The following is a 96,122-nucleotide window of genomic DNA, read 5'->3' as shown; positions in this document are numbered from 1 at the left end:
GGGGGAGCACCGGCACAACGCACACGCCGCAACCCCCTCTCCCCCGGCCCCTCTCCCGCGAGGGGAGAGGGGAGTGATGCGGGCGCTCAGTTGGCGAACGCCGCAATGCCCGTCTGCGCGCGGCCGAGGATCAGTGCATGCACATCGTGCGTGCCTTCATACGTGTTCACCACTTCCAGGTTCACCAGGTGGCGCGCCACGCCGAACTCGTCGCTGATGCCATTGCCGCCCATCATGTCGCGCGCCAGGCGGGCGATGTCCAGGGCCTTGCCGCAGCTGTTGCGCTTGATGATGGAGGTGCCTTCCACACTGGCCGTGCCCGCGTCCTTCATGCGGCCGAACTGCAGGCAGGCCTGCAGGCCGATGGCGATCTCGGTCTGCATGTCGGCCAGCTTCTTCTGGATGAGCTGGTTGGCAGCCAGGGGGCGGCCGAACTGCTTGCGGTCCAGCGTGTACTGGCGGGCGGTGTGCCAGCAGAACTCGGCCGCACCCAGCGCGCCCCAGGCGATGCCGTAGCGCGCGCTGTTCAGGCAGGTGAAGGGGCCCTTCAGGCCCTGCACTTCGGGGAAGGCGTTTTCTTCAGGCACGAACACGTCGTCCATCACGATCTCGCCGGTGATCGATGCGCGCAGGCCCACCTTGCCGTGGATGGCGGGGGCTGTCAGGCCCTTCATGCCCTTGTCCAGCACAAAGCCGCGGATGGGGCCCACGGCGCCGCCTTCGGAGACTTCCTTGGCCCACACCACGAACACATCGGCCACGGGGCTGTTGGTGATCCACATCTTGCTGCCCTTGAGCTTGTAGCCGCCATCGACCTTGTAGGCGCGCGTGGCCATGCTGCCGGGGTCGGAGCCATGGTCGGGCTCGGTCAGGCCGAAGCAGCCAATCCACTCGCCGCTGGCGAGCTTGGGCAGGTACTTCTGTTTTTGCGCTTCGGTGCCGAACTCATGGATGGGCACCATCACCAGCGACGACTGCACGCTGGCCATGGAGCGGTAGCCCGAATCCACGCGTTCCACCTCGCGGGCGATCAGGCCATAGGCCACGTACGACAGGCCGGGGCCACCGTACTGCTCGGGGATGGTGGGGCCCAAGAGGCCCACTTCGCCCATCTCGCGGAAGATGCTCACGTCCATCTTTTCGTGGCGGAAGGCGTCCAGCACGCGGGGCGCCAGCTTGTCCTGGCAGTAGGCGGCGGCGGCGGCCTGGATGGCGCGCTCGTCGTCGGTCAGTTGCTGGCTCAGGAGGAAAGGGTCATCCCATTGAAAAGCGGCGTGGGCCATGTGTGTGTCTCCAGGTCGAAAGAAAGGGTGGGGAAAGAAAGTGATCTGGAGCGCATCGTAGGCCTCGACCCCGCAGGCGGCAAGCGAGTTCTTTTCATTCAGACATGCGTTTTGGGAATGTATGGAATACTTGCTGCCAGATACGCCACAGCGTGACTGGCCCACTTCAAGTTCCTCTTCATCATGCGCCGCAACATCCCATCGACCCAGGCCCTGGCATGCTTTGAAGTCGCCGCCCGCCACGAAAGCTACACCCGCGCCGCGCAGGAACTTTCGCTCACGCAAAGCGCTGTCTCGCGCCAGATCCAGGCGCTGGAGGAATTCCTGGGCGTGCAGCTCTTTCGCCGCACGCGCCACGGCGTGGTGCTGACGCCCGCCGGCGCGCATTACGGCCGCCAGGTGGCACGCTGGCTGCAGGGGCTGGAGCGTGACACGCTCGATGTGATGGCGCACCAGGGCGAGGGCGGCACGATCACCCTGGCGGCAGTGCCCACCTTTGCCACCCGCTGGCTCATCCCGCGCCTGCCGCAGCTGGCGCAGCAGCACCCCGACATCGTGGTGCACATCGACACGCAGACACGCCCTTTCTTGTTTGCCGACACCACCTTCGATGCCGCGCTGTACGCGGGCACGCCCGAGCAGGTGGCCAACTGGCCCGGCGTGCAGGCCCTGCTGCTGATGCACGAAGACGTGGTGCCCGTGTGCAGCCCCCGCCTGCTCGAATCCGCCGCGCCCCGGGGCCGGGGCCGCGCCCACCAGCCCGTGGCCGCTGAGGCGTTGGCCGACCTGCCCCTGCTCCAGCAAAGCACGCGCCCCTACGGCTGGCGGCAGTGGTTCGACGCGATGGAGGTCCAGGCACCCCACGCGCTCGATGGCCCGCGCTACGAGCTGTTCTCCATGCTGGCCGTGGCGGCCACGCACGGCATGGGTGTGGCGCTGATGCCGCCTTTGTTGATCGAGGCCGAACTGGCCAGCGGCGAGCTGGTGGTCGCCTGCAACCGCCCGCTGCGGGGCGAGCGCGCCTACTACCTCATCAGCCCCGCGCAAGCGCAGCCGCCCGTGCTGGCGGCGTTTGCGCAGTGGCTGCAGGGCATGGCCGCGGCGGCAGGGGGTGCGCTGCCGGTAGCCGGGGCAGACGGCAAGGGATGACGCGCTTGCATCCGCCCAGGGGCTGAACTAATCTGGTGGCGCTGGAGTCTGTCTGCACATACCGACCCGGGAGTGACCCCATGACCACCTACCATGCCCCGCATTTCGACCCCACCGTGGACGAGATCGAGACCCTGAAACAACTCGAAATGGGCCAAGTCATCACGCTGCCCCATGCCATCAAGGACCATGTGTCCGGTCGCCTGCTGGAGTGGGGCTTCATCACCAAGGGTTCCGGCGGCGAGCTGGCCATCACGGCCAGCGGCCGGCAACTGATCCGCCGACAGGACAACTAGCCTCTACGGCGCCACAGAGCGCCACAGAGCGCCACTGACGGCAAGGCGCCCGCGCAGGCCACTTTTAGCGCCGGGGCTGCGGTCAATCCTCGCGCAGCCGCCGGGGTATTGCGCCCCGCAAATTTCCCCGCGCCGCGTTGGCCCTATCCTGCCTCTCTTGCCGTCCTTCATTCACGAGGAGCTTCTGTGCGCGCACCGTCCCCCATTCGCAAAGCACTGTGTGTTGCCACCCTGGCGGCATGTGGCCTGCTGATGCAAGGCTGCAGTGCCGTCAAGCTGGCCTACAACCAGGTGCCGCAACTGGCCTACTGGCAGCTGAACAGCTACCTCGATCTCTCAGAAACCCAAACCGAGCGCGTGCGCGACGAATTGGGCGACCTGCACCAATGGCACCGCGACACCATGCTGCCCCGGCATGCCGAGCTGCTGCAGAAAGTGCAGCAACAACTACCGTCCGCCATATCGCCCGACCAGGCCTGCCGCACCTATGACGATGTACGTTCCCAGATCGACAAGGTGGTCACCCAGGCCGAACCCAAGCTGGTGTGGCTGGCCGCCCAGCTCACCGATGCCCAGGTCCGCAACCTGCAAAAGAAACAGGCCAGCAGCAATGCCGACTGGAAAAAGGAATGGGTCGACGTGACCCCCGAAAAGCTGCGTGAACAGCGCTTCAAACAGCTCCTGTCACGCGCAGAAACCTTTTACGGAACCCTGGACGAGCCGCAAAAAGCTGCACTGCGCGCTTTTGTCGCCCAGTCATCGTTTGACCCGCAACGCACCTATACCGAACGCCTGCGCCGCCAGAAAGACCTGGTTCAGGTGCTGCAGAAAATCGCCGAAGACCGCACCAACACCGACCAGGCCCGCAGCCTGCTGCGTGGCTACCTCGCCCGCTTCAATGCATCGCCCGACGCGGCCTACCAGCGCTATGCACAGACGCTGGTGGAAGAAGGTTGCGAAGGCTATTCGCGCGTGCACAACGCGATGACGGCAGGGCAGCGGTTGAAGGCAGTGCATTCGGTGAAGGGGTATGAGCAGGACTTTCTGGTGCTGGCGGCGCAGTGAGCGCTGGAGGATAGAAAGACAAACAAGAGGCTGCACTGCCGCTGAAGCGGCGTGGCCTTGTTCTGGGGGCTCCTGTGACGCCTGAAAATTCTCGCGCTCCGCATCTCGGTCGCCAGCTCGAATTGCTGTCATGCTCAGCCCTCATTCCCTCAGGTACTTACTTGTATGCATTTCAGCGGTTGTTGCACGTTGGTCATCGCGATAACCGTGACAGGTTCCGCCATCGCACAGCCCGCGAATCCGGTGGAGAACCACACTGCGTGCACTGCAGAAAAGGCCGACGTCGAAAAACGCATGGAAGTCGCCCGGTCCAAGGGACAGATGCTGCTACGCCGGCAACTGGCGGACCAACTGGCGGCGCTGCAAGCGAGCTGTCAGCCGCTCGCGGTCGACCCGGGCCGCGCGGCGAATATTGAAAGGCTGGAGAAGGAAGTCCGGGCGCTCCGGGCAGAGCTTGAAGCTGCCGAGGAGCAGTTGCGCAAGTTGAGAAGCGAGGCAAACCGCTGAACGGCGAGTGGACTGCAGGAGCCGTGCCACGGCCTACAGGCTCGGCGCCACGCTGGGGGCTGAGAGATTTCTACGCCAGATTGCGGGCGTAAAAATGAACCCGGGGCAGGGGCTTGTTGGATTCTGTGTGCCGGTGGCCATCGGCCTCGCAGATCCCCAAAAAATGCGCTGAAAATGGCGCTTTAGAAAATGGAAATCCCCTGTGAATCAACCTGTTGCCCATGCCGAGCTGATCGCCACTTTCAAAAGGGCGCAGGCAGACGCCGCCCACAAGCAGGGCCTCATCAAGGCTGTGGGCGCCAAGGGCCCAAAAGCCATTCAGGCGGCTGTCGATACGGCGGCCAAAGCAGCGAAGCGCAGGGATTCGTATGCGGAAAAGCTCGCTGCCCTGGGGGTGGTTCTCAAGGATTGAGCGGGGCACGGCGATGGCATCTGCCACGACAAGGCGATCGGTATCGTAGAGGTACCGGCTGTGGGCACCGGGAACATATCAATGTGCCCCCTTTTTTTTGAAAATGTGCCCCCAGATATGCCCCCAAAAATTCCGGACGGGGGTGGATGGGTCTTGGCGGGCACGGACAGCTAAGGTGCTGATTTCAAAGGCGCAAAAAAAAGTCCGCAAGAGCCTGCGCTCTTACGGACTTGTTCGTGGTGCCCGGGGCCGGAATCGAACCGGCACGCCTTGCGGCGGGGGATTTTGAGTCCCCTGCGTCTACCAATTTCACCACCCGGGCTGGAATTCGTGAAGCCCCAAATTATGGCACAGTAGGGCGCATGAAATATCCGACGATTGAAGACGCGGTTGGTAACACACCGCTGGTGGCGCTGCAGCGCATTGGGGCCCAGGACAACACGGCGCGGGGCAATGTGGTGTTGGGCAAGCTGGAGGGCAACAATCCGGCAGGTTCGGTCAAGGACAGGCCCGCGCTGTCGATGATCCGGCGCGCGGAGGAGCGGGGCGACATCCGGCCCGGCGACACGCTCATCGAAGCCACGTCGGGCAACACCGGCATTGCGCTGGCGATGGCGGCGGCCATCAAGGGCTACCGCATGGTGCTGGTGATGCCTGAAGACCTTTCCATCGAGCGCGCGCAAACCATGAAGGCCTTTGGCGCAGAGCTGGTGCTCACGCCCAAGAGCGGTGGCATGGAGCATGCACGCGACCTGGCCGAGGCCATGCAAAAGCGCGGCGAAGGCAAGGTGCTGGACCAGTTCGCCAACCCCGACAACCCGCGCATCCACTACGAGACCACCGGCCCCGAGATCTGGGAGCAGACCGGCGGGCGCATCACCCATTTTGTGAGCGCGATGGGCACCACGGGCACGATCACGGGGGTGTCGCGGTTCCTCAAGGAGAAGAACCCGGCCATCCAGATCATCGGCGCGCAGCCCGAAGAGGGTTCGCGCATTCCGGGCATCCGCAAGTGGCCGCAAGAGTACCTGCCCAAGATCTATGACCCGAGCACGGTGGATGAGCTGGTGTACGTGAACCAGGACAGCGCCGAAGACATGTGCCGCCGTCTCGCGCGCGAAGAGGGCATCTTTGCAGGCATCTCGGCCGCAGGCGCGTGCTGGGTGGCGCAGCAGATTGCCGCGCGCGACAGCAATGCCACCATCGTGTTTGTGGTGTGCGACCGGGGCGACCGTTACTTGTCTACCGGCGTGTTTCCGGCGTGACGGGTTGCCACCGGCTGCCGGGTTCGAGAATTTGAATCAAATTGGCTGCTAGCGCTTGAAGGGTATGCGCTAGAAGCTATAAAAATAATAGTATTACCATGCACTACGAAGTCCGCCACTGCACCCACTGCGGTACCGCGCTGCAGCCGATCACCCTGGCCGAAGATGGGGGCGACAAGGAGCGGCTGCGCTGCCCCGCCTGCGGCTGGACGCACTGGAACAACCCCACGCCCGTGCTGGCCGCCATCGTGGAGATCGACGGCAAGGTGCTGTTGGCGCGCAACGCGGCCTGGCCGGGCAAGATGTTTGCGCTGATCACCGGCTTCATGGAGGCGGGCGAGTCGCCCCAGGAGGGCATTGCGCGTGAGGTGAAGGAAGAAACCAACCTCGATGTGCAGTCCACATCGCTCGTGGGGGCCTACGAGTTCCTGCGCATGAACCAGATCATCATTGCCTACCATGTGGTGGCCACGGGGCGGGTCCAGCTGTCGCCCGAGCTGGTGGACTACCGGCTGTACGATCTGGCGGACCTCAAATGCTGGCCTGCGGGCACGGGCTACGCGCTGGCGGACTGGTTGCGCACGCGGGGGCATGAGCCCGTGTTTTTTACCGCCGAAGAAAATGCAGAACGGCGGCGTGGCCTGGACGACCAACCACCGCAGCAGCCAAAGGATTGACGACCATGGACATTCACAAAGAAATCGACACCCGGGGCCTGAACTGCCCCTTGCCCATCCTCAAGGCCAAGAAGGCGCTGTCCGACATGGCCAGCGGCCAGTTGCTGAAGGTGGTGGCCACCGATGGCGGGTCGCTGCGGGATTTTCAGGCGTTTGCCAAGCAGACGGGCAACGAGCTGGTGGAGCAGCAGACGGTGGGCGAGGAATACATCCACATCCTGCGCCGTCGTTAGATGTAAAAATAGCTGCCAGCGCTTTCTGGATAAGCGCTGGAAGCTATTAATTTGGAAGCGTTTGAGGCGCTTCCAATGTGATTTCGGACTGTGGCTTACAGCGCCAAGGTCTTCAGATATTCCCGGAACTGCGCGCCCACCTGCGGGTGTTGCAAAGCCAGCTCCACCGTCGCTTCCAGAAACCCTTCCTTGCTGCCGCAGTCGTAGCGCTTGCCTTCGTATTGAAAGGCGTACACGGCTTCGTGCTGCATCAGGCGGGCGATGCCGTCGGTGAGCTGGATTTCGCCGCCCACGCCGCGCGGCTGGTTGCGGATCTCGTCGAACACGCCGGGTGTGAGGATGTAGCGGCCGGCCACGCCCATGCGGGATGGGGCGACATCGGCCTTGGGCTTCTCGACGATGCGCTCGATGCGGATCAGCGGGCCGCCAGCGGGCTCGCCGGCCACGATGCCGTATTTGTGGACCTGGTCTTCCGGCACTTCCTGCACGGCGATGACCGAGCGGCCTTGCTGGCGGAAGGCGGTGGCCATCTGGGCCAGCACGGGCTGGCCGCCCTGGGGGCCCACCATCAGGTCGTCGGCCAGCAGCACGGCAAAGGGCTCCTTGCCCACCAGCGGCTCGGCGCACAACACGGCGTGGCCCAGGCCCAGCGAGCGGGGCTGGCGCACGAACGCGCAGTCCATGTCGTCGGGCTGGATGGAGCGCACCAGCGCCAGCAGTTCCTTCTTGCCGGCGGCTTCGAGTTCGGCCTCCAGCTCATACGCCGTGTCGAAATGGTCTTCGATGGCGCGCTTGCTGCGGCCGGTCACGAAGATCATGTGGCGGATACCTGCGGCGTAAGCCTCTTCCACGGCGTACTGGATCAGCGGCTTGTCGACCACGGGCAGCATTTCCTTTGGAGACGCCTTGGTGGCGGGCAGAAAACGGGTGCCCAGGCCAGCGACGGGGAAAACGGCTTTGCGGACGGTGGTGGCAACAGTCATGGGGCTCCTTGAAGGCGGGGGGTCGGGGTGTTGTGGTCGTCTTGGATATGCAAGTGTCAGGCCAGAGGCTGCCCGGCCGTTCAGCCCAGGCGTGCCAGCTGGTCGCGCAGGCGGGCCAGCGTGGCGCCAAAGTCGGCGATGCGCTTCTTTTCCTGGTCGATCACGGCAGGGGGGGCCTTGGCCACGAACGCTTCGTTGGAGAGCTTGTTGTTGGCCTTGGTGATCTCGCCGTCGATGCGGGCGATTTCCTTGGACAGGCGGGCCTTCTCGGCCACTTCGTCGATTTCCATGTACAGGCACATGCGGGCTTCTCCCACCACGGCCACGGGCGCGGCCTGGGCGGCGGCGGCCCAGGCTGTTTCGTCGTCAAACACCTTGACTTCGCTGAGCTTGGCCAAGGCCTGCAGCACGGGTGCCACGCCGCGCATGAAGTCGGTGTCGCCCACGGTGTACAGCGGCAGACGGGTGGAGGGCGAGACATTCATCTCGCCGCGCAGCGCGCGGCAGGCGTCCACAAGACCCTTCACACGGCCCATGTGGGCGATGGAAGCCTCGTCGATCTTGGCGGCTTGGGCTTCGGGGTAGCGGGCAATGCTGACCGACTCGCCAGGGATGCCTGCCACCGGCGCCACCGTCTGCCACAGCGCTTCGGTGATGAACGGAATGATCGGGTGGGCCAGGCGCAGGATGGCTTCCAGTGTGCGGATCAGCGTGCGGCGCGTGGCGCGCTGCTCGGCCTCGGTGCCGTTCTGGATCTGCACCTTGGCGATTTCCAGGTACCAGTCGCAGTACTCGTTCCAGACAAAGTCGTAGATCGTGTTGGCCACGTTGTCCAGGCGGTACTCGGCAAAGCCCTTGGCCACTTCGGCCTCGGTCTTTTGCAGCAGCGACGAGATCCAGCGGTCGGCCTGGCTGAAGTGCATGTAGCCGTGGGCAGGGCCGCCGGGCTGGCACTCTTCCTTGGTGTGCTCCTTCAAGCCGCAGTCCTGGCCTTCGCAGTTCATCAGCACAAAGCGGCTGGCGTTCCAGAGCTTGTTGCAGAAGTTGCGGTAGCCCTCGCAGCGCTTGCTGTCGAAGTTGATGCTGCGGCCCAGGCTGGCCAGCGCCGCAAAGGTAAAGCGCAGCGCATCGGCGCCGTAGGCCGGGATTCCCTCGGGGAATTCCTTCTGCGTGTTCTTGCGTACGGTGGGTGCGGTCTCGGGCTTGCGCAGGCCGGTGGTGCGCTTGTCCAGCAGCGGCTCCAGCGAGATGCCGTCGATCAGATCCACCGGGTCGAGCACGTTGCCTTCGGACTTGCTCATCTTCTTGCCCTGCGCGTCGCGCACCAGGCCGTGGATGTACACGTGCTTGAACGGCACGCGGCCGGTGAAGTGCGTGGTCATCATGATCATCCGGGCCACCCAGAAGAAGATGATGTCGTAGCCCGTCACCAGCACGGTGCTGGGCAGGTACAGGTTGAAGTCGTCGGTGGGCGCGTCGCCTTGTTCAGGCCAGCCCATGGTGCTGAAGGGCACGAGGGCCGACGAGTACCAGGTGTCGAGCACGTCTTCATCGCGGCGCAGCGTCTTGCCGGGCGCCTTGGCCTGGGCCTCGGCTTCCGTGCGGGCCACGATCACGTTGCCGTCTTCGTCGTACCACGCCGGGATCTGGTGGCCCCACCACAGCTGGCGGCTGATGCACCAGTCCTGGATGTTGTTCATCCACTGGTTGTAGGTGTTCACCCAGTTCTCGGGCACAAACGTCACCTCGCCCGTGGCCACCGCGTCGATGGCCTTTTGCGCAATGCTCTTGCCCGTGGGGTCCTGGTCGCTCACCTTGCTCATGGCCACGAACCACTGGTCGGTCAGCATGGGCTCGATCACCTGGCCGGTGCGGGTGCAGATCGGCACCATGAGCTTGTGCTTCTTCACCTCGACCAGCGCGCCGATGGCTTCCAGGTCGGCCACCACGGCCTTGCGGGCCACGAAGCGGTCCATGCCCTGGTACTTGGCGGGAGCGTTCTCGTTGATGGTGGCCTGCAGCGTCAGCACCACGATCATCGGCAGCTTGTGGCGCTGGCCCACGGCGTAGTCGTTCTGGTCGTGCGCGGGGGTGACCTTCACCACGCCCGTGCCGAATTCCTTGTCCACGTACTCGTCGGCGATCACCGGAATTTGGCGGTCGCACAGCGGCAGGTTCACCATCTTGCCGATGAGGTGGGTGTAGCGTGCGTCTTCAGGGTGCACCATCAGGGCCACGTCGCCCAGCATGGTCTCGGGGCGGGTGGTGGCCACCGTGAGGCTGCCCGAGCCATCGGCCAGGGGGTAGGCAATGTGCCACAGCGAGCCGTCTTTTTCTTCGCTCTCGACTTCCAGGTCGGACACGGCGGACTGCAGCTTCGGGTCCCAGTTCACCAGGCGCTTGCCGCGGTAGATCAGGCCCTGCTCGTACAGCTTCACGAAAGTGTCGGTCACCACCGTGGAGAGCTTGTCGTCCATGGTGAAGTATTCACGGCTCCAGTCCACGCTGTCGCCCATGCGGCGCATCTGCGTGGTGATGGTGTTGCCGGACTTTTCTTTCCACTCCCACACCTTGCTCACAAAGTTCTTGCGTGCCTCGGGCGGGGTCGGGCCCATGTCGTAGCGGCTGATGCCTTGTTCCTGCAACTGGCGCTCGACCACGATCTGCGTGGCGATGCCTGCGTGGTCGGTGCCCGGCACCCACACCGTGTTGAAGCCGCGCATGCGGTGGTAGCGCGTCAGGCTGTCCATGATCGTCTGGTTGAACGCATGGCCCATGTGCAGCGTGCCTGTCACGTTGGGCGGCGGCAGCTGGATGGAGAACGCCGGTTCGCCCGCCTGGGCGGCGCCGGTGCCCCGGAAACCCGCGACGCCATAGCCACGGCGTTCCCATTCGGGGCCCCAGTGGGCTTCCAGGGCGGCGGGTTCAAAAGACTTGGACAGGCTGTCGAGGCCGGGTTGTGCTTGGGGCGTGCTCATGGGGTTTGGCAGAAGGTGGAGGCAGGCACGGGGCGCGCCTCAACGGTCAAGAGGGTGGACCAGGCATTTTACGGGAGTGCCGACCGGCGTTAGACGTTCTTCCCCTCGCGCTCGCATCCCACCCACATCCCGCCTGTCGGGCATTTCTCGCCAATTGTTACCTTGTCGCTGGACCGGCCCGCTGTGGCGTCTTGATAATCCCGCCCGGTGGAGCGAGAGAGAGCCCCTGGAGAGGAGGGGCGTGGCTCCATGCGTTTATCCGGGTCAAAAAACATAAGACTTCCGCAAATCGGGATGCAACAGCCACCTCGCGTTGGGGTGAACCGCTTGCCTGAGCCTTGTTTTGCGCAAGTCATGAAACATACAACCAATCGGTCCCATTCATGAATCTTCAATCCGCACTTCGCGTGGGCCTGGCCAAGGTCTTTGTCTATGCGCTGCTGGCGCTTTTCCTCATCCCGGCGGTGACCTATGGGTTCACCCTCTACGCCCAGCACGACCAGGACGCGAGTTTTGTGGCCGGGATCAGCCAGCGCATCGACGCCGAAAAGGGCATGCCTCCCGCCGAGAAGCAGGCGCGCAAGGACTACTACCGCAGCAACCCACCCTCCACCATTTGCGACAACACCTTGCCCGAGGCGCAGGACTACCGCGAAGCCCTGTGCGAGCGCTACTCCGACGTGTGGCAGTTCCACATGGCACGCCTGGTGTCGTTCTGGACCCTGGTGGCCGGCGGCGTGCTGCTGCTGGCCGTGCTGGGCCTGGGTGCACTGGCCTTTACCGACCGCACGCTGCAGTACACCAGCTTTGTGACCGGCTGGCGCTTGACCACCTATGCCAGCGCCGCCGCGCTGCTGGTGCAAGGGGCGATGGCAGTGTGGCTGTCGTTCTGGGTGACGGCATTCTTCTTTCACAAGTATTCGCCCAAGCTGGTGCTTCTCGTGGGTTTTGTGGTGTTGGCGGGCGTGCTGGTGGCGGTGAGGGGCATCTTCAAACGGGTGGAGTCCAGCAACCAGGCCGTGGGCGAGCTGGTGTCCGAAGACGATGCACCCCTGCTGTGGAAGCGCATCCGCCACATGGCCCAGCGCCTCAAGACCGAGCCGCCCCAGCACATCGTGGCCGGCATCGACGCCAATTTTTTCGTGACAGAGGCGCCGCTCACAGTGGGCAACCAGACGCTCACAGGCCGCACGCTGTTTGTCAGCTTGCCCCTGCTGCGCATCCTGGACCAGGCCGAAGCCGATGCTGTGTTTGGCCATGAGCTGGCCCACCTGCGTGGCGGCGATACCCAGAGCAGCGCCCGGCTGGGCCCCAAGCTCGTGCAGTACGACCACTACCGGCACGCCATGCGCACGGGCGGGCTCACGGTCATGGTCTCGCCGCTGCTGGACCTGTATCGGATGATCTTTGAGATCGCGCTGGCGCGCGACAGCCGCGAGCGTGAGTTCAAGGCCGACCGGCTGGCCGCCAAGCTCATTTCGCCTGCGGCCATTGCGCAGTCGCTGGTGAAGATCGCCGCCTACGCGCAGTACCGCTACAAGATCGAGACCGAGCTGTTTGGCCGCAATGAGCGGCACGACGACACCACGCTGGGCATCGCCCGCTTTGTGGCACAGGGGCTGGCACCCTATGCGGCCTCCGATGATTTTCTGGACGCCATGAAAACGGCCAATGTGCCGCACCCCTTTGACACGCACCCTGCGATGCCAGAGCGCCTGCGCAACGTGGGCATGGCGTTGAAAGAGCAGGACTACGGCGCCATCGCCGTGCGTGCGCCTGCCGCCACCTGGGTGCAGGAGATCCTGACGGCCGATGCGATCGAGCAGCGCCTGTGGAGCGACTACGAGCAGCAGTTCGCGCAAGACCACGAGCGCAGCCTTGCCTACCGCTACGAGCCCGCCACCGATGAAGAGCGCGCACTGGTGCTGCGCTACTTTCCACCCGTGGTGTTTGCGCTCAAGGGGGACAACACCGTAGAGGTCAGCATCGAGGGCATCCGCACGAGCGCCGATGAGACCACCGTGTTCTGGGATGCGGTGAAGGCGCTCGAATACAAAGAGAGCAGCTTTGGCAACGCGTTGATCGTGACCCACCCCGAGAAAAATGCCCTGGGCCTGGGAGCCAAGACCAGCAAGATCAAACTGGCTGGCCTGAAGAAGGAAAAAGACTCCTTCAACGCCACGGTGGGCCACTACTGGCAGCGCCACCAGATCATGCGGGCACAACAGCAACAGGAAGCATGATCCGCACGGCAGAGTTGCCTGGCCATCTCCCCTGCGTCTGGGGGTGAGGCTGCTTCTGTATTGATAGCTAAAAAATCAATACAGAAAAGCGCTGGTGGCTATTTTTGTTCAATTCTTTGGCGGATTGGCGCCCGACAATTTCACGCCAGCCTCTTTGCCGGGAACCGCGTGGCCCCCGACGCAGGTTCTTACGGCTGCGCAAACTCCGGCCGATCATTCTGCTGCGGCTTGAGCGGCTCTACCGCCTTGCCTTCGGCGCGCTCCTTGCGCCACTGCTGCTTGCGCGCCGTCCACTCGTTCAGGCGGGCGTGGGCCACGGTGCTGTCCTTGGCCATCTGTGCTTCGTCCGCCAGCTGGGCCGACAGTTCGAGCCGGATGCCGTTCGGGTCGAAGAAATAGATGCTGTGGAAGATGTGGTGGTCCGTCACACCCAGCACCTCGATGCCGTGGGCCTCCAGGCGCTTCTTGGTGTTCTCCAGCTCTTGCACGGTGTCCACCCGGAAAGCAATGTGGTTGACCCACAGCGGCGTGTTGGGCGAAGGCTCGGCCTTCACGTCGTCGCCCAGGTCGAAGAAGGCGATGAACGAGCCGTCCCGCAGGCGAAAGAAGAAGTGCGTGTAAGGGCAGTATTCACCCGTGCTGGGCACGTAGTCGCTCTGGATGATGTGGTACAGCGGCAGGCCCAGGATGTCCTCGTAGAACTGGCGCGTTTCCTCGGCGTCACGCGCCTTGTAGGCGTAGTGGTGCAACTGCTGGATGGCGGCCGGCGGGGGAAGCGTGGCCAGGTCAGGGTTCTTCAGGACAGCGTTCATGCAGAGTCTCCTCGAATTGGTTTTGCAATTCTACTATTCGTAATTGATTTACGTTAAGTTAATTTTTAGCTGACCTGTGGCATGCGCTGCATCCGCAGGGGACGCAACGGACTGCCAAAGAAAAAGCCACCTGCAGCATCGCTGCTGCGGGTGGCTTCTTGTTCTTGCACTGAGGGGCAGGGGGCGTCGCGCATCCCCTGCTGCCTTTGCGCTGTGCGGCTTTACTGCTTCACGGCTTCGATCTGCACCACCAGGCGTACGTTCTTGGGGAAGCCCCATTCCACGCCGTAGTTCATGCCCCACTGGGTGCGGTCGATGGTCGTTTCAAAGTCGCCGCCGCACACTTCGCGCTTGAGCATGGGGCTGTCGTAGCAGTTGAACTGCGTGGCCTTCAGCGTCACGGGGGCGGTCTTGCCCAGCAGCGTGAGCTGGCCGGTCACTTCGCTGACCTTGTCGCCGTTGAAGCTGAACTTGTCGGACACGAACTTGATGGTGGGGTGCTTGGCGGCATCGAACAGGTCGGCGCTTTGCAGGTGCTTGTCAAAGGGAGGCGTGCCCGAGTTCACCGAAGTGGTGTCGATGGTGATGTCCACCTTGCCATTCTTGGCTGCGCGGTCAAATTCCACCGTGCCTTGCTTCTTGTCGAAGCGGGCGCGGTTGGTGGTGGCACCGAAGTGGCCAATCTCGAACGTCACAAAGGTGTGTGTGGGGTCGATGGCGTAGTTGGCGGCCTGGGCGGCACCGGCGGTCATTGCGGTGGCAGCGGCCACGGCGAGCAGGGAGAACAGGGGCTTGCGCATGGGTGAATACTCCTGAATAGAGACGACAGAGGAAAAAACGCGGAACGAAACCGAAAACAAAAACGAATGAAACGCTGGTGGGCGGGGACTCGGGTGCTAGAGCTTGGCCACCCCAGTCAGCGCGAGCTTGAACTTGACCGTCACGTCGTCGGCCACCATCGAGGTATCGGCCCACTCGTTCTCGCCGATCTTGAACGCCAGGCGCTTGATGGGCAGCGTGCCGGTGGCCGTGGTGGTGGCGCCGCTCTGGACGAGGGCCACGGGCACGGTCACGTTCTGCGCGTTGCCCTTGATGGTGAGCTTGCCAGCCACTTCAAACTTGCCGCCGCCCAGCGCCTTGATGCTGGACGATTCGAACTGCGCCTGCGGAAACTTGGGCACGTTGAACCAGGTGGGCTTGGGCAGCTCGGCATCGGTCTCGCGCGATCCCAGCGTGGCGCTGCCGGTATCGACCGTGAGCGCGATCTTGCTGGTTGCCAGCTTGGCCGGGTCAAACGCCACCTGGGCGCTGAACGTCTTGAAGTGGCCGTCCAGCGGCACACCCATCTGGCGCGCGGTGAACTGCACTTCGCTTTGGGCGGGCACCAGCTGCTGTTGGGCCATGGCGGCCTGGGCGCCCATGGCAAGGGCGGCGCCCAGCACGAGGCGGGACAGGGTGGAAGAAGACAGGTTCATTCGAAAACTCCGTTCAAAAGACAGAAAAGAGAAGGTGGGGCGGTCGGCTTGTGTAGGACAGGGCGCGCATCCGCCAGTGCATCCGTGAGGCCAGCTTTGCCGGGCCACCGGGTGCGTCCCCCTCCCGCAGGAGAAGGGGAGGACGCGAAGCGGTTCAGGGGGTGCCTCATCTACCAGGCAGCATCCGCGAGAGCAGGCCGTCGCGGTCCACGATCTGGTGCTTGAGCGCGCCCGCGATGTGCAGCACCACCAGGCCCGCCATCGCAAACGCGGTGATCTGGTGCCAGGGTTTGATGGCCTCGGCCAGTTCCTTGCTCACGGGTACGAAGTCGGGCAGCTGCCACAGGCCCAGGAACACGATGGGGAAACCGGCGGCCGAGCTGTAGGCCCAGCCAATCAGTGGCACGGCAAAAAACAGCGCATAGAGCAGCCCGTGCGTGGCGTGGTGCGCCAGCTTTTGCCAGCCCGGCATGGCCTTTTCGATGGCTGGCGGCAGGGCCGGGGGGCGGTGCGTGGCGCGCCACAGCAGGCGCAGCACCGACAGCACGAGGAGGGTGACACCTGCCCATTTGTGCCAGTTGTAGAGCTTGAGCCGCTGCGGCGAAAACGGCAGGCCCGTCATGTAGATGCCCACGCCAAACAGCCCGATCAGCGCCAGGCCCAGCACCCAGTGCAAAAGCATGGCGGTGCGCGTGTAGCGGCGGGGCGGTGCGTCGGCGGCGGTGCGGGTGGCGGTGGCAGTCATCGGGAAAGAATGGGAGGGTCTGGCAAACAGGGTGCTGGGCGAACCTGCCAGCCCGTTCGGGGCTGACATCCGTCAAGCGATGGGGCAGTGTAGGAAGCCGTCGCCGCATTCGGCTTCAGGCAGATTGATGCTTCAATTCAAAAAAAATGAATTGATAGGGCCTGAGCGCTCAAAGTTCCCCAATGCTGTGCAAGTTGCGCCTGCTCGCATCAGCGGGGGAGTGGCGGCGGTGAAGGCACCAGGAATGCCCTGGTTGGGTGCGGCCCCAACCGTTGCGGTCTGGGCAGGCTGCGGGGGATGTTCTTTGGGCGGCGAAGAACGGCACCCGGAAAGCGCAGCCCCTGCAAAAGGCCGTTTACCGGCTGAGCGCGGCCTTCTTCCAGGCCTCGGCAGCGGCATTTTCGTCGCCGCGTTTCTCTGCCAGTTCTGCAAGGTGGCGCCAGGCGCTGGCCCGCAGGCTGCTGTCGCCCAGCTGCTGCGCCGCCTGCGTGAGGAGCTGGTGGGCCTTGCCCCACAGCTGGCGCTTGAGGCAGGCCATGCCCGCCAGGTACTGCAGGCGGGCGTCGCGCGGGTTGGCCTGCTGGGCTGATTCGATGCGGGCCAGCCAGGGGGCGTCGAGCGCATCCAGCCCCGCCTCCAGCGCGCGGACCAGCTTCAGCGCATGGTGTTCGGCCAGGGCGTCGGGCAGGTCCACCATGCGGTCCCACACGGGCAGCAGCCAGGCGCGCACCTGCGTGGCATCGCCGCCCAGGGCGGCCAGCCGCTGCGCGGCGTGGATGGCCAGCTCGGGCATGCTGCGCTCTGAGGGCTCCAGCGACATCCAGGTCTGCTGCAGCTGTGCGGTGTCGTGCGCGCTGTTGATGAGTTCGATGGCCAGGCCCCGCACGATGCTCTGGGCCGCTGCGGGCGAGAACGCACGGTGCTTGCCCAGCAAGCGCGCGGTGTCCAGCGCGTCCTGCGTCTGGCGTGCCAGGCGCGTGGCTTTGAGCCTGATACGCAGCGACAGCGTGCGCCGTGCGGCGCCCTGCGGCAGGGCCGCAAGGCGGTCGAGCGCGGCGCTGGCATCGCGGTCGTCCAGCGACCAGCGGGCGGCCCGCATCTGGGCGCCCTCGCGCATTTCCTGCTCGTTCACGCTGCCGCGCAGCGGCGCCTCCTGCAAGGCGTCCTGCAGATGGCTTTCGCGCGTGGCGCTGTCTTGGAGCGCGTGCGATGCCTCGGCGGCAATCATGTGGGCCAGGGCGCGCAGCTGGCGGCCGTGGGGCACGGCCTCCCCGGCGCTGGCCAGTGCGTGTTCTTGTGACAACGCGGCCACCGCCGCCTTGCGCGAGCGGATGAAACGGCCACCCAGCATGTGGGTCAGGGCATCCAGCAAGGCCGCGTGCATGGTGCGCTCCTTTTGCTGCACGCGCCAGCGGCGGGCCTGGTGTGGCAGTTCCAGCAGCGCCGCCAGGGCGCGCAGAGCCGCGTAGACGGTGACGAAGCCGCCCACCAGCAGCAGCACCACCATGTTCAGCGACAGGTCGATGCGGTAGGGCGGCCAGTACAGGGTGACGGTGCCCTGGTTGTTGCCCGCGAACAGCGCGGCCGCCACGGCCACGCCAAACAATGCCAAAAGCCAGAGTGCTGCGCGCATGTCGTCAGCGTCCAGCAGCAGCGGTAGCCAGCGCAGAGAGCGTTTCGTCCAGGCGCGGCTGCTCGGCCGCCTTCATGCTGGCCTGGGCGGTCTGCAGCGTGCTGGCCGCGTTCTGCGTGCGGCGCGAGGCCGGGTCGAAGTATTTGTTCAGTGCCACCGTGGCGGCCGCCAGGTCGGCGCGGGCCGATTCAAACTGGCGCGCCAGCACGCCCAGGCGCGCGTTGAGCAGCTTGAGCTTGAGGTTTTCGCGCAGGAAGAAGGTCTGCTCGGGTGCCAGCAGGATCGCCTCGGGCTGGTCGATGCGGCTCACCCGCACCAGGCCTCGGGCCTCGTCGCGCACCACCTCCCAGCTGCGCTGCAGGGCAGCCTGCCACCAGGCCAGGTTGCCCTGGCTGGGTGGCGGGGTGCCTTCTGGGGCGGGTGTTGCGGCCAGGCGGCGGGTGGCGGCGGCCTGGGCCACGGCGTTCAGCACGGGCAGCTCGTCCACCTGGCGCACCAGGTCGTCCAGGCGGCCCAGCAGGCCGGCGGTGTCGGTTACGGTGGCGCGGGTCAGGCGGTCCAGGTCGCGGCCGATGGCGCGCTGCACGGGTGCCAGACGGGGCTGGGCGGCGCGTTCTATGCGCTGGTTGGCGCTTTTGAGGGCGGCCACCAGGGGCTCCAGGCTGCCTGTGAGCTGGGCCTGCTGCTGGGCCAGGCGAATGGCGGATTCGATGTCCACCACCAGGTTTTCATCGCGCGAGCGCGACAGGCTTTGCATGAGCTCTTCGAGCTGGCTGCGCTGCAGTGCCACTTCGCTCACCCGCGCTTCGGCCACCGACAGGCGGGCGGCCGTCTCGCGCACCAGTTCTTCGGCCTGGCGCGCCATGGTGCGGGCCTCGATGGCCTGCGCGCCCGAATCCGCAGACTGCCGGGCCAGTTGTTCCTGGATGGAGCTGAGCTTTTGCCAAAGCAGGCCGCTGCTCACCAGCGCTACCGCGGCCACCGCGCCCAGCAGCAGCGTCACCGCACCGCCCCGGCCGGGGGCTGCGGGTGCCGCCATGGGCGCTGCGGGTGGTGCGGGGGGCAGTTCGTTGGGGGGCGCGGAGCTCATGCGGCCGATTCTATCGAGGCCACCACGTCTTCCAGCGCCGGACGGCATTCCCGCACCGTGCCAAATCCGGCTGCGCGGGCCGCTTCGGCGATGCGCGGGTGGGTGGCCAGCGCGTGCGCGGCGCCCCAGTGCTGGCCTGGCAGGGCTTCGGCCAGGTGGGCCACGGCTTCAGAGCTGCTCAGCAGCCAGATGGAGCCGTCGTGCGCCGCCTGTTGCGCCAACGCCACCTCGTGCGCCGAAAAATGCGGTGCGCCGCGTTGGTAGACCACCACAAACTCCACCGTGCCGCCCGCCGCCTCGATCTGGCGTGCCAGCCAGTCGCGGCCGTTGCCTTGGCTTTCATGCACACCCTGGGGCGTGTCGGATCTCCCGCGCACGATCAGCACGCAGTCGCCGGGCCGGATCTGTGCAAAGACCTGCTGCCACAGCGCTTCCGAGTCGAACTGGGGGGCATCCGGCGCCGGGCCATCGATGCAGCCAGGCGGCACACCGGCCTGCTCCAGCGCTCGTGCCGTGCCGGGGCCAGGTGCCCATGCTCTTGTTTTTATAGCTGCCAGCGCTTGTCCATCAAGCGCTGGGGCCTTATTCGCCTCAAAAAAATGGACCACCGCATTGCCGCTGACAAACATCAGCGCCCGGTACTGCGAAAGCCGGGCATGCGCCAATGTGAGTGCTTGCTCTGCCGCCGCATCACGGCAGGGGCCGATGGCGATGAGCGGCAGGGCCACGGCATGCACACCGCGCGCGCTCAGCAGCTTGACCCAGTGTGCAGCCTCGCGGGCGGGCCGCGTGACGATCACCCGGGGCATGGCTTGGCCAATCAATTCAGGGGTTCGGCGCCCCGCGCGCCACCGGCACGCAGGCGCTGCGCAATCGCGTCGCCCAGCGCCTCGGCCTGTGCCAGCGTGGTGACGGCGGCGCTGGCCGCTGCGCGCACCAGCGGGGCCTGTGTGTCCACGTCGCCCCAGGCGGCGTCGAGCTGCAGCACGCCGTCGGTGAACGTGCCATGCGCCGCCAGCGGCATCGAGCAGCTGCCGCCCATAGCGCGGCTCACGGCGCGTTCGGCGGCCACGGTCAGCCAGGTAGGTTGGTGCGCAAGTGGCTCCAACGCGTCGATCAGGTCTTGTCGGTCGCTGCGCACCTCAATGCCCAAGGCGCCCTGGCCCGCCGCTGGCAGCATGGCCGTGGGCGCAAACGCAGAGCGGATGCGGGATTCGAGCCCCAGGCGTTTCAGGCCCGCCGCCGCCAGCACGATGGCGTCGTACTGGCCTTCGTCCAGCTTGCGCAGGCGGGTGTCGAGGTTGCCGCGCAGCGGCTCGATCTTCAGGTCGGGCCGCAAGGCCTGCAGGAGCACCTGGCGGCGCAGGCTGGAGGTGCCCACCACCGCGCCCTGGGGCAGGGCGTCGAGGTTTTCGTAGCGGGGCGAGACAAACGCATCGCGCGGGTCTTCGCGCTCCATCACGCAGGCCAGGGCAAAACCCTCGGGCAGCTCCATGGGCACATCCTTGAGCGAATGCACCGCAATGTGCGCGCGGCCTTCTTCCAGCGCCACTTCCAGCTCTTTCACAAACAGGCCCTTGCCGCCCACCTTGCTGAGCGACCGGTCCAGGATCTGGTCGCCTTTGGTCGTCATGCCCAGCAGCTCCACCTGGTGGCCGCGTGCGCGCAAAAGGGCCTGTACATGCTCGGCCTGCCACAGCGCCAGGCGGCTCTCTCGGGTGGCAATGACGATGGAAAGGGGGGAATGGGCGAGGCTCAAGTTCGTAACCTGTTTGTAATCATTCAGGGGCGGGCGATGCTAGCATGCGCCCGCACTGGGGCCGGTGCGCCCCGGGGGACGCGGGGGCAGGCGGCGCCAGGTCACCTACCCACCTCCGGAGACCCACGCACCATGAAACGATCCGACAAGGACCAGCCCCTGATTGACGACATCCGCCTGCTCGGCCGCATTCTGGGCGATGTGATCCGGGACCAGGAGGGCGTGGCCGCGTATGAGCTGGTGGAGCAGGTGCGCAAGCTCTCCGTGGCCTTCCGGCGCGATGCCGACCAGGAGGCCGACCGCGCATTGAAGAAGCTGCTCAAGTCGCTGTCGGGCGACCAGACGGTGAGCGTGATCCGCGCGTTTACCTACTTCAGCCACCTGGCCAACCTGGCCGAAGACCGCCACCACATCCGCCGCCGCGCCGTGCACGAACGCGCGGGCGACACGCAAGAGGGCAGCATCGAGGTCGCCCTGTCGCGCTTGCGTTGGGCTGGCATTGCGCCCAAGACGATTTCACAGACCCTGGCGGGCAGCTACGTGGCCCCCGTGCTCACCGCCCACCCCACCGAAGTGCAGCGCAAGAGCATTCTGGACGCCGAGCGCGACATCGCCCAGCTGCTGGCCACGCGCGACGACATCCAGGTGCGCGCCCAGCTCTACAACAGCGCCAAGGACGCACTCACCCCCCGCGAGCTGGCCGCCAACGAAGCCCTGCTGCGCGCCCGGGTGGCCCAGCTGTGGCAAACGCGCCTGCTGCGCTACAGCAAGCTGACCGTGGCCGACGAGATCGAGAACGCGCTGTCGTATTACGAAGCCACCTTCCTGCGCGAGATCCCCAAGATCTACGCCGACCTGGAAAACGAGCTGGGCCAGTACCCCGTGCACAGCTTTCTGCGCATGGGCCAGTGGATTGGTGGCGACCGCGACGGCAACCCCAACGTGACGGCGCAAACCCTGCGCTACGCCCTGGGCCGCCAGGCCGAGGTGGCCCTGCGCCACTACCTGACCGAGGTGCACTACCTGGGCGGCGAGCTGTCGCTGTCGGCCCGCCTGGTGCAGGTGTCCGCCGAGATGGAGGCGCTGGCCCAGCGCTCGCCCGACACCAACGAACACCGCGTGGACGAGCCCTACCGCCGCGCCCTCACCGGCATTTATGCGCGCCTCGCAGCGTCGCTGAAGGACTTGACCGGCGGCGAGGCCGCACGCCACGCCGTGGCCCCGCAAAACGCCTACGGCAGCGCAGATGAATTCCTGGCCGACCTGCGTGTGATCGAAGCGTCATTGAAGTCGCACCACGGCGAAGCCCTGGCCGCAGAGCGCCTGCACCCGCTGATCCGCGCCGTGCAGGTGTTCGGCTTTCACCTCGCCACGGTGGACCTGCGCCAAAGCTCCGACAAACATGAAGAAGTGGTGGCCGAGCTGCTGGCCACGGCCCGCATCGAACCTCACTACGCAGGCTTGCAGGAAGCCGCCAAGCGCGCATTGCTCATCAAGCTGCTCAACGACGCCCGCCCGCTGCGCGTGGTGGGTGCGCAGTATTCCGCACACGCCCAGGGCGAGCTGGCCATCTTCGAAACCGCCCGCGTGATGCGCGAGCGTTTCGGCCACGAGGCCATCCGCCACTACATCATCAGCCACACCGAAACGGTGAGCGACCTGCTCGAAGTGCTGCTGCTGCAAAAGGAGGTGGGCCTGATGAGCGGCACCCTGGATGCCGAGTCCAAGAACCACCTCATCGTGGTGCCCCTGTTCGAAACCATCGAAGACCTGCGCAATGCCGCGCCCATCATGCGCGAGTTCTATGCACTGCCCGGCGTCGCCGCCCTGGTGCAGCGCAGCGGCGGCGAGCAGGACATCATGCTGGGCTACAGCGACAGCAACAAGGACGGCGGCATCTTCACCAGTAACTGGGAGCTGTACCGTGCCGAGATCGCGCTGGTGGAGCTGTTTGACGAACTGGCCACCAGCCACGGCATCCAGCTGCGCATGTTCCACGGCCGGGGCGGCACCGTGGGCCGGGGCGGCGGCCCCAGCTACCAGGCCATCCTGGCGCAACCCCCCGGCACCGTGCGCGGCCAGATCCGCCTGACGGAGCAGGGCGAAGTCATCGCGTCGAAATACGCCAACCCCGAGATCGGCCGCCGCAACCTGGAGACGCTGGTGGCTGCCACGCTCGAAGCCACGCTGCTGCAGCCCACCAAGCCCGCCACCAAGGCCTTTCTGGATGCCGCCGCGCAGCTCTCGCTGGCCAGCATGGGCAGCTACCGCGCGCTGGTGTACGAGACCCCGGGCTTCACCGAGTATTTCTTCAACTCCACGCCCATCCGCGAGATCGCCGAGCTCAACATTGGCTCCCGCCCCGCCAGCCGCAAGGCCAGCCAGAAGATCGAAGACCTGCGCGCCATCCCCTGGGGCTTCAGCTGGGGCCAGTGCCGTCTCACGCTGCCCGGCTGGTACGGCTTTGGCTCGGCCGTCGATGCCTTTGTGAACCTGGAAGGCAAAGACCCCAAGACCCAGCTGGCCCTGCTGCAAAAGATGTACCGCCAATGGCCGTTCTTCCGCACGCTGCTGTCCAACATGGACATGGTGCTGGCCAAAAGCGACCTGGCCCTGGCCTCACGCTACAGCGAACTCGTGACCGACGCACGCCTGCGCAAAAAGGTGTTCACCAGCATCGAGGCCGAATGGCACCGCACGGCCGATGCCCTCACGCGCATCACCGGCGAAAAACAGCGCCTCACTCACAACGCGGCCCTGGCCCGCTCCATCAAACACCGCTTTCCGTACATCGACCCACTGCACCACTTGCAAGTGGAACTGGTGCGCCGTTGGCGCGCAGGGCAGGGGGATGAACGGGTGCAGACGGGGATTCACATTTCCATTAATGGGATTGCTGCGGGGTTGAGGAATACCGGCTAGCAGGATGTGGCTGAAATTGAGAGGCCTACCGGGGATTGTTTAGGATTTTCTCCGGTTGTGGGGTTTGCTCGCATGTTCAATATTTCCTGAGCGGGTTGATTATTAATAATAAGAGAGGGAGCGCCCATGAGTGCATTTTTTAGGGCGGTTTTTATATTGATTGCGATGTGGGCTGGCGGCCAGGCGCAGGCTCAGGGTAATTATTTTGATGTGTGCATTGAAGGGAACCCGGCGGGTTACATGATCTGCCGCCTGAAGCCTGATGGCTTTACGGAATGGGTATATGGATCGGGGTATGGCATTGCGCCGCCTGATTTGGGAAGTGGGTATTCTTCTGAGGCTAAAGCTGTTCATGAAACGATGAACTACCTCGTTTATTCGAATCCCAACTTCAAAAATATGTGTGCAGTTTCGCATTCGCTGGCCGGCACGACAACTGTTCATACCAAGGATGGTTTCATTTTATCAAATGCATCCATCTGGCAATCGAGATCTCTGAATATCACGTATGGTTGGATTCGAGCTGGAAAATGTGAGGATATTTCAACCGGGGCGGTAGAAATATATGCCAGTCGCTCTATTAAATGCAATCACGATTGGAGCGGCACAAGCGGATATTGGGCTTTTGATCTGCAGAGCAACATGTGTGTCAGCCCGGCGGAAAAAACCCCGCCGCCTTGTGAAACATGTCCCAAAACTGCCCTCAAAGGCAACCCCATTCTTGTTCCCACTCGGGAAAAGGTGGAGTCATCGGTGGACTTGGCCAGTGCAGGCCCCATGCCGCTGGAGTTCCGGCGGATCTATCGAAGCCATCGAGCACGGGACAAAGATATTTGGTTCAGCGGCTACTTCAAAGGGCCGGTTCAGAGCTCCATGGGGGTCGGCTGGCTTCATAACCACAATATTCACCTTACGGTTGCCGCAGCGGATACCAGTGGTGAGATCCACTCCAAAGGTGGCTCTGAAAGTGGCGTGGATGTGGGCACAGGGCCTTTGGTGGTCCGAATCCAGATGGGTGATGGGACGTTTAATTACTTCTATCGGCCAAACAGCAATTCGGCCTTTGTGGGACGGAACAAGCTTCAAACACTGCTCCTCAATGGTTCCCAATGGATATTCAATGATGGTGAAGCCGAGATACGGTACACCTTTGGCCAAAAGGGCCTGCTGCAAGAACAGCTCTATCGCAACGGTTGGCGCCTGACCTATGGCTACAACACGCAGGATCTTCTTGCTGTGGTACAGAATAATTTTGGCCAGAGTCTGCGGTTTACGTATGGAGGCGCTCTGAATGGCGCGCTGATCTCTGTTACCAGCAGCGATCAGCGCAGCGTGTCGCTGATGTACTCGGATACTGGGTTTCTAACGTCTGTGCGTCAGGCCGATGGCACCACCATTCAGTACGCATATACCAACGCTACTGCCAAGGTGGGTTCCTTGCTGGCCGGGCGCATTGACGAGCACGGCGTGCGATACACCACTTTCAAATACGACGCGGAGGGCTGGGCGCTCAGTACAGAAAAAGCGGGAGGGGTGGACAAGTACACGGTGCCTGCAAAAGACGGGTATGTAGATCCTCTTGGCACCAGCCGCAGTCACACCTTCCGCATTTATGGAAACGAGTTGATTTTTATCGGGTCGTCCCCAGCGCCAGCGTCCCCCGGCGAGCCTCCCATTTATTCCCGCACGGTGCGTGAAGATGGCCTCATTGAGCATGAATACCAACAGTTCTATACCAACCAGTCCTCCTACCAGTGGGATGCGCCCCGCCGCCTCCCAATCGCCGTCACCGAGGCCGTAGGCACCCCCGAATCCCGCACTACCCAAATCACGTGGCACCCCCAATGGCGCCTGCCGTTGACCATCACCGAACCGGGCCGGGTCACCACCTACACCTACGACAACCTGGGCAACTCTCTGACCCAGACCATCACCGACACCGGTGGTGGCTCGGGCGGTTCCCGCACCACCACCTGGACCTACCACGCGAGCGGCCTGGTCGCCACCGAGACCGCTCCCAACGGCGCTACCACCAGCTACCAGTACGACAGCGCAGGCAACCTCACCCGCGCCACCAACGCCCTGGGCCATGTAGACACCTACACCCACGACGGCGCAGGCCGCGTGCTCAGCCACACCGCGCCCACGGGGCTGGTCAGCACGTACACCTACGACGCCCGTGGCCGCATGCTCACTGCCAACCGGGGTGGCTTGCTGACCACGCTCACCTACCGCCCCAGCGGCCAGGTTGCCACCGCCAGCCTGCCGCACGGCCATGTGGTCACCTACACCTACGACGCCGCCCAGCGCCTCACGGGCTGGAGCGACAACCGGGGCAACTCGGGCGCCTACACCCTGGACGCCATGGGCAACCGCACCCGCGAAGACCTGCGCAACGCCCAGGGCCAGCTCGTGTGGCGCCTGGCGCGCACCATCAACAGCATCAACCGGGTGGAGAGCGTCACCCTGGGCAGCCAGACCACCACCTACGGCTACGACAGCAACGGCGACTGGGTGGCCACCACCAACGGCCTGAATCAGGGCACCACCCAAAGCCTGGACGCCCTGCGCCGCACCAAGGCCCTCACCAACGCAGAAAACGCCACCGCATCCCTGAGCTACAACGCCCTCGATGGCGTCACCCAGGCCACCGACTTCAAAGGCGTGGCCACCACCTACACCCGCGACGCCCTGGGCAACGCCACCACCGAGACCAGCCCCGACAGCGGTGCTGAAACGGCCCAGTACGACGCCCTGGGCCTGCCCAGCACCATCACCGACGCCCTGGGCCAGGCCACCACCATCGAACGCGACCTGCTCGGGCGGCCCACCCTCATCACCCATGCGGGCGGGCGCATCACCAGCCTGCGCTACGACCTCACGGCCACGGGTAAAGGGTTCCTGGGCGAGATCGTGGACGCCAGCGGCACCACCACCTACCAGCGCGACACCCACGGCCGCATCACCACCAAAACCCAGGCCCTGATCAACGGCGACACCCGCAGCGTCAGCTACGCCTACAACGCCCAGGGCCTGCTGGCCAGCACCAGCTACCCCGGCGGGCAGGTGCTGCAAAACGTCTACAACACCACCGGCCAGATCACCGGCCTGACCTGGGCGGGCCAACCGCTGGTCACCGGCATCACCTGGAACCCCCTGGGCCAGCCCACCGGCTGGAGCTGGAGCCTGCCCGGTGGCATGGCCGCCATCCCCGCCACCCGCAGCTACAACACCGCAGGCCAGCTCACCGCCACCGACTTCAGCAGCTACCAGTACGACACGGCAGGGCGCATCCAGACCCTCACGCAAAAACTCTGGCGCCCGACCAGCACCAACCCCCAGGCCAGCACCATCAGCCAGGTCACCAGCACCTGGACGGTGCAATACAGCCCGGCAGGCCGCATCACCGGCTTCACCAAGAACACGGCGACCAACGCCCCCGTGGACACCGCCACCTTCCAGTACGACGCCAACGGCAACCGCACGGCCAGCACCCGCGACGTGGCCGCCACCAGCACCAGCCGCACCTACGGCGGCGACGCCAGCCACAACCGCCTGCTGGGCTTTACGCAAACCACCACGGAAGGCAGCAACACCGCCAACACCAGCGTCACCTACCAATACAACAGCGCAGGCGACCTGCTGGGCGACGGCCTGACCACCTACCGCTACGACAGCGAAGGCCGCCTGGAGAGCGCCAGCACCGGAGAAGGTGAAGACGCCCCCACCACGAAATACGCCCACAACGCCCTGGGCCAGCGCGTGTTCAAGACCGAGCCGCTGTACAGCAGCGCAGCCAAGCAAGGCAGCAACAAGAACCTGAACAACCTGCTGGCCGACGACGAAGAAAGCGACCACCCCGGTGCAGAACAACCCGGCCTCATCCAGCAGCTCCTGAACTTCTGGAGCAAGCTCTGGAGCCCCAGCACCAGCGATGCCGAGAAACTGGGCTACAGCTACGTGTATGCAGAAGACGGCAGCCTGCTGGGCGAATACGGCTCGGGCGGCACCAACAGCTCAGGCACCGCGCAATACCTCTACCTGCCCACCGCCAGCGGCCCTATGCCGATAGCGGCAGTGATCAAGGGAACCGCCTACGCCGTCCACAGCGACCACCTGAACACCCCCCGCAAACTCACCCAGCCCGACGGCCAGGTGGCATGGCAATGGGCGTACAGTGCGTTTGGAGACGAACAGCCCACCATCGGGGCCAAGCGATTCACCAGCGAGACCACCACACCGACCACGGGCGCCACCAGCATCCCGGAAGTCACGTTCAACCTGCGGTATCCGGGGCAGTACTTCGACAAAGAGACGAAGCTGCACTACAACTACTTCCGCACGTACGCGCCGAGCACGGGGCGGTATACCCAAGCCGATCCTATTGGGTTGGATGGGGGGTGGAATCGGTTTGCCTATGTAGATGCAAATCCGTTGATTTACGCAGACCCACTGGGACTAGCCAATTCGGGGGCAATCAAATGGATGACCCCTCCCGTCTCCCGCTGTTTTAGCTTTGACAAATTTGCAGATTACATCCGGGAAAACAGGCTTGACTTGTACGTTGTTCTGGCGACGCTTAGTGCTGACTTCGCAGTCGGCACGATGCCAAAAACCCCGGGTGAGCTTCGTGGGCTTGGGGTTCCGAAATCTCAACTTAACCCTTACACAAGTCAGCTAAGCAGATGGTCTGGCCGTGTCGGCAGCAGAGCTCTTCGTGAGTGGGGAAGAACAGGCGCAGGTATGGCCGCTGGAGCTGCTGCTACGGGCGCAGTGGTCTTCGAAGGCTTCTACGATTGGACCATCATTGCACAGGCGCTGGAACAGGCTCACTCCCCAGAAAACTGCAGTTGCCAGCGATAGAGGTATCAATGCCCCCCGTGTCTGAAGAAGTTATTTGTTTGCACGCTCGAGCGAGAATTGCGGAAATTTTTGGCTTGGCAATTGAAGAGATTAGGCCAGACATGAATTTCGCGAGCGATTTCCAATCCGCACGAGTTTCTGATTTTTTGCGCAGTGAGTTTGATCAATTAAACGATGACATCCGAGATGTTGCCAATCGAAAAATCACGACTGAAATAAATAGCGGCGCGCTTGTTATTAATACAATCGCAGATTATTGCAATCACATGGTGCGCTGCTATTATGTTAATCCAAAAGAGGTCGTAAATTTGCTTGGTCTTCGATGATGCATGGTAGATGCCAATGGGATTGAAGGGGTCGGTGGGGTCAAGGGGTCGGTGGGGTCAGGTCTTGCCTTTTGCCATCAACCCATAGAAACTCTCTCGCACCATCAGATTGATCAGTGAGTTTCCAAAGGCTTGAACATGGCAAGACCCCTGCGAATCGAGTTTCCAGGTGCGGTGTATCACGTGACTTCGCGGGGAGACCGGCGTGAACCCATCTTTGTGGGTGACGTTGACCGTGAAGACCTGTTGAGCGTTTTGGACCAAGCGCTGCATCGCTTTGATGCATGTGCAGTGGCTTGGTGCTTTATGGACAACCACTACCACTTTGTGCTGCACACCCGGCAACCGAACTTGTCGCTTTTGATGCGCCATATCAATGGTGTCTATACCCAGCGCTTTAATCGGCGCCACGGCAAGGTGGGGCATCTTTTTCAAGGGCGGTTCAAAGCCATCCTGGTGGACCGGGATGCCTACCTTCTGGAGGTGTGCCGCTATGTGGAGCTGAACAGGGTGCGCGCCCACCTGGTAGAGCATCCTGCCCAGTGGCCGTGGTGCAGTTACCACGCGCTGGCGGGTCTGAGCCCTGCGCCTGATTGGCTGGATGCCCAGGCCGTGTGGGGCTATCTGCTGGGGCGCGATGCACAGGATGCACAGGCAAGGGCTCAGGCGGCCCAGGCTTATGTCGCGTTGGTGCAAGCGGGGCAGGGGGTTCAACTTTGGGCCCAGGGCTTGCGCCAGCAAATGTATCTGGGCAATGAAGACTTCGTGCTGCGCATGCAGGCGCTGGCCAGTGACCGCGCCGTGAGCGCCAAAGAAATCCCCAAACAACAGCGTGCCAGCCCCAAGAGCCTGCAAGACTGGCTTGCCGAGTGCCCCACGCGGGATCGGGCCTTGGTGCAGGCGCACTACGCGTCACAAATCAGCCTGTCAGAGATCGCGCGCCAATTGGGCTTGTCCGTGTCGCGTGTCAGCCGTATCGTGTCGGCACATCGGGCTGCGATATTGGCTGGTTCTGAGTAGTGCTTATCTGAAGGGGTTGGGGCAAAAGGCAAGACCTGACCCCTTTGACCGTACAAAAAGGACGGTGTGGAATTTCATGCTAACCCTATGCCAAAAGGCGGCACCAACTACGGTGAGCACACGACCCAAGTAGATGGGAAAACGGCATATCATGTACACATAAATGATGATCCGAATAAACGTTGGGATGTCACGAACAATAAGGCGCTTGATCCAGAGGGTAATTTCACTAAGAAGGAACTCAAGGTCTGCAAAAGTTTGAATCCTAACGAAACGAAGTACCTCTCCAAGGCTGCCAGAGAAGTTTTTCATCACCGTCCTGAACGACTTCCAAGAATTAGAGCTCGGTATTTGACCCTGGGTGGCACACTATTTGGCGCTCTCATGTCGAATAGCTATGAAGAGACGTGTAATGCAGATTTCCTGAATAACCTCGGCGATGTGTGCGAATGACTAACGAAGACCCAGCAAGCCAAGCGGAATTACTTCGTGCTGCAGTCGACAGCTACGAGACTGACAGAATGTCTATTGCTTTGACGCAATTTTTAGAGTTGGCCAAAAGCGATTGTGAGGAGGCATTTCTCTACCTGTCACTAATTTTTCGGGACGGCGATGGGGTTGAAAAAGATGAGCTCGCGGCAGTTCGGTACAAGCGACGATATGTCCAGATAATTGAATCCAGGGCGACCGCTGGAATTGCAGAATATAGACTTAAATTGGCCTATTTATTGCAATTTGGTGACGGGGCGCCCGTTGATAATTCTCGTGCTTTTTCCCTGTTCTTGCAGTTGGCCGAGGAAGGATGCGCAGAGGCTCAATTTCATTTGTCGCGGATATTCGCCCACGGAGACTGCGGGCAAAAACGAGATTCTGATTTAGAACTGTACTGGTTAAACGAGGCCGTTAAGGCAGAATGGCCGCTGGCCATTTACTATGCGGCGTTATTTCTGGAGAATACTTCCGATGCGGCGGAATCGCGACGGCATGTAAAAGAAATGATGAGAAAATCATCTCAACTCGGGTGTTGGCAAGCGGAAGAATATCTCAACTCCAACCCATAGGAATGCAAACAAGACGACTGACGGAACTGCCCAGTGCGACAGCGAGACGAATGTGCACTACAACTACCACCGCAGCTATGACAGCAGGACGGGGCGGTATACGCAGGGGGATCCCATTGGGTTGGATGGGGGGTGGAATCCGTTTACCTATGTGGGGGGCAATCCGCTGAGCATGATTGATCCGCAGGGCCTTGATGGCATCAGTGCGATGGCGGACCGTGTTGCAGGGATACCCTATGGCCGAGACGGTGATAAATACGACCCAAACTTCACTATTACCAAGCGAGGTATTTGTGATGGTTCGACGGATCCCATGTGTGCGGCTGGTTTGGCTGCTGCTGGTTTGCCTGGTCCATACTTCAGCGAAACAAAGACCTACAGCACTGCGTGCATCTTGGGTGTAGGTGTTGTGGTGAAGGGCGGTGGCGCCGTCGCTGGCAATACGGTTGCTAATCAAGTACCTAAAGTTGCGCTGCAATTGGGCGCAGGGGCGCGAGCCATGAGTTGGATTGTGCGCGGTGTTTCCGTTTTCACCAACCCAGTTACTGCCGTTAGTTCACTTGGTTATGCAATCGGTCCATTGCTTGAGCATTGCGAGATCAAACCTCCGGTTTGCGAGGCCAAATGAAAACTCCTCGACAAATAGCTGGACTGCTTTTTCTATTGGTTGGCGCAGTACTCCTGATAATGCAAAGAGTGTTCACAGCAGTAGCCCCGATGTGGGTTGATGTCACATTGCTGATCTTAAGTGGACTGTGCGTGTTGGCCGCATTAGTCTTGGCGCAAGGAGTCAACTCTAGCTCGAAAGAGTCTGAGGAAGTGGGGACAAAGAAGGGGCCAAACTCAGACTGAATCCGTGACACCTATTGCATTCTCAAGGAGCTGAACAGGGTGCGCGCCCACCTGGTAGAGCACCCTGTCCCGTGGCCGTGGCACAGTTACTTATTAGGGTCAGGTCTTGCCTTTTGCCTCAACCGCGCAACACTCCCCACCGGGGTTTGGTTGGCAGCTATTGAAAACTCCTAAATTGATAGCTGGTAGCGCCTGTCTATCAAGCGCTAGCGGCCAATTTGGCTCCAAACCCGGCAAGGCCAGCAGGCTCCACACCCTGCTGGCCTTGGTCCTCGTCTTTGCCGGGGCCAGATTACAAGTCACACGCCAGCGTCCCCAGCGTTGCCCGGCCTTGCATTGGTTGCCTTGGTGAAATGGACCAGCAACCGCAGCATCACGGTAGAACACAGCCGCCCACTGGGCGACAGCCTGACCGCCCACCCGGCCCCTCAATCCCCCAGCAACTCCCCCACCGCCTTCAAATCCTCCACCCGGTCGCAGACGGCCTTCACGGCCATCATCACCGGGATGCCCAGCAGCAGGCCCCACAGGCCCCACAGCCAGCCCCAGGCGAGCACGCTGACGAACACGGCCACGGGGCTCATGCTGCTGGTGCGGCTGGTGAGCCAGGGGGTGAGCAGGTTGCCCACCAGCGTGTGGATGACCATGGATGCGCCGCCGATGGCCAGGGCCATGTCCAGGGTGCCGAACTGCAGGAAGGCCACCAGGGCCGATGCGCCCGTGACCAGGGCCGAGCCGATGTAGGGTGCGAGGTTGAGCACCCCGGCCACCACGCCCCACACGGCGGCGTTCTCCAGGCCCAGGGCCCAGTAGGCAAGGCCGGTGGCCACACCCACCAGCACGCTGGTGAACACCTGCACCATCAGGTAGCGCTGGATCTGGTTGGTGATGTCTTCCAGCACGTGGATGGTGACCTTGCGCCGCTCCAGGCTGGTGCCCGCGATGCGCAGCAGCTTGCTGCGAAACAGGTTGCCTGAGGCCAGCGCAAAGAAGGTGAGAAACACCACCACCGTGAGCTGCCCCAGCGCAGACATGAGCCCCATGGTGCCGCTCCACAGGTAGTCGCGGATGTTGAAGGGGGGGCGCTCTACCACCACGCGCTGCACGCCGCGCCGGGGTGGGCTGGCGGCGGCGCTGTTTTCGTTGGCGGCCTGTTCGATCTGCGTGGCGGCCTTTTGCATGGTGTCGAGCGGGCTGCTGGCGCCGCTGCGCGCCTTGATGCTGTCGCGCACCTTCTTGGCGGCCACGGGCAGCGAGTCCACCAGTTGCGCGGCGCCGTCGCTCAGCGACCAGGCGGCGCTGGCCAAGCCAAACACGATGGCGATCAGCAACACACCCGCCCCCAGCCAGCGGGGCACATAACAGCGCCGCAAGACTTCCACCACGGGCCGCAGGGCGGTGGTGAGCAGCAGGCTGAGCATGATGGGGATGAACACGGCGCTGGCCCAGTGGAGCAGGGCCACGCTGGCAAACAGCGCCAGCAGCGCGAGCGAGAGGTTGCGCACGTCCACGGGCATGTGGAGCATGAGCGGGCCGGGGAGGAATGCGCTGGCGGGGGTGGATGCGGTGGCGGCCGCATCGGGGTGGGGGGTGGGCGCGGCGGTAGCCTGCGCGGGCGCCTGGGCAGTGGTGGCCCCGGTGGCGGTTGCCGTGGTTTCGGGTGTGGCTGGTGGGGGAGGGGCGGGCTGGGCCGTGGGGGCCAGCGATGGTGGCGCCGGTGGGTGCGGCGTGCCTGCGCCGGGGCTGCTGGTTGCCGGCGTGGCCTCCGGTGCGGGCTCGGCCGCGAGCGGGGCGGGGGATGAGTTGGGCGGCAACGGGGGGGCGGCGGGCGCGGTCATGCGCGGATTGTGCGGCAGGTGTTGCCGGGGTTGTGTAGGTGCCCACCCCTGCTGTGCAGGGGGCGCCGCCAAAGTGCGATGCAAATCCGGCGCTTATTGGCCGATGGCCGCTGCCTCCCCCCACTAGGATGGCGCAATGCCATTGGACCGCATGCACCTTTTCGCCGTCACCTTCAATACCACCACTACCAGGGGCTCGTGCGCATGAAACACCACCGATCCCTCGCCCGGGTGCCGTTCTGGGCGGCTGCCACCGCCGCCGTGGCGGCCGTGCTGCTGCTGGGGGGCTGCTCGTCCCTGGACGTGCCGCGTGCCGACAACTACCCCGTCAGCGACCAGAAAAAGGCGCGCGCCGTGCACCACTGGGATGTGCTGGCCGACGACGTGGCCAGCCGCGTGGCCGGCAAGATCAGCGCCTGGCCTGCGGGTGAGTACCCCATCTATGTGGCGCCGTCCGCGGGCGATACGAGCTTCAACAACGGGTTTCGCAAGCTGCTGATCACGCGGCTGCTGGACAAGGGCGTGACGTTGTCCACCCAGCCTACGGCGGTCACCATGACGTTCGAGACGCAGCTGGTGCAGCACGAGGCGCGGGTCAACAGCATGGGCCCCTTGCCCTGGACGCGCCTGGCGCTGGGCGTGGGCGTGGCGCGCGACTGGTACCTGTACCACCAGAGCGCGGGCTCGATGCTGGCCGGTGTCACGGCCCTGGGCCTGGTGACCGACCTCACGCAGTACGCCATCAGCGGGCCGGCCGCAGGCGGCCCCACGCGCACCGAGGTGCTGATCACCACGTCGCTGGAGGGCGGGGACCGCTATCTGGCGCGCACCGCCGATGTGTACTACATCGAGCAGGAGGATTCGGTGCTCTACAAGACCAAGGCGCCCGAGATGCCCCCACCGCCCCCGCCCGCACCCCCGCCGCCCACGCCCGTGAAAACCTGGCGGGTGGTTGCACCATGACGGCCCGGCCATCCTTCTGCGACAGGGTGCCGACCCGGGCGCCGACCTGGGCGCCCGCTGTGGCGTTCTCGTTGGTGGCATTCGTGGCAATGGGCCTGCTGCAGGGCTGCGTGACCAACCCGATGCACAGCTACTACTACGGTGACCGGGCGGGCGGAATATCGCGCAGCAACCTCATCGAGCTGAACGACCGCGCCACCGATGCGTTGCTGCAATACGCACCGCTGGACGCCAACCAGCCCGTGCTGGTGGCCACGCTGGTCAGTGTGGACCGGCTCACTGAGTCATCGCGGCTGGGCCGTATCTTCTCCGAGCAGATCGCGGGCCGCATGGTGCACCGGGGCCTGAAGGTGACCGAGGTGAAACTGCGCGAGAACCTGTTGCTGCAGCGCGACCAGGGCGAGCTGCTGCTCTCGCGCGAGGTGCGCGAGGTGAGCCAGGCGCAGGACGCGCAGGCCGTGGTGGTGGGCACGTATGCGGTGTCCACGTCGGTGGTGTACATCAGCCTCAAGCTGGTGAACCCGGTGGGCAACACCGTGGTGGCTGCGCACAACTATGCGGTGCCGATGGATGAAAACGTGCGGGCGCTGCTGGCCGGGCGTTGAGCGGTGAGCATGGAGGACTGCATGCCACATGCAGGAAAGCCCCTTTGAGGGGCTGTTTCTTTTTTGCTATAAAAAATATAGCTGTTAGCGCTTGTGAATAAAGCGCTAGAGGCGATTTTCCATCAATTTCTCAATGCAGCATCAGTGCACCGGCTGTCTTGCTCTTGCCAGCGCGGGCGGGTGGGTTGCACAGGCCGCAGGTGAAGTGGCGGTTCTCGTACAGCTCGGTCACAAACTGGCCACTGCACTGGCTGCACTTGGTGCGCGTCAACATGCCGGCATCCACAAACTTCACCAGGCGCCAGGCGCGGGTGAACGACAGCAGGGGTTCGATCTCGGCCGTGGCGACCTGTTCGTTGTACAGGCGGTAGGCCTTGGTCAGCAGCTCCACCGAATCCAGGTCCACGCCCTTGGACAGGTATTCGTAGATGTTCAAGAACAGCGAGCTGTGGATGTTCTCTTGCCAGGTCAGGAACCAGTCGGTGGAGAAGGGCAACTGGCCCTTCGACGGTGACTTGCCCGCGATCTCCTTGTACAGCCGGATCAGGCGCTCATACGACAGCGTGGTTTCCGATTCGAGCACCTGCATGCGGGCACCCATCTGGATCAGCATGGCCGCGCGTTCGATCTGTTTGGATTCGTTCAGCACGCTCTTGGCGGGGGCTTTGGCAGCGGGGGCGTTGGTGGACATGGCGGGCTTTCGGTGGAGACTGGGAGAAGAAGGCCGTGGGCAAATGCTTCAGAGCACTTCCGACACGCGGCTGGCCATCAGGATGTTGGCGTGCAGCGTGTTGGTGGCTTCGTTGCCCACCTTCTTGGCAGAGTGGTTGGTGAGCAAGCTCCACACCAGGTTGTCGTCCACGCGGAAGCTGCAAAGAAGCGTGTTGCGGGAGGCCAGTTTCATCACTTGCGCTGCCGACAGAGATGCCAGAATATCGGCAGACTCTTCGTTCATGCCCAAGCGGAACACGGCTTCGGCCTTGTCCTGGCGAATCAGGGTCTGGGCCAACATCAGGTAGGTGAGGTTGGCTTCGCGGATTTCAGCGAGGAGTTGTTCGTTGGTCATGGCAGCTTCCTTTTTTCCAGTACCGGGTCTTGCGTTTTCTGCTGATTGCAGGTTTTGCGTGATCCGTTGAAATGGATTGTGAAACCGCCCCAATCAGAAATTAAGTCGGGGTTTGGCTGTGCCGCGTGTCTGGTTTCGCGGTGGGTCATGTAGGAATTTGCCCTACAAGCCGATCAGGCACCGTCCGGCATTTCACAGGGTGTGGCTTGCTGCGGCCTCGGGCCCGTGTGTGCGGGATCTGCTCATGGTTTTGATAGCGCCTGCAAAACCATCTTTTTTGCGCTTTTGCAACCCTTGCCGCCTGATACGGACCGGCACCCCCCCGTTCAGAGCCGCAAAAGAACCCAGCGAGGCGGTTTTGGCCAGGCGTTGTGTCGCAAGGCAGTGCGCGTGGTGCGGCAAGACGCAGCCACGGCGCCTGAAGTTTTTTGGGGTCGCTCTCAGCCCTTTTCGACGGGCCGCGTGGGGTCGCTGCACCACTCGCTCCAGCTGCCCGCAAAGAGTGCGGTCGTGCCCAGGCCTGCAACCTCCATCGCGAGCAGATTGGGCACGGCACTCACGCCGCTGCCGCACTGGTGCACCACGGTGGCGGGGTTGCGGCCGGCCAGCAGGGCGTCGAACTCTGCGCGCAGCACGGCGGCAGGCTTGAAGCGGCCGTCGGTGCCGATGTTCTCGGCAAAGGGGCGGTTGAGCGCGCCTGGAATGTGGCCCGCCACGGGGTCCAGCGGCTCCACTTCGCCCCGGTAGCGGGCGCCAGCGCGGGCGTCGATCACGGTCTGGCCGGGCTGCTGCAGGCGCGCGAGCACGTCGCTGGCCGTGGCCAGCTGGCGCAGGGGTTCGCCCAGCTGGAAGTTGGACTGGAAGTGCGCGGGCTCGTCGCCGCTGTTCACGGCACCCCCGTTGGCCTGCCAGGCCTGCAGCCCACCGTCGAGCGCTGCCACCGCGTCATGGCCCACCCACTTGAGCATCCACCACAGGCGGCCACAGTAGTTGGCGCCCTGGCGGTCGTACACCACGGCCTGCATGCCGTTGGCAAAACCCACGCTGGACAGCCACATGGCAAAACGTTCGCGGCTGGGCAGCGGGTGGCGGCCGCCGGATGCGGGCTGGTCGGCCTCTTGTGCCGTGAGCGTGCCGGTGGCGCCGGGTGCACCGTGCTTGGCGCTGAGGTCGTTGTTCAGGTCGGCGTACACGGCGCCGGGAATATGGGCTTGCGCATATTGCTGCGCGCCTGCCGTGGGTTGCATCAGGTCGAAGCTGCAGTCAAACACCATCAGCGGCGCACCGCTGGCGATGAGGGCTTGCAGGTCGGGGGCGGAGATGAGCGTGGTGTAGGGGGTCATCGGCAGAAAATGGGCAAAGTGACGGAGTGCGTCGAAAGGGGTTCCATTGTGGCCATCTTGGTACGCGGTGTGCTCGTCACTTCGTATCCATCAGTGTTCTTCGGCAGGTGCCCCGGGCGCAGCCCGCGCACGCAGGATGGTGGCCACAATGCCGCTGCCCACGATGAGTGCCATGCCGATCCAGCCGATGGGCGGAATCTTGTCGCCAAACAGCAGCACGCTGTAGACAGCGGCAAACACGATCCCCGAATACTGCAGATTGGCCACCACCAGGGTGCCGCGCTGGGTCTTGGCGCTGGCGTAGGCCTTGGTCATGCACAGTTGGCCGCCCGCTGCCAGAACCCCGATGGGCAGCAGCCACAACGCCTGCCAGCCCGGCCAGTCCGAGGTGCCGGTGAACAGCATGCCCACGCCGCCCGCCACCGCAGAGCCTACGGCGAAGTAGAAGACGGTGCGCGATTCGGGTTCGCCCAGGCGCGACAGCGCCACCACCTGCATATAGGCAAACGCAGCCGTCAGGCCGGACATCAGCCCGATCAGTCCGGCAAAGGCCTGGTTCTGGTCCAGGCTGGGGCGCAGCATCAGCACCACGCCCACAAAACCGACCAGCACGGTCAGCACCAGCGGGCCTTGCAGGGCAGGGCGCGGGGTGGCTGGCGAGGGGCGCCAGGCCAGCAGCGTGCCCCCGATCAGGAAGGCGGCGATCCACACGCTGCTCATGTAGTTGAGCGTCATGGCCGTGGCCAGTGGCAGGTGGGCAATGGCAAAGAACCAGGCACCGAGCGATGTCACACCCACCAGGCTGCGCCAGGCGTGCATGCCAGGGTATTGCGTGGCAAGCCGCACCTTTTGCGAGCGCGCCAGCAGCCACAGGATGAACATGCCGATAAGGCCCCGGTAGCACACCAGCTCGGCCGAGTTGAAGAAGTCCGATGCGATCTTGACGCACACGCCCATGCTGGCAAACAGGAACGCGGCCAACACCATCCAGAGGGCTTGCATCGGGTTGTGATCTCTTGAAGCGCGCCGTGGGGCGCAGAAATGAAAATAGCTGCCAGCGCTTATTTTTTTAAGCACTGGCAGCTATTGTAATGAGAGCAGACCACGGCGGGCCTGCAGATTGGCGGGGTTTTGCCGCCGTATTCAGCGTTTTGGCGTGGCCGGGTCGATGGTGTCCGAGCCCATCGCCTCACGGTACCACTCGTGGAAGTGCTGCATGCCGTCTTCCATGGGGCTTTGGTAGGGGCCGACCTCGTTGTCGCCGCGCGCCAGCAGCGCCTTGCGGCCTGCGTCCATGCGCTCGCCGATTTCGTCGTCCTCGATGCAGGTCTCCATGTAGGCGGCCTTCTGTGCCTCGACGAATTCGCGCTCGAACGCCGCGATCTCTTCGGGGTAATAGAACTCCACCATGTTCAGCGTCTTGGTGGGGCTGATGGGGTGCAGCGTGGACACCGTGAGCACATGCGGGTACCACTCCACCATGATGTGCGGGTACAGCGTGAGCCAGATGGCGCCATATTTGGGCGGCTTGCCTTCGCGGTAGGCCAGCAGGGCTTCGTGCCAGCGTTCGTACACGGGGCTGCCGGCCTTGCCCAGGCGGTTGGCCACGCCCACGGTCTGCACCGAGTAGTTCTTGCCGAACTCCCAGCGCAGGTCGTCGCAGGTCACAAAGCTGCCCAGGCCGGGGTGGAAGGGACCGACGTGGTAGTCCTCCAGGTAGACCTCGATGAAGGTCTTCCAGTTGTAGTTGCACTCGTGCAGCTCCACGTGGTCGAGCACGTAACCGCCAAAGTCGAGGTCGGCGCGCGGGCCCATTTGGGCCAGGTCGGCGGCCACGTCGTAGCCATTGTCTTCAAACAGCAGGCCGTTCCACTCGCGCAGCTTGTAGTTGTTGAGGTTCAGGCACGGGTCGTGCGCGAAGTGGGGTGCGCCCAGCAGTTCGCCCTGGGGGTTGTACGTCCAGCGGTGCAAGGGGCACACGATGTTGCCGCCCGCGCTGCCCTTTTGCTGGGTGTTCAGCGACCCTTTGCCCTTGAGCATGACGGCCTGGCGGTGGCGGCAGACGTTGGAGACCAGCTCGACGCCACCCTGGGCGTTGCGCACCAGGGCACGGCCCTCGCCCTCCTGGGGCAGGGCGTAGTAGTCGCCCGTATTGGGCACTGCCAATTGGTGCCCCACGTAGCGGGGCCCGCGCTGGAAGATGGAATCCAGCTCGCGCTGGAACAGCGCATCGTCAAAGTAGCTTGAAACTGGTAGTTGGCTTGCGGCCTGCTGCAGTTGAAGACTTAAATCAGACATGGGTGACCTGACCTAAAGACTCCCCACAGGGGGAAAGTGCGGGAGGTGCGCCTGGGAATGCGCATCTGGAAAAAAGGAAACCGGCTAGGGGGGCTAGCCGGCTCGACTGGAATGGGATTATAGGCGGTGGGGTTATTCCCGCACCCCTGCTACGTGAATAGAAAACATCGCTTTCTGAAAATAGAGCGGCGTCACGGATCGGACCGCATCTGACACGGATGGTGTACCGGTGCGCCTAAAATCACCGGTTTTTCACCCGCGCTCTGCCGCCCCCTCCATGCCCAAGGCCCCTGCAACCCCCGCTCCTCCCGCCGAACCTGCCAGCTACGAGGCAGCCCTGGAAGAGCTGGAGCAACTCGTGGCCCGCATCGAGTCGGGCCAGTTGCCGCTGGACCAGATGCTGGCTGGCTACCAGCGCGGCGCCACGCTGCTGGCGTTTTGCCGCAAGCGGCTGGATGCCGTGCAGGACCAGATCAAGGTGCTGGACGAAGGGCAACTGCAACCATGGAACCAGGAATGAGCGCGGTGCCAATGACTTCTGCGAGCCAGCCCCTGGATATAAATCTCTGGAGCCAGAACCACCTGGCCCGCGTGGAGCAGGCCCTGTCGCAATGGGTGGGCGATGGCGCACCCGCCGGGCTGGGCGACGCCATGCGCTACGCGGTGCTCGATGGCGGCAAGCGGCTGCGGCCCCTGCTGGTGCTGGCAGCCTACGAGGCGGTCTGCAGTGGCGCATCGGCCTCTGCGGTGTATGAAGATGCCGCGCTGCGCGCGGCCTGTGCGGTGGAGTTGATCCACGCCTACTCGCTGGTGCACGACGACATGCCCTGCATGGACAACGATGTGCTGCGCCGTGGCAAGCCCACCGTGCACGTGCAGTTTGGCGAAGCCCAGGCGCTGCTGGCGGGCGACGCCCTGCAGGCCTTTGCGTTTGAACTGCTCACGCCCGACAACACCCTCATCCCCGCGGCCACCCAGGCCACGCTGTGCAGGCTGCTGGCGCGGGCCGCGGGCTCGGCCGGCATGGCGGGCGGGCAGGCGATCGATCTGGCCAGCGTGGGGGTTGCGCTGACCGAAGCGCAGTTGCGCCAGATGCACCGCCTCAAGACCGGCGCGTTGCTGCAGGGCAGTGTGCTCATGGGGGCGGTATGTGGCCACGCCGTGGGCGCGGCCTACCAGGCGCTGTCCGACTACGGCGCGGCCATGGGCCTTGCGTTCCAGGTGGTCGATGACATTCTGGATGTGGTGGCCGATTCCGCCACGCTGGGCAAGACCGCTGGCAAGGATGCTGCAGCCGACAAGCCCACCTACGTGTCTTTGCTGGGGCTCGCGCGGGCGCAGGCCTACGCCCAGGAACTGCTGGCCGAGGCGCATGCGGCCCTGGCCCACAGCGGCCTGCCCGACACCCGTGCGCTGGGCGCGCTGGCGGACATGGTGGTGCGCCGCTCGCATTGAGCCAGGCCCGATGATCCGTGCTGCACCCTGTTCATGCCCCATGCAGTGAAATCAATGCAAAATTGGCCGCTAGCGCTTGACTGTAAAGCGATGGCAGCTATAAAAAGAATAGCTAATGTCAACTACGTCCTTTCCCCTGCTGCAGACCATCAATGACCCGGCAGATCTGCGCAAGCTTTCGCGCGCAGACCTCAAGGCCCTGGCCACCGAACTGCGCGGGTTCGTGATCGAAAGTGTCGCGCAGACGGGCGGGCATTTGAGCTCCAACCTGGGCACCGTGGAGCTGACGGTGGCGTTGCACCACGTCTTCAACACCCCCGAAGACCGCCTGGTGTGGGACGTGGGCCACCAGACCTATCCGCACAAGATCCTGACGGGCCGCCGCGACCGCATGCACACGCTGCGCCAGCTGGGCGGGATCTCGGGCTTTCCGCAGCGGGCCGAGAGCGCGTACGACACATTCGGCACCGCGCATTCGAGCACCAGCATCTCCGCCGCCCTGGGCATGGCGCTGGCCGCCAAACGCAAGGGCGAAAATCGCCATGCCGTGGCCATCATCGGTGACGGCGCCATGAGCGCCGGCATGGCGTTCGAGGCGCTCAACAATGGTGGCGTGGCCGATGCCAACCTGCTCGTGGTGCTGAACGACAACGACATGAGCATCAGCCCGCCCGTGGGGGCGCTCAACCGCTACCTCGCCCAGCTCATGAGCGGGCAGTTTTACGCTGCCGCCAAAAACGTGGGCAAGACCGTGCTGCGCCCCGTGCCGCCGCTGCTGGAGTTCGCCAAGCGTTTCGAACAGCATGCCAAGGGCATGGTGGTGCCCGCCACGCTGTTTGAGAAATTCGGCTTCAACTACATCGGCCCCATCGATGGGCACGACCTTGATTCGCTGATCCCCACGCTGGAGAACATCAAGAGCCTCAAGGGCCCGCAGTTCCTGCACGTGGTCACCAAGAAGGGCCAGGGCTACAAGCTGGCCGAGGCCGACCCCGTGGCCTACCACGGCCCGGGCAAATTCGACCCCAGCGTGGGCCTGACCAAGCCCGCCACGCCGCCCAAGCCCACGTTCACCCAGGTGTTCGGCCAGTGGCTGTGCGACATGGCTGCGCACGACACGCGCCTGGTGGGCATCACGCCCGCCATGCGCGAAGGCTCGGGCATGGTCGAGTTTGAAAAACGCTTCCCCGACCGCTACTACGACGTGGGCATCGCCGAGCAGCACGCCGTCACGTTCGCTGCCGGCATGGCCTGCGAGGGTGTCAAGCCCGTGGTGGCGATCTACTCCACCTTTTTGCAGCGTGGCTACGACCAGCTGATCCACGACGTGGCCTTGCAGAACCTGCCCGTGGTGTTTGCGCTGGACCGCGCCGGCCTGGTGGGGGCGGACGGCGCGACGCATGCCGGGGCGTATGACATCCCGTTTGTGCGCTGCATCCCGAACATGAGCATGGCGTGCCCGGCCGACGAGCGCGAATGCCGACAGTTGCTCAGCACCGCCTTCGAGCAGGACCACCCCGTGGCCGTGCGCTACCCGCGTGGCAGCGGTGCCGGTGTGGCGCCGCTGGCGGGGCTGGACAGCCTGCCCTTTGGCAAGGGCGAGATCCGCCGCGAGCGCCAGGGCACCGACGCCAAGGCGCCGCGCATTGCGATCCTGTCGTTTGGCACGCTGTTGTACCCCGCGCTCGAAGCGGCCGAGGCGCTGGACGCCACGGTGGTCAACATGCGCTGGGCCAAGCCCATCGATGCGGCGCTGCTGCGTGAAGTGGCCGAGCGCCACGATGCGCTGGTCACGCTGGAAGAGGGCGCGATCATGGGCGGCGCGGGCAGTGCCGTAACCGAAGCGCTCAACACCCTGGGCATCGTGCGCCCGGTGCTGCAACTGGGCCTGCCGGACGTGTTCATCGAACATGGCGACCCTGCCAAACTGCTTGCGCTGCAGGGTCTGGATGCCGCAGGCATCCAGCGCGCGATAGCGCAGCGTTTTCTGCAGGCTTAGCGCGCTCTCCAGCGGCTTTGGCGGCGGCCTGCCCTCAGGCGAAGGGGTGGCCTGGGAGCGTTGTTTTTGCCTGTGACGCTGTACGGGGTGGCCGCGCTTGTTTCGCGTTCCCGTGGTCTCCCTTTTTGGCCAGCCCTTCCTGTGGGTGACCTCTGTGGCTGCACACGGTGGCTGTGCGTGGCGGCGGCTGTGCAGGGGAAAACCTAGAGGGGCTGCCGCCCTCCCTACTTCTACAATTGCGACAAAAGGCAACAGGCCCCGGCCTGCGTGGCGTCGCAATGGCACCATGCGTTCCTGCCTGTCAACAACACCCCTGGAGACAAGTTTTATGGATCGCCGTTCTCTCATCAGACACGCAGGTATCGCAGGGGTGCTGGCCACCGGTGCGGCGCCGGCGGTGTTTGCGCAGGCATCCATCCGGTGGCGGCTCGCTTCCAGCTTCCCCAAGTCGCTGGACACCATCTATGGCGCCGCCGAGGTGTTTGCCAGGGCCGTGAAAATCATGACAAACGGCCGCTTCGAAATCTCCGTTCACGCCGGGGGCGAGTTGATGCCGGCGTTTGGTGTGGTGGATGCTGTGCAGGGCGGTGCGGTCGAGATGTGCCACACCGTGCCGTACTACTTCTATGGCAAGAGCCCGGCCTTTGCGCTGGGCTCGGCCATTCCATTTGGCTTCAACGCCCGCCAGATGAGCGCCTGGATGCTCCATGGCAATGGCCGCAAGCTCATGGACGAGTTTTATGCGGGCTTCAACATGGTCAGCTTCGCAGGCGGCAACACGGGCACACAGATGGGGGGCTGGTACCTGCGGGAGATCAAGAGCCCCAGCGACTTCAAGGGCATGAAGATGCGCCTGGGCGGCGGTCTGGTGGGCGATGTGATGTCCCGGCTCGGTGCCATTCCGCAAAGCATTCCGGGGGGCGAGATTTACCAGGCCCTGCAAAAAGGCACGATCGATGCGGCCGAATGGGTGGGGCCCTACGACGACCAGAAGCTCGGTTTCAACAAGGTGGCCCCTTACTACTACTACCCCGGCTGGTGGGAGGGGGGGCCGGAGATCGACTTCTTCATCCATCGCAAGGCATTTGACAGCCTGTCGGCCGACAACAAGCTCATTGTCGAGGCGGCCGCTGCCATCGCACACACGGACATGCTGGCCAAGTACGATGCCCTGAACCCCACCGCCCTCAAGCAACTGGTGGCGGCCAAGACCAAGGTGCTGCCGTTCTCGCAAAGTGTCATGGACGCCGCATTCAAGGCATCGATGGAAGTCTTCGCGCACAACGACTCCAAAAGCCCCGAGTGGAAAAGGATCTACGGAGACATGCGCAACTTTCAGCGCGACCAGATCCTGTGGTTTCGTTTTGCCGAAGCGCGATACGACACCTTCATGTCGGCGCAGAAGATATAGGGGCACCCCCTGATGCGCTTCGTGCCTTCCCCCTTCTCTCGAATTGCTGCGCTATTCGGGAAGGGGCGTGCAGCCAATGCGGCGGGGCGGCCCTTGCTCGGCTGCTTTTGCATGGGGTGTGCCAGTTTCGCCGGTCTGCGGTGGCGCTTGCGCGCCGTGCACTCAACAGCCTTTGTTGACTCATCGGGGCCGATGCTTGCAGAACCCTGAAGCCCTTCGGCGATGGCCGGGATTTCACGGGAAAACCCGCAAATCCTGCACAGGGCATGTTCCTACAATCGATTCCGGTAAGAAAGTTCTTGGGCCAAGGGTTACCGCCCTGCGCGCCAAGTTGTGCAATCGAGTTTTCGGAGATAACCACATGGATCGTCGTTCAATCATCAAGCATGCGGGCATTGCTGGCGTGCTGGCCGCCGGGGTGGCGCCTGCTGTTCACGCACAGGCTGCTGTGCGCTGGCGCCTTGCATCGAGCTTCCCCAAGCCCCTTGACACCATCTACGGCGGTGCCGAGGTGTTTGCCAATGCGGTGAAAGCCATGTCGGGCGGCAAGTTCGAAATTTCGGTGCACGCTGGCGGCGAACTGATGCCTGCCATGGGTGTGGCTGACGGCGTGCAGCAGGGCTCGGTGGAAATGTGCCACACCGTGCCGTACTATTTCTACGGCAAGAACCCCGCCTTCGCGCTGGGCTCGGCCATTCCGTTCGGCATGAACTCGCGCCAGATGAACGCGTGGATGATGCACGGCAACGGCCGCAAGCTCATGGACGAGTTCTATGCAGGCTACGGCATGCTGAGCTTCGCAGGTGGCAACACCGGCACGCAGATGGGTGGCTGGTACCGCAAGGAAATCAAGTCGGTCGCTGACCTTAAGGGCCTGAAGATGCGCCTGGGCGGCGGCCTGGTGGGTGAAGTGATGCAGAAGATGGGCGTGGTGCCCCAGAGCCTGCCCGGTGGCGAAATTTACCAAGCTCTGGAAAAGGGCACCATCGATGCGGCGGAATGGGTCGGCCCTTATGACGACCAGAAGCTGGGCTTCAACAAGGTGGCGCCTCACTACTACTACCCCGGCTGGTGGGAAGGTGGTCCCGAGGTGGACTTCTTCATCAACCAGAAGGCATTTGACGCACTGTCCCCCGAAAACAAGGCCATCATCCAGGCCGCTTCGTCGCACGCCGCCGTGGACATGCTGGCCAAGTACGATGCCCGCAACCCCGTCGCCTTGAAGCAACTGATTGGCGCCAAGATCAAGCTCCTGCCCTTCACCAAGGATGTGCTGGACGCCTCGTTCAAGGCTTCCCAAGAGGTGTATGCCGAGAACGATGCCAAGAGCCCGGAGTGGAAGAAGATCTATGCGGACTTCCGCAACTTCCAGCGCGACCAGGTGGCATGGTTCCGCGTGGCCGAAGGCCGCTTCGACAGCTACATGCAGACCGTCAAGCTCTGAGTCCGGGTTAATCACCACGACACAAAAACCGCGCTTCGGCGCGGTTTTTTTATGGGCGCCGTTGGAGCGTGTGGCGAGTGGGTCTTCCAGGCTATCTTGCGGAGAGAGCGCCGCGATCGGGCGAAGGGGCTGGGCCGGGGTCTCAGGCACCCACATGGGCGTGGCAGAAATGGCCAGACAGGCAGTGCTGGCCAGCCTTCCTGGGTGGGGCCGGGAGCATACACAGAGCAGGCCTTTTCACTGCTCATAGTGCTTATAGTGCTCATAGGGGGCTCCATCCCCTTTGTCGGCAGGTCCAGGTCAGTTGGTTTCTGCTGCAGCGGCAGGTGCTTCTAGCGTGGCACTGCGGATAGGTGAAGGAGCACCTTGAGTTCTTGAAAGAGGGCAGTGCAGCAGGCTCCGAAAGAGGCCTTCAGCTGGCGAAGGCATGCAGGAATGCAGGAGGGTCTTCACGAGGCCTTGGGGCCGCATGGAACGCTCGCCTGCCCTGCGAAGGTCCATGAAAAAAGGCGGGCATCCCTTTTGGGATGCCCGCCTTGCTGCGAACCGTGGCAGCTCAGAACTGCCGAAAGGTGCTGAGCTCTGTCCTCATGCGTTCAAACTCCTGGATCAAGGCCGGTGTAGCGCCATAGAACACGGTGAATTTGCCCGCCAGGGTGCGCACATACAGACGCGGCGCGATGAGCCAGCTGAATCCACGGACCCGGATCAGCCGCACGTAAGCCAGGTCGTCGTAGGCCATTTCCTTGTCCCACACCCAGCGCTGGTGCAGGCCTCGCTGGTCCAGGCGTGTGGTGCTCACCATGATGCTCCACCAGGTCCAGGCCATCAGTGCAAGCCCCGCAATGAACCACCCGGTGCCGGTGCCCACTGAAGTGCCCAGTGCGCCCCGCGTCCACAACTGGGCGAACCACAGGGCGCATCCACCCACGATCACGGTGGCCAGGAGCCGGAAGGAGCGCGAAAACGCGGGTCCCACGACCGTGCCGCCCTCTGGTGCAAATCGAAAGGGCTCGGGCAGGGGCAATGGCGTGAAGTTCAGCATGGCAATGAGGGGGCTGGAGAGGGCCTGTGCATCACTTTGCGGGTTCCGAAGCTGCTTCAGCCGGGGCGTTGCCGAATGGGTTCTCGCCAGCGGTTTCTCCGCCTGCATTGGGCGTGCCTTCCGAGCGCATCAGGTCATCGGCGGGTACGTCGATCTGGACCTTGTCGGTATCGATGATCTCCTGCTTGGGCAGGAACATGGTCACCGTCTGCGGCACAAAGATCACGATGGTCACCAGCAGCAGTTGCATGATCACCCAGGGGATCGCACCCATGTAGATGTCGCTGGAGAGCACGGGTTTGGGAATACGTCCTTCCTTGAACAGCGTGTTGGCGATACCGCGCAGGTAGAACAGCGCGAAGCCAAAGGGCGGGTGCATGAAGCTCGTTTGCATGTTCACGCACAGCAGCACACCGAACCAGATCAGGTCGATGCCCAGCTTGTCCGCGACCGGGCCCAGCATCGGCAAGATGATGAAGGCGATTTCGAAGAAGTCGAGGAAGAACGCCAGGAAGAAGATGAACAGGTTCACGACGATCAGGAAGCCGATCTGCCCGCCGGGCAGGCCCGACAGCAGATGCTCGACCCACTTGGCGCCATCCACGCCCTGGAACACCATCGAGAACACGCGAGCACCGATCAGGATGAACACCACCATGGCCGTCAGGCGCATCGTGCCTTGCATGGCCTCCCACATCAGCGACAAGGTCAGGCGCTTGTGGATGGCAGCCAGGATCATGGCGCCCACGACGCCCATGGCACCGGCTTCGGTGGGGGTCGCGATGGCGGTGTCGATGCCGGGCAAGCCACCCATGGAGCCGAGCACGGCAAAGATCAGCAGGGCCGAGGGGATGATGCCGCGCAGGCACTTGAGCCAGAGCTTGGCCCCCGACATGGTGCGCGCTTCCTTCGGGATGCCCGGCACGTGCTGGGGCTTGAACACACCCAGCATGAAGGTGTAGCCCGCAAAGATCAGCACTTGCAGGATCGAAGGGCCCCAGGCGCCGCGGTACATGTCGCCTACGGAACGGCCGAGTTGGTCGGCCATGACGATCAGCACCAGCGAGGGCGGCACCAGCTGCGTGATGGTGCCCGAGGCCGCCAGCACGCCCGTGGCGTAGCGCATGTTGTAGCCGTAGCGGATCATCACGGGCAGCGAGATCAGCGCCATGGCAATCACCTGGCCAGCCACGGTGCCGGTGATGGCGCCGAGGATGAAGCCCACGATGATCACCGAGTAACCCAGGCCGCCGCGCACGGTGCCAAAGAGCTGGCCCATGGAGTCGAGCATGTCTTCAGCCAGGCCGCACTTCTCCAGGATGGCGCCCATGAAGGTGAAGAACGGGATCGCCAGCAGCAGCTCGTTGCTCAGAATCCCGAAGATGTTGATGGGCAGGTTGGCCATGAAGACGGCCGGGAACCAGCCCATCTCGATGGCGAAAAAGCCCGAGGCCAGCCCCAGCGCGGCCAGCGAGAAGGCGACGGGGAAGCCGATCAGCATCACCACCACCAAGCCCGCGAACATGATCGGGGCAAAGTTTTCCATTTGCATTTTGTTGTTCCTGAAAATCCGGAATTGAGATCGCGGTGCGGGTGGCTTGGCAGCTCAGCGGCAACGCAGGTTCATGGTTGGGCGCGATGGGCCTGATTACTGAACCGGTTTCTCGTAGTGGGTGTTCATCTCGTAGATGCCGCGCAGGTAAGCCACGCGCTTGGTGATCTCTGCCAGGCCCTGCAGGAACATCAGTGAAAAGCCAACTGGCATGAGCATGATGGCGGGCCAGCGGATCAGGCCCCCGGCGTTGTTCGACATCTCGCCAGAGAAAAGTGCGCGGGTGAACAGCGGCCAGCTCAGGTAGGCGATCAGTGCCATGGCCGGCAGCAGAAAGACGACCAGCCCTGCAATGTCGACATACACCTGTTTGTTGCCACGCAGCTTGCCGTAGATGATGTCCACGCGCACATGCTCGTTCATGTACAGCACAAAGGGGGCGCCCAGCATCACGGTGGCGGCAAACAGGTACCACTGGATTTCGAGCCATGCGTTGGAGCTGAGGTCCAGCCCGTAACGGATGAAGGCGTTGCCTGCCGATATGAGCGCCGCGGCGAGGACGGTCCAGGTTGCAATCTTGCTGAGTTGGCTGGAAATCCAGTCCATGCCCAGGGCCAATTTGAGTAGTGCTGACACTTGGTGTCTCCTGCGAGTATAAAAACGGTGATGCAGGCCCAATGCGCTGTTGGGTCTGCTGGTGTCTGGAAGTTACGCGGATACTACCCCTTTGCCGCTGAAGAAAGCCTGACGCGGAAACCTGGGGTTTTCCTTAGGTGGGGTTGTGCCGTCTTCCCCCACAGCCCCTCTCACCAGACCTTCCCGTCGTTGGCGCAACCCCCCATCCTCTGTTTCCAGCCTGCAAGGGTTTTGCACCCGAGATAGGCCCGCAAAGCCTCTGAGGGACTGCCGACGGCATCTCTTTTGCTATGACAGATGTCGGGGTTGCGCTGGGCGGAGGTCCGCCAGCCTTCAAGCCCGTGCGCGCGGGGCGAGCTTGGGGCGTGTGAAGCGCCACCACGGCAGCACCGTGTTCATGGCCTGCACCTCGCCGCAGTGCCAGGGGGCGTAGCCCGGCAGGGTGGCCATCTGGGCCAGCCATTCTGGGGTCTGCAGCAAGGTGCGCAGTGCCAGTGTGGCGGGCTGGTCCAGGCTGGATTTCAGGCAGGCCAGGTGGTAGCACTCGTGCACCAGCGGCACAAAATCCAGCCCGCGAGCCCGGGCGGCCACTTCGATGCCCATGCCCACATCGGCTGCTCCCGCTGCCACGGCCTGGGCGATGGCGGTGTGCGACGGTTCGTTGAGCGCGTAGCCCTGGATGGCCGAGGCAGAAAGGCCCGCCTGGGCGAGCAGGTCGTCGAGCAGCACGCGGGTGCCCGTGCCCAGCGGCCGGTTGAGAAAACGGGCGCCGGTGCGCGCCACGTCGGCCAGGCTGCCCAGCCCGAGCGGGTTGCCCGGTGCCACGATGAGGCCCTGTGTGCGCTGGGCAAAGCCGATGATCTTGTGCAGCCCGGGCTGCAGCAGAGGCTTGTAGGTGCGTGCGGTCAATGAATCGGCGGCAGGCTGCTCCACCGTGTGAAAGCCCGCGAGCGTGCATCGGCCCTCGTTCAGCGCGCGGATCGCGTCCACGCTGCCGGTGAAGCGGATATCGATGTGCAGCGCGCCCGCATCGGCCTGTGCGGCGGCATGGGTGCGCAACGCCACCAGGGCATCGTCATGGCTGGCGTACATGGTGAGTACATGGGCGTTGGGGTCGAAGGCCACGGCAAACGCGCGCTCCAGGTCGGCGTGCAGTGCGGCAATCTGTGGTGCCAGCCGCGCCTGGGCCTGGCGCTCGGCCCACAGCAGCTTCGCTCCGAACTCGCTGAGCTGGGCCGACTGGCCCTTGCCCCAGATGATCAGCTCGCCGCCCAGTTGCTCCTCCCAGCGCTTGAGCGCGCCCCAGACATGGCGGTACGACAGGTCCAGCCCCCGTGCAGCACCCGAGATGGAGCCTTGTTCTGCCACCGCCTGCAGCAGTTCGGGCAGCGGGTTGCGGATCAGGGCGTTGCCTGCATCGCGGCTGAGTGTGTAGTGAAGTTGGACCCTATGCACGGGAGTTCATATCGCTGGACATTGCTTGGGTGCCTACGATAGCCGAACCCATGTCCACTCTCTCGGAAAGCGCGAGCACAGCGCTGCAACTCACCCTCTCGTCCGACCCCGTCCTCTGGACCATCGTGGGCCGTTCCCTGTCTGTCAGCGCCACTGCCTGCCTGATTGCCTGCGGTGTGGGCCTGGTGCTGGGCGCCTGGCTCGGGGTCGCCCGCTTTGCCGGGCGGGGAGCCGCGCTGGCGGTGCTCAACACTTTGCTGGCGGTGCCGTCGGTGGTGGTGGGGCTGGTGGTGTACCTGGTGCTCTCGCGCAGCGGGCCGCTCGGCTCGCTGGGGTGGTTGTTCAGTTTCAAGGCCATGGTGCTGGCGCAGGCCATCTTGGTCTTGCCGGTGGTCACGGCGCTCACGCGCCAGGTGGTGGAAGACGCCGAACGCGCGCATGGCGAACAGCTGCGCTCCATGGGCGCTGGCCCGTTGCTGCGCAGCCTGCTGCTGGCCTGGGACGAACGCTATGCCTTGCTCACGGTGCTGCTGGCATCGTTTGGCCGCGCGATCTCCGAGGTGGGCGCGGTGATGATCGTGGGCGGCAACATCGACGGCTTCACGCGCGTGATGACCACCGCCATCGCGCTGGAGACCAGCAAGGGCGACCTGCCCCTGGCGCTGGCGCTGGGCATCATCCTGCTGACCGTGGTGCTGGCGCTCAATGTGCTGATCGCGCTGGTGCGGCGCTGGCGCGAACGCGTGGATGGCTCTGCGTCCAGCACGCCCGTGGGGGTGGCGGCATGAGCGGGCCTTTGGCAAACCCCTGGGTCGATCTGCGCCAGGTGACGGTGCGCTATGGCCGCGTGCAGGCGCTGGACCAGGTCACGCTGCGCATCGCGCCCGGCGAGCACGTGGCACTGGTGGGCGCCAATGGCAGTGGCAAAAGCACACTGCTGCGCGTGCTCAACGGCCTGGCCGACGCCAGCGGCGGCGGCTTTCAATGCAACGCGGCCTTCCGCCAGGCCATGCTGTTCCAGCGCCCGCACATGCTGCGCACGAGTGCGCAGAACAACGTGGCACTTGCCCTGTGGCTGCGTGGCACGCGGTGGCGCGATGCGCGGCTGCAGGCCATTGCCGCCTTGCAGCGTGTGGGGCTGCAGGACATTGCCGCGCAGAACGCACGCACCCTGTCGGGTGGCCAGCAGCAGCGTGTGGCGCTGGCCCGTGCCTGGGCGCTGCGGCCCGATGTGCTGCTGCTGGACGAACCCACCGCCAGCCTCGACCCCCATGCCAAGCGCGAGGTCGAGGCGTTGATGGCCGACTTTGCCGCCAGCCACAGCGCGGCAGGCCCGGCGCACCCGGTGACCATGGTGTTCAGCAGCCACAACCTGGGCCAGGTCAAGCGCCTGGCCAGCCGCGTGATCTACCTGGAACACGGTCGCCTGGTGGCCGACCTGCCGGTGCACGATTTTTTCAATGGCCCCTTGCCCGAGGCCGCCCGTCTGTTTGTCAAAGGAGAACTGGTATGACGAGAATTGACCCCCACGCTCCCCACTTCGTGTGGTCGCTGCCCCCCAGGGGGGCTTTTTCATCTTGGGGCGGCTCCGCGATGAAAAGTTTCAAGTCTTTTTGTGCCCCAGCGCTTTTTTATAAAGCGCTGGCAGCTATTATTTTTGTAGCAAGTGGGTCTGCCTTCGCACAGAGCATCACCATGGCATCCACCACGTCCACCGAACAATCGGGCCTGTTCGGCTACCTGCTGCCCGAGTTCAAGAAGGCCAGCGGGCTCGACACCAAGGTGGTGGCGCTGGGCACCGGGCAGGCCCTGGACATGGCGCGCCGGGGCGATGCGGATGTGCTCTTCGTGCACGACCAGGTGGCCGAAGAGAAGTTTGTGGCGGATGGCTGGGGCGTGAAGCGCTATGCCGTGATGTACAACGACTTCATCCTGGTGGGCCCCAAGAACGACCCGGTGAGCGCCAAGGGCAAGGACATCGTGCAGGCCCTGCAGACACTGGCCGCTGCCAACGGCAACTTCATCTCGCGCGGCGACAAAAGCGGCACCCATGCGGCCGAGCTGCGCTACTGGAAGCTTGCGGGCGCCGACGCCGCCAAGGGCAGCGGCTACAAGGAGTGTGGCTGCGGCATGGGCCCCGCGCTCAACATCGCGGCATCCAGCGGCGCCTACGTGCTGGCCGACCGAGGCACCTGGCTCAATTTCAAGAACCGCGCCGACCTGGCCATCCTGGTCGAGGGCGACACCAAGCTCTTCAACCAGTATGGCGTGATGGTCGTCAACCCCGCCAAGCACCCGCACGTGAAGGCGCAAGACGCGCAGAAGTTTGTGGACTGGGTGGTGTCGCCCGCCGGCCAGCAGGCTATCGCGGGCTACAAGATTGGGGGCGAGCAGCTGTTTTTCCCGAACGCGGGCAAGTAAATCCCCCTGAGTCGCTCCGGGCCCTCCTCCGTAGGGGAACGCCACCGGTGGCCCGGCAGAGCCGGTTCCACAGTGGCACTGGCTTGGGTCGCCCCAGTTTCTAGCCGGGGGAAGCTGTGTGGGCTGCCACGTCAGTCGTCATCACGGTGGTGGCTGCTGCGCCAGATCGCCCGTACCAGCCACAGGCCACCCACCACGGCGCCAAAAAACCCCAGGAAGCCAAAGGCAGGCAGGCCAAACAGCGTGGGCCCGCCCTTGACGGTCATCACGATGGACGAGCCGATGATCAGCGCCGCAATCACCAGCGCCATCGCGAGCCGGTTGGCCGACCGGTCGATCTGGTCGCCCACACGTTTGAGATGGGCCAGCTCAATGCCCACTTGCAGGTGCCCGCGCCGCGCATTGCGCAGCAGCCGTCCCAGGTCGTCCGGCAGTTGTTCCACGGTGGCCAGCGCGCGCCGCAAGGTGCTCCAGGCACGTCCGGCCAGCGCCTGGGGCTGGTAGCGCTCGTGCACCACTTGCTTGAGCAGTGGCAGGGCCTCGGTGGCCATGTGGAATTGGGGGTCGAGGTTGCGGCCCATGCCTTCGAGTGAAATGAAGGCCTTGATCAGCAGTGCCAGATCCGGCGGCAAGCCCAGGTGGTGCTCGCGCAGGATGGCACTCACGTCGGCCAGCATCTGGCCCAGGCTCAGCTGGGCCAGCGGCACGCCGTGGTATTGGTCCACGAAGGCCTCCACCTCGGTTTCCAGCTGGCCCAGGTTCACGCCTGGCCCGTCGCTGGTCCAGTCCAGCAGCACATCGGCCACTGCCTGGGGTTGGTGTTCCACCATGCCCAGCAGCAGTTGCAGCAGTTCGTCACGCCGGCGCTGGGACAGGCGGCCCACCATGCCAAAGTCGATGAAAGCAATGCGGTTGCCCGGCAGGTAAAACACGTTGCCGGGGTGTGGGTCGGCATGGAACAGGCCGTCCTGCACGATCATTTTGAGCACCGCCTGTGCACCCCGTCGCGCCAGTACCGCGCGGTCAAACCCGGCCTCGGGCGTCAGCGCAGTCAGCGCACCGCCAGGGGTGCCGTCAATGAAGTCCTGCACATTGATGCGTTCACGGGTGTGGGCCCAGTGCACGCGTGGGATCACGATGTGCGGGAGCTTGGCCATGTGGGCCGCAATGCGCTCGGCCTGGCGGCACTCTCCCGCCAGATCCAGTTCGCGGCGCAGCGAACGTGCGAACTCGCGCACCAGTTGCTGGGGCCGGTAGGGCTTGAGCGCGGGCAGTTCGGCCTCGGCCAGCGCGGCCAGGCGCAGCAGAAGGCGCAGGTCGGCGTGGATGGTGTCGGCAATGCCAGGGCGGCGGATCTTGACGATGACCTCGGTGCCATCCTGCAGCCGGGCACGGTGCACCTGTGCAATGGAGGCTGCAGCCAGCGGTGTGGTGTCAAACCAGGCAAACACAGCTTCTGGCTCGGCACCCAGGTCTTCGCGCAGCTGCGGACGCAAGGCGTCAATGGGAACCGAGGGCACCTGGCTGTGCAGCTTTTCGAATTCGGCGATCCACTCGGGTCCGAACAGGTCGGCCCGGCCCGCCAGGATCTGGCCGAACTTCACGAACGCCGGGCCCAGCTCTTCGAGCGCCAGTCGCACCTGCACGGGGGGCTCGACACGGGCCAGGTCGGCCGCGTGGGTCCAGTTGAGGGCCTGGCCTGCACGTTCCAGCCGGTCGGCCAGGCCCAGGCGGCGCACGGTGTCGCCAAACCCATGGCGCACCATCACGCCCAGAATTTCCTTGAGGCGCCCCAGGTCGCGGGCGGTGTCCAGCGTCTCGATCAGCATGGGGCGATGATAGTTCTCAGAACCCCAGGCTGGGCTTGTTCACCATCAGGTAGAACACCACGGCCATCGCCACAAAGGCCGGGTAGCCCAGCGCCTCCCACCATCGCGTGTAGCGCCAGTACTGCGGGGGCAGTACGCCATCGCCGTGTGCCGCCTGCGCCGCGATGTCGCGCATGCGCAGCTGCAGCCACACCACGGGCAACCAGCAGGCACCGGCCACCAGGTACAGAGCGATGGACACGGCCAGCCACGGCGTGCTCCAGGGCAGCCCGGCCATGGCCGCCATGCCCAGCCCCGTGGCGGGCTGGATGAACACCGTAGGGGTTGTGAACCACCAGTCCGCGCGCACTACCAGGCGGCTGACCACCGCCTGGGCCTGCACGTTGCCGCTGCGGTTGGTGAAGAACATGTAGAACGCCGAGCCCAGCCCGGTGCCCACCAGCAGCACGCTGGAGATGATGTGCAGCCACTTGAGGGTGAGGTACAGGCTCATGGATGGGGCGGCGAGGTGGTGGTGTCCTGCAGCAGCACCCACAGGATGGCGGCGATGGGCAGGTTCTTGGTGAGCGGCCCGAAGGGGTGCAACCACCACGCGGGGTGGATGAGCGTGGCCAACAATGTCATCGCGGCCATCAGTAGCAGCGCTGCCCAATATGCGCTGCGTCCGGGTCGGAACGCCAGCCACAGCCCCAGCGCGGCATCGGCAGCCGCCCCGGCCAGGATGATGGCTGTGGGCAGCCACGGTGCGCGGCCTTCCGTCCACGCAGAGGGCAGGCCCGCCAGCAGTTCGCGGCTTTGGCCGTGGAGTTCCCATACGCTGACCAGGGCGGTGGCCAGCCAGATGGCCACCAGGCTGTAGCGCAGCAGCTTGTGTTGTGCAAGGCTCATGGTGTTACCGGTTCATCCACCACATCCGTCACCATGCCCCACTTTGCAAACTCCGGCGCAAAGGCCGCTAGCGGCAGCAGGCTGGTGCTGGTGTGTGCACCGTTCGGCAGGGGTTGTCCGGCCGCCAGCTGGCGGGCCAGCAGGATGGCGGCCATGCAGGGGATTTCGGGGCCGTGGTCGTGGTCGGCTGCGATATGCCATGCGCGGCGGCACTGCTGGCCTTGTGCATCGTTGCCTGCCACGCGCACCACCATGCCGCCCAGGGGTGTGCCCAGGAAGTCCAGCACACCGCCGGTGTGGTGCATCAGCCAGGCCAGCTTCTCGGGCTGGCGCAGCACGCCCCAGTGGCGCAGCGCCGCGATGGCGGCAAAGCTGCGCTGGGCCAGGCCCACCTCCAGCGCGGCGCGAAAGGTAACGCGGTCGCGGGCCTGGTAGTGGTCCGGGAAGATCTCCAGGTCCGGGATGTCGCAGACCGCCCCCAGGCGCGGCTGCAGCCGGTGAAACGGCACGGGCTCGGGATGCGCCCAGCCCCGCTGGGGGTGCCAGCGGCCGCCGGCCCACACATCAATGGGCAGGCCGCAGTAGCTCAGCACCGCCGCCAGCGTGGCCTGGCCGCGCGGCGCACGCTGCGCGGGGGCGATGCAGATATCGATGCTGTCGATGTGCTGCCAGCCGGCGCACAGGTGGTCGATGACGGCCGAGGACAGCGCGGGCACGGTGCTGGCGCCAGCGATGGCTGTGCGCCCGGCAGCAGCAAACGCGGCCTGCATCGCGGCTGGAAAGTCGCACACGAAGCGGCGGCCATCGGCCAGGTCAATGTAGTGCGCGCCCGCCTCGGCGGCAGCCTGGGCCACGCTGTAGCCCTGCGCCTGGAAAGGCCCTGCGGTATGGATGACGAGGCCCACCCTCCACTGGCGCAAGGTGGCTGCCAGACCCGGGGCCTGGTGGTCGAGGGCGACACCCCGGGCGCCGTGGCCCAGCGTGTTCGCCAAGGCTTGGGCACGGGATGCATCGCGGCCTGCCACCAGCAAGGCAATGTGGTGGCGCGTGGCCGCGTCGTCCACCAGCGCGCGGCAGATGCGTGCGCCAAAGTTGCCGTAGCCGCCCAGGACCAGCGTTTTGAGTGTTGCCATGGATCAGTGGGTGGACGACGGTGCCAGGGCCGCTCGGGGTGCTGAAAACGGTGTGTATACCACTGCCGTGGCCGAACCGGCCGGGTGCAGCGAGGCCTGCAGCACGGCGCGCTGGGGCAGCATGTGGGTGTGGTACCAGTCGGGCACGTTGGCTGCCGGAATGGGCTTGCTGAACACATAGCCCTGGATGCAGTGCAGCCCGATGGCGGCCAGTGTCTGCAGCTCCTCCACGGTCTCCACACCTTCCACCACTACCGACAGGCCGAACTCCCCGGCCAATGCGCTGATGTGCCGCAGCAGCCTCTGGCGTCGGCTGTCCTGCGGCAGCTTTCGCACGAAGAGGCGGTCGCATTTGATGCCTGCAATCGGCAGGTCGGCCAGCATGCCCAGCGACGAGTAGCCCGCGCCAAAGTCGTCCATCCACACGGCAATACCCATGGTGCTCAGGTCTTGGATGGCGGTCACCATCTCCGAGCCCAGCGCAATGATGGCGTGTTCGGTCATTTCGAGCTTGAGGGTGGTTGGCGGCAGGGAACGCTGGGCCAGTTCTTCGCGCAGCCAGTGGGCAAAGCGTTCGTCCAGCAGTGTGATGGGGGCCACGTTCACGCTGATGGCGATGTCGGCCAGGCCCCGGGCTTGCCACGCCTTTGCGCTGTCGAGTGCATTGCGAAGGATCATGCGATCCACCTCAGCCGTCTTGCCCTGCAGCTCGCACACCAAAAGGAAGGTTTCGGGGTTGATGGCGCCCAGGGTCTTGTCGGTCATGCGCAGCAGGGCCTCGAACTGCACCCCATGCTGCTGAAAATCAACGATGGGCTGAAAGTGCAGCGCCAGGTTTTCCGGGTGCAGAAGCCTGTGCAGATGGTCTGCAATGAGCGACAGCTGCATGTCGCGCTGGGCATCTTGTGCACTGGCCGATGACCGCATCATCGACAGCCCGCGCCGCAAGAGCTGCTGGCGGCCTGCGTCCCAGCGCATATTGCTCATTTGCTCCATGGCGACCGCGATGGCAAACACCAGCACGATGACCAACAGGGCGATGCCGTCGGACTCGCCATGCGGGTCGCCCGAATGTGGTGCGAAGGTGTTGACCAGCATCCAGTGCAGCACCAGGATGGCGGCGCCGCACGATACCTTGTCTTCCCAGGTTTGCGTGCGGTAATGGGGCGTGAGCACACTCAGTTTGGCTGAGCGGTGGCGAATGGACGTGTAGGCGGCAATGCCCACGGCGGTTGCCATCGACAGCGCAATGGCCAGCCCGTTCACCTGCGAGAAGCTCTGCACATGGCCCCAGGTGATGGTGAAGTGCGCGGCCAGCATGCCGGCCGCCAGCCATGCCCCTGCCCACACGATGCGTGCCTTGCTGGAGCTCGTGCTGAGTGTGGGGATGGTCAAGCGCGCACTCACGGCCATGATGAGCAGACCGCTGAGCGCGGGCACCAGTTCCAGCACATGGTGCGCCAGCTCGGCATACATCAACAGGCCCACCACATCCAAGGCCCAGACAATGCAGCCAATGCACAGGGCGGCCTGCGACGCGCTGATGCGACGGCTTGATGGATCGACTGAAAAAGCCGTGTGTTCGACCAGGCGCTGGCACACATGAACCACCAGCGACGCGAAGATCCAGAACAGCAGACTTTGGAGCAGCGGTGGAAATCCCACCGCAAACGCCAGTGTGGCGTCATGCCAGTTTGCAACCATTTCCTCCCCTTGTTCCCGCCCTTGTTATTGGCAGTCATCATACGACCCTCGGGTGGGGCTCGCGGCTTCCTTGCCGCACGTGGAGCGCTTGGGCAGGGTCCTGGGATGTCGCAGTCAGTTCACGATGGCAATACCCTTCACCTGCGCGAAAACGGCCAGCCCTGGGGACAGCGCCAGCGCCTGGGCGGAACGCTGGGTGACCCGCGCCAGTAGCCGTGTGGCGCCCGCGTCCAGTGCCACCATCATCTGTCCGGGGCTGTCTTCGCCCAGGGCCACCACGGTGGCTGGCAGGACGTTGAGGATGCTGGTGTCGCTCGGAGCGGTGAGCGCCAGGCTCACATCGCGCGCCTGCACGCGCAGCCGGATGCGCTCACCCCTGGCGCGTGCCGCGGGGCTGACCAGCAGCAGGTGCCCGCCACCGAATGCCACGGTGGTGATGTGGTCGTGTGCATCGTGTTGTTGCACGGTGCCTTCGATCACCGTAGCGGCGGTGTCGCCATGGGCCAGGGGCAGGTCCAGTCGTACGATCAGTTCATCGGTGCGGCCCTGGGCCAGCACGCGGCCCTCTCGCATCAGCGCCATGTGCCCTGCCAGCCGGGCCACCTCGTCGATGGCGTGGCTCACATACAGCATGGGGATGTCGAGGGTGCGTTGCAGCCGTTCCAGATAGGGCAGGACCTCGGCCTTGCGCTGCGCGTCCAGGGCGGCCAGGGGCTCATCCATGAGCAGCAAGCGGGGGCTGGTGGCCAGCGCGCGTGCCATGGCCACGCGCTGGCGCTCGCCGCCCGACAGGGCCTGGGGCCTGCGATCCATCAGGGGGCCAATGCCCAGCAGCTCCACCGCTTGCTCGAGCGCCACCTTGCGGCGTGGGGGGGGCGTGCGCCGGAGGCCATAGTCGATGTTGCCGCGCACGCTCAGGTGGTCGAACAGGCTGGCCTCCTGGAACACATAACCCAGTCCGCGTTCGTGTGCGGCCCGCCATATTTTCTGTGCATCGTCCTGCCACACATCACCGTTGACCACCACACGGCCAGGCTGTGCGCGCGTAAGCCCGGCAATGGCGCGCAGGCAGGTGGTCTTGCCGCAGCCTGAGGGACCGAAGAGAGCGGTCACGCCACGGCCGGGCAGTTGCAGGTCTACGTCCAGCGTGAAGCCGGGGTGGGCCAGCTTCAGCTGCGCGGTGATCTGCGAGGAAGAGGCGGGGGCTTCCATCACTGCACCATCGACGATGTTTTGCGGCGAGTGAGGTTCAAACCCAGCAGCACCACAAATGAAAACAGCACCATGCCCCCGGCCAGCCAGTGGGCCTGGGTGTATTCCAGCGCCTCGACATGGTCATAGATCTGCACCGACACCACACGCGTCACGCCAGGGATGTTGCCGCCCAGCATGAGCACCACGCCAAATTCGCCCACGGTGTGCGCAAAGCTCAGGATCGCGGCGGTGATGAATCCCGGACGCGCCAGCGGCAGCGCCACCGTAAAGAACCGGTCCAGCGGCCCCGCACCCAGCGTGGCCGCCGCTTCGAGCGGGCGCTGGCCAATGGCTTCAAAAGCGTGTTGCAGCGGCTGGACGGCAAAGGGCAGCGAATAGATGAGCGAGCCCACCACCAGCCCCCAGAACGTAAAGGGCAGGGTGCCCAGCCCCAGCCATTGCGTGAACTGCCCCAAGGGTCCGTTAGGGCCCAGCGTGACCAGCAGGTAAAACCCGATCACCGTGGGCGGCAGCACCAGCGGCAGCGCCACCATGGCCGACACCGGGCCGCGCCAGCGTGACGGCGTGTGCGCCAGCCACCAGGCCAGCGGCGTGCACAGCACCAGCAGCAACACCATGGTGGTGCCCGCCAGCCGCAGCGTGAGGCCGATGGCCGCCAGATCGGCGCTGGAAAAGGGCATGGTTGTAGCGAGTGGATTGTCGGGGATGTTTGTTGACTGTTGAGCAGCGGGCAAAGCTCAGCAAAGCGGCTCTGGCCGGGCGCTCCGGCGCAGACAGTACCAGAGGTACGGCAAGACGGGGCACCCACGCCAGAAGGGCTTTGGTAGTCGCGCTCCCTCAGAAACTATAGCCGTACGACTGGATGATCGCGCGCGCCTTGTCGCCGCGCAGGTAGGTGAGCAGTGCGGTGGCCGCCGCGCTGTCCTTGCCGGGTGCCAGCAACACCGCATCCTGGCGGATGGGGTCGTGCAGGCTGGTGGGCACCTGCCAGGCCGAGCCGCTGCGGATCTTTCCATCTGCCATCACCTGCGACAGCGCCACGAAGCCCAGCTGCGCATTGCCGGTGGAGACAAACTGGAAGGTCTGGGCGATGTTTTCCCCCTGCACCAAGCGTGGCTGCAGGGCGTCGGCCACGCCCAGCTTGTCCATCACCTGCATGGCCGCCGCGCCATAGGGCGCCAGCTTGGGGTTGGCAATGGCCAGGTGCTTGAAGTTGCCTTTCTTGAGCACATCACCCTGCGCATCCACGATGCCGGCTTGCGCGCTCCACAGTACCAGCGTGCCCACGGCATAGGTAAAGCGCGAGTGGGCCACGGCCTTGGCCTCGCGCTCCAGCTTGGCGGGCGTGGTGTCGTCGGCCGACAGCAGCACCTGAAACGGTGCTCCGTGGGTGATCTGCGCGTAGAACTTGCCGGTGGCGCCGAACGAGAGTTCCGCCTTGTGGCCGGTGTCGGCCTCAAAAACGGCGGCGATCTTCTGCATGGGGGCTGTGAAATTGGCGGCCACCGCGACGGAAACGGTGTCGGCCTGCGCCGTTTGAAGTGCGCCGAAAACGAAGCCAACCGCCACGAAGGTGCGAGCGGCGTGTGCGAAGGGATGTGGCATGGGGGCAGGGCGCAAGAAGCGCTATTCTGTTTGTGAATAGCGAAAGTATAGACGCGCCCTTCGGCGCCAGTCTCCTGCGCGTGGCCTCAGCTTTCGACGCACACCCGGTTGCGTCCCGTCGCCTTGGCGCGGTAGAGGGCCGCATCGGCCCGCTTCAGTGTGGCGTCGATGCCCGTGTCGTCGGCACACCACTGCGCCAGCCCGATGGAGGCGGTGATGTAGACCTCCTGGCCATCGCGCAGGGCGACCGCCGTGGCCTGCAGGGCAATGCGCAGTCGCTCGGCTGCGTGGGCAGCCTCGGCCAGCGGGGTGCCCGGCATGAGCACTGCGAACTCTTCGCCCCCGAAGCGGGCGGGCATGTCCACCACGCGCAGCTGCGCCACCAGAAGCCGAGCGAGTTGCCGCAGCACGTCGTCGCCACCAGCATGCCCATAGTGGTCGTTGACCTTCTTGAAAAAATCCACGTCGAGCATGAGCACACAAAACGGCTGGCCAGACCGGTGGCTGCGTGCGATTTCGTGTTCGGCCTTGTCGTAGAAGTCGCGCCGGTTGCTCAGCTCGGTCAGCGCGTCGCTGCGTGCCATGCGTTCCAGCTGGGCCTGCACCCTCTTCTTTTCGGTGTGGTCGAACACCGTGGAACGGCTGGCCACAAAGTTTCCCTGGGTGTCTTGGATCGCGGTGGCACTCACCAGAATGGGCATGGCCACGCCTGAGGCGCTTTGGAGCTCCATCTCCAGGTCTTTGACGTGGCCTTCGCGCATGAACTGGGGAAAGCGCTCCTGAAAGATCTGCTGGCTGGTGGGTGTCAGGAAGTCGGCGTAGGCGCGGCCCTGAACCTGCGCGAGCGGAAGGCCCAGCCAGCGCAGCTCGGTCTGGTTCATGCGAAGCACGCGGCCTTCCTGGTCCAACGAGTGGTAGCCACAGGGTGCGTGGTCGTACAGGTCCTGCACCTGCTCGCGCGCGACCACGGCCACGTCGCGGTCGCCGCGCATGGCGGCTTCGCTGCGTTGGGTGGCGTGGAACTTCCCTACGAGAGCGGCCAGCTCTGATACTCGCAATGGCGTGCTGGACTGCAGCGGCGCTTCGCTGGTTTGATTGATGGCGCGGGCCACGGTTTTCATCTGGCGCAGCAGGTATTGCGAGAACGTCATGGCAGCCACCAGCGACAGGCCCACCCAGAGCAACCCCAGCCCGGCCATGTGCCACAGCATTTCTGCGAGAGGGGCGTGCAGGATGGTCTGTGGCACGGCCATGCCCAGGTACCAGTCGAAGCCGAACACGGGCCGCACGAGGTTCATGGTGGGGGTGCCTTCCAGTGTGGACCCCAGGAATGCGGTGGGTTTTCCTGTGGCCAGGATGCCCTGCCGGAACGAGGCGCTGGCCGGGTGGCCCACGTACCTCGCGGCATCGTGGCTGCGCGCAACCACGGTGCCTTCGGCGTCGGCAATGCCGGCAATCCAGCCTTTGGGCAGGCGTTCTGCTGCCACGAGGCTGTTGAGGGATTCCACGGCCAAGATGCCGCGCAGGGCGTACGTGGCCTCGCCTTCGCGTGCCAATGGCACGGTGAGTGCCACGACCTGGATCGGGCTCACCGGGGAGGAAAACGGCCCCGACACGTTGGGGCTTTGGGTGCGCAGCGCCGCTTCTACGCGGTCGGCGGCGTTCACGGGCATGCCAGTGCGGCCCAGGGGCGCGGCCGTCAGAAACAGGATGCGGTCCTGGGTGACCAAGGTGATGGCGCGGATGTCGGGGTCGCGCGCGACAATGCGCTTCGCATGTGCGTACAGGCTCGGCACGTCCACCGCCAGGGCGGCGTCGGACTCGGCCAGCGCGTTGAGGGTGCCCAGGGTGCTGTGCAGCTTTTCGGCCACGGCGTGGGCCAGTTCATCGCTGTGGCGTTCCAGCTGCTCCACCAGGGCGCGCTGCTGGAACTCCTTGAACTCCCACACCACCGAAAGCGCAAACACCAGCAGGGGCAGGGTGGTCAGCAACGACAGGCCCAGCAGCCACGTGCGCAGGTTCAGGCGCAGGGCGGGTGGGGCGGGCAGCGCGGGCAAGGACATGGGGCAACAGCGTACCGGCTTTTTGCACAGCGCGAAACGCCGTTTCCCTGCAGCGATGGGTGTTGCCACCACGCGTCATCCGTGTCTTGATCCGTTGGGGTCCCGGACCGTGAGCAGCGTCACCAGCTTGCGCGTCAGCGGCGCCGCCAGCATCACTGCAGGAAAGGCAAGTAGCCACCCCGTGAGCCAAGCACCCGCCCAGAGACCCAGAAACCCCTGGTCCACCGGCACGGCACGAAACGTGGAGATGCCGGACACCAGCAGCGACATCACGCCCGACAGGATCAGGCTGAACAGCACGGGGCCGTAGCGGGCGGGAATCATGCCGCGACCTGCTCGCCAGGCTGCTCAGCCATTGCCACACCGCCCAGGCGCTGCAGGGTCTCTGCGAAATGCCGGCCGAACATTCGGGCGGTCTTGGTGTCGCCTGGCACAAATGCGTCTGGCGCTGCACCATGGCCCGCCTGCGCCATCAGGCCCGACCAGGAGCCCAGCCGGTTGGCCGCTTCGTCATACGGCACCCCGGCATGCTGTTCCGGCAGGATGGGGTTGCCCACCCACACCATGCCGTGCTGCATGCCAAACACAAACATCGACAGCAGCGTGGACTGCTTGTCGCCCGCAGGCAGTGATGACACGGTGAAGCCCGCCGCGAGCTTGTTCTTGAGCTGCTGTGTTTTCCACAGACGCCCGGTGGCGTCCATGAACGTCTTGAACGGCCCGGACACCCCGCCCAGGTAGGTGGGCGAGCCTAGGATCAAGCCGTCGTAGCGCAGCAGATCATCGGGCGTACGGGCCAGATCTTCGGCCTGGAGCAGATCGACCCGGATGCCGGGCACGCCCTGGGCGCCCTCCAGCACCTGGCGGGCAATGTGGGCGGTGTGCCCGTGGGCGCTGTGATAAATGATGGCGATGGTTTTCATTGCATGGATTCCAGACAGGTGGTTTCGAGGGGGAAAAGAGTGGGGAGGCGTCGTCGCGACATCACACCAGGGCGATGGCGAGCGCGGACAGGTACAGGCCAAAGCCAAACACGGTGTGGTTGACCAGGCTGCGCAGGCAGTTCCTGAGCGGCGTAGCGGTGCGCGATGCGGCAAAGCCCGCGCCCATGGCGGGTTGCATCACCAGCAGCGGTGCCGCCACGGTACAGATGCCTACGGCCAGCGCAGGCAGCAGGGTTGGGTGGTGTACCCAGGCGGCGCCCTGGATGCCGACCAGCACGGTGGCGAAGGCCACGCCCACGGCGTAGTGCGTGAGCCAGCCCCAGGCCAGCTCGCCCCGGATGGGCGCCGCCTTGGCGATGGCTGCGTGGGCGAACTGGCCCCGAAACAGATGGCCCACCCAGCGGCCAATGAACGCGAAGTTGAGTGTGGGGACGCCCATGCGCCGGAGCAGCAAAAGCCACGTGTCCATGACGGCGGTGGCGCCGATGCCTATCAGCATGGCGAGGGGAATGTCTTGCAGTGGGAGTGTCATCAAAGCACCTCGGAAAGTTGACGGGAGGAGGTTTTGAATGGAATATAGAAGTTCAAGTCAACTTGAAGTCAAGGGGTTTTTGATGGACATTGCGGAAGTCGCCAAGCGCTCCGGGCTGCGGGCATCCACGCTGCGGTACTACGAGGAAAAAGGGTTGCTGCGCTCCGTGGGCCAGCCCGGCGAGCGCCGCCGGTTTGCGCCGGGCGTGCTGGACCAGCTGGCGCTGATCGCGCTCGGCCAATCGGCGGGTTTCTCGCTGGATGACATCCGCGCCATGTTTTTGCCCAGCGGCGAGCCCAGCATTGACAGGCAACTGCTCTCGGCCAAGGCCGATGAACTCGATGCCATGGTCAAACGCCTCAAGGCCATGAGCAATGGCCTGCGGCACGCGGCGGCCTGCCCGGCGGAGAGCCACGCGCAATGCCCCTCGTTCCAGCGGTTGCTGAAGGCTGCTGCGGACGGCGCGCTGGCGCGCCAGCAGAAGCTTGCAAAACCGGTCACGGGGCTGCGCCGCAAGGCTGCGTGAAGAGAACGCGTGAAGGGGCCGCTCAGGCATCATCCACGGATGCCTGTTGTTTCTCTTTCCCTCACGGATGCGCTGGGCCATGCCATGGCCGACAAACGCATCGACATCCTGCGCCAGATCGGCGCCTGTGGCTCCATCTCGCAGGCCGCGCGTGCCGTGGGCGTGAGCTACAAGGCGGCGTGGCAGGCCGTGGACACGCTCACCAACCTGGCGGGCACGCCGCTGGTGGCCCGGGCCGTGGGCGGGGCGGGGGGCGGCGGCGCGCAGCTGACCGAGGCGGGGCACCAGCTGCTGGCGGCGGCCGATGCGATGGCGCAGGCGCGGGGGGCCGTGCTCTCGCGCTGGCAGGCCACGCCGCACGCGGGCCCGGCGCTGGCGCGGCTGGCGGTGCGCACCAGCATGCGCAACCAATTGCCCTGTGTGGTCGAGCGGCTGTTGGTGCAGGGGCAGATCGTGGGGGTGCAGCTGCGCCTCGGGGCCGATGGTGTCGGTGGTGTCGGTGGTGCAGATGGTGCGGTGCTGGCCTCCCGCATCACCCGTGAGAGCGCAGAGCTGCTGGATCTGCAGCCCGGGCTGGCCGTGCAGGCGCTGTGCAAGGCCACGGCAGTGCGGGTGGAGCGGGGAGGGCGCCTGGCGTCTGCGGCGGCGGGGGCCAATGCCCCCGGTACCCATCGTCTGCCAGCAAAAGCCACGCGCGTGGTGCGGGGCGAATCCGGCGACGAGGTGTCTGCCGAACTGGTGGGTGGCTTGCAGATGGTGGGCTTTGCGGCGCCCGGCAGTGGCCTGCGCGCGGGCAGCCCGGTCGTGCTGGTGGTGGAAGACAACGCCGTGGTACTGGCCTTGGCCGAGGTCTGACGCCAGACCTCTCGCTGACTTGGTTTGCTATTTATTTAATAGCTACTTGCGATTTTCTAGCAAGCGCTAGGGGTAAATTTGGCTTAAATTTTGCGCTGTGCACCGCCGATCAGCGTCCCCGCTGCCGATCAAAACCCCTTGGGATGGCCTAGTTTGCGGTACACCGTGGCGCGGCTGATGCCGAGCACGCGGGCGGCTTCTGCCACGTTGCCACGGGCGTCTTGCACGGCCTGGCGAATCAGGGCGGTTTCGGCCTCGCGCAGTGGCGCTGCGGCGGGGGGGGCACCCGCCAGCACCGGGGACAGGGTGGCGACAGGGCTGGCGCCACGGGCGTGTTCTGGCAGTTGCGCCAAAGCCTGCAGGCGCAGGCCCGACCACAGGGGCAAATCGATCGGCTGCGCCGGATGCCGCCGGGCAGCATCGAACAACATGGCCCATGGCAGGGCCAGCAGGTCGCTGGCATGGGTGGGTGCCCCCGGCGTGCGCAGCGGCTGGGGCACCAGTTGGCGGGCCATGCTGTTGGCGCCCACCACAAACCCATCGCCGTCCAGCGTCAGCAGGCCGTCGCCCTCGCTGCCCAGCGGGCAACCGGGCCAGTTCACGCGCAGCAGCAGGGCATGGGGCAACTGCCGCAGCAAGGCGTCTTCCATGGCGCGGGCCGACCGGGCCACCAGGTGGCGCAGCTCGGGCCGCTCCGGCACATCCACACCGGTCAGGTCCAGCATGCCCACGCACTGGCCCTGGGGGTCGAACAGGGGGGCGCCTGCGCAGCTGTAGCTGGCGTTGTCGTCAAAAAAATGTTCGCCCCGGTGCAGCCACACGGGCTGCAGCTCGGCCAGCGCTGCGCCGATGGCGGTGGTGCCCACGGCCGCTTCGGACAGGTCGATGCCCACGCGGCCGATGGCGCTGGCGCGCGGGTCGCCCTGGTCGCAATGGCCTTGCACATCGACCACGATGCCGCGTGCGTCGGTCAGCATCGCGAAGTAGTGCATGCCCGCAATGGCGCGGGTGAGCTGCTGCAGCACGGGCCGTGCCGCGCGCAGCAAGTGTTGGTTCTGCTCCCGGCTGCGGCGAAGCGCCGTGGCACTGACGGCATCAAACGCCACACGTTGGGTGGGATGGAGCCCCTGGGCCAGGCAGCGTTGCCACGACCGCGCAATCCAAGGCTCCACCTCTGCGCGCAGGGGCGCTGCGCCGTCCGCCAGCAAGGTCTGGCGGGCTTGTGCAATGAGCGCATGGCGGTGGGTGGGGGAGGCGGGCGCGGAGGACAGCATGGTGAACCGAATCCTTGAGCTGCGCATGATGCGCCGGTGTGCGCTGCAACATGTTTCATTTTGAGAATATCCAGCCATGGCTGCTGGAAATCTAGGGTTGTCCCTAGGGATGCAGGGCAGGGTGCGGCAGAAGATTCGTCTGCTTATCCAGCCAAAACCATTCCAGGAGACAGCCAGATGCAAGTCCAGTTCACGGTCAACGGGCGCGCTGCCAGTGTTGACGTACCCCCCAATACCCTGCTTGTCCATGCGCTGCGAGAGCACCTGCTGCTCACCGGCACCCATGTGGGTTGCGACACCAGCCAGTGCGGGGCGTGCACGGTGCATGTGAACGGCCGGGCCGTCAAATCCTGCGCGATGCTGGCGGTGCAGGCCCACGGGGCCGAGGTGACCACCATCGAAGGCATGGCAGCCGCTGACGGCACCATGCACCCCATGCAGGCGGCGTTCAAGGAATGCCACGGCCTGCAGTGCGGCTTCTGCACCCCCGGCATGGTGATGAGCGCGGTGGACCTGTGCAAGAACCACCCCAACGCTGGCGAAGGCGAGATCCGCGAGCTGCTCGAAGGCAACATTTGCCGCTGCACGGGCTACCAGAACATTGTTCGCGCAGTACAGGTCGGCCAAAAGGCCATGGCCTCGGCCTAAGCCGGCTTTGCCTTCAACCGGCTAACGTCGTTGGGCCGCCTTGCCGTGCTACAGCACTGTCTGCGGCCCCCCGCCTAGTTATCCGGCTGAATGCAAACCCGGTAGTCCCGTCCCGAATTTCACACACCAGGAGACAACCATGGGTGCATCCGACTTTTCCAAGCTGCCGCACATCGGCGAATCGCTCAAGCGCAAGGAAGACTATCGCTTTCTGACCGGCGCGGGCCAGTACACCGACGACGTGGTGCTGGCCGCGCAAAGCCACGCGGTGTTCGTGCGTTCGCCGCACGCGCACGCCAAGATCAACAGCATCAACGTGGATGCCGCCAAGGCCGCACCCGGCGTGCTTGGCGTGTTCACCGGTGCCGACGTGGCGGCTGACAACATCAACGGCCTGCCCTGCGGCTGGCTCATCACCAGCACCGATGGCCAGCCCATGAAGGAGCCGCCGCACCCCATCCTGGCCCAGGGCAAGGTGCGCTATGTGGGCGACCACGTGGCCATGGTCGTGGCCCTCACGCAGCAGCAAGCGCGCGACGCGGCCGAGCTGGTGGAGGTGGATTACGACGTGTTGCCCGCCGTGGTCAGTGTGGCCGATGCCGCAGCAGGCACCGTAGCCGGCGCAGGCCTGCACGATGCCGCGCCCGACAACCACTGCTACAAGTGGGCCATTGGCGACAAGGGCGCCGTGGATGCGGCCTTTGCCAACGCCGCGCATGTGACCAGGCTGGATCTGGTCAACAACCGGCTCATCCCCAACGCGATGGAGCCGCGCGCCGCCATTGGCTCGTACAGCCGCGCCAACGACGAATACACGCTGTACGTCAGCAACCAGAACCCGCACGTCGAGCGCCTCTTGATGACGGCCTTCGTGATGGGCCTGCCCGAGCACAAGGTGCGCGTGATAGCGCCCGACGTGGGCGGCGGCTTCGGCTCCAAGATCTTCTTGTACGCCGAGGATGTGTGCCTGACCTGGGCCGCCAAGAAGCTCAACCGCAACATCAAGTGGGTGGCCGACCGCAGCGAGTCCTTCGTGTCGGACGCGCATGGCCGCGACCATGTGAGCCATGCCGAGATGGCGATGGACAGCCAGGGCAAGTTCCTTGCCATGCGTGTGCACACCGACGCCAACATGGGCGCCTACCTCAGCACCTTTGCCAGTGCGGTGCCCACCATCCTGTATGCCACGCTCCTGGCGGGTCAGTACACCACGCCGCAGATCTATGTGGAGGTGGACGCCTGGTTCACCAACACCGCGCCGGTCGATGCCTACCGCGGCGCGGGACGGCCCGAGGCCACCTACCTGCTCGAGCGCCTGGTCTCGCGCTGTGGCTGGGAGATGAACCTGCCGCAGGACGAGATCCGCAAGCGCAACTTCATCACCAGCTGGCCCTACCAGACGCCCGTGGCGCTGCAGTACGACGTGGGCGACTACCACGCGTGCATGACGCAGGCGCAGGAGTTGGCCGACGTGGCGGGCTTTGCGGCGCGCAAGGCGGCCAGCGAGGCCAAGGGCCTGAAGCGCGGCATCGGCTACAGCAGCTACATCGAGGCCTGCGGCATCGCGCCGTCTAACATCGCAGGCGCCCTGGGTGCGCGCGCGGGCCTGTTCGAATGCGGCGAGGTGCGCGTGCACCCCACGGGCAGCGTGACGGTGTTCACCGGCTCGCACAGCCACGGCCAGGGGCACGAGACCACCTTTGCGCAGGTGGTGGCCGCGCGCCTGGGCATCCCGGTGGAGAACGTGGACATCGTGCACGGCGACACGGGCCGCGTGCCCTTCGGCATGGGCACGTATGGCTCGCGCTCCATCAGTGTGGGCGGGGCGGCCATCATGAAGGCGCTGGACAAGATCGAGGCCAAGGCCAAGAAGATCGCGGCGCATTTGATGGAAGCGAGCGACGCCGACATCGACTTTGCCAACGGCGAATTCAGCGTGCGGGGCACCGACAAGAAGATTCCGTTCGGATCGGTGTCTTTGGCTGCCTACGTGCCGCACAACTATCCCCTGGATGTGCTGGAGCCGGGCCTCAACGAAACCGCGTTCTACGACCCGACCAACTTCACATTCCCCGCCGGCACCTACATCTGCGAGGTCGAAATCGACCCCGCCACGGGCAGCACACGGGTGGACAAGTTCACGGCCGTGGACGACTTCGGCACCATCATCAATCCCATGATCGTGGAGGGCCAGGTGCACGGCGGCCTGGTGCAGGGCATCGGCCAGGCGCTGATGGAAAACTGCGTGTATGACCGTGAGACGGGCCAGTTGCTTACCGGCAGCTTCATGGACTACGCCATGCCACGCGCCGACGACTTCCCAGAGTTCAAGCTGGGCCACGTGTGCACCCCCTGCACGCACAACCCGCTGGGCACCAAGGGCTGCGGCGAGGCCGGGGCCATTGGCTCACCACCGGCGGTGATCAATGCCGTGCTCGATGCTTTGCGCCCGCTGGGCGTGGAGGAATTTGACATGCCCGCATCGCCGCATCGCGTGTGGGAAGCGATTCAGAACGCCAAGGCTTGAGGAGAACCAGCATGTACGCATTCACCTTTGAAAATCCCTCCTCCACCGCTGCCGCAGCACAACTTATTGCCCAGGGGGGCAAGCTGCTGGCCGGTGGCCAAAGCCTGCTGCCGTCGATGCGCCTGCGCCTGGCCAACCCCGAGAAGATCATTGACCTCAACAGCATTCCCGAGCTGGCGGGCATCCGCCGCGAGGGCAATGCGCTGCTCATTGGCGCCATGACGCGCCACATGGATGTGGCCAACAGTGCCGACGTCAAAGCCGCCATCCCCGCACTGGCCGACCTGGCCGCACACATTGGCGACCGCCAGGTGCGGGCACGCGGCACACTGGGTGGTTCGGTGGCCAACAACGACCCGGCCGCCTGCTACCCCAGCGCGGTGCTGGGTCTGGGCGCCACGGTCATCACGAACCAGCGTGAGATCGCAGCCGACGACTTCTTCGTGGGCATGTACACCACGGCGCTGGAAGAGGGCGAGATCATCACCGCGATCCGCTTTCCGATTCCGAAGCGCGCGGCCTACCTCAAGTTCAAGCAGGCGGCGTCACGCTTCTCGCTGGTGGGCGTGTTTGTGGCGCAGACCGATGGCGGCGTGCGGGTGGCCATCACGGGCGCGGCCAGCAGCGTGTTCCGCCATGCGGGGCTGGAAGCAGCGCTGAATCAGAGCTTTACGCCCGCATCGGCAGCGGCGGTGAAGATTGATGCGAGCGACCTGAACGCCGACATTCATGCGAGTGCGGCGTATCGCGCCAACCTGATCAGCGTGCAGACGCAAAGGGCCGTGGCGCAGATGCTGGGTTGAGATCCGTAGGTCGGGTGAGCGCAGCGTAAGCCGACATTGCTGCGCCACTCTTTCCGCGGGTGTCGGTTTACGCCCTGCGTGCTAATCCGACCTACGGGGTTGCGAGGCCAGTTGCAATCACCTTGGGTGGCATGCAAGGTTAATTTATGAATGAAATTGGCCTCTAGCGCTTATCTATAAATCGCTAGCAGCTATAAAAATTATAGTAATGAACGTTTCCCCTCCTGCGCCCATGACCGCCCCCGCGCTGTCCTCCATCGACGCCCTGGTGTTGGCCTTGCAGGGCGTGGGCTACTTTGCCGACCGGCGGCTGGCCACGGCCGTGTTCCTGGCGCTCAAGCTGCAGCGCCCCCTGCTGCTGGAGGGCGAGCCCGGCGTGGGCAAGACGGCGCTGGCCCAGGCGCTCTCCAAGGTGCTGGAACGCAGCCTGATCCGCCTGCAGTGTTACGACGGGCTGGAGCAGCGCGAGGCACTGTACGAATGGAACTACGCTGCCCAGCTGTTGCACATGCGGGCGGCTGAAATGTTGACCCCCACGCTCCGCACTGACGTGTCGTCGCTGCCCCCCGAGGGGGCGCTCGCCGCCTTGGGGCGGCCCGGCGGCGGCTCGGTCGCGCCCACGGCCACTGCCGCGCGTGATATCGAAGCAGAGGTCTACCAAGACCGCTACCTCATCCGCCGCCCCCTGCTGCAGGCGCTGCAGGCCCCGGCGCCTGGCGCCGTGCTGCTCATCGACGAAGTGGACCGCGCCGACGAGCCCTTCGAGGCGTTTTTGCTCGAATACCTGGGCGAGTACCAGGTGAGCATCCCCGAGATCGGCACCGTGCGCGCCACGGCCACGCCGGTCACCATCCTCACCAGCAACCGCACGCGCGACCTGCACGACGCCGTCAAGCGCCGCTGCCTGTACCACTGGCTGGACTACCCCGAGCGCGCGCGCGAACTGGCCATCGTGCGTGCGCAGGTGCCGGATGCCAGCGCCGCCTTGGCCATCCAGGTGGCGGATTTTGTGGGCCGTTTGCGCAGCCAGCCATTTGCCAACGCCTTCCAGCGCGCGCCGGGCATCGCGGAGAGCGTGGAGTGGGCCAAGGCGCTGGTGGCGCTCGACACCATCGTGGTGGACCCGGAAGTGGTGTCCGACACCGCAGGCATTTTGTTCAAGCAGCGCGAGGATGTGGCGGCGCTCACGCGCGACATGGCGGTGCAATTGCTGCAGCCCGCTGATGTCGATGCCTGAGGGCGCAGCCGTGGCAGAGGGCAAGACCATTTCCCAACTGGGCGATGCCCGGACTGGCAAGCTGGCCGACAACCTGAGCGGCTTTGGCCGTACCTTGCGCCGCGCCGGAGTGCGCGTGGACGCCGCCCGCATGGCGCTGGCCCAGCAGGCGGTGATGCTGGTGGGCCTGCGGCGTGAGGATTTCAGCGCCGCGCTGGAGGCCGTGCTGGTCAGCCGCGAGCAGGACCGTTTGGTGTTCCGCGAGTTGTTCGACGCGTACTTTCGCAACCCCAACGTGGCGCAGAAGCTGCTCGCGCAGATGCTGCCCAGCGCGGAGTCCAAGGCCGAGCCCGCCAAGCGCCGCCCGCGCGTGAGTGAGGCGCTGGCCCCCGTGCGTGCGGCCCGCAACGCGCCCCCGCCGCGCGAGGACGAGAAGATCGATTTCGATGCGGCCATGACGGCCAGCGACCTGCAGCGCCTGCGCCAGGCCGACTTCAACCAGCTTTCGGCGAGCGAATACCTGCTGGTGGAGCGCCTGGCGCGCGAGGTGCCCTTGCCCCTGCCGCGCTACGCCGCCCGCCGCACCCGCCCCGGTGTGCGCGGAAGCCGCCCGCACTGGCCGGGCGCCATGCACCACGCGGCCCGCAATGGGGGCGAGGTGCTGCGCATCCCGCTGCTGCAGCGGCGCCAGCAACCGCTGCCGCTGCTGGTGCTGGTGGATGTGTCGGGCTCCATGGAGCGTTACGCGCGGCTGCTGCTCGCCTTTTTGCATGCAGCCACCGCGCCGCGCCACACCGGTGACGCCGCGCGCCGGGATGTGTTCGCGTTCGGCACCGGGCTGACTGACCTCACGCCGGCCTTTCGCCTGGCCGACACCGACGCGATGCTGCAGGTGGCCAGCCATTCGATCAGTGACTTTGCCGGGGGCACCCGCATGGGTGACAGCCTGGCGCAGCTGCGTTTGCAGCATGCCCGGCGGTTGGTGGGGCGGCGCACCCTGGTGCTGCTGATCAGCGACGGGCTGGACACGGGCACGCCCGAGGTGCTGGCGCAGGAACTGGGCTGGCTGCGGCGCCACTGTGGCCGGTTGCTGTGGCTCAACCCGCTGTTGCGATTTGAGGGCTATGCGCCCACGGCACGCGGCGCGGCCGAGCTGCACCGCCAGGCCCACGGCATGGTGGCCGTGCACAACCTGAGCCGCCTGCAGGACCTGGCGGCCAGCCTGGCTGCCGTGCTCCGGCAGTGACTGATTTCAGAGACAACCATCGTCCATACACCGAGAGGAATCCACCATGGAAATGCAAGCCAGCCGCACCCTTGCCGTGAGCCAGCAGCAGGCCTGGGAGGCGCTCAACGATCCTGAAGTGCTCAAGCTGTGCATCCCTGGCTGCGACAAGGTCGAGGCGACCGGTGACAACCAGTACGCCGTCGCCATGGCGCTCAAGATTGGGCCCGTGTCTGCCAAGTTCGCAGGCAAGATCACGCTGTCGGAGATCGTGCCGCCCGAGAGCTACACCATTGCCTTTGACGGGTCGGGTGGTGTGGCTGGATTTGGCAAAGGCAATGCACAAGTCAAACTGGTGCCTTTGCCCGCCGATGCCGCAGGGCAGGCCAGCTGCGAGCTGCACTACACCGTGCATGCCACGGTGGGCGGCAAGATCGCGCAGCTGGGCCAGCGGCTCATCGACGGCGCCGCCAAGAGCATGGCCGAGGATTTTTTCAAGCGCTTTGACAACGAGATGCAGCGCCGCCATCCGCGCGCAGCGGCGGACGATGGTGCGGCCTCTTCCGAAGCGCCCACCGAGCCTGGGGCGCTGGCGGCGTCGGCGGGGGAGGATATTCCCCCCAGCGGCATACCGGTTTGGGTGTGGGTGGTGGGCGCGGCGGCGCTGGTGCTGGTAGCCTGGGCGATCAATTAACTCCCTCTGTGCCGGGGACTGGGCTCCCCCTGAGCCGCTTCGCGTCTTCCCCCGAGGGGACGCCTCCGGTGGACCGGCGAAGCCGGATCCACGGTGGCGCTGGTATGGGTGCCGCGCGGCTTCATACGCGGCGGGTGTGGATGGCGGATTTCTGAGTGAGCCGTGGCAATGAATGGGTGATGAAACGATGGAAAATCTGGATGTAATGGTGTTGCGCACGCTGCAGGGCTGGCGGGCTGCCGGGCGGCGGGCGTTGCTGGCGACGGTGGTGCGCACCTGGGGCTCTTCACCCCGGCCGGTGGGCTCCATCATGGCGCTGTGTGAAGACGGGTCTGTGGTGGGCTCGGTCTCGGGCGGATGTATTGAGGACGACCTGATTGACCGCCATACACGGGCCTATGCGCAGGGCGTGCCCACGGCGGATGCAGGCAAAGACCACTGCATTCCGAGTGGCCCGCCGACATTTGTGAAATACGGCGTCACCGCGGACGAGGCGCACCGCTTCGGGCTGCCTTGTGGCGGCACGCTGGAGTTGCTGCTGGAGTACGACCCTGACCCTAATAGCCTGGCAACACTGATCACCGCGCTGGAAGCCGGGCGCCTGATGCAGCGCAGCGTGCGCCTGGCCGATGGGGTGGCCACGCTGACGCCTGCGGCAGCGCCGACCGAGCTGGTGGTGGATGCCGAGAAGCTGACCAACACCTTTGGCCCCGAGTACCGGATGCTGCTGATCGGCGCAGGCCAGCTGGCGGAGTACCTGGCCACCATGGCGTTGTTCAATGGTTTTGCGGTGACAGTGTGCGACCCCCGCGAGGAATACCGTGGCAGCTGGAACGTGCCCGCTGCCACCGTGGTGAGCGACATGCCCGACGACGTGGTGCTGGCCTTCAAGCCAGACCGGCGCAGTTGTGTGGTGGCCCTCACACACGACCCCAAGCTTGATGACCTGGCGCTGCTGGAGGCGCTGAACACCGACGCGTTTTATGTAGGCGGCATCGGCTCGCGCCGCAACAACGAGGCGCGCCATGCCCGCATGATCGAACACTTCGACCAGACCGAAGAAAGCCTGGCGCGCCTGCGTGGGCCGATTGGCATCTACATCGGCAGCAAGACGCCGCCCGAGATTGCGGTGAGCGTGATGGCCGAAATCCTGGCCGTCAAAAACGGCGTGACCCTGCCGCGCGACATGGAAGTAGCCCAGGCCAAGAACGACCGGGAACTGGCGCACAACGACCCGGGTGTGCTGGTATGTGGGGTGCGCGCGGCTTAGATTTGCACTAACGGGGCCGGGCCCGCAACTGCAACTGCTGCCGCACGTGGTGCAGCAGCCCTTCACAGGCGTCTTCCACCAGGTCCAGCACCTCTTCAAAGCCAGCGGCCCCGCCGTAGTAAGGGTCGGGCACCACGGGGCTGTCGAACTGTTGGCAGAACTCGGTCATGCGGCGCAGCTTATGGGCGTGCTCTGGCGGGCAACGCTCTTGCGCCAGTGCCAGGTTGTCCCAGTCCATGGCCAGGATCAGGTCGTGTTGCCCGAAGTCCCTGGGCAGCATCTGCCGTGCGCGCAGGCTGGAAAGGTCGTAGCCCCGTTGCGCCGCGTGCCGCTGGCTGCGGTCATCCGGCGCCTCGCCGGGGTGGTAATTGTGGGTGCCCGCCGAGTCCACACGCACCTGATCGGCCAAACCACTGTGAACCACCTTGTGCCGGAACACGCCGTGGGCCGTGGGGCTGCGGCAGATGTTGCCCATGCACACAAAAAGCACGGAGTAGGTGGCCGCAGGCGCGTGCTCGTCTTGCATGTCTTGTCCGCAGGTTCTCAGGCCGACATCACCACCGGGCCGCCCTTGGCAATGCCACGCTGGTAGGCGGGGCGCGCCTCCATGCGCTGTTTGTAGGCCTGCAGGTTGGGGCAGGCGCTGGCCTTGCTGGAGCGCGAGAGGGCGGCCTCCACCGCAAAGCTCATCTGAAAATCCGCCATGGTGAGGTGCTCGCCCGCAAACCAGCGGTGGTTGCCCAGGTGTTGCTCCATGAAGTCGAGCGCGGTGTTCACGTTGGGGTCAATCACCTTTTCCTGTACCTTGCCACACAGGGCTTTGGCGATGGGCTTGACGAAAAAGGGCATGGGCTGGGTCGGAATCGTCATGAACACCAGCTTCATCACCAGCCAGTTCATGAGCGAACCCTCGGCGTAGTGCATCCAGAAGCGGCACTGGCGGTACTCTGGCGTGCGCGGCGCTGGTTGCAGATGGACCAGGTCACCGCCCGCCTGGGCGCCGTAGGTCTCCACCAGGTATTCGACGATCGCGCCAGACTCGGCGATGACCTCCTTGCCGTCAGTGATCACCGGGGATTTTCCCAGCGGGTGGATCTTCTTGAGCTCGGGCGGGGCCAGCTTGGTGGCCTTGTCGCGTTGGTAGATCTTGAGCTCGTAGGGAACGCCCAGTTCTTCGAGCAGCCAGAGAACGCGCTGCGAGCGCGAGGTTTCAAGGTGGTGGACGGTGATCATGGGTGAACATTTGAACAGTTTGCCGGAGCGCGGTGCAAACCTGTGGGTGGCAAGGACGGCCCTGAAAAGCAAAAAGCCCTCTGGCGAGGGCTTTTTGCAGAGGACCCACCGCAGTCGGCCCTTGGCGATCTGGCGATCAGCCGCCCTTCTTGGAGCGCTTGCCAGGGTTCTTCTTGCTGCGGGTTGCCACACCGCGCTCCAGGCTCACGCGTTGGCCACGGCCGCCGGTTGGCAGGGTGTAGCCGGGCACGGGCGTAGGGCGGGGAGTGCGCTTGCGGTCTGCTTCGGTGACGATCTTGTTGCCCATGGTAGGTCTCAGAGTTGGTGGAAAAAAGGGAGATTTTAGGCCACAGCCGGGTCGCCGGGATTTTGACCGGTGTTTGGCAGGACCTTTAGGGGGTGACAAAACCTGCAGCCACGCCTGCAGCCACACCCGCGCCATGGTCGGTGGACAGGGCCTGCGTGCAGTGGCGAGGCAGTTCAAAACCCCGCGCTGCGTCTTGGATGGCAGTCGTGCGGATGACGGGCGGCTTGGCCCACACGCCACCAAAGATGGTGGCAAAGGCGACGTCCGCCGCGTCCCGCCCCACGCCAAAACGCAGCAGGCCCATGGGGATCGCCGTGCCAGACGGGTCAAAGATGTACCAGCGGTCGCCCAGGTACACCTCCACATACGCATGAAAATCGGGCGGTCCGAGGGCCGGGTCAGCGCCGTAGTCGGTTCCGGTGGTGAAGCGGGCCGGGATGTTGATGGCGCGGCACAACGCAATCATGAGATGGGCGAAGTCGCGGCAGACGCCCACCTGCTCCACCAGCGTGTCCACCGCAGAGGTGTTCGAGTTGGACGTGTTGGACGTGAACGCCACATGCCGCTGCACCCAGTCGCATATCGCCTGCACCCGGCTGTGCCCTTGCCACAGGGCCCCAAACTCATTCGTAGCCAGGCGCAGCAGCCGGTCGGACTGGCAATACCGGCTGGGGTAGATGTAGCCCATCACCTCCTGTGGCAGACGCCTCACCGGCACTTCTGGCAGTTGGGCGGGGTCGACGCGGTAGTGGTTGATATCCACCGTGGCGGAATACGTTAGCTCCAGCGTGCCAGGCTCGCCATGCAACCGCAGGTAGCGGTTGCCCGTGGCTGGATCGGTATGAACGTGGTGGGCAATGGGCTGGTTGATGACCAGGCGCTCCGCGCTCACAGACTGGTTGGGTGTCTGCGCAGCGTGGATGTTGAAGACAAAATCAGCGCCGTGCTGGTCCACCTCGTAGCTCAGATCAATCTGCAGTTCCATGCGCACGCGGTCATGGCTCGGTTGGGCTGCAGGGGCCGCTGGCGCGGGGTAGGGGGCGGGCCAGGTGGCAGCGTTGCGGTTGTTTGGCTGCAGGGGAGGGCTTTGGGTGTTTGCCATGGGCATGTCCTTCGTGCGCTGCATGCCGGGGCATCCGGCACAGCAGCGTGACTTGAGGATAGTCTCTTCTTTCGCGCCCGATGTAGGCGAACGGCCCGCTGCAATGCCCGCCCGTTACCCATTCAGGAGCGCCGGCAGGTCACCTCGTCAGGCAGGTACCGCAAGGCGTGCCAGCACCTCGGTCTTGCCGCTGCGATCTGCTCGCAGGATCAGCCCTTCACCCGAACTGGTATTGGTCTTTGCCAGATCGGACAGCACAAACATATGGGTGACCCACACTTCAAAACGGCCCGCCCGTAGCGACGCAGCAGAGAGTGCCGCGCGCAGTTCCCGCAGATGGCTCGCTCCCGTGGTCTCGGGGCTGCCGTGGGGCGAGCCCAACGCTGGCCAGACCTGGGGCGCACCAAAGGCAAGGGTGGCACTGTCCACACACCGGCACCAGGGGCTCGAAAAAACCTTGTCCGGCTGCAGTTGCCTTTGTTGAAACCACATGCCCACGCGCCGCGCCTGCGCCCGGCCTTCTTCGCTCAGATTGCGTTGGGTGCTGCAGTCACCCAGGCGAAACCCGGGTGGGTCAAACGTGCCAGGGGCCAGCGAGTGGCGGAAGGCTGCCACCACACCACCCTCGCGCAACAAAGCCTCGGCGTCCGAGTCTTGGGCCGCCCAGTTGCGCAGGCTGGCAAAGGCCAGCCCGGCGCCCAATACCGCACGGCGGGCAACGTGCGGCTCAAGCGGCAGGCTGGAAGGCATAGCCGTTGCCCGACGCCGCCACGCGGCCAAAGGCCGGGAAGGGGAAGTGGAAACCGCCCAGCATGGCGTTGCTGGTGGTAATGCGCTGGAACACATCGCGCCGCACCTTGCGCGCGGCCTCGGCGTCCATGTCAAACGTCACGGCCCAGTCGGGGTTGCGTGCGAACAGCGCAGGCACATTGGTCAGGTCCGCCACGTAAAAGAACTTCTGGCCTGACGAAGTCAGCTCAAACAGCGTGTGTCCTGGCGTGTGGCCGTAGGCCGCCACAGACTTGATGCCTGGCGCCACTTCCGCATCGGCCACAAACTGCACCAGCGTGTCGGCGGGAATGGTGGCAAAGGTGCGCCGCACGTTCTCGAACGCGCCCTTCATGCCTGCGGGCGCTGCAGCCATGCGGGCATCGTCCATCCAGAACGCGTGTTCGGCCGCGGGCACCATCACCTTGGCCTTGGGGAACACCAGCTCACCGGCCTTGTTGCGGATGCCATTGATGTGGTCCCCGTGGTAGTGGCTGATGAGCACCGTGTCGATGTCGGCCGCCTGCAAGCCGGCGGCGCGCAGGCTGTCGAGCAGCTTGCCCGTGGTGGCGCCGCCAAACTCGCCCAGGCCGGTGTCGATGAGGATCTTGCGTCCGCCCGTCAACACCAGGAACGGCGTGTAGGGCACGTCGATGTAGTCCGTAGGCAAGCCCTGGGAGGCCAGCAGCGCGCGCACTTCGGCCAGCGGTGCGTTTTTCACAAACTCCTCGCCCAGCGGGCGGCGTGTGATGCCGTCGTTCAACGCGATCACTTCGGCATCGCCCACCTTCATGCGGCGGAAGGCGGGGCTGGGCAGGGTGGGCGTGCCGAGGTTGGGCGCGTTCTGGGCCCAGACGGGCACAAAGGATCCTGCGGCGTATACGGTGGTGGCGAGGCTTGCACCCAGGAAGTGGCGACGAGACAGCATGAAACTCTCTGGTAATGAGTTGAACTGATGAGTCGCAACTGTAGCGGTGCCAAGAGTTTGCCGTTTGCCGATGCGCTAACCTGTGTGCAACGTGGGGCTTTTGCGGGTAACTGGGGTTAACCCCTTGGCGGAGGCTTATTCGACCGCGAAGGCTTCGCGCAGCGCATCGCAAAAGGCCGCATTGCCGCTGACCGTCAGGGTGATCGTGGTCCGGGGTGGGGCGGGGCTGCCTGCCGCCGCGTGCAGCTGCCCGGCGGACTCATCAAATGTCAGCACCAGCGATGTGCTGACTTCCTGCGCACCCTGCAGGTCGTATTGCCATTCGCCCCCATCTTCCGAGGGGCCCCGGACATCGGGGAAATGCTGGTGTGCCCAGGCCAGCACGGCACTGATCTCGGCGTGCAACGCGGGAATCTGTGCGGACGACACGCTGGCCATGGCATCAAAAGTACCCACACCGTCCGCATCCTCGCTGTAGTCAAAGTCCAGGTAGCTCAGTTTCATGTTTGTCATTCAAGAGGGCGTCATGCCCGGGTGAGGTCGGCGCAGCCGAGGACCAGCACCCCAGCAACGCCGTCGGGGTGATGTGCGGCGGGTCACGCCCGAAGTACTGCCGGGTCAGTTTGGTCAGAACGGTTTGCTCAAACGGCGGCAAGAGGTCAGCAGTATCTCGCTCTGTGGGAACGAAGCGACTCGTTGCCGAGGTCTTGGCTCCCCCGCTCCGATTGTCTTGGATGGAGTCTTTGGCCGGGAGGAGTTCGCCCCTCAAGGCTTGTGTGGTGCTGCGCCGGACGCCGACCAAATTGCACTTATCGCCGGTTGCCGGTGCCGAATTTGCACTTTTATCGGCACCTGGCGCAAGCTGTGTCTATCCCAATAGCTCCTAAATTAATAGCTAAATGCCTTTGTGGCAGCTTTGGTGTTGCACCACCACCTGTCGGGAAAACCCTGAACCTTGCTCGCTTCCATCCGTTCACAATGCGGCCAACTGGTCTGACCAATTTACCTTTGAGCCAATTTCCGCATGCCTTTTCAACCCATAGAGCCCCGCCGCTTGTACCGCCAGATTGCCGACCAGCTGCGCCAGCTCATTCAAAGCGGCGAATTTGCCGTGGGATCCAAACTGCCCGCCGAGCGCGACCTGGCCGCAAAAATGGGCGTGTCCCGCCCGTCGGTGCGGGAAGCGCTGATTGCGCTGGAGGTGGAGGGCCTGATCGAGGTGCGCATGGGCTCGGGCATTGTGGTCATTGGCCGCGAGAGCGTGCGCCTGCTGGACAACGCGCACGGCCCGCTGGAAATCATTCGCGCACGCCAGCTCATCGAATGTGAACTGGCCGCGCTGGCCGCTAAAAGCACCGACCCCACGCTGGTGCCCGACCTGTTGGAGACCCTGCGCGACATGGAGGCCGACATTGCCGCGCGCACCCTGCCCATCCGCGGCGACCGCGCTTTCCACATCCGCATTGCCCAGGCCAGCGACAACAGTGCCCTGCAAGCGGTGGTGACCCAGCTATTTGACGAGCGCAATGGGCCACTGTTCACCACGCTGGGTGGCCACTTCGAGCGCGAAGCCACCTGGAAAGAGGCGGTGGACGAGCACCGCGCCGTAGTCGCCGCTATTGCCTCCCGAGACCCCGACATGGCCCGCGCCGCCATGAGCGGTCACCTGGACCGCTCGCACCAACGTTTCTCGGCCGGCTGGAACAGCCCCGCCGACGCGTGAACCCACCGGACGCCTGACCATGAGCCTTGCCTGCACCCTGAATGGCCCGCTGAACCTCAGCGTGGAACAACTTGCCCTTCAGGAGCCCGGCCCCGGCCAGGTGCGCCTGCGCCTGGGTGCGGGTGGCATCTGCGGGTCGGACCTGCACTACTACCAGCATGGCCGCGCCGGCATCTTCGCCATCCGCGCGCCCTTTGTGCCGGGGCATGAAGCCTCGGGCGTGGTGGACGCCGTGGGCGAAGGGGTGACCAAGGTGCAACCGGGGCAAAAAGTGGCGGTCAATCCTGCCCACCCCTGTGGCGTGTGCCCCGCCTGCCGCGCCGGGCGCAGCAACCTGTGCGAGAAGATGGTGTTCCTGGGCAGCGCGGCCATTTTTCCGCACATCCCCGGTTTCTTCCGCGAGCACTTTGTGATGCACGAGGCCCAGCTCACTGCCATTGACGAGGATGTGAGCCTGGGCGAAATTGCCTGTGCCGAGCCCCTGTCGGTGGGCCTGCACGCAGTGCGCCGCGCGGGCGAAATTCTGGGCGCCACCGTGCTGGTCACCGGCGCGGGCACCATCGGCTGCATGTCGGTCATTGCCGCGCGCCTGGCCGGTGCCGGCCGCGTGATTGCCTGCGACCCCAGCGAGCGTGCGCGCGCAATGGCGCTGACTGTGGGCGCTGACGAAGCCTTGCCTGACGCCGGCGCCTGGAAGGGCCGCGCGGATGTGGCGCTGGAAGCCGCAGGCCACCCTGCCGCGCTGGCCAGCTGCCTGGCGGCAGTGCGCCGCGGCGGGCGCGTGGTGCAGGTGGGCACGCTGCCGCCCGAAATTCCTTTCCCGGCCAACGACATCATGTCTCGCGAGCTGGACTACGTGGGCGCCTTCCGCGCCGACATCGAATTCGACTGGGCCGTGCAGGCCATTCGCAGCCGGCGGGCCGATGTGCGCCCGCTCATCAGCGCCCAGTTGCCGATCAGCCAATCGAAAGCGGCCTTCGATCTGGCTTTGGACAGAGGCCGCAGTACCAAGGTGCAGCTTGTTCCCGGCTAAACCCCGGTGACGACCCGGCTGCGCAACATTCACAACAACAGGAGACAAAGAGCATGACATTCCAACGGATTACCCTGGCCCTGGCTGCAAGCCTTTTGGTTGCGGCCCCCGCCTTTGCGCAGACCAAGCTCAAGTGGGCCCATGTGTACGAGCCGGGCGAGCCCTTCCACACCGCATCGGTGTGGGCCGCCGAAGAGATCAAGAAGCGCAGTGCCGGCCGCTACCAGATCGATGTGTACCCCGCGTCGCAACTGGGCAAGGAGAACGACATCAACCAGGGCCTGAGCCTGGGCACGGTGGACATCATCATCTCGGGCTCGAGCTTTGCGGCCAAGGCCTTTCCGCGCATCGGCGTGACCTATTACCCCTACACCTTCCGCAACGTGGACCACCTGCTGGCCTACACCAAGAGTGACATCTACAAAGAGCTGACCGCCGGCTACGAACAGAAAAGCGGCAACCAGATCATTGCGACCACCTACTACGGCACCCGCCATACCACCAGCAACAAACCCATTGCCAAGTGCGCTGACCTCAAGGGCCTGAAGATGCGCGTGCCCGACGTGCCGGCCTACCTGGCCATGCCACGCGCCTGCGGTGCCAACACCTCGCCCATCGCGTTTGCCGAGGTCTACCTGGCGCTGCAAAACGGCACCGTGGAAGCGCAGGAAAACCCCTTGCCCACGATTGAGGCCAAGAAGTTCTACGAAGTGCAAAAACACATCGTGTTGACCGGCCACATCGTGGACCACCTGAACACCGTGGTGGCGGGCGGGCTGTGGAAAAAACTGTCGGACGCCGACAAGAAGATGTTCTCGGAAGTGGCGCTCGAAGCCGCTGCCAAGGCCTCCAAGGAAGTGGCCGCCCGCGAGAGCGAACTGGCCGCCGTGTTCCGCAGCAAGGGCATCAGCGTGACCGAGGTGAACACCGGTGAGTTCCGCGACACCGTGCTCAAGAACGTGCCGTTTGAGCAATACGGCTACCAGAAAGCCGACTGGGACCGCATCCAGGCCATCAAGTAAGGCGACACCATGACGCTTCACAGCTCCCTGCCCCTGTCGGGCGGCGCGGCGGAGTCGCATCCCGTCGAAACCAGCGCGGAAGCGCTGGTGGCCAGCTTCGCAGAGGCCGACCAGCACACAGTCGACCTCTCCGTCTACGGCGTCGAGGACTGGATTTGCCTGGGCTTTTTCTGGACCATGGCCGGCTTGGTATTTCTGCAGTTCTTCAGCCGCTATGTGCTGAACGATTCGTTTGCCTGGACTGAAGAGTTGGCCGTGTACTGCCTGATGCCGGTGGTGTTCATCGGGGCGTCCATGTGTGTGCGGCGGGTGCGGCACATCCAGGTCAACCTGGTCTACCGCTACCTGCCCGTTCCTGCAGGCCGGGCCCTGTCGACGGCGGTAGACATCGCCGCTATTGCCTTCTACAGCTATGGGGCCTGGCTCGTTGCACGCTACGCACTGGCAGTGAACAACGAACCCATGACCACCATCGACTGGAACAAGAGCCATGTGTACTGGCTCGCGTTTGCCGGTTTTGCCCTCATGGCCCTGCGGGCCGTGCAGGTGGCCATCGAAAACTGGCGGCGCGGCTTCTCGGCACTGCAAAACCCTGGCTTCTTTGACGGCTCCACCGACTGAACGGAACCTGCACCATGCTGATCCTGATTGTTTCCTTTTTGGGGCTGATGTTGTGTGGCCTGCCGGTGGCGGTGGCCATGGCCGGCGGCTCGCTGGTCTACATCCTGGTGTCGGGCAGCGTGCCCGACATCGTGCTGGCCCAGCGCATGATTGCGGGCATCGAGTCTTTCCCGCTGCTGGCCGTACCCTTCTTCATCCTGGCTGGCAACCTGATGAACATTGCCGGCATCACCAGCCGCATCTACAACTTTGCCGTGGCGCTGGTGGGCTGGATGAAGGGCGGCCTGGGGCAGGTCAACATCATCGGCTCGGTCATCTTCTCGGGCATGTCCGGCACGGCCATTGCGGATGCTGCCGGCTTGGGCGCGATTGAGATCAAGGCCATGAAAGAGCACGGCTACAGCACCGAATTTGCCGTGGGCGTCACTGCTGCCTCGGCCACGCTGGGCCCCATCATTCCGCCCTCGCTGCCCTTTGTGATCTACGGGATGATGGCCAACGTGTCCATCGGCGCGCTGTTCGTGGCGGGCATCATCCCCGGCCTGTTCATGACCGTGCTGATGATGGCCACCGTGGCCTACTTTGCCCACCGCAATGGCTGGGGTGGGGACGTCGCTTTCCAATGGGCCCGCCTGGGCAGTGCCACGCTGGAGATTCTGGTGGTGCTGGCCTTTCCCATGACGGTGTGGCTGGCGGTCAAGGCCGGCATGTCGGTCAACGTGGCTGCGGGCCTGGCCTTTGTGGCCCTGCTGGTGCTGGACTGGCGCTTCAACTTTTCGGCCGTGCTGGCCCTCATGGCGCCCGTCATCCTGATTGGCGGCATGACCATGGGCTGGTTCACCCCCACCGAGGCTGCCATGGCAGCGGTCATCTGGGCGCTGTTTCTGGGCCTGGTGCGCTACCGCTCCATGACCCTTCGCACGCTGGCCCAGGCCACGTTCGAGACGATTGAAACTACCGCTTCGGTGCTGTTCATCGTGACCGCGGCGTCCATCTTTGCCTGGCTGCTCACCACCACCCAGGCCGCCCAAGCCCTGGCGGACTGGATTTTGTCCATCACCAGCAACAAGTGGGTGTTCCTGCTGCTGGCCAACCTGCTGATCCTGTTTGTGGGCTGCTTCATCGACACGATTGCAGCCATCACCATCCTGGTGCCCATCCTCCTGCCCATCGTGCTCAAGCTCGGCATTGACCCCATCCAGTTCGGCCTGATCATGACGCTGAACCTGATGATTGGCCTGCTGCATCCTCCCTTGGGCATGGTGCTGTTTGTGCTGGCACGCATCTCCAAGCTTTCGGTCGAGCGCACCACCGTCGCCATCCTGCCTTGGCTGGTACCGCTGATGCTGGCGCTGATCGCCATCACCTACATCCCGGCGCTCACCCTGTGGTTGCCGCAGCAAATGGGGTTGGTCAAGTGAATCCGGTGATCCGCATTCACCCGCAAGACGATGTGGTCATCGCCCGGCAGCAACTGCTGGGCGGCACCCGCATTGAATCCGAGGGCATCACCGTCTCTGGCCTGGTGCCGCCAGGCCACAAGATCGCGGTGCGCGCCATTGCGGCCGGTGCGCCGGTGCGGCGCTACAACCAGATCATTGGTACCGCCACGCAGCCCATTGCGGCCGGCCAGCATGTGCACACGCACAACCTGGCGTTCAGCCACTTTGACCGCGGCCACACCGTGGGCGGCGATGTGCGGCCCGTGGCCTATGTCGATACCCCGGCCACGTTCGACGGCATCAAACGCCCCGACGGGCGTGTGGCCACGCGCAACTACATTGGGGTGCTGACCAGCGTGAACTGCTCAGCCACCGTGGCGCGCGCCATTGCCGACCACTTCCGCCGCGACATCCACCCCGAGGCCCTGGCTGCCTTTCCCCAGGTGGATGGGATCGTGGCCCTGACCCACGGCGCCGGCTGCGCCACCGACAGCGAGGGCGAAGGCCTGCAGGTACTGCGCCGCACACTCGCAGGCTACGCCCGCCATGCCAACTTTGCCGCAGTCATCGTGGTGGGCCTGGGCTGCGAGACCAACCAGATCCAGGGCCTGCTGGCGCAGGAAGGTCTGCGCGAAGGTGCCAAGCTGGTGACCTTCAGTATCCAGGACACGGGCGGCACCGCCAAAAGCGTGGCGCGTGGCATTGAGGTGGTGAAGCAATTGCTGCCCGAGGCCAATGCCGTGCGCCGCGAACCGGTGCCTGCCAGCCACCTGGTGGTGGGCCTGCAATGCGGCGGCTCCGACGGCTACTCCGGCATCAGCGCCAACCCGGCCCTGGGGGCGGCGGTGGACCTGGTGGTGCGCCACGGTGGCACGGCCGTGCTGTCCGAAACCCCCGAGATTTATGGCGGCGAACATTTGCTGCTGCAGCGCGCCGTGTCGCAAGCCGTGGCCGACAAGCTCGAGGCCCGCCTGCAGTGGTGGACCGACTACTGCGCCCGCCACCACGCCGAGATGGACAACAACCCGTCCGCCGGCAACAAGGCCGGCGGCCTGACCACCATCCTTGAAAAATCCCTGGGCGCCATTGCCAAGGGCGGCACCACGCCCATGGTGGACGTGTACGAATACGCCCAGCCCATCACCGCCAAAGGTTTTGTCTACATGGACACGCCGGGCTACGACCCGGTGTCGGCCACGGGCCAGGTGGCGGGTGGAGCCAACCTGATCTGCTTTACCACCGGCCGTGGCTCGGCCTATGGCTGCGCCCCCTCGCCCTCACTCAAGCTGGCCACCAACAGCGCACTGTGGGCCAAGCAGGAAGAGGACATGGACATCAACTGCGGCACCGTGATCGACGGCAGTGAGAGCGTGGAGCAGCTGGGCGAGCGCATCTTTCTGGAAATGCTGGCCGCAGCCTCGGGCCGCAAGACCAAAAGCGAGCTGCATGGCTACGGTCAAAACGAATTTGTCCCCTGGGCGCTGGGCGCCGTGATGTAACCCCTCTTCATCCGACAAGACCATGAAAATCACTTCCGCCAAAGTCATCATCTGCGCACCCAGCCGCAACTTTGTCACCCTGAAAATCGAAACCGACGAGGGCCTGACCGGCATCGGCGACGCCACCTTGAACGGCCGCGAGTTGGCCGTGGCCAGCTACCTCACCGAGCACGTCATTCCCTGCCTGATCGGCCGCGACCCGCAGCAGATCGAAGACATTTGGCAGTACCTCTACAAGGGCGCTTACTGGCGCCGCGGCCCGGTCACCATGAGTGCGATTGCCGGGGTGGACACGGCGCTGTGGGACATCAAGGCCAAGGCCGCCAACATGCCGCTGTACCAGCTGCTGGGCGGCAAGAGCCGCACCGGCGTCATGGTCTACGGCCACGCCAATGGCAAGGACATCACGCAGACCGTGGAAGAAGTGCTGCGCTACAAGGAGATGGGCTACAAGGCCATCCGCGCGCAAAGCGGTGTGCCGGGTTTGGAGAAGGTGTACGGCGTGGGCCGCGGCACCATGTTCTACGAACCGGCCGATGCCGACCTGCCCAGCGAGCACGACTGGTCCACCGAGAAATACCTGCGCCACACGCCCGAGCTGTTTGACAAGGTGCGCGCGGCCGTGGGGCCAGACATCCACCTGCTGCACGATGTGCACCACCGCCTCACCCCCATTGAGGCCGGCCGCTTAGGCAAAGACCTGGAGCCCTACCGCCTGTTCTGGATGGAAGACGCCACGCCTGCCGAAAACCAGGAGGCCTTCCGCCTGATCCGACAGCACACCACCACGCCGCTGGCCGTGGGCGAGATTTTCAACACCATCTGGGACTGCAAGGACCTGATCGAGAACCAGCTGATCGACTACATCCGCACCACCGTGGTCCACGCCGGCGGCATCACCCACCTGCGCCGCATTGCGGATCTAGCCGCGCTCTACCAGGTGCGCACCGGCTCGCATGGCGCCACCGATTTGTCGCCCGTGTGTATGGGCGCCGCGCTCAACTTTGACCTGTGGGTGCCCAACTTTGGCATCCAGGAATACATGCGCCACACCGACGAGACCGACGCCGTGTTCCCACACGCCTACAGCTTCAAGGACGGCTATATGCATCCCGGCGAGGCACCGGGCCACGGCGTGACCATCGACGAGGCCTTGGCCGCCAAGTACCCCTACAAACGTGCCTACCTGCCGGTCAACCGCCTGCAGCACGACGGTACGCTGACCAACTGGTGATGGCGGCCATGAACCGATTGAACGACACCACGGTGGGTACATTGCCTGCCGCCGTGGTGCGCCCGCCCTACAACCGCCGTGCGTTGAAAAACGGCATCGTGCATCTCGGCATAGGGGCCTTCATGCGCGCCCACATGGCCGCTGCCACCGAGGCCGCCATTGCCGCCGGCGACCTGCGCTGGGGCATCACCGGCGTGTCGCTGCGCCAAGCCGATACCCGCGATGCCCTGGCGCCGCAGGACGGGCTGTACACACTGGCGATTCGTGATGCGGATGCGCAAGGCCAACCCCGCCAGCGCCTGCAAGTCATTGGTGCCGTGCGCAACCTGCTGGTAGCACCCGAGAACCCGCAAGCCGTGCTGGAGGCGATAGCCGCCGCAGACACCCGCATCGTGAGCCTGACGGTGACGGAAAAAGGCTACTGCCACGACCCTGCCACCGGTGCCTTGCGGCTGGACCACCCCGACATCGTGCACGACCTGGCGCACCCGCAAGTTCCCCGCTCCGCCATTGGCATGCTGGTGTTCGGCTTGCAGCTGCGCCACGCCCAAGGCCATGGGCCGCTCACGCTCATGTCACTGGACAACCTGCCGGCCAATGGGCGTGTGCTGCGTGCCGCCGTACTGCGCTTTGCTGAAGAAATTGATAGCACCTTGCGCACGTGGATAGAGCGCCAGTGCCGTTTTCCATGCTCTATGGTGGACCGCATCGTGCCCAAAACCACCGATGGCGACCGTGCAATGGTGAGTGCTGCGCTGGGTTGCGTTGACGCCTGGCCCGTGCTGGGCGAGCCTTTTTTTGACTGGGCCATTGAAGACGAATTTGCCGCAGACCGACCGGACTGGACACTGGGCGGCGCACGTTTTGTGCCCGATGCCGAACCTTTTGAGCGGCTCAAGCTGCGCATGGTCAATGGCACCCACTCCAGCCTCGCCTACCTGGGCGCCATGGCCGGCTGGCAGACCGTGGACGAGGCGATTGCGCAGCCTGCATTGCACACGCACATCGAAGCGCTGATGCGCGACGAGATTGAACCCACCCTGCCTGCCTTGCCCGGCCTGGACCTGGCGGCCTACCGCCACAACCTGCTGGCCCGCTACGGTAACCCGGCCCTGGCCCACCGCACGCAGCAGATCGCCATGGACGGCTCGCAAAAACTGCCCCAGCGCCTGCTGGGCGCGCTGCGCGACCGCCTGGCCCGGCAACTGCCCGTGCCGCGTATGGCCCTGGGTCTGGCCGCGTGGATGCACTACCTGCGTGGCGTGGACGAACTGGGCCAGGCCTACGGCATTGACGACCCGCATGCCACCCAGCTCACCGCGCTGTACCAGCAGTCGCTGGGCCAAGGCGTGAGTCCGCACACCGTGCAAGCCATGCTGGCCTATGCGCCGGTGTTTGGCGACCTGGCGGGCCATGCAGCACTCACGGCGGCGCTGGTGCCCTTGCTGCAGTCGCTGCAAGCACACGGGGTTGCGGCCACCCTGGAAGCGGTGAACCACGGGGAGTTGACCGCATGAGCACGATGCCCGACACACTCGACGTCCTGTCCCTGGGCGAAACCATGGCGATGCTGGTCGCGCAAGAGCCCGGCCCACTGGCCGAGGTACAAAGTTTCAGCAAACGCATTGCCGGTGCCGACACCAATGTGGCCATCGGCCTGGCGCGCCTGGGCTTCAAAGTTGGCTGGGTGAGCCGCCTGGGGACGGATTCGTTTGGCAGCTATGTGCGCAAGACGATTGAGGCCGAGGGCGTGGACACCTCGCAGGTGGAGCTGGACCCGCAACGCTCCACCGGCTTCATGCTCAAGTCGCGCAGCGTGGACGGCAGCGACCCGGCGATTGAGTACTACCGCCGCGGCTCGGCCGCCAGCCAGCTCAGCGTGGCGCACTTGAAAACCGATTACGCGCTGCGCGCAAGGCATGTGCACACCACGGGCATCACGCCCGCCCTGTCGCCCGCCGCTCGCGAACTGGTGGTCCACGCCATGTTGACCCTGCGGGCCGCCGGCCGCAGCGTGTCGTTCGACCCCAACCTGCGCCCCAGCCTGTGGCCCGACGTAGCCACCATGCGCGACACCCTCAACGACTTGGCCCGCCATGCGGACTGGGTGTTGCCAGGCATTGATGAAGGCAAGCTGCTGACTGGGCAAAACACCCCGGCGGACATTGCCGCGTGGTACCTGGACCGGGGCGCCAAGGCCGTGGTCATCAAGCAAGGCGCTGAAGGCGCTTACTTCCGCACCGCCAGCGGTGAACAAGGGCAAGTGCCCGGTGTGACCGTGCCTGTGGTGGTGGACACCGTGGGTGCCGGTGACGCGTTTGCCGTGGGCACCATCAGCGCGCAGCTTGAAGGGCTGGGCTGGCCGCAGGCCGTGCGCCGCGCCAACTGGATTGCCTCGCGCGCACTGCAGGTGGTGGGCGACATGGAAGGCCTGCCCACGCGCGCGGAACTGAATGCACAGAATTTGGATTGAACGAAGGATCCCGTCATGCTGACCGTTGTTTGTGAAACCCCCGGCACTTTGCGTGCCCACGACCGCCCCCTGCCAGACCGTGCGGCCGACGAAGTGCTGCTGCGTGTCAAACGTGTGGGGGTGTGTGGCACCGACCTGCATATCTTCACCGGCAACCAGCCTTACCTGAGCTACCCCCGCGTGATGGGGCACGAGCTGTCGGGCATTGTGGAAACCGCGCCTGCTGGCAGCGCCCTGCAATCCGGCGACACGGTGTACGTGATGCCCTACCTCTCGTGCGGCACCTGCATTGCCTGCCGCGCCGGCAAGACCAACTGCTGCACCCGCATCCAGGTGTTGGGCGTGCACACCGATGGCGCGTTTACCGAATACCTGTGCGTGCCCCAGCAGTTTGTGCACAAGGCCGAGGGTGTGTCGCTGGACCAGGCCGCCATGGTGGAGTTTTTGTCCATCGGCGCCCATGCCGTGCGCCGCTCGGGCGTGGGGCCAGGCCAGAGGGTGCTGGTGGTGGGCGCTGGGCCGATTGGCATGGCGGCCATGATTTTTGCGCAGCTGCGCGGCGCCACGGTCACTGCACTGGACGGGCGCCAGGACCGACTGGACTTCTGCACGCAGTCGCTGGGAGTGAGAGCCGGTGTTTCTTTGGGTGAGTCCGATGAGGCGCAACTCGCAGCACTGACAGACAGTGAGTTTTATGACGTGGTGTTTGACGCCACCGGCAACCCCAAGGCTATGGAGCGCGGCTTCCAATTTGTCGCGCATGGCGGCACCTATGTGCTGATCTCGGTGGTGGGCGCGAACATCACCTTCTCCGACCCCGAATTCCACAAACGCGAAATGACCCTGATGGGCAGCCGCAATGCCACCGCCGAAGATTTTGAGACCGTGCTGAACGCCATGCGTGAAGGATTGATTCCACAGGCACTGAACACCCACCGTCTGACCCTGGCCGAAGTGCCCACCAAGTTCCAGGACCTGCTGGACCCCAAGGCCGGCGTGATCAAGGCGATTGTGGAGTGCTGACCGGCTCGCGCACCCGGTAGGTCCGCTGCAATGGACGGGCGCAGACGCCGCGTTGTGGGGGTTGTGCGTCAACCAGGCCAGGGGTTGGCTGCGGGCGCAGCCGAGACAAACCCAACCGCTCTCTAGAATCGCAGGGCGGCGCAGGCTGTAGAAGAAGAATGCCCTGCGCCATCCATCAACCCAAGGGAGCAGGATGTCTGAGAACGTGGTGTTGCAGGTGGAGGGCCTGTGTTTTGCCTACCCCGAATGTGGGGTGCTGGACCAGTGGTCGGCGGCGCTGCCCGCAGGCCTGGCGCTCGTGCGTGGTGACGAGAGCAGTGGCAAGACCACGCTGCTGCGCCTGCTGGCGGGGGAACTCACCGCGCAGGCTGGGCGCATCACGCTGCAGGGTGTGAACGCGCGCGAAACCCCCAAGGCCTATGCCCAACAAGTCTTCTGGGCCGACCCCCGCTCGGGCGACCTGGACCAACTCACGGCCCGTGGCTGGCTAGGCAGCCTTCCGGCGCGTTACCCATCGTGGGATGCCGCTGCACTGGCGGTCCACACCGAAGGGTTCAGCCTGCATGAACATCTGGACAAGCCGTTCTATGCGCTGTCCACCGGCAGCAAACGCAAGGTGCTCATGGCCGGGGCGCTGGCCTCGGGGGCGCCGCTGACCCTGATCGACGAACCGGTGGGCGGGCTCGACAAGCCATCGATGGCCTACCTGGGCCGCGCCCTGGCGCAGGTGGCCATCCAGCCCGGGCGCGTGGTGGTGGTAGCGCATTACGAGGCCTTGCCGGGTGTGCCCTGGGGCACGGTGGTGGAACTCCACGGTTGAACCGGGTCCTCGCCGCCGGACGCCGTGGCCGTCAACCTCCGCTTGTTTTAGACTGCACTGCTGTTTTGTGTTTCTCCGTTCCCCGAAGGACTGTTCCATGGACGCGCTTCTTTTTGCCCCGGTGGCGGTTGCCATTGCGCTCACGCCCGGACCCAACAATTTCTGTGGCCTCAACAACGGCATTCGCGCGGGGATTGGTGCGGCCATGGTGGCGACGCTGGGGCGGGTGGCTGCGTTCGCGATTTTCCTGACGGTGTCCGCGGTGGGCCTGGGGGCGATGTTGCTGGCGTCCGAGGCCGCCTTCACGGCCGTGAAGTGGGTCGGGGCCTGCTACCTGTTCTGGCTGGGCTGGCGCGCGTGGCGCAGCCGCGAGTTCAGTGGGCTGGACGTGGTGGACGGCGCAGATGGGGGTGTGGTGAAAGCGGGCGGCACCCCGGTGCGCCTGCAATCGCTCATCGCGCAGGAGTTCTTGCTGGGAATCACCAATCCCAAGGCCATCATCCTGTTTGCGGCCATCTTTCCGCAGTTCATCGACCCCAGCCAGCCGGCCCTGCGCCAGTTTGTGGTGCTGGGGGCTGTGTACCTGGGGGCCGAGTTTGTGTCCACGGCGGTCTACGCGGCCGGGGGCCGGCAGATCCGCCGGTTTATCCGCACCTCGCGGGGCGTGGTGCGCCTCAACAAGGCCACCGGCGGATTCTTCATGGGGGCGGGTGGCCTGCTGCTGGCCACCAATCGGTAAAAACTCTCGGGGACTACATCGCCTTGAACAGGTGCGCGTAGAGGCGGCTCACCGGCAGCTTTTCAGCGCGGCCCGCCAGCTCCAGATGCAGCTTGCCCGCCTCGTCGCGGGTCACGGTGGTGATGGCACTGGCGCGCACCAGGGTGCTGCGGTGGATCTGCCAGAACACCTGGGTGTCCAACTGGCCGATCAGGTCCTTGAGCGGCGTGCGAATCAGGTATTCGCGCGCCGCAGTCAGCACCCGCACGTATTTGTCGGCCGCTTCAAAGTACAGCACGTCGGCCACGGGCACCATGTGGATCTGGCTGCCGCTGCTGGCCTGGATGAGGGTGAGGGGCGTGGTGCTGCTCGGTGCCGCCGCAGCGGGCGGCGACGCGATGCCGGGAGCTGTCAGCAGGTGGCGCAGCTGCTCCATGGTTGCTTCTAAATTGATAGCTGGTTGCGCTTTATTCATCAGCGCCAGCTGCAGTTTTTGCACGGTTTTTTGCAGCCGGGCCGCCTGCACGGGCTTGAGCAGGTAGTCCACGGCCTGCGCTTCAAACGCCTGCACCGCGTACTGGTCGTAGGCCGTCACGAACACCAGCGCGGGAAAGGGCCGGCCCGAGGGGCCTTCGGTGGGCCAGGCGTCGGCCAGCTCCACGGCGGCGTCCAGGCCGCTCTGGCCGGGCATGCGGATGTCGAAGAACAGTACGTCGGGCAGCAGGGCCAGGGCCTGCTTGACGGCCGACAGGCCGTCCCCCACGGTGGCGGCAATCTGCAGCTCGGGCCAGGCCCGGGTCAACTCCTGCTGCAGCGCGGCGGCCAGCAGGTGTTCGTCCTCGGCAATCAGGGCGCGGGGGGCGGGCTGGTTCATGGGTGGGTGACAGATTTCAAAGGAAAAACGACGCTGGCGCTTGTTCCACCTGCGCTGGCAGCTATCAAATCAAGAGTTCCTGCAGCACCATGCAATGTGGCCAGGCGTTCGCGCACCTGGGTCAGGCCAAAGCTCTGGCCGGGGCCCGGGGTGGGCAGGGTGTCGGGAAGGCCCGCGCCGGTGTCGTTGACTTCGACGACCAGCAGTGGGCCGCTGGGCCCCGGGCGCGTGCTGGCGCGCACGGTGATGTGGCCGCCTTCCACCTGGGGCTCCAGGCCATGGCGGATGGCGTTTTCCACCAGCGGCTGCAGCAGCAGCGGGGGCACGGGCACATCCCGCAGCGCATCCGGCAGGTCCAGCGTATAGGCCATGCGCGGGCCCATGCGCACCGCCATCAGTTCCAGGTAGTCGCGCAGGCGGTCAAACTCGTTGGCCAGCGGATGCTGGGTGCTGCGCGACGCGGTGAGCGTGGCGCGCAGGTAGGCGATCATGCGGTCCAGCATCTCCTGTGCGCGCACGGGGTCGGTGCCGATCAGCACGCGCAGATTGGCCAGCGTGTTGAACAGCATGTGGGGTTCGAGCTGGGTTTCCAGGAGTTTCAGGCGGGCCTCGCTGGCGTGCATGCGCGCCTCGGCCATCTTGTCTTCCAGATACGCCGATTTGTGCATGGCGTAGAAGTAGTAGCTGCCCACCAGCCCGGCAATGGCCGTGATGAGGATGGAGGTGCGCTGGTCCGCCCCGGACAATGAGGTGCCAGCCGGGTAGAAGCGGAAGTAGTACACGCACAGCGCATCCGCCAGCAGCGTGCCCGCCAGGTAGCCGATGACGATGCCCGCAATCACCAGCGCAATGCCCTGCCAGCCCTGCGGCCAGCCCGTCTCGGCGGCCGATGGGATCAGCTCGCGGCCCAGGTCGATGATGGCCCAGGTGAAGGTGCCGATCAGCACCGAATACACCACCGGCGGCCCGTAGGGCTTGTCGGGCATGAAGGCGTACTGGAGGGTGGCCACGACCAGCGTGAAGGCCACCACCTGCAGGTAGTGCCGTAGCTTGCTGATGCCGTTGAACTGGTGCCGCAGTGTCATGGCCGGTTCTGGCGCTGCGGGTCTTGCTTCTGCGCCTGCGCGCGCTGCAGGGCTTCGCGCTCGCGCTGCACCATGCGCTCGCGCAG

91 protein-coding genes, 1 tRNA gene and 2 pseudogenes (1 of these 94 cut by a window edge) are annotated in these 96,122 nt (G+C 64.8%); 49 read left to right on the top strand and 45 right to left on the bottom strand.

What is annotated here, in order from left to right; translation table 11 throughout:
- Nucleotides 1-86: 86 nt before the first annotated feature.
- Nucleotides 87-1,283 (bottom strand): acyl-CoA dehydrogenase, encoded by a 1,197-nt coding sequence (locus ARADN35_RS0105535; RefSeq protein WP_010459885.1) that lies wholly within the window; start codon nucleotides 1,281-1,283, stop codon nucleotides 87-89.
- A 183-nt stretch (nucleotides 1,284-1,466) separates the two neighbouring features.
- Between ARADN35_RS0105535 and ARADN35_RS0105530 the strand changes: the two genes are divergently transcribed.
- From ARADN35_RS0105530 to ARADN35_RS28360, 5 genes are all read left to right on the top strand, one after another.
- A complete protein-coding gene (locus ARADN35_RS0105530; RefSeq protein WP_010459883.1) occupies nucleotides 1,467-2,432 on the top strand; it encodes a LysR family transcriptional regulator in 966 nt (321 codons plus the stop codon).
- An 80-nt stretch (nucleotides 2,433-2,512) separates the two neighbouring features.
- Complete coding sequence (locus ARADN35_RS0105525) at nucleotides 2,513-2,728, top strand: hypothetical protein (protein ID WP_010459881.1); 216 nt, start codon at nucleotides 2,513-2,515, stop codon at nucleotides 2,726-2,728.
- Nucleotides 2,729-2,914: 186 nt separating this feature from the next.
- Complete coding sequence (locus ARADN35_RS0105520; protein WP_010459879.1) at nucleotides 2,915-3,793, top strand: DUF6279 family lipoprotein; 879 nt, start codon at nucleotides 2,915-2,917, stop codon at nucleotides 3,791-3,793.
- 165 nt (nucleotides 3,794-3,958) lie between these two features.
- On the top strand, nucleotides 3,959-4,300 hold the full coding sequence (locus ARADN35_RS0105515) for a DUF1090 family protein (protein ID WP_010459878.1): 342 nt from the start codon (nucleotides 3,959-3,961) through the stop codon (nucleotides 4,298-4,300).
- A 202-nt stretch (nucleotides 4,301-4,502) separates the two neighbouring features.
- Nucleotides 4,503-4,712 (top strand): hypothetical protein, encoded by a 210-nt coding sequence (locus ARADN35_RS28360; RefSeq protein WP_010459877.1) that lies wholly within the window; start codon nucleotides 4,503-4,505, stop codon nucleotides 4,710-4,712.
- A 237-nt stretch (nucleotides 4,713-4,949) separates the two neighbouring features.
- Here the strand turns inward: ARADN35_RS28360 and ARADN35_RS0105505 are convergent.
- A tRNA-Leu gene (locus tag ARADN35_RS0105505) sits at nucleotides 4,950-5,034 on the bottom strand.
- Between the two features lie 40 nt (nucleotides 5,035-5,074).
- Between ARADN35_RS0105505 and cysM the strand changes: the two genes are divergently transcribed.
- The 3 genes from cysM (at nucleotide 5,075) to ARADN35_RS0105490 (ending at nucleotide 6,887) form a co-directional block, all read left to right on the top strand.
- On the top strand, nucleotides 5,075-5,977 hold the full coding sequence (gene cysM / locus ARADN35_RS0105500; protein ID WP_010459876.1) for a cysteine synthase CysM: 903 nt from the start codon (nucleotides 5,075-5,077) through the stop codon (nucleotides 5,975-5,977).
- A 98-nt stretch (nucleotides 5,978-6,075) separates the two neighbouring features.
- Nucleotides 6,076-6,654 carry an NUDIX domain-containing protein gene (locus tag ARADN35_RS0105495; RefSeq protein ID WP_010459875.1) on the top strand — a complete coding sequence of 193 codons (579 nt, stop codon included), beginning with the start codon at nucleotides 6,076-6,078 and terminating at the stop codon, nucleotides 6,652-6,654.
- A 5-nt stretch (nucleotides 6,655-6,659) separates the two neighbouring features.
- Nucleotides 6,660-6,887, top strand: coding sequence for a sulfurtransferase TusA family protein (locus tag ARADN35_RS0105490; RefSeq protein ID WP_010459874.1), 228 nt, complete (start codon nucleotides 6,660-6,662; stop codon nucleotides 6,885-6,887).
- Between the two features lie 95 nt (nucleotides 6,888-6,982).
- Here the strand turns inward: ARADN35_RS0105490 and galU are convergent, their stop codons facing one another.
- Both galU and ARADN35_RS0105480 read right to left on the bottom strand, forming a co-directional pair.
- The gene (gene galU / locus ARADN35_RS0105485; RefSeq protein ID WP_010459873.1) at nucleotides 6,983-7,870 is read right to left on the bottom strand and encodes a UTP--glucose-1-phosphate uridylyltransferase GalU; all 888 of its coding nucleotides are present in this window, start codon (nucleotides 7,868-7,870) and stop codon (nucleotides 6,983-6,985) included.
- An 80-nt stretch (nucleotides 7,871-7,950) separates the two neighbouring features.
- Nucleotides 7,951-10,848, bottom strand: coding sequence for a valine--tRNA ligase (locus ARADN35_RS0105480; RefSeq protein ID WP_010459872.1), 2,898 nt, complete (start codon nucleotides 10,846-10,848; stop codon nucleotides 7,951-7,953).
- A 383-nt stretch (nucleotides 10,849-11,231) separates the two neighbouring features.
- Here ARADN35_RS0105480 and ARADN35_RS0105475 point away from each other — a divergent pair, with 383 nt between their 5' ends.
- Nucleotides 11,232-13,091: a M48 family metallopeptidase gene (locus ARADN35_RS0105475; RefSeq protein ID WP_029413387.1), complete on the top strand. Its 1,860-nt coding sequence runs from the start codon at nucleotides 11,232-11,234 to the stop codon at nucleotides 13,089-13,091.
- A 188-nt stretch (nucleotides 13,092-13,279) separates the two neighbouring features.
- Here ARADN35_RS0105475 and ARADN35_RS0105470 read toward each other — a convergent pair whose 3' ends face one another.
- From ARADN35_RS0105470 to hemC, 8 genes are all read right to left on the bottom strand, one after another.
- Nucleotides 13,280-13,903 carry a VOC family protein gene (locus ARADN35_RS0105470; protein ID WP_010459870.1) on the bottom strand — a complete coding sequence of 208 codons (624 nt, stop codon included), beginning with the start codon at nucleotides 13,901-13,903 and terminating at the stop codon, nucleotides 13,280-13,282.
- A 221-nt stretch (nucleotides 13,904-14,124) separates the two neighbouring features.
- Nucleotides 14,125-14,703: a YceI family protein gene (locus ARADN35_RS0105465; RefSeq protein ID WP_010459868.1), complete on the bottom strand. Its 579-nt coding sequence runs from the start codon at nucleotides 14,701-14,703 to the stop codon at nucleotides 14,125-14,127.
- Between the two features lie 96 nt (nucleotides 14,704-14,799).
- Complete coding sequence (locus tag ARADN35_RS0105460) at nucleotides 14,800-15,378, bottom strand: YceI family protein (protein ID WP_010459866.1); 579 nt, start codon at nucleotides 15,376-15,378, stop codon at nucleotides 14,800-14,802.
- A gap of 166 nt (nucleotides 15,379-15,544) precedes the next feature.
- Complete coding sequence (locus ARADN35_RS0105455) at nucleotides 15,545-16,123, bottom strand: cytochrome b (RefSeq protein WP_010459864.1); 579 nt, start codon at nucleotides 16,121-16,123, stop codon at nucleotides 15,545-15,547.
- 355 nt (nucleotides 16,124-16,478) lie between these two features.
- On the bottom strand, nucleotides 16,479-17,756 hold the full coding sequence (locus ARADN35_RS0105450) for a heme biosynthesis protein HemY (RefSeq protein WP_010459862.1): 1,278 nt from the start codon (nucleotides 17,754-17,756) through the stop codon (nucleotides 16,479-16,481).
- 4 nt (nucleotides 17,757-17,760) lie between these two features.
- Nucleotides 17,761-18,846, bottom strand: coding sequence for a uroporphyrinogen-III C-methyltransferase (locus ARADN35_RS0105445; RefSeq protein WP_010459860.1), 1,086 nt, complete (start codon nucleotides 18,844-18,846; stop codon nucleotides 17,761-17,763).
- Nucleotides 18,843-19,655 (bottom strand): uroporphyrinogen-III synthase, encoded by an 813-nt coding sequence (locus ARADN35_RS0105440; RefSeq protein WP_010459858.1) that lies wholly within the window; start codon nucleotides 19,653-19,655, stop codon nucleotides 18,843-18,845. The genes ARADN35_RS0105445 and ARADN35_RS0105440 overlap by 4 nt, the downstream gene beginning before the upstream one ends.
- 11 nt (nucleotides 19,656-19,666) lie before the next feature.
- Complete coding sequence (hemC, locus tag ARADN35_RS0105435; protein ID WP_010459856.1) at nucleotides 19,667-20,605, bottom strand: hydroxymethylbilane synthase; 939 nt, start codon at nucleotides 20,603-20,605, stop codon at nucleotides 19,667-19,669.
- Between the two features lie 132 nt (nucleotides 20,606-20,737).
- Here hemC and ppc point away from each other — a divergent pair, with 132 nt between their 5' ends.
- The 9 genes and pseudogenes from ppc (at nucleotide 20,738) to ARADN35_RS27210 (ending at nucleotide 31,425) form a co-directional block, all read left to right on the top strand.
- Nucleotides 20,738-23,527, top strand: a complete 2,790-nt coding sequence (gene ppc, locus ARADN35_RS0105430; protein WP_010459854.1) for a phosphoenolpyruvate carboxylase — start codon at nucleotides 20,738-20,740, stop codon at nucleotides 23,525-23,527.
- A 126-nt stretch (nucleotides 23,528-23,653) separates the two neighbouring features.
- A pseudogene (locus tag ARADN35_RS28785) lies at nucleotides 23,654-24,439 on the top strand (DUF6531 domain-containing protein); the annotation flags it as partial.
- Between the two features lie 429 nt (nucleotides 24,440-24,868).
- Nucleotides 24,869-28,390: an RHS repeat-associated core domain-containing protein gene (locus tag ARADN35_RS0105425; RefSeq protein WP_159103181.1), complete on the top strand. Its 3,522-nt coding sequence runs from the start codon at nucleotides 24,869-24,871 to the stop codon at nucleotides 28,388-28,390.
- 17 nt (nucleotides 28,391-28,407) lie between these two features.
- Entirely contained in the window at nucleotides 28,408-28,716 is a 309-nt protein-coding gene (locus tag ARADN35_RS27830; RefSeq protein WP_139019170.1) for a hypothetical protein, read from the top strand.
- 138 nt (nucleotides 28,717-28,854) lie between these two features.
- Nucleotides 28,855-29,157: pseudogene (locus ARADN35_RS28490) on the top strand (transposase); the annotation flags it as partial.
- 15 nt (nucleotides 29,158-29,172) lie between these two features.
- Nucleotides 29,173-29,736 (top strand): sigma factor-like helix-turn-helix DNA-binding protein, encoded by a 564-nt coding sequence (locus ARADN35_RS28485; RefSeq protein ID WP_244265851.1) that lies wholly within the window; start codon nucleotides 29,173-29,175, stop codon nucleotides 29,734-29,736.
- Between the two features lie 66 nt (nucleotides 29,737-29,802).
- The gene (locus tag ARADN35_RS27825) at nucleotides 29,803-30,189 is read left to right on the top strand and encodes a hypothetical protein (protein ID WP_139019169.1); all 387 of its coding nucleotides are present in this window, start codon (nucleotides 29,803-29,805) and stop codon (nucleotides 30,187-30,189) included.
- Nucleotides 30,186-30,797, top strand: a complete 612-nt coding sequence (locus tag ARADN35_RS27820; protein ID WP_139019168.1) for a tetratricopeptide repeat protein — start codon at nucleotides 30,186-30,188, stop codon at nucleotides 30,795-30,797. The genes ARADN35_RS27825 and ARADN35_RS27820 overlap by 4 nt, the downstream gene beginning before the upstream one ends.
- Complete coding sequence (locus tag ARADN35_RS27210; protein WP_081474570.1) at nucleotides 30,778-31,425, top strand: RHS repeat-associated core domain-containing protein; 648 nt, start codon at nucleotides 30,778-30,780, stop codon at nucleotides 31,423-31,425. Before ARADN35_RS27820 ends, ARADN35_RS27210 begins: the two co-directional genes overlap by 20 nt.
- 652 nt (nucleotides 31,426-32,077) lie before the next feature.
- Here ARADN35_RS27210 and ARADN35_RS25940 read toward each other — a convergent pair.
- Nucleotides 32,078-33,487 (bottom strand): AI-2E family transporter, encoded by a 1,410-nt coding sequence (locus ARADN35_RS25940; RefSeq protein WP_010459845.1) that lies wholly within the window; start codon nucleotides 33,485-33,487, stop codon nucleotides 32,078-32,080.
- A 204-nt stretch (nucleotides 33,488-33,691) separates the two neighbouring features.
- On the opposite strand from ARADN35_RS25940, the gene ARADN35_RS0105405 reads away from it, so the two are divergent.
- Nucleotides 33,692-34,450 carry a hypothetical protein gene (locus ARADN35_RS0105405; protein WP_029413384.1) on the top strand — a complete coding sequence of 253 codons (759 nt, stop codon included), beginning with the start codon at nucleotides 33,692-33,694 and terminating at the stop codon, nucleotides 34,448-34,450.
- Between the two features lie 89 nt (nucleotides 34,451-34,539).
- The gene (locus ARADN35_RS0105400; protein ID WP_010459841.1) at nucleotides 34,540-35,055 is read left to right on the top strand and encodes a FlgO family outer membrane protein; all 516 of its coding nucleotides are present in this window, start codon (nucleotides 34,540-34,542) and stop codon (nucleotides 35,053-35,055) included.
- A 130-nt stretch (nucleotides 35,056-35,185) separates the two neighbouring features.
- On the opposite strand, the gene flhC is transcribed toward ARADN35_RS0105400, so the two are convergent.
- The 5 genes from flhC to ARADN35_RS0105375 form a co-directional block, all read right to left on the bottom strand.
- On the bottom strand, nucleotides 35,186-35,746 hold the full coding sequence (flhC, locus tag ARADN35_RS0105395) for a flagellar transcriptional regulator FlhC (protein ID WP_010459839.1): 561 nt from the start codon (nucleotides 35,744-35,746) through the stop codon (nucleotides 35,186-35,188).
- 48 nt (nucleotides 35,747-35,794) lie between these two features.
- Nucleotides 35,795-36,121 carry a flagellar transcriptional regulator FlhD gene (flhD, locus tag ARADN35_RS0105390; RefSeq protein WP_008902803.1) on the bottom strand — a complete coding sequence of 109 codons (327 nt, stop codon included), beginning with the start codon at nucleotides 36,119-36,121 and terminating at the stop codon, nucleotides 35,795-35,797.
- A 440-nt stretch (nucleotides 36,122-36,561) separates the two neighbouring features.
- A complete protein-coding gene (locus ARADN35_RS0105385; protein WP_010459834.1) occupies nucleotides 36,562-37,464 on the bottom strand; it encodes a sulfurtransferase in 903 nt (300 codons plus the stop codon).
- 90 nt (nucleotides 37,465-37,554) lie between these two features.
- Nucleotides 37,555-38,466, bottom strand: a complete 912-nt coding sequence (locus tag ARADN35_RS0105380; protein WP_029413377.1) for a DMT family transporter — start codon at nucleotides 38,464-38,466, stop codon at nucleotides 37,555-37,557.
- Nucleotides 38,467-38,607: 141 nt separating this feature from the next.
- Complete coding sequence (locus ARADN35_RS0105375) at nucleotides 38,608-39,762, bottom strand: aromatic ring-hydroxylating oxygenase subunit alpha (protein ID WP_010459831.1); 1,155 nt, start codon at nucleotides 39,760-39,762, stop codon at nucleotides 38,608-38,610.
- Nucleotides 39,763-40,039: 277 nt separating this feature from the next.
- On the opposite strand from ARADN35_RS0105375, the gene xseB reads away from it, so the two are divergent.
- From xseB to ARADN35_RS0105350, 5 genes are all read left to right on the top strand, one after another.
- Nucleotides 40,040-40,282: an exodeoxyribonuclease VII small subunit gene (gene xseB, locus ARADN35_RS0105370; protein WP_010459829.1), complete on the top strand. Its 243-nt coding sequence runs from the start codon at nucleotides 40,040-40,042 to the stop codon at nucleotides 40,280-40,282.
- Nucleotides 40,283-40,293: 11 nt separating this feature from the next.
- Complete coding sequence (locus ARADN35_RS0105365) at nucleotides 40,294-41,217, top strand: polyprenyl synthetase family protein (RefSeq protein WP_010459827.1); 924 nt, start codon at nucleotides 40,294-40,296, stop codon at nucleotides 41,215-41,217.
- A 115-nt stretch (nucleotides 41,218-41,332) separates the two neighbouring features.
- The gene (gene dxs, locus ARADN35_RS0105360) at nucleotides 41,333-43,216 is read left to right on the top strand and encodes a 1-deoxy-D-xylulose-5-phosphate synthase (protein WP_010459825.1); all 1,884 of its coding nucleotides are present in this window, start codon (nucleotides 41,333-41,335) and stop codon (nucleotides 43,214-43,216) included.
- A gap of 328 nt (nucleotides 43,217-43,544) precedes the next feature.
- On the top strand, nucleotides 43,545-44,627 hold the full coding sequence (locus ARADN35_RS0105355; protein ID WP_010459823.1) for a TRAP transporter substrate-binding protein: 1,083 nt from the start codon (nucleotides 43,545-43,547) through the stop codon (nucleotides 44,625-44,627).
- Nucleotides 44,628-44,988: 361 nt separating this feature from the next.
- Complete coding sequence (locus ARADN35_RS0105350) at nucleotides 44,989-46,071, top strand: TRAP transporter substrate-binding protein (protein ID WP_010459821.1); 1,083 nt, start codon at nucleotides 44,989-44,991, stop codon at nucleotides 46,069-46,071.
- Between the two features lie 556 nt (nucleotides 46,072-46,627).
- On the opposite strand, the gene ARADN35_RS0105345 is transcribed toward ARADN35_RS0105350, so the two are convergent.
- From ARADN35_RS0105345 to ARADN35_RS0105330, 4 genes are all read right to left on the bottom strand, one after another.
- Nucleotides 46,628-47,116, bottom strand: a complete 489-nt coding sequence (locus tag ARADN35_RS0105345; protein ID WP_010459819.1) for a hypothetical protein — start codon at nucleotides 47,114-47,116, stop codon at nucleotides 46,628-46,630.
- A 31-nt stretch (nucleotides 47,117-47,147) separates the two neighbouring features.
- Complete coding sequence (locus ARADN35_RS0105340) at nucleotides 47,148-48,668, bottom strand: TRAP transporter large permease (protein ID WP_010459817.1); 1,521 nt, start codon at nucleotides 48,666-48,668, stop codon at nucleotides 47,148-47,150.
- A 96-nt stretch (nucleotides 48,669-48,764) separates the two neighbouring features.
- A complete protein-coding gene (locus tag ARADN35_RS0105335) occupies nucleotides 48,765-49,304 on the bottom strand; it encodes a TRAP transporter small permease subunit (protein WP_029413374.1) in 540 nt (179 codons plus the stop codon).
- Nucleotides 49,305-49,637: 333 nt separating this feature from the next.
- Entirely contained in the window at nucleotides 49,638-50,759 is a 1,122-nt protein-coding gene (locus tag ARADN35_RS0105330; protein WP_010459812.1) for a substrate-binding domain-containing protein, read from the bottom strand.
- 50 nt (nucleotides 50,760-50,809) lie between these two features.
- On the opposite strand from ARADN35_RS0105330, the gene ARADN35_RS0105325 reads away from it, so the two are divergent.
- The 3 genes from ARADN35_RS0105325 (at nucleotide 50,810) to ARADN35_RS0105315 (ending at nucleotide 53,180) form a co-directional block, all read left to right on the top strand.
- Complete coding sequence (locus ARADN35_RS0105325; protein ID WP_010459810.1) at nucleotides 50,810-51,547, top strand: ABC transporter permease; 738 nt, start codon at nucleotides 50,810-50,812, stop codon at nucleotides 51,545-51,547.
- Entirely contained in the window at nucleotides 51,544-52,272 is a 729-nt protein-coding gene (locus ARADN35_RS0105320) for an ABC transporter ATP-binding protein (protein ID WP_035196750.1), read from the top strand. The genes ARADN35_RS0105325 and ARADN35_RS0105320 overlap by 4 nt, the downstream gene beginning before the upstream one ends.
- Nucleotides 52,273-52,352: 80 nt before the next feature.
- Nucleotides 52,353-53,180, top strand: a complete 828-nt coding sequence (locus tag ARADN35_RS0105315; protein WP_029413370.1) for an ABC transporter substrate-binding protein — start codon at nucleotides 52,353-52,355, stop codon at nucleotides 53,178-53,180.
- Nucleotides 53,181-53,311: 131 nt separating this feature from the next.
- On the opposite strand, the gene ARADN35_RS0105310 is transcribed toward ARADN35_RS0105315, so the two are convergent.
- The 12 genes from ARADN35_RS0105310 to ARADN35_RS0105255 all read right to left on the bottom strand — a co-directional run bounded on the left by ARADN35_RS0105310 (nucleotide 53,312) and on the right by ARADN35_RS0105255 (nucleotide 65,060).
- Nucleotides 53,312-55,009: an ABC1 kinase family protein gene (locus ARADN35_RS0105310; protein WP_010459803.1), complete on the bottom strand. Its 1,698-nt coding sequence runs from the start codon at nucleotides 55,007-55,009 to the stop codon at nucleotides 53,312-53,314.
- 16 nt (nucleotides 55,010-55,025) lie between these two features.
- The gene (locus ARADN35_RS0105305) at nucleotides 55,026-55,502 is read right to left on the bottom strand and encodes a DUF2269 family protein (protein WP_010459802.1); all 477 of its coding nucleotides are present in this window, start codon (nucleotides 55,500-55,502) and stop codon (nucleotides 55,026-55,028) included.
- Nucleotides 55,499-55,897 carry a DoxX-like family protein gene (locus tag ARADN35_RS0105300; RefSeq protein ID WP_010459801.1) on the bottom strand — a complete coding sequence of 133 codons (399 nt, stop codon included), beginning with the start codon at nucleotides 55,895-55,897 and terminating at the stop codon, nucleotides 55,499-55,501. The genes ARADN35_RS0105305 and ARADN35_RS0105300 overlap by 4 nt, the downstream gene beginning before the upstream one ends.
- Nucleotides 55,894-57,030, bottom strand: a complete 1,137-nt coding sequence (locus ARADN35_RS0105295; protein ID WP_010459799.1) for a saccharopine dehydrogenase NADP-binding domain-containing protein — start codon at nucleotides 57,028-57,030, stop codon at nucleotides 55,894-55,896. Before ARADN35_RS0105295 ends, ARADN35_RS0105300 begins: the two co-directional genes overlap by 4 nt.
- 3 nt (nucleotides 57,031-57,033) lie before the next feature.
- The gene (locus ARADN35_RS25935) at nucleotides 57,034-58,734 is read right to left on the bottom strand and encodes an EAL domain-containing protein (protein ID WP_010459797.1); all 1,701 of its coding nucleotides are present in this window, start codon (nucleotides 58,732-58,734) and stop codon (nucleotides 57,034-57,036) included.
- A 114-nt stretch (nucleotides 58,735-58,848) separates the two neighbouring features.
- Entirely contained in the window at nucleotides 58,849-59,946 is a 1,098-nt protein-coding gene (modC, locus tag ARADN35_RS0105285) for a molybdenum ABC transporter ATP-binding protein (protein ID WP_010459796.1), read from the bottom strand.
- Nucleotides 59,946-60,629, bottom strand: coding sequence for a molybdate ABC transporter permease subunit (modB, locus tag ARADN35_RS0105280; protein ID WP_010459794.1), 684 nt, complete (start codon nucleotides 60,627-60,629; stop codon nucleotides 59,946-59,948). Before modB ends, modC begins: the two co-directional genes overlap by 1 nt.
- 157 nt (nucleotides 60,630-60,786) lie before the next feature.
- Nucleotides 60,787-61,554 (bottom strand): molybdate ABC transporter substrate-binding protein, encoded by a 768-nt coding sequence (modA, locus tag ARADN35_RS0105275; protein WP_010459792.1) that lies wholly within the window; start codon nucleotides 61,552-61,554, stop codon nucleotides 60,787-60,789.
- 86 nt (nucleotides 61,555-61,640) lie between these two features.
- The gene (locus ARADN35_RS26900) at nucleotides 61,641-63,617 is read right to left on the bottom strand and encodes a sensor domain-containing diguanylate cyclase (protein WP_010459790.1); all 1,977 of its coding nucleotides are present in this window, start codon (nucleotides 63,615-63,617) and stop codon (nucleotides 61,641-61,643) included.
- Between the two features lie 75 nt (nucleotides 63,618-63,692).
- Nucleotides 63,693-63,941, bottom strand: a complete 249-nt coding sequence (locus ARADN35_RS0105265) for a DUF2798 domain-containing protein (RefSeq protein WP_010459788.1) — start codon at nucleotides 63,939-63,941, stop codon at nucleotides 63,693-63,695.
- Nucleotides 63,938-64,540: a flavodoxin family protein gene (locus ARADN35_RS25925; RefSeq protein ID WP_010459786.1), complete on the bottom strand. Its 603-nt coding sequence runs from the start codon at nucleotides 64,538-64,540 to the stop codon at nucleotides 63,938-63,940. Before ARADN35_RS25925 ends, ARADN35_RS0105265 begins: the two co-directional genes overlap by 4 nt.
- A 61-nt stretch (nucleotides 64,541-64,601) precedes the next feature.
- Nucleotides 64,602-65,060 (bottom strand): DUF2938 domain-containing protein, encoded by a 459-nt coding sequence (locus ARADN35_RS0105255; RefSeq protein ID WP_010459783.1) that lies wholly within the window; start codon nucleotides 65,058-65,060, stop codon nucleotides 64,602-64,604.
- A gap of 115 nt (nucleotides 65,061-65,175) precedes the next feature.
- Between ARADN35_RS0105255 and ARADN35_RS0105250 the strand changes: the two genes are divergently transcribed.
- On the top strand, nucleotides 65,176-65,619 hold the full coding sequence (locus ARADN35_RS0105250; protein ID WP_010459781.1) for a helix-turn-helix domain-containing protein: 444 nt from the start codon (nucleotides 65,176-65,178) through the stop codon (nucleotides 65,617-65,619).
- 39 nt (nucleotides 65,620-65,658) lie between these two features.
- A complete protein-coding gene (locus ARADN35_RS0105245; RefSeq protein WP_010459779.1) occupies nucleotides 65,659-66,474 on the top strand; it encodes a TOBE domain-containing protein in 816 nt (271 codons plus the stop codon).
- 128 nt (nucleotides 66,475-66,602) lie between these two features.
- Here the strand turns inward: ARADN35_RS0105245 and ARADN35_RS0105240 are convergent, their stop codons facing one another.
- Complete coding sequence (locus ARADN35_RS0105240) at nucleotides 66,603-67,748, bottom strand: sigma-54-dependent Fis family transcriptional regulator (protein WP_010459777.1); 1,146 nt, start codon at nucleotides 67,746-67,748, stop codon at nucleotides 66,603-66,605.
- 177 nt (nucleotides 67,749-67,925) lie between these two features.
- Here ARADN35_RS0105240 and ARADN35_RS0105235 point away from each other — a divergent pair, with 177 nt between their 5' ends.
- The 7 genes from ARADN35_RS0105235 (at nucleotide 67,926) to ARADN35_RS0105205 (ending at nucleotide 76,131) form a co-directional block, all read left to right on the top strand.
- Nucleotides 67,926-68,396 carry a (2Fe-2S)-binding protein gene (locus tag ARADN35_RS0105235; RefSeq protein ID WP_010459774.1) on the top strand — a complete coding sequence of 157 codons (471 nt, stop codon included), beginning with the start codon at nucleotides 67,926-67,928 and terminating at the stop codon, nucleotides 68,394-68,396.
- Nucleotides 68,397-68,535: 139 nt separating this feature from the next.
- The gene (locus ARADN35_RS0105230; RefSeq protein ID WP_010459773.1) at nucleotides 68,536-70,923 is read left to right on the top strand and encodes a xanthine dehydrogenase family protein molybdopterin-binding subunit; all 2,388 of its coding nucleotides are present in this window, start codon (nucleotides 68,536-68,538) and stop codon (nucleotides 70,921-70,923) included.
- Between the two features lie 11 nt (nucleotides 70,924-70,934).
- Nucleotides 70,935-71,726 (top strand): FAD binding domain-containing protein, encoded by a 792-nt coding sequence (locus ARADN35_RS0105225; RefSeq protein ID WP_010459771.1) that lies wholly within the window; start codon nucleotides 70,935-70,937, stop codon nucleotides 71,724-71,726.
- Nucleotides 71,727-71,958: 232 nt separating this feature from the next.
- Entirely contained in the window at nucleotides 71,959-72,963 is a 1,005-nt protein-coding gene (locus ARADN35_RS0105220; protein ID WP_010459769.1) for an AAA family ATPase, read from the top strand.
- Complete coding sequence (locus ARADN35_RS0105215; protein WP_010459767.1) at nucleotides 72,950-74,188, top strand: vWA domain-containing protein; 1,239 nt, start codon at nucleotides 72,950-72,952, stop codon at nucleotides 74,186-74,188. The genes ARADN35_RS0105220 and ARADN35_RS0105215 overlap by 14 nt, the downstream gene beginning before the upstream one ends.
- Before the next feature lie 46 nt (nucleotides 74,189-74,234).
- On the top strand, nucleotides 74,235-74,861 hold the full coding sequence (locus tag ARADN35_RS0105210) for an SRPBCC family protein (protein WP_010459765.1): 627 nt from the start codon (nucleotides 74,235-74,237) through the stop codon (nucleotides 74,859-74,861).
- Between the two features lie 187 nt (nucleotides 74,862-75,048).
- On the top strand, nucleotides 75,049-76,131 hold the full coding sequence (locus ARADN35_RS0105205; RefSeq protein ID WP_029413362.1) for an XdhC family protein: 1,083 nt from the start codon (nucleotides 75,049-75,051) through the stop codon (nucleotides 76,129-76,131).
- 7 nt (nucleotides 76,132-76,138) lie between these two features.
- Here ARADN35_RS0105205 and ARADN35_RS0105200 read toward each other — a convergent pair whose 3' ends face one another.
- From ARADN35_RS0105200 to ARADN35_RS0105170, 7 genes are all read right to left on the bottom strand, one after another.
- Nucleotides 76,139-76,657 carry a low molecular weight protein-tyrosine-phosphatase gene (locus tag ARADN35_RS0105200; protein ID WP_010459762.1) on the bottom strand — a complete coding sequence of 173 codons (519 nt, stop codon included), beginning with the start codon at nucleotides 76,655-76,657 and terminating at the stop codon, nucleotides 76,139-76,141.
- 17 nt (nucleotides 76,658-76,674) lie between these two features.
- On the bottom strand, nucleotides 76,675-77,364 hold the full coding sequence (locus ARADN35_RS0105195; RefSeq protein ID WP_010459760.1) for a glutathione S-transferase family protein: 690 nt from the start codon (nucleotides 77,362-77,364) through the stop codon (nucleotides 76,675-76,677).
- Between the two features lie 136 nt (nucleotides 77,365-77,500).
- Nucleotides 77,501-77,671, bottom strand: a complete 171-nt coding sequence (locus ARADN35_RS28250) for a hypothetical protein (protein ID WP_010459758.1) — start codon at nucleotides 77,669-77,671, stop codon at nucleotides 77,501-77,503.
- 85 nt (nucleotides 77,672-77,756) lie between these two features.
- Nucleotides 77,757-78,656 carry a transglutaminase-like domain-containing protein gene (locus ARADN35_RS0105185; RefSeq protein WP_035196774.1) on the bottom strand — a complete coding sequence of 300 codons (900 nt, stop codon included), beginning with the start codon at nucleotides 78,654-78,656 and terminating at the stop codon, nucleotides 77,757-77,759.
- Between the two features lie 264 nt (nucleotides 78,657-78,920).
- Nucleotides 78,921-79,523 carry a histidine phosphatase family protein gene (locus ARADN35_RS0105180; protein ID WP_010459754.1) on the bottom strand — a complete coding sequence of 201 codons (603 nt, stop codon included), beginning with the start codon at nucleotides 79,521-79,523 and terminating at the stop codon, nucleotides 78,921-78,923.
- On the bottom strand, nucleotides 79,501-80,469 hold the full coding sequence (locus ARADN35_RS0105175; protein ID WP_010459753.1) for an MBL fold metallo-hydrolase: 969 nt from the start codon (nucleotides 80,467-80,469) through the stop codon (nucleotides 79,501-79,503). The genes ARADN35_RS0105180 and ARADN35_RS0105175 overlap by 23 nt, the downstream gene beginning before the upstream one ends.
- Before the next feature lie 135 nt (nucleotides 80,470-80,604).
- A complete protein-coding gene (locus tag ARADN35_RS0105170) occupies nucleotides 80,605-80,973 on the bottom strand; it encodes a hypothetical protein (protein ID WP_010459751.1) in 369 nt (122 codons plus the stop codon).
- A 520-nt stretch (nucleotides 80,974-81,493) separates the two neighbouring features.
- On the opposite strand from ARADN35_RS0105170, the gene ARADN35_RS0105165 reads away from it, so the two are divergent.
- The 12 genes from ARADN35_RS0105165 (at nucleotide 81,494) to ARADN35_RS0105110 (ending at nucleotide 94,098) form a co-directional block, all read left to right on the top strand.
- On the top strand, nucleotides 81,494-82,192 hold the full coding sequence (locus ARADN35_RS0105165) for a FadR/GntR family transcriptional regulator (protein ID WP_029413359.1): 699 nt from the start codon (nucleotides 81,494-81,496) through the stop codon (nucleotides 82,190-82,192).
- Between the two features lie 19 nt (nucleotides 82,193-82,211).
- Nucleotides 82,212-83,225 (top strand): L-idonate 5-dehydrogenase, encoded by a 1,014-nt coding sequence (locus ARADN35_RS0105160; protein ID WP_010459746.1) that lies wholly within the window; start codon nucleotides 82,212-82,214, stop codon nucleotides 83,223-83,225.
- A 53-nt stretch (nucleotides 83,226-83,278) separates the two neighbouring features.
- On the top strand, nucleotides 83,279-84,247 hold the full coding sequence (locus ARADN35_RS0105155; RefSeq protein ID WP_010459745.1) for a sialic acid TRAP transporter substrate-binding protein SiaP: 969 nt from the start codon (nucleotides 83,279-83,281) through the stop codon (nucleotides 84,245-84,247).
- Between the two features lie 9 nt (nucleotides 84,248-84,256).
- Complete coding sequence (locus ARADN35_RS0105150) at nucleotides 84,257-84,868, top strand: TRAP transporter small permease (RefSeq protein ID WP_010459743.1); 612 nt, start codon at nucleotides 84,257-84,259, stop codon at nucleotides 84,866-84,868.
- A gap of 14 nt (nucleotides 84,869-84,882) precedes the next feature.
- The gene (locus tag ARADN35_RS0105145) at nucleotides 84,883-86,289 is read left to right on the top strand and encodes a TRAP transporter large permease (protein ID WP_010459741.1); all 1,407 of its coding nucleotides are present in this window, start codon (nucleotides 84,883-84,885) and stop codon (nucleotides 86,287-86,289) included.
- Nucleotides 86,286-87,809 carry a UxaA family hydrolase gene (locus tag ARADN35_RS0105140; protein ID WP_010459740.1) on the top strand — a complete coding sequence of 508 codons (1,524 nt, stop codon included), beginning with the start codon at nucleotides 86,286-86,288 and terminating at the stop codon, nucleotides 87,807-87,809. Before ARADN35_RS0105145 ends, ARADN35_RS0105140 begins: the two co-directional genes overlap by 4 nt.
- A gap of 22 nt (nucleotides 87,810-87,831) precedes the next feature.
- Nucleotides 87,832-89,043: a D-mannonate dehydratase ManD gene (manD, locus tag ARADN35_RS0105135; RefSeq protein WP_010459738.1), complete on the top strand. Its 1,212-nt coding sequence runs from the start codon at nucleotides 87,832-87,834 to the stop codon at nucleotides 89,041-89,043.
- A complete protein-coding gene (locus tag ARADN35_RS0105130; RefSeq protein ID WP_010459736.1) occupies nucleotides 89,043-90,560 on the top strand; it encodes a mannitol dehydrogenase family protein in 1,518 nt (505 codons plus the stop codon). The genes manD and ARADN35_RS0105130 overlap by 1 nt, the downstream gene beginning before the upstream one ends.
- On the top strand, nucleotides 90,557-91,516 hold the full coding sequence (locus ARADN35_RS0105125; protein WP_010459734.1) for a sugar kinase: 960 nt from the start codon (nucleotides 90,557-90,559) through the stop codon (nucleotides 91,514-91,516). Before ARADN35_RS0105130 ends, ARADN35_RS0105125 begins: the two co-directional genes overlap by 4 nt.
- A gap of 15 nt (nucleotides 91,517-91,531) precedes the next feature.
- Nucleotides 91,532-92,539, top strand: a complete 1,008-nt coding sequence (locus ARADN35_RS0105120) for a zinc-binding alcohol dehydrogenase family protein (protein ID WP_010459732.1) — start codon at nucleotides 91,532-91,534, stop codon at nucleotides 92,537-92,539.
- Between the two features lie 193 nt (nucleotides 92,540-92,732).
- A complete protein-coding gene (locus ARADN35_RS0105115) occupies nucleotides 92,733-93,359 on the top strand; it encodes an ABC transporter ATP-binding protein (protein ID WP_010459730.1) in 627 nt (208 codons plus the stop codon).
- A gap of 97 nt (nucleotides 93,360-93,456) precedes the next feature.
- Nucleotides 93,457-94,098, top strand: coding sequence for a LysE family translocator (locus tag ARADN35_RS0105110; protein WP_010459728.1), 642 nt, complete (start codon nucleotides 93,457-93,459; stop codon nucleotides 94,096-94,098).
- 13 nt (nucleotides 94,099-94,111) lie between these two features.
- On the opposite strand, the gene ARADN35_RS0105105 is transcribed toward ARADN35_RS0105110, so the two are convergent.
- The 3 genes in view from ARADN35_RS0105105 to ARADN35_RS0105095 are tightly spaced (each overlapping or abutting the next) and all read right to left on the bottom strand, a layout consistent with a single transcriptional unit that may run on beyond the window.
- Complete coding sequence (locus ARADN35_RS0105105; RefSeq protein WP_010459726.1) at nucleotides 94,112-94,951, bottom strand: LytR/AlgR family response regulator transcription factor; 840 nt, start codon at nucleotides 94,949-94,951, stop codon at nucleotides 94,112-94,114.
- Nucleotides 94,948-96,036: a sensor histidine kinase gene (locus tag ARADN35_RS0105100; protein ID WP_010459724.1), complete on the bottom strand. Its 1,089-nt coding sequence runs from the start codon at nucleotides 96,034-96,036 to the stop codon at nucleotides 94,948-94,950. The genes ARADN35_RS0105105 and ARADN35_RS0105100 overlap by 4 nt, the downstream gene beginning before the upstream one ends.
- Nucleotides 96,033-96,122 carry the 3' end of a 2TM domain-containing protein gene (locus tag ARADN35_RS0105095; protein ID WP_010459723.1) on the bottom strand. Its footprint extends 234 nt past the window's final position, so 90 of the gene's 324 nt are visible here — the last part of the coding sequence; the start codon falls outside the window, past its right edge; the stop codon is at nucleotides 96,033-96,035. Before ARADN35_RS0105095 ends, ARADN35_RS0105100 begins: the two co-directional genes overlap by 4 nt.

It is taken from the genome of Acidovorax radicis N35 (assembly GCF_000204195.1).
Taxonomy (GTDB): Bacteria; Pseudomonadota; Gammaproteobacteria; order Burkholderiales; family Burkholderiaceae_C; genus Acidovorax; species Acidovorax radicis.
The sequence above is the reverse complement of the archived record's forward strand: the minus strand, read 5'-3'. Positions and strand labels throughout refer to the sequence as shown.

Excerpts from the sequence above, each read along its gene's own strand:
- ARADN35_RS0105220 (WP_010459769.1), top strand. The coding sequence starts at position 71,959 with ATGACCGCCCCCGCGCTGTCCTCCATCGACGCCCTGGTGTTGGCCTTG.
- ARADN35_RS0105175 (WP_010459753.1), bottom strand. The coding sequence starts at position 80,469 with ATGCTGTCTCGTCGCCACTTCCTGGGTGCAAGCCTCGCCACCACCGTA.
- ARADN35_RS0105365 (WP_010459827.1), top strand. The coding sequence starts at position 40,294 with ATGACTTCTGCGAGCCAGCCCCTGGATATAAATCTCTGGAGCCAGAAC.
- ARADN35_RS0105425 (WP_159103181.1), top strand. The coding sequence starts at position 24,869 with ATGTACTCGGATACTGGGTTTCTAACGTCTGTGCGTCAGGCCGATGGC.
- ARADN35_RS0105380 (WP_029413377.1), bottom strand. The coding sequence starts at position 38,466 with ATGCAAGCCCTCTGGATGGTGTTGGCCGCGTTCCTGTTTGCCAGCATG.
- flhD (WP_008902803.1), bottom strand. The coding sequence starts at position 36,121 with ATGACCAACGAACAACTCCTCGCTGAAATCCGCGAAGCCAACCTCACC.
- ARADN35_RS0105165 (WP_029413359.1), top strand. The coding sequence starts at position 81,494 with ATGCCTTTTCAACCCATAGAGCCCCGCCGCTTGTACCGCCAGATTGCC.
- ARADN35_RS0105455 (WP_010459864.1), bottom strand. The coding sequence starts at position 16,123 with ATGACTGCCACCGCCACCCGCACCGCCGCCGACGCACCGCCCCGCCGC.
- ARADN35_RS0105265 (WP_010459788.1), bottom strand. The coding sequence starts at position 63,941 with ATGATTCCCGCCCGCTACGGCCCCGTGCTGTTCAGCCTGATCCTGTCG.
- ARADN35_RS0105250 (WP_010459781.1), top strand. The coding sequence starts at position 65,176 with ATGGACATTGCGGAAGTCGCCAAGCGCTCCGGGCTGCGGGCATCCACG.
- ARADN35_RS0105475 (WP_029413387.1), top strand. The coding sequence starts at position 11,232 with ATGAATCTTCAATCCGCACTTCGCGTGGGCCTGGCCAAGGTCTTTGTC.
- ARADN35_RS25940 (WP_010459845.1), bottom strand. The coding sequence starts at position 33,487 with ATGACCGCGCCCGCCGCCCCCCCGTTGCCGCCCAACTCATCCCCCGCC.
- ARADN35_RS0105295 (WP_010459799.1), bottom strand. The coding sequence starts at position 57,030 with ATGGCAACACTCAAAACGCTGGTCCTGGGCGGCTACGGCAACTTTGGC.
- ARADN35_RS0105150 (WP_010459743.1), top strand. The coding sequence starts at position 84,257 with ATGACGCTTCACAGCTCCCTGCCCCTGTCGGGCGGCGCGGCGGAGTCG.
- ARADN35_RS0105235 (WP_010459774.1), top strand. The coding sequence starts at position 67,926 with ATGCAAGTCCAGTTCACGGTCAACGGGCGCGCTGCCAGTGTTGACGTA.
- ARADN35_RS0105170 (WP_010459751.1), bottom strand. The coding sequence starts at position 80,973 with ATGAAACTGAGCTACCTGGACTTTGACTACAGCGAGGATGCGGACGGT.
- flhC (WP_010459839.1), bottom strand. The coding sequence starts at position 35,746 with ATGTCCACCAACGCCCCCGCTGCCAAAGCCCCCGCCAAGAGCGTGCTG.
- ARADN35_RS0105450 (WP_010459862.1), bottom strand. The coding sequence starts at position 17,756 with ATGCGCGCAGCACTCTGGCTTTTGGCATTGTTTGGCGTGGCCGTGGCG.
- ARADN35_RS0105225 (WP_010459771.1), top strand. The coding sequence starts at position 70,935 with ATGTACGCATTCACCTTTGAAAATCCCTCCTCCACCGCTGCCGCAGCA.
- ARADN35_RS0105350 (WP_010459821.1), top strand. The coding sequence starts at position 44,989 with ATGGATCGTCGTTCAATCATCAAGCATGCGGGCATTGCTGGCGTGCTG.
- ARADN35_RS0105530 (WP_010459883.1), top strand. The coding sequence starts at position 1,467 with ATGCGCCGCAACATCCCATCGACCCAGGCCCTGGCATGCTTTGAAGTC.
- ARADN35_RS0105340 (WP_010459817.1), bottom strand. The coding sequence starts at position 48,668 with ATGCAAATGGAAAACTTTGCCCCGATCATGTTCGCGGGCTTGGTGGTG.
- ARADN35_RS0105325 (WP_010459810.1), top strand. The coding sequence starts at position 50,810 with ATGTCCACTCTCTCGGAAAGCGCGAGCACAGCGCTGCAACTCACCCTC.
- ARADN35_RS0105100 (WP_010459724.1), bottom strand. The coding sequence starts at position 96,036 with ATGACACTGCGGCACCAGTTCAACGGCATCAGCAAGCTACGGCACTAC.
- ARADN35_RS0105115 (WP_010459730.1), top strand. The coding sequence starts at position 92,733 with ATGTCTGAGAACGTGGTGTTGCAGGTGGAGGGCCTGTGTTTTGCCTAC.
- ARADN35_RS0105345 (WP_010459819.1), bottom strand. The coding sequence starts at position 47,116 with ATGCTGAACTTCACGCCATTGCCCCTGCCCGAGCCCTTTCGATTTGCA.
- ARADN35_RS0105315 (WP_029413370.1), top strand. The coding sequence starts at position 52,353 with ATGAAAAGTTTCAAGTCTTTTTGTGCCCCAGCGCTTTTTTATAAAGCG.
- ARADN35_RS28250 (WP_010459758.1), bottom strand. The coding sequence starts at position 77,671 with ATGGGCAACAAGATCGTCACCGAAGCAGACCGCAAGCGCACTCCCCGC.
- xseB (WP_010459829.1), top strand. The coding sequence starts at position 40,040 with ATGCCCAAGGCCCCTGCAACCCCCGCTCCTCCCGCCGAACCTGCCAGC.
- ARADN35_RS0105445 (WP_010459860.1), bottom strand. The coding sequence starts at position 18,846 with ATGAGCTCCGCGCCCCCCAACGAACTGCCCCCCGCACCACCCGCAGCG.
- ARADN35_RS0105155 (WP_010459745.1), top strand. The coding sequence starts at position 83,279 with ATGACATTCCAACGGATTACCCTGGCCCTGGCTGCAAGCCTTTTGGTT.
- ARADN35_RS0105305 (WP_010459802.1), bottom strand. The coding sequence starts at position 55,502 with ATGAGCCTGTACCTCACCCTCAAGTGGCTGCACATCATCTCCAGCGTG.
- ARADN35_RS0105470 (WP_010459870.1), bottom strand. The coding sequence starts at position 13,903 with ATGAACGCTGTCCTGAAGAACCCTGACCTGGCCACGCTTCCCCCGCCG.
- ARADN35_RS0105375 (WP_010459831.1), bottom strand. The coding sequence starts at position 39,762 with ATGTCTGATTTAAGTCTTCAACTGCAGCAGGCCGCAAGCCAACTACCA.
- galU (WP_010459873.1), bottom strand. The coding sequence starts at position 7,870 with ATGACTGTTGCCACCACCGTCCGCAAAGCCGTTTTCCCCGTCGCTGGC.
- ARADN35_RS0105210 (WP_010459765.1), top strand. The coding sequence starts at position 74,235 with ATGGAAATGCAAGCCAGCCGCACCCTTGCCGTGAGCCAGCAGCAGGCC.
- ARADN35_RS27820 (WP_139019168.1), top strand. The coding sequence starts at position 30,186 with ATGACTAACGAAGACCCAGCAAGCCAAGCGGAATTACTTCGTGCTGCA.
- ARADN35_RS0105310 (WP_010459803.1), bottom strand. The coding sequence starts at position 55,009 with ATGCTGATCGAGACGCTGGACACCGCCCGCGACCTGGGGCGCCTCAAG.
- ARADN35_RS0105200 (WP_010459762.1), bottom strand. The coding sequence starts at position 76,657 with ATGCAAGACGAGCACGCGCCTGCGGCCACCTACTCCGTGCTTTTTGTG.
- ARADN35_RS0105495 (WP_010459875.1), top strand. The coding sequence starts at position 6,076 with ATGCACTACGAAGTCCGCCACTGCACCCACTGCGGTACCGCGCTGCAG.
- ARADN35_RS0105320 (WP_035196750.1), top strand. The coding sequence starts at position 51,544 with ATGAGCGGGCCTTTGGCAAACCCCTGGGTCGATCTGCGCCAGGTGACG.
- ARADN35_RS0105480 (WP_010459872.1), bottom strand. The coding sequence starts at position 10,848 with ATGAGCACGCCCCAAGCACAACCCGGCCTCGACAGCCTGTCCAAGTCT.
- manD (WP_010459738.1), top strand. The coding sequence starts at position 87,832 with ATGAAAATCACTTCCGCCAAAGTCATCATCTGCGCACCCAGCCGCAAC.
- ARADN35_RS0105130 (WP_010459736.1), top strand. The coding sequence starts at position 89,043 with ATGGCGGCCATGAACCGATTGAACGACACCACGGTGGGTACATTGCCT.
- ARADN35_RS0105535 (WP_010459885.1), bottom strand. The coding sequence starts at position 1,283 with ATGGCCCACGCCGCTTTTCAATGGGATGACCCTTTCCTCCTGAGCCAG.
- ARADN35_RS0105255 (WP_010459783.1), bottom strand. The coding sequence starts at position 65,060 with ATGCTGATAGGCATCGGCGCCACCGCCGTCATGGACACGTGGCTTTTG.
- ARADN35_RS0105405 (WP_029413384.1), top strand. The coding sequence starts at position 33,692 with ATGAAACACCACCGATCCCTCGCCCGGGTGCCGTTCTGGGCGGCTGCC.
- ARADN35_RS0105105 (WP_010459726.1), bottom strand. The coding sequence starts at position 94,951 with ATGAACCAGCCCGCCCCCCGCGCCCTGATTGCCGAGGACGAACACCTG.
- ARADN35_RS0105385 (WP_010459834.1), bottom strand. The coding sequence starts at position 37,464 with ATGACCCCCTACACCACGCTCATCTCCGCCCCCGACCTGCAAGCCCTC.
- ARADN35_RS0105240 (WP_010459777.1), bottom strand. The coding sequence starts at position 67,748 with ATGCTGTCCTCCGCGCCCGCCTCCCCCACCCACCGCCATGCGCTCATT.
- ARADN35_RS25925 (WP_010459786.1), bottom strand. The coding sequence starts at position 64,540 with ATGAAAACCATCGCCATCATTTATCACAGCGCCCACGGGCACACCGCC.
- ARADN35_RS0105465 (WP_010459868.1), bottom strand. The coding sequence starts at position 14,703 with ATGCGCAAGCCCCTGTTCTCCCTGCTCGCCGTGGCCGCTGCCACCGCA.
- ARADN35_RS0105300 (WP_010459801.1), bottom strand. The coding sequence starts at position 55,897 with ATGAGCCTTGCACAACACAAGCTGCTGCGCTACAGCCTGGTGGCCATC.
- modC (WP_010459796.1), bottom strand. The coding sequence starts at position 59,946 with ATGGAAGCCCCCGCCTCTTCCTCGCAGATCACCGCGCAGCTGAAGCTG.
- ARADN35_RS0105195 (WP_010459760.1), bottom strand. The coding sequence starts at position 77,364 with ATGATCACCGTCCACCACCTTGAAACCTCGCGCTCGCAGCGCGTTCTC.
- ARADN35_RS0105440 (WP_010459858.1), bottom strand. The coding sequence starts at position 19,655 with ATGCCCCGGGTGATCGTCACGCGGCCCGCCCGCGAGGCTGCACACTGG.
- ARADN35_RS0105185 (WP_035196774.1), bottom strand. The coding sequence starts at position 78,656 with ATGGAACTGCAGATTGATCTGAGCTACGAGGTGGACCAGCACGGCGCT.
- ARADN35_RS0105355 (WP_010459823.1), top strand. The coding sequence starts at position 43,545 with ATGGATCGCCGTTCTCTCATCAGACACGCAGGTATCGCAGGGGTGCTG.
- cysM (WP_010459876.1), top strand. The coding sequence starts at position 5,075 with ATGAAATATCCGACGATTGAAGACGCGGTTGGTAACACACCGCTGGTG.
- ARADN35_RS0105245 (WP_010459779.1), top strand. The coding sequence starts at position 65,659 with ATGCCTGTTGTTTCTCTTTCCCTCACGGATGCGCTGGGCCATGCCATG.
- ARADN35_RS0105180 (WP_010459754.1), bottom strand. The coding sequence starts at position 79,523 with ATGCCTTCCAGCCTGCCGCTTGAGCCGCACGTTGCCCGCCGTGCGGTA.
- ARADN35_RS0105515 (WP_010459878.1), top strand. The coding sequence starts at position 3,959 with ATGCATTTCAGCGGTTGTTGCACGTTGGTCATCGCGATAACCGTGACA.
- ARADN35_RS25935 (WP_010459797.1), bottom strand. The coding sequence starts at position 58,734 with ATGGTTGCAAACTGGCATGACGCCACACTGGCGTTTGCGGTGGGATTT.
- ARADN35_RS26900 (WP_010459790.1), bottom strand. The coding sequence starts at position 63,617 with ATGTCCTTGCCCGCGCTGCCCGCCCCACCCGCCCTGCGCCTGAACCTG.
- dxs (WP_010459825.1), top strand. The coding sequence starts at position 41,333 with ATGTCAACTACGTCCTTTCCCCTGCTGCAGACCATCAATGACCCGGCA.
- ARADN35_RS0105460 (WP_010459866.1), bottom strand. The coding sequence starts at position 15,378 with ATGAACCTGTCTTCTTCCACCCTGTCCCGCCTCGTGCTGGGCGCCGCC.
- ARADN35_RS0105110 (WP_010459728.1), top strand. The coding sequence starts at position 93,457 with ATGGACGCGCTTCTTTTTGCCCCGGTGGCGGTTGCCATTGCGCTCACG.
- ppc (WP_010459854.1), top strand. The coding sequence starts at position 20,738 with ATGAAACGATCCGACAAGGACCAGCCCCTGATTGACGACATCCGCCTG.
- modA (WP_010459792.1), bottom strand. The coding sequence starts at position 61,554 with ATGCCACATCCCTTCGCACACGCCGCTCGCACCTTCGTGGCGGTTGGC.
- ARADN35_RS0105160 (WP_010459746.1), top strand. The coding sequence starts at position 82,212 with ATGAGCCTTGCCTGCACCCTGAATGGCCCGCTGAACCTCAGCGTGGAA.
- ARADN35_RS0105400 (WP_010459841.1), top strand. The coding sequence starts at position 34,540 with ATGGGCCTGCTGCAGGGCTGCGTGACCAACCCGATGCACAGCTACTAC.
- ARADN35_RS0105230 (WP_010459773.1), top strand. The coding sequence starts at position 68,536 with ATGGGTGCATCCGACTTTTCCAAGCTGCCGCACATCGGCGAATCGCTC.
- ARADN35_RS0105525 (WP_010459881.1), top strand. The coding sequence starts at position 2,513 with ATGACCACCTACCATGCCCCGCATTTCGACCCCACCGTGGACGAGATC.
- ARADN35_RS0105125 (WP_010459734.1), top strand. The coding sequence starts at position 90,557 with ATGAGCACGATGCCCGACACACTCGACGTCCTGTCCCTGGGCGAAACC.
- ARADN35_RS0105120 (WP_010459732.1), top strand. The coding sequence starts at position 91,532 with ATGCTGACCGTTGTTTGTGAAACCCCCGGCACTTTGCGTGCCCACGAC.
- ARADN35_RS0105205 (WP_029413362.1), top strand. The coding sequence starts at position 75,049 with ATGGAAAATCTGGATGTAATGGTGTTGCGCACGCTGCAGGGCTGGCGG.
- ARADN35_RS0105215 (WP_010459767.1), top strand. The coding sequence starts at position 72,950 with ATGTCGATGCCTGAGGGCGCAGCCGTGGCAGAGGGCAAGACCATTTCC.
- ARADN35_RS0105145 (WP_010459741.1), top strand. The coding sequence starts at position 84,883 with ATGCTGATCCTGATTGTTTCCTTTTTGGGGCTGATGTTGTGTGGCCTG.
- modB (WP_010459794.1), bottom strand. The coding sequence starts at position 60,629 with ATGCCCTTTTCCAGCGCCGATCTGGCGGCCATCGGCCTCACGCTGCGG.
- ARADN35_RS0105490 (WP_010459874.1), top strand. The coding sequence starts at position 6,660 with ATGGACATTCACAAAGAAATCGACACCCGGGGCCTGAACTGCCCCTTG.